The organism is Kribbella voronezhensis (assembly GCF_004365175.1).
Classification (GTDB): Bacteria; Actinomycetota; Actinomycetes; order Propionibacteriales; family Kribbellaceae; genus Kribbella; species Kribbella voronezhensis.
Map to the genome: position 1 here is coordinate 3,323,948 of NZ_SOCE01000001.1, position 110,835 is coordinate 3,434,782.

Consider the following 110,835-nt stretch of genomic DNA (forward strand, 5'->3'; position numbering starts at 1 on the left):
CAAGGAGCTCAGGCGCATCAGCCAGCACCGCCGGAACGATCTCCTGATCGGCCCGGTACAGCGGACGCAGTACGTCGGCCACGTGGTCCAACTCGGTCAGCGCCTCCCGGGCGCGCGCTGCCAGCCGCTCGGTCTCGATCACCTTGCCGTCACTGAAAGCCTCGGCGATCCGCAGGAAGATGTCACCTCCGATCGACAACATCCGCAGCGAGGTCGCCACGCCACGAGCCATCTGTACGCCGCGCGTGCCGGCCGAGGTGTTGCCGTAACCGATGAACAGGCAGGGCTTCCAGGCCCACTCGGCGCTCAGGTAGTCGAAGGCGTTCTTCAGCGTCGCGGGCATCGCGAAGTTGTACTCGCTGGTGACGAACACGAGCGCGTCTGCCGCGCCGACCTGGCGGCTCCAGGCCTTCGTGTGCTCATGCACGTAGATCCCGGTCGACGGATGCTCGGGCTCGTCGAGGAAGGGCAGCCCGACCTCGGCCAGGTCGGCCACCTCGATCTCGACGCCGAGCTCCGCCGCCGTACCGGCTGTGGCGCGGACGAACCAGTCGGCCACCGCCGGCCCCAGTCGGCCGGGACGGGTGCTGGCGACCACGACGAGAATTTTCTTTGACATGTCAAAGAGGGTAGCGCTGTTCTTTGACATGTCAAAGAAGTAGGATCGCCGGTATGACGCGATGGCTGGCGGCCGACGAAGAGCGGGCCTGGCGGGCGATCCGGCGGCTGATCACCGTGCTGCCGTCGCGGCTGGCCCGGGACCTGAACCAGCTCGGCCTGTCGACCGCCGACTACGAAGTCCTCAGCACGCTGTCGGAGAAGCCCGGCCGGCGTTGGGGCCTGAAGGACTTCGCGGAGAAGATGCAGTGGTCCCGCAGCCGGCTGTCCCACCACGCGGCCCGGATGGAGGCCCGCGGGCTGATCGAGCGCGAGCCGGATCCGGCCGATGCCCGCGGCTCGATCTACCACCTGACCGACCAAGGCTTCGAGGTCCTCGCGCAGGCGGCTCCCGGGCACCTGGAGTCCGTCCGCGGGCGTTTCGTCGACCACCTCAGTCCGGAAGAACTGGCCGTTCTGGAGCGAGTGGCCACGCGGATCGCGGACCTACCGGACTAGCTGCCACCAGGTCAGGTGGGAGGCCGCGTCGGCCACCGGCTCGATGGTCTCCCAGGCCTCGACAACCAGCCCGTCGGCCAGGCGCAGGATGTCGACGACGACGATCTCCGGACCGCCGTCGGGGAGCCGCCGCCGGGTATGCATCACGACGTGGTCGTCGTCGGCGAGCAGGTGCAGGACCTCGACCTGCTGATCGGCCAGTGGCACGAGCGCGGCCTGGATCGAGGCGAGCCATTCGGACCTGGTCGAGTCGCGGTCCGGCCGGTGGTGGACGAAATCCCTGCTCAGCAAGGGTTCCAGGCCTTCGGTGCTGCCGGAGGTGAGCAGGCCGGCCAACGCCTGCTGGATGATGGTCTTGTTGTCTGTGGTCAGGTTCTCGATCGTCATGGCCGCAGTGTTTCCACCCCGGTACCGCCTTGTCGATGAAATCCGATTTCATCGCGGCCGGCCCGGCAGGCTGAGTAGTCTCGGCACCGTGCAGACGATCGGGGAGCTCCTGCGGCACTGGCGGCACCGCCGGCAACTCAGCCAGCTCGACCTCTCGATCGCCGCCGACGTCTCGGCCCGGCACGTCAGCCTGATCGAGACCGGGAAGTCCAGGCCGAGCGCCGAGATGATCCTCCGGCTCGCGGATCAGCTCGATGTGCCGCTGCGCGACCGCAACCGGCTCCTGGTCGCCGCGGGGTTCGCTCCCCGGTACGCCGAGCGGGCTCTCGACGGCGAGGCGATGGCCGCCGCCCGCGAGGCGATCCAGCGGGTGATCGAGGCCCACGAGCCCTACCCCGCGGTGGTTTTCGACCGTCGGTGGAACCTCGTGATGACCAATCGCGCGGTCGACCCGTTCCTCGCCACCGTCGACCCGGAACTACTGCGGCCACCGATGAACCTGGTCCGGCTGGCCCTGCACCCGCGCGGCTTCGCGCCACTGATCGCCAACCTCGCCGACGTACGATCGATGTTCCGGAACCGGATCAGGCGCCAGCTCGGCGCTGCCCCCGACGCAGAACTCACGACCCTCTACGAGGAACTGCTGGCCGCCGGTCCGGACGAGGCGAGCCATCCGGTCGAGTCCGAGATCATGATCCCGATGATCATCCGTCTCGACGGCCGGGAGCTGCGGTTGTTCTCGACCATCACCACGTTCGGCACACCACTGGACATCACCCTGGACGAGGTCGCCATCGAGTCCTACTACCCGGCCGACCCCGAAACCGCTGCCTACTTCCGCGGCTCTTAGCCCTCCGCGCGCTGGATGGCGTAGGGACTGAGGTGGTGGTAACCACGCACGGACACGCGGCGGAGCTTCCGAACCCGGTACGCCGGATGGCCGTCCAAGGCGGCCGCGAGCTCCCGATCCCCGAGCACCCGGCCCGGCTTGGCCTCCGAGGTCAACCGGGACGCGAGGTTGACCACTTCGCCGTAGACATCGCCGAGGCGGATCAGGATGCTCCCGTAGGCCAGGCCGATCCGCAGTTCCGGCATGTCCCCCGCCGCCGCGACCTTGTCCTGCAACGCCAGCGCGACCGCCGCCCCCTGCGCCGGCGTATCGGTCACGAACAGCACCTCGTCACCGATCGACTTGATCACCCGGCCCCCGTTGAGCGCGACCACGTCGGCCGCCATCCCCTCGAACCGCTCGATCAACTGCCCGAGCTCCACCTCGGACAGCCGCCGGGTCAGCCGGGTGTAGCTGACGATGTCGGCGAACCCGACCACCCGGACGCCGCGCGCCAGCTCGTCCGAACCGGCCACCGCCCGGCCGGCCGCGGCCGCCAGATGCCGCCGCCAGACGTAGGTCTGCAGCCGCTCCATTGCCGGTAGCAACAAAGAGGCGACCTCGATCGCCTCGTCCGGGCCCAGCTCCGAACCGGCCAGCAACTCCAGGAACATCGCGGACTGCCAGGACGCCAGCCGGGACTGGGTCTGGCCGAGCTTCCGCGCCAGCGACGACTCCACGGCAGGATCGATGAAGCCGTCGTCCTCCAGCGCCGCGACCAGCCGGAGCGCCTCCACATCGCCGTCGGTGAAGGCGATCTCGTGGTCCGGCACGGTCGCGAAGCCGAGCGCGTGCCACATCTTCTCGGCCCGCTCACTGGAGATCCCGGCCCGCGCGGACACCTCGGTCCGGGTGAACTTCCGCTCACCGCCGAGCAGCGCCTGCTCGAAGCGCAGTGCGGGGAAGTCAGGAGCTGGGTCTGTCACCGCGCCGCTCGGCGATCGTCGCGTCGATGGCGTCGCGGAAGTTCGGCAGCCGGTTGGTCAGGTCGTCGAACTTCTCCCGGGTGAAGTGCAGCAACTGCAACCGGCTCTTCGCCGTCACCGTTGCCGTCCGCAACCGGTTCTGCCGGACCGCGACCTCACCGGCGATGTCCCCCGGCCCGAGCTCGGCGATCTCCTCGCCCTTGACCCGGACCGCCGCCGTACCGCTGATGATCAGGTACGCCGCGTCGGGCGGCGTCTGCTCCAGGATCAGCGACCAGCCGGCCGGTACCGAGACCTCCTCACCGGCGCGGAAGATGTCCTTGATCTCCCGTCCGGACAGATCCGCGAACAGCGGCAGATCCCGCGGGGACGTCCTACCCAGTGCCACGTCGATCCTCCGAGCCCGCCGGCCGTACCCGGCGATCAGCCGATGTTTCCAGTCAGTAACTCTAACGCCCCACCCCTCCCGAGGTCACCGAACCCAGCAGATTCCGCCGCCCTGACCGAGCGAAGGCGGCGATCGGTCAGCCGGTCAGCGCGGAGGACCTGCCTCGATGCGGGTTCGGACCTGGTGCATCCGTTCCGGTGAGTGGTGTGGGAGGTCCCATCGCGTTTCGAGCCACCAGGTGGCGCCCGCGTCGGCCCACGGGGCAACCTGCTGTGCTGCGGCCTCGCGGTCGTCGGGCGGCGTTTCTCCCTCGGCGATGACGTCGAACCCGGGAGCCATGCCGTGCTCGGTCAGCCACGTACGCAGTACGCGCATCTCTTCCGGTGTGTCCGCGCCCGGCTGGAACTGGGGCAGTACGCCGTCACAGCGCAGCACCCGGCGCATCGACTTGGGTCGCGGCCACGCGCCGACGACCCAGAGTGGGATCCGTTCCTGCACCGGCCGTCCGACCTCGGCCAGGCCGTCCCGCTCACACGAGTAGTCGTAGTACACGCCGTGGTACTGCGAACGTCCGGCCCACAACTCGCGGATCAGGTCGATGCCCTCGTCGAGCATCGCGGCCCTGGTCCGCAGATCCAGCTCCTCACCGGTTCGCGGCATCTCGGCGTCGGTCGCACCGAGACCGACGGCCAGCGTCGCCCGGCCATCGGAGAGCTGATCGAGCGTGGCCACCTGGCTGGCCACCTTCCACGGCCGCCGCCACGGCAACGGCGTCAGCATCGTGCCGAGCCGGATCCGCGAAGTCCGGGCTGCCATCGCGCTCAGCAGTCCCCACGCATCGACCCCGTAGGCCGCCTCCCACACGAACACCCCGTCCCAGCCGGCCGCCTCGGCCGACACGGCCTGCTCGAGCTGCTCCCTCGCCGTACCCCCAGGCAGAATCACTCCGAATCGCATACCCCGTTTGTAACCCGCCCCTCGGACACTTTCGGCCGGAGCTCGGAGCAGCGGTGCCGAGGAGGCGCGCCGCGTTCGACGGTGCCGGTGGACGGCGCGTTCTAGCATCGGAAGCTCCGCACGGATTTCGGTGAGACCTAGCTCAGGGGTGGGCATGCGGGTTGCGATGGTGGGCATGGGGACCCGGGGTGACGCGCAGCCGATGGTGCTGCTGGCGGCCGAGCTGAAGCAGCGCGGGTACGACGTCGAGCTGGCGCTGAACACGGATCTGCGGTGGCTCGGCGAGCGGCTCGGCGTACCGACAAGCGATCTGGAGCTGAACGCGCGCGAGTTCATGGAGTCCGAGCAGGGCCGTAGCTGGCTCGCGTCCGGCGACATGGCGTCGTACGTGCGCTGGTTGCTCGACTACAAACGCCGGATCGCCGATCTCCTGCACGCCAAGCTAATCGAGCACGCCGAGCGTGCCGACGTGGTGATCTCCGGATCGGTGACCGAACTGGAGGCCGCCGTCATCGCCGAGGCCGCACAGGCGCAGTACGTCGCGGTGCACTACGCACCGATGCGCAGCAACAGTGCGTACCCGCACATGGTGGTGTCGCGCGAGGTCTTCTCGCCCGAGCGCAATCTGGAGACCTACGAGCAGGTGGAGAAGGGCAACTGGCCGGTCTTCGCGCCCTTCGTCAACGAGCTGCGCGCCAAGGTCGGCCTGGCGCCGACAACGCTCGGAACAGCGGCCCGACTGGAGCAGACCGGCTCACTCGAACTGCAGATCTACAGCCGGCACCTCGTCCCGGAGCTGACTGAATGGGGTCCGCGCCGCCCGATCACCGGCTTCCTCTGCCCCTCGGACGAGCAGCAGGCCGAACTCAACGGCACCGTGGATCCCGCACTCGACCGGTGGCTCGACGGCGGCGATCCGCCGGTGTACTTCGGCTTCGGCAGCATGCCCGTCCTGGATCCGCGGGCAGCACTGGTCTTGATCGACCAGGTCAGCAGCAAGCTCGGCGTCCGCGCTCTCGTCGGCGCCGGCTGGACCGACCTCGATCTCAGTACGACGGCCGGCGGGCGGGTTCGCGTGGTTGGCGAATTCGACCACGAGGCAGTACTCCCGCGGTGCCGCGCCGCCGTTCACCACGGCGGCGCGGGGACCACCGGCAGCTCGATCAGGGCCGGTCTCCCCACCGTGATCTGCGCCGTCTTCGCCGACCAGCCCTTCTGGGGTGCCCGGCTCGAGGCCCTCGGCGTCGGCACCACCCTCGCCTTCACCGACCTCTCCGCGGACACCCTGCTGGCCGCCCTGGAGCCCTTGCTCGCCGACGAACCAGCCGACAGAGCCCATCACCTCGCTGCGAAGCTCCGTTCCGAGTCCGGTGTCACCGCCGCGGCCGACGCCTTCGAACGAACCGTCAACGCCTGACCGGCGCCGGCGAACTCCGGCCATTCCGCAGCCGGCTCGTCGGCAGCCCAGAGCACATAGCCGTCCGGCCGTACGACGACCCGCGCCGCCTCCGCCCAGTCCGACAGCTCGAGCCGCAGGTGCCGCCCGGCTCGGAGCAGGTCCGCGACGCTCGTCGTACCGAGGTCGAGGTCAGGCATCCGCTGCCCGGTCAACGCATGCTCGCCGGGCAGCTCGTAGCGAACACCGAGCCCGGACACGAGGCCGGTCAGCCATTTGTTTGCCGAAGGCAACTGCATTAGTTCGACGAAGATCTCGCGCAGGCAGGCGACGTCGTCGTCGGGGACCATCAGAACGCCTTGTGCGCGGGTGTTCGCCAGCACGGCCGCACCGACCGGATGCCGCTCCGCGTGGTAACTGTCCAGCAGATCCACGCCGTCCTTCAGGTATGCCGCGAGTTTCCAGCCCAGGTTGAACGCGTCCTGCAGGCCAAGGTTCATCCCCTGCCCACCGGTCGGCGAGTGGATGTGCGCGGCGTCGCCCGCCAGGAACACCCGGCCCTTCCGATACTGCGCAGCCTGCCGAACCGCGTCGGTGAAGCGCGAACCCCAGCGGAGTTCCTGCAGCACCACCTCGTCGCCGTACCAGCCGGTCAGCGCCCGCGCCACCTCGTCGAAGGTGACCTCGCCGGTCAATCCCTGCTGATCGGGCCCGGTGAAGAGCGCACGGTAGACGCCGTCGCCCAGCGGCAGGATCGACATCACCGCGCCCTCGCGCGGCACGAGCGACGGCAACTCCCAGCCGCGGGGGCCGGGCCTGTTGTCCGCCACGACGACATCGGCGACCACCGCCGAGAACCGCCCGTCCCGGCCAGGAAAGGCGATCTCGCTCAGTTTCCGGACCGCACTCCGGCCCCCGTCGCACCCCACCACCCAGCCCGCGCGGATCGTCGTACCGCCGTCGAACTCCGCCAGTACGCCGTCGTCGTCCTGGGTCAGCCCGGTCAACGTCAACCCACGGGCGACCTGTACGCCGTACGTCGCGAGGTGCTGCTCCAGGTGCTCCTCGATGCGGGCCTGCGGAATCCCCAGCTGGCAAGGGAATCGCGTCTCCCAGCTCGCGTACTCCAGCGGAACCTCCAGCCCCGCGAAGTGACCGGCCGGAAGCCGCTCGACCACCTCGTCCAGGAGTTGCTCCAGCAACCCGCGCGAGTGCAGGATCTCCGCCGACCGCGGCTGGATCGTCAAGGCCTTCGACTGCCCGGAGCGCCGAAGCGCCTGGTCCACGACGATGATCGGCACTCCTGCGAGGGTGAGCTCGGCGGCGAGCAGCAATCCGGTCGGACCCGCGCCGACGATCAGGACGTCAGGATTCTTCATGCGAGCAGGTCGTTCTTCCTGGAGTAGACGATCATGAATCCGTAGAGGACCACGAAGAGCGCGATCCATTGCGCCGTCGTGACACCCGGCACCGCATCGAGCGGCAGCGTGTAGGCGATCACCACGCGCACCACGGCGTCGAGAACCAGCCCGACACCCCAGACCGCGGTGATCAGCCGGAGCCCGTACCGGAAGCGGGGCTCGGTGTCCCAGCGGCTCGCCCAGATCTCACCGCCACCCTTGCCCCGCTTGGCCTCGGCGATGCCGCGCCCGATCGAGAGCAGCAGCGGCTTGCCCGCGAGCAAGGTGCCGAGCATCCAGAACCCGCACAGCGCGGTGATCACACCGTCCTTGGCGAGCAGCATCCGCGGGCTGTCCATCGCCAGCGAAGCGATCGTCCCGAGGGCGAGCGCGCTGATCATGAAGATCGCCAGCCAGTCCACCTTGGCGCCTCTGACCAGCGAGTACGCCGTACGGACGACCGGGATCACCGAGCCCGTCAGGGTCGCTCCGACCACTCCCACACCGGCCCGGCGCAGGCCGTAGAAGATCAGCAGGGGCACGACAAGGTCGATCAGAACCGGGGCGAGCACGGCACCCCAGCGTGCCTTGGGTTTGTTGTCTGTCACGGCACTCATGGCTGCTCCGCCCGGGTGGCTCGATGGAAGGTCTCGGTCAGTTCGTCGGCGCACACCTGCGGATCGGCGCCGGCGACCAGTCGCCCGGCGACCGCGTCGATCGCGGCACGCAGAGCGGCAGCCATCAGCGTGGAGTCGAACGTCCGGAAGTCGCCCGACCGCTGGCCGTCGTCGAAGAGGCCTGCCAGCCGTGCGATCGCGCCGTCGCTCTCCTCCGACGGGACCGGCACCTGCCCGAACACGATCTGCTGGACCGCGCGGACGTGATCGGGCCGGCTGGCGATGAACTCGACGTTGGAGCGGATGTACGCCGCCAGTTTGGCCGCCGGACCGGCGGCCGCGTCGAGCGCCGGACGCATGAAGGCGCCCGCGTCGGTGGTGACGCGATGCAGCACTTCGGCGAGCAACTCGTCCTTGGAGGTGAAGTGGTACGAGATCAGCCGCTTGCTGCTGAGCCCGGCAACCTCGCAGATCGCGTCGTACGACGCGGCCGCGTAGCCACGCTCGGCCAGCACCGCAATGGTCGCCTCGACGATCTGGTCCCGACGGGCCGCCGTACTGCCGGCCCGGTCTCCGGCTTGTTTTATCCGCATGTGTAAAAGTTATCCGACTGTGTAACTCGCGTCAAGCGGCACCACCCGACGTGGAGGATCGGCCTGGATCGGCGGCGAACGGGGAGAGTCAGGCCGGTGGGCGGCGGGTGCGGCGGGTGCGGTGGTGGGAGGTGCGGGCGCGGCGGCGTACCGGGCGACGGGGGCCTACCAGGCGGGGACCGGCGAGGCGGTCCTCCAGGCGGCGGGCCTCGCGGCGGATCGGCTGGGCGACGTACTCGCCGAGGATGACGCCCGATGCGAGCGCGACACCGATGGCGACGGCGGTGGCGAGGCTGACGATGCCGGTCAGGTTGCCGTTGCTCATCACCTCGAACAACCCCTTGTAAATGGTCAGTCCAGGCAGCAGCGGCACCGTGCCGGAGACGACCACCACCAGGGGCGGTACGCCGAAGCGCCGACCCAGGGAGTACCCGCCGAGCCCGACCACGAAGGCCGCCGCGGCCGTCGACCAAGCGGGCCCGAACTGCGCCCGCGCCATCATCGTGAACACCAGTGATCCGGCCGCGCCCACGACGGCGACCGGTAGCAGCGACCGCAGCGGCGCGTACGAGGCGAACGCGAAGGCGACCGCCATCAACGCGCCGGAGCCGACCATGATCGGCAGGTTCGCGAGCTTGATCGTCTGCGCCTCGATCGCGACCGGCAGACCGAACCTGATCCCCAGCGCGAGGCCGAGACTGACGCCCGCGATGATCCCGCCGGTGAGCAGCATCGCCTCCAGACTGCGGGCCGCCGCGGTCACGTAGTACCCGGTGATCGCGTCCTGGACGGCACCGGTGAGGGCGATCCCGGCGAGCAGCATGATGATGCCTGCGGCAACTACCAGCGATGGCTTCACCGGCGCGTGGACGGCGTACAGGATCAACGCGACCGCGGTGGCGACGAAGGCGCCGGCGACCTGCTGGTAGAAGGCGGGCAGGCGCTGGCGGTTGAACCAGCGGTTGCTGAGTTCGATCAGGATCGCCGTGACGACGGCGACGAGGGTGATCAGCCAGCCGCCGCCGAGCAGCAGGGTCGCGCCGCCGGCCATCACACCCCAGGCGAGCACCGAGCTCCAGCGCGGGAACGGCGGACCGGCCGAGACCATCCGGGCGAGTTCACGACTGGCATCGGCGCGGGTCACCTCGCCGCGCGCGAGCCGCTGGACGAGCTGGTCGACGTCGGTCAGCCGGGAGAAGTCCTGACCCCGGTACCGGACCACCCGCATGTGTGTTTCCGGGGCGACGTCGGGCGCCGCCTGGTAGGAGATGGCGATCGAGGTGAACGTGATGTCCACCTCACACCCGCGCAGTCCACAGGCAGCGGTCACGGACAGGATCGTCGCCGTCGCATCGGCCGTCCCCGCACCGCTCGACAACACCACCTCACCGATCCGCAACGCCAGATCGAGCGTCCGGTACAACTCCCGCTGCCCATCCCGATCCCGATCATCCCGCCGCCGCCCGAACCCAACCCCCCGCCGCTCAGCAGTGTCTTCTGCCACCCCGCGATCCGCGTTCCCCTCGTCCCCACCGCCCGCACCATCCATCGAGCGCCGCCCGGCGACTTCCCCGACACCGCGGTCCGGGTTCCGCTCATCCCCACCATCCATCGAACGCCGCCCGGCGACTTCCCCGACACCGCGGTCCGCCTTCTGCTCGCCACCACCGACCGCACCATCCAGCGGCCGCCGCCCGGCGACTTCGCCTTCTGCTGCGGCAGGCTCGCCTTTCCTCGCCGCGTCTGCGTCCTCCCGCCGGCGCGCTTGCGTGCCTTGACTGGACGTGCGGGGGTGGCGCGGCTGGTTGGCTGCGATGGGGAGCTCGTTCAGTCGGGGGTGGTCGGTCGGCGAGTCGGGGGCCTCGGGCACCGGGCTCCTTTCGTTGATGGCAACGACGCTAACGCCCGCCGGTACGCCGTACCGCATCCGCCTGCCCACCCCACCGGGTGCAACCGCTTTCCGCCAGCGATTCCCGACAGGTTGACTCGTCGTGACCGCCCACCTAAGGTTGCCCACACAAGCCTTGGAAAGCCCTTTCCCAGGCGTCGGCCGGACCAGGAGGCGACCATGTGCGAGTACGGCCCACCCGCCGCCGCCCTGCCCGGCGGCATCGGCATCTCGCTGCTCAAGGTCTACGACATCGAGGCCCCGGACGGCCTGGTCGGCGGTACGCCGCACGTCCACCTCGCCTGCTCCGAGGGGTACTACGTGATCGCGGGCTCCGGCGCGGTCCAGACGCTCAACCCGAAGGGCTTCACCGAGACCCCGCTCCAGGCCGGCACCGTCGTCTGGTTCGACCCGGGCACGATCCACCGGCTGGTCAACAACGGCGGCCTCCAGATCCTCACCCTGATGTCCAACTCCGGCCTCCCCGAAGCGGGCGACGCCGTACTGACTCTCCCGCCCGAGCACCTCACCGACCGCGACACCTACCTCAAAGCGACCACGCTGACCGGCGAGGGCGAGGCCCGGACCCCCTCCGCGATGGCCCGGCGCAACCTGGCGCTAGAGGGCTTCGCCGTACTGCGAACCGCGTACGACGCCGAGGGTCCGTCCGCCCTCGACCCGTTCTACGAGGCCGCGATCGGCATCGTCCGTCCGCAACTCGCGGACTGGCGGCGGCGCTGGGAGCAGGGCGCTCGCCGCCTCGCCGACGAGACCGGTGCCGCCCTCGACGCACTGGAGACCGGCCAAGCGCCGTACCTGCGGACCGCCGAGCTCCACCAACTCCCAGCACCGACCGAGCTGGGCCGGCACGGCATGTGCGGCCGGCTCGATGTCTACGACCTGAACACCTGATCCCGCGAACCGCCCGATAGAGACCAGCGCAGACGAAGCGCCGAAGAGAGGTAGCACAGTGAACGATCGACGCATCGGCATCGTGATGAACGGCGTCACCGGCCGGATGGGTCTGCGCCAGCACCTGGAGCGCTCCATCGTGGCGATCCGCGAGCAGGGCGGCATCCCGGCCGCCGACGGGACGATGATCATCCCCGAGCCGATCCTGGTCGGCCGCAACGAGCTCAAGCTCAAGAACATCGCGGACACCTACGGCCTGACCCGGTGGACGACGGACCTGTCCGAGGCGCTGGCCGAGCCGGACGTCGAGATCTACTTCGACTCGCAGCTGACCCAACTGCGGGAGAAGGGCGTCCGCGCCGCGGTCGAGGCAGGGAAGGCGATCTACTGCGAGAAGCCGATCGCGGAGGGTCTGGACGCTGCGGTCGACCTCGCCCGGCTCGTCCGGGACTCCGGGCTGAAGAACGGCGTCGTCCAGGACAAGCTCTCGCTGCCCGGCCTGCGCAAGCTCAAGCGGCTCGTCGACGGCGGCTTCTTCGGTGAGATCCTGTCGGTGCGCGGCGAGTTCGGTTACTGGGTGTTCGAGGGCGACTGGCAGGAAGCGCAGCGGCCGGCCTGGAACTACAAGGCCGAGGAGGGCGGCGGCATCGTCGTCGACATGTTCTGCCACTGGCGGTACGTGCTCGACCAGATCTTCGCCCCGGTCAAGTCGGTCTACTGCCAGGGCGCGACCCACATCCCGACCCGGTACGACGAGCAGGGGCAGCCTTACACCGCGACGGCCGAGGACGCGGCGTACGGCGTCTTCGAGCTCGAGGGCGGCATCATCGCGCAGCTCAACTCGTCCTGGACCACGCGCGTGTTCCGGGACGAACTGGTCGAGTTCCAGGTCGACGGGACCGAAGGCAGTGCGGTCGCCGGGCTGCGGAACTGCCGCGCCCAGCACCGCTCGGCGACGCCGAAGCCGGTGTGGAATCCCGATCTGCCGGCGGCGTACTCGTTCCGCGACCAGTGGTCGGAGGTGCCGGACAACGAGGTGTTCGACAACGGGTTCAAGGTGCAGTGGGAGATGTTCCTGCGGCATGTCGTCGACGACGCGCCGTTCACCTGGGACTTCGTCGAGGGCGCCAAGGGCGTGCAGCTCGCCGAGCTGGGTCTGCAGTCGTGGCGCGAAGGCCGCAAGCTGGAGGTCCCGGCGCTCGACATCGAGACGCGGGCATGAGCCTGTCGCTGCGGCTGCCCCGCGACGGCGGCCTCGAGACCTACGAACTGACCGGTACGCCGGTTGCCCAGGGCACCTATGAGCCGGCCCGCAGCCGACTCGCGTTCGCCGCGGCGCACGTGGTCGCCGACCCGCTCGGCGACAACTCGCCAGGCGCTCCCGCGGCGATCGACTGGGAGCACACCCTCGACTTCCGCCGGCACCTGTGGTCGCTCGGCCTGTCGGTCGCCGAAGCCATGGACACCGCCCAGCGAGGCATGGGCCTGGACTGGCCGGCCACCCAAGAACTCATTCGCCGCTCCGCGGCGGAAGCACCTGCTCGCTCCTCCGTCGCGGGAACTGAGGGGAGCTCCGCCGACGCGGGAAGCGCCGCGGGCGCGGGGAGCGCCGCAGGCGCCGGGGTTTTGGAGAAGCGGATTGCAGTGGGGGTTGGGACGGACCAACTGGCGCCCGGGGTGCATCCGCTGGATGCGGTGATCGCCGCGTACGAAGAGCAACTGGCATTGGCCGAGGAAGTCGGTGCTCAGCCGATTCTGATGGCCAGCAGGGCGTTGTGTGCCGCGGCTACTTCTCCGGACGACTACCGGAAGGTCTACGACCGGTTGCTGGGGCAGTCGTCCCGGCCGGTGATTCTGCACTGGCTCGGGTCGATGTTCGATCCGGCGCTGGAGGGCTACTGGGGTGGCGATTCGCTCGACACCGCGGCCGATGTCGTCGTCGAGCTGATCAACGAGAACGTGGCGCACGTCGACGGCATCAAGGTTTCGTTGCTCGATGCAAGCAAAGAGATTGCCTTGCGCAAGCGACTTCCCGACGGCGTACGGCTCTACACCGGTGACGACTTCAACTACCCGGAGCTGATCCAGGGCGACGGCGACCGGCACAGCGACGCGCTGCTCGGGATCTTCGCGGCGATCGCTCCCGCCGCCGCGGCAGCGTTGAAGGCGCTCGACGAGGGCGACGTCACGGCGTACGGGCAGATTTTCGCCCCGACGGTCCCGCTGGCCCGGCAGATCTTCTCGGCGCCGACGTACTACTACAAGACCGGAATCGCCTTCCTGGCCTGGCTGAACGGGCATCAGCCCGGTTTCGGCATGGTCGGCGGACTGCAGACCGGCCGCTCGCTTCCGCACCTGGCCGAGACGTTCCGGCTGGCCGACGCGGCCGGCGTACTGACGTCGCCCGAGCTGGCCGTGGATCGCTTCCGCAAGCTGCTCATCGTGGGTGGGGTCGACGCGTGAATCGCTACAGCCTCAACCAGGCAACCACGAAGTACTGGTCGTTGGAGGACGTCGTGGCGGCCAGTGCCAAGGCCGACCTGTCCTGGATCGGCCTGTGGCGCGAACCGGTGCAGGAATACGGCGTGGAGCGGTCGACGAAGCTGGTCACCGACGCCGGGCTACGCGTTTCCTCCTTGTGCAGAAGCGGTTTCTTCACCTCTACCGATGCTGCCGAGCGTCAGGCCAAGATCGAGGACAACCGGCGCGCGATCGACGAAGCGGCTGCCCTCGGCACCGACGTGCTGATCCTGGTCAGCGGCGGATTGCCTTCCGGCTCGCGCGATCTCGACGGCGCCCGGGCGATGGTCCGCGACGGCATCGCCGAGCTCGCGCCGTACGCGCAGGAAGCCGGAGTCAGGCTTGCCATCGAGCCGCTGCATCCGATGTTCTGCTCGGACCGCTGCGTGGTGTCGTCGCTCGGTGGCGCCCTCGACCTGGCCGAGCAGTTCCCGGTCGAGCAGGTCGGTGTGGTCGTCGACGCGTATCACCTGTGGTGGGACGCCGACGTCTACCGGCAGATCGAGCGCGCCGGCGCCCGGATCTGCTCGTACCAGGTGAGTGACTGGGTCGTCCCGCTGCCCGCCGACACCCTGCTCGGCCGCGGCATGATGGGTGACGGCTCGATCGAGCTGCGCAGACTCCGTGAGGCGTGCGACGCGGCCGGGTACGACGGGCCGGTCGAGGTCGAGATCTTCAACCAGGACCTGTGGAACGCACCCGGCCAGGAAGTCTTCGACCTGGCCCTGGCCCGGTACGGCGAACACGTCGCCTGAGCCGGTCGGTGCCGGGTGCCCTGAGTTGCCCGAAGCAACGATGCTCTCTCTCGAAGGAGACTGACTCCCCATGAGCGACCGGACCATCCCCGCCGACGGCATCGGCATGCATCTCTACACGATGCGCGAGGCTCTTGCCGACGACTATGCGGGCACCCTCAAGCGGCTGGCGGAGATCGGCTACCGGACGGTCGGGGTGAGCGGCCGGTTCGGTCACTCGGCCGCGGAGATCCGTTCCTTCGCGGACGACGCCGGCTTGCGGATCGTGCTCGAGCACGTCGGATACAACCGGCTCGCCGACGATTGGGACGGCGCGCTGGCCGACGTACAGGCTCTGGGCGGGAAGTGGATCGTCGTGCCCTCGCTGCCGACGGAGCTGCACACGCCCGAGGGGTTCCGGGAGGCGGCGGCCGCCTTCACCGTGGCGGGACGCGCCGCGCGGGAGGCCGGGCTGCAGTTGCTCTTCCACAACCACGGGCACGACTTCGCCGAGGTCGACGGACAGGTGCTGTTCGACATCCTGCTCGACGAGGTGGAGCCTGAACTGCTCGGTTTCGAGCTGGACCTCTACTGGGTGGTCAACGGCGGTAAGGATCCGGTTGACTACTTCCGGGACCACCCCGGCCGCTTCCCTGCGCTGCACGTCAAGGACATGGCCGCGGACGGCTCCTTCGAAGACGTCGGTGCCGGCCGGCTGGACTTTCCGGCGATGTTCGCCCTGGCCGAACGGGGTGGAGTCGAGCAGTGGCTGGTGGAGCACGACGCCCCGGCGGACCCTTGGGTCACTGCCGCGAGGAGCTATCGATCACTGGCCGAAATGAGGTACTGAGCGTCGCCGGCGGCGGGTTTGGCCTATTGTCGTCACTGACAGCAGGTGAACGGTTGCCGTCCGGCGTCGTACGGCCGCGCACCGGCGTGTCGGGAAGCGTTGTCCGTTCCCGCGGATCTGTCACTCTGTAAGGGGCCCTCCCACGGCGGGGTCCCGTGAGGCCGCCGATGCCGTGACGCCGGAGAGATCACACGTGCAGAACGAGCCCACTGTGCGGATGACGGCTGTACGCCGTCTGTACGAGGTGAGCGCCCGGATGGGCGCCGGGCGAAGCCTGGCCGAAACCCTGCAGGCAGTGGTCGACGGTGTCGTGGACGGTCTCGGCTTCGGGATCGCCGTGCTGAACCTGCGACACCCCGACGGCAAGTTCGAGGTGATCGCGGTCGCCGGGTCACCCGAGGCCAAGAAGGCGCTGCTGGGTACGGTCAGCGCGGCCGACATCTTCGACGCCGAGTTCGACATCGCGGACAAGTGGGGCGGGCTCCGGTTCGTCCCGCACGAGCGGTTGCCGGAGGGCGAGGTGATCGGCTGGGTGCCGGAGATCCCGGTGCCGACCGACCCCGACGCGTGGCATCCGCTGGACGCGTTGTTCGCACCGCTGCACTCGCCCGACGGCGAACTGGTCGGGATGTTGTCGGTGGACCTGCCGGAGGACCAGCGCAGGCCTGGACAGATCCATCGCGAACTGCTCGAGATCTTCGCCACCCAGGCCGGACTGGCGATCGACAAGGCCCGGCTGACCGACCAGTTGCTGGCCGAGAAGGCCCGGCTGGAAGCCAGCGAGACGACCTTCCGGCTGGTCTTCGAAGGGGCCGGCAACGGGATGGCCACGATCGCCTTCGACGGACCGGAGTCGGGCCGCATCCTGCGGGTCAACCACGCGTTCTGCCGGATCACCGGCTACACCCCGAACCAGCTGATCGGCACCGTCCTGGTCGACTACCTGCGCGAGGAGGACGCCGGCCAGACCAGTCGCGAGATCGAACTGCTCAGCGCCGGTCACGGACCGTACCGGTTCGAGCGGACGTTCCGGCGTACGGACGGCAACGACATCTGGCTCGGTGGCACCGCCGCGATCGTTGACCAAGGCAAGGATCAGCCGCGGATCGTGCTGATCCAGATCGACGACGTGACAGCCCGCAAGGACGCCGAACGCGAACTGCAGCACCACGCGGCCCACGATCCACTCACCGGCCTGCCGAACCGGCGACTCCTGCAGCACCGGTTCAACTCGGCACTGCAGCGATCGCGGCAGACCGGACGGCGCGGAGTGCTGCTCTTCTGCGATCTCAACCATTTCAAGCAGGTCAACGACAAGTACGGCCACGAGGCCGGCGACCGGGCTCTGCGGGAGATCGCGGATCGCCTACTCACCGAAGTACGGCACGGTGACACGGTGGCCCGCCTCGGCGGCGACGAGTTCGCCATCCTCGCCGAAGACATCGACGGCGACGACCTCGACGTCCTGATGCGCCGCATCGACGAGTCCATCAGCAAACCCCTCGACGGCATCGACGTCCCCGTCACCGCCAGCATCGGCACCGCCGTCGTCAGCCCCTACGCCTCCGACCTCAACGAACTCCTCCGCACCGCCGACAACGCCATGTACGAAGCCAAACGCCACCGCAGCCACTGAACACAAGAACCCCGCCCACGCATGGGTCAAGGCGGCGTGGGACACGGAGGTCACCCGGTCTCGGCCGACGTGTCGTCAGAACAACCAGCGCTGCATTCAGCCGATCATGGTGGTAGCCGTGGTGTACCAGGTGCTCGAACTGGCCGACTTCATTCCGGTGGAGGCGTACAGGATCGTGCGGTGGCTCGTCCCGGCCGCGCCGTCCAGGGAGGTATAGGCGAAGCTCGAGGAGTAGTACTTCACCGTCTCGGTCAGCGACGCGCTCTTGGTGCTGAACTTGCCTGACGACTTGGTGAGTACTTCTACGTGCAGCTTGACGACGTTGTTGTTGCCGACCGTGTTGCCGGTCTTCTTCAGGTAGGTGCACCATTTGTTGCTGCTGGCACCGGTCTTGCGCATCGTGCGGAGTTCGCCGATCTTGTTGCCGAAGCCGTCCTTGCGCAGGTCGACCACCTGCACGACCTTCTTGTAGCCCAGCGCCTCGCAGGCCTGCGCGTACTTGACCGGACCACCCGCAGCCTCCGCCGGAAGCGCGTTGACCGACAACAACCCGACAGGCAGCGCGAACGCGCCGAGCGCAACCAAGATCTTCTTCGTCATCATGACCCCACCCTAGTGTCGGAAGAGTCCTACTCAGGATCCAAGAGTGGTGAGGGCTTCGTCGGTGAGGCGGTAGGTGGTCCATTCTTCTTGGGGGCGGGCGCCCAGGGACTTGTAGAAGTCGAGGGCGGGGGTGTTCCAGTTGAGGACGGACCATTCGAGGCGTTCGTAGTTGTTGGTGACGCATTCCTGGGCGAGGGCGGTGAGGAGGGCCTTGCCGAGGCCGGAGCCGCGGTGTTGTGGGCTGACGAAGAGGTCTTCCAGGTAAATGCCGTGGACGCCGCGCCAAGTGGAGAAGTTGAGGAACCAGAGCGCGCAGCCGACCACCTCGCCTTCGGGTTCGGCCGCGGCGACGTGGCAGAAGACGGCGGGGGTCGGACCGAAGAGGGCAGTCTCCAGTTGGCTGGCCGTCAGCCGGCACTCGTCCGGTGCCCGCTCGTACTCAGCCAGTGCGTACACAAGATCCACGATCGCCGGTACGTCGGTCGGCCGGGCGCGGCGGATTCGGTCGTCGGTTTGCATGGCCTCATCCTGCCCGGTCACCGATTGCCGGGGATTCATCCGCGGGTGGAACTCGTTTACCGCGGTGTTCACCTTGTGACTCGAGGCTGAGGGTCCGATCCGCTCACCGCAGGGTTCCCCATGCCTGTTTCACGTCGTCGGTTCATTGGTTTCGGAGGCGCCGGTACTGCGGCGGTGCTGCTCGGGACCGGTGTCTGGGACGCCTCGACCACGTATGCCGCCCCGGCCGGCACCGGCAATCCGTTCACGCTGGGCGTCGCGTCCGGCGATCCGCAGTACAGCAGTGTCGTGCTGTGGACGCGGCTGGCTTTCGACCCGTACGCCGTCGACGGTCGCGGCGGGATGCCTGCCAAGCCGGTGCGGGTGGAGTACGAGGTCGCTCGCGACGAGCAGTTCCGGCACATCGTTCGCCGGTCGAGTGTCGTCGCGACGCCTGAGCTCGGCCACTCCGTCCACCCCGAGGTCAACGGGGCTGCCGGACCATGAGTACTACTACCGCTTCCGCACGGGCGGTGAGGTCTCGGCTGTCGGGCGTACCCGAACCACGCCGCATCCGTTCAGCTCACCCCGTGAACTGCGCTTCGCGTTCGCCTCGTGCAACGCCTGGCAGGACGGGTACTTCACGGCGTACCAGCACATGGCCGACGAGGACCTCGACCTGGTCGTGCATCTCGGCGACTACCTCTACGAGTCCGGTGTGAAGACCAACAAGCGCGGTGTCGTGACGGACCCACGATTCCACACGGAGACCTTCGACCTGGCGCGCTACCGGCTGCAGTACTCCCTCTACAAGACCGAGGCGCCCCTGCAAGCCGCGCACGCCGCGCACCCGTGGATCCACACCTTCGACGACCACGAGGTGGAGAACAACTGGGCCGGCGACCTGTCACAGGCCGATACCGAGCCGGACCAGGACCCCGTCGTCTTCCGCACGCGCCGGGCCCAGGCGTTCCAGGCGATGTACGAGAACCTGCCGCTGCGGCACGCGCAGATGCCCTCGGGGCCGGACATCCGGTACCACCGGCGTCTCCCCTACGGCCGCCTGGCCGACTTCACCATTCTCGACACCCGCCAGTACCGCTCGGACCAGCCCTGCGGTGACGGCGACTCGTCGACCTGCGACGACCGGTTCGACCCGGACAACACGATGCTCGGCGGCAAGCAGCGCGAGTGGTTGCTGAACGGCTTCCGTACGTCGAACGCCCGCTGGCAGGTGATCGGCAATCAGACCCCGATGGGACAGACCGACTGGACGCCGGGCCCGGAAACCCATGTCTGGCTGGATCCCTGGGACGGATATGTTGCCGAGCGCAACAAGGTGCTCGCGGCGGCGCAGGACAGCGGCGTCCGCAATCTCGTCGTCATCACCGGCGACCGGCACCAGAACTACGCCCTCGAGCTCAAGCGCGATTTCGCCGATCCCGCTTCACCCACGGTCGGCACCGAGTTCGTCGGTACGTCGATCACCAGCGGCGGCGACGGCGCGGACACCACCGACCAGGGTCAGCAGTTCCTCGCCGCCAATCCGCACCTCAAGTTCTTCAACTCCCAGCGCGGCTACGTCCGCGTCACCGCCGACAAGCACCAGTGGCGATCGGACTTCCGCGTCCTCCCCTACGTCAGCAAGCCGAACGCCCCGATCACCACTCGCGCCAGCTACCCAGCTACGTGGTCGAAGATCGCGAACCGCACGTTCAGCTGGACTGAGATTTCGCGGAAACACCGACAGGGGGTTGTCGCGGCGGTCGCCGAGAGTTGAGGAGTCGGGACAACCCCCGGCGCGAAACGGAGAGGGATGAAATGCCTGTAGTGAACAGCATTGCCTGGTTCGAGATCGGCACCGACGACCCGGCGGCCGCCGAGCGGTTCTACGGTGACGTGTTCGGCTGGAAGGTTGCCCACGACGACACGGTGAGCAGCGACCCGGCGTACCAGTTCTTCGTCACCGGCGACGGCGAAGGGATGCGCGGTGGACTCTTCGCGACCCAGGGCGAGCTGGCCAACTACGCGGTCTTCACCGTCCTGGTCGACGACGTCGATGCGGCCTGCCGCAAGACCGAGGCTGCCGGCGGCAAGATCCAGCGGGGGCCGCAAGTCAATACCGCCGGAGTGAGGTTCGCGCACCTGCTCGATCCGGCCGGCAACCAGTTCTCGGTGTTCACCCCGCCGGTCAGGCCAGCACCAGCCGGCTGATCTTCCCGTCAGGGATGTCGAGGTCCTCTCGGCGCAGCGAACGCGGCGCGGGTGTTTCGGCGGTGACCGTGACGGAGGTGATGCGGTCGGTCCGGAAGACCCGCACGGCATCCCGGCGCCGGCACCAGGCGATCAGGTACCACTGGGCGGCCTTGCCGACATAGCCGAGCGGCTCGATCTCGCGGGTCGTCACGGCACCGGCGCGATCGGCGTACGCGATGCGCAGGACGCGGCGGGTGGAGAGTGCGTCAGCCACCAGCCGCGGTACTGCGGTCACGGGCTCTGCCTCGTCGGCAAAGAGGTGCACGCGCTCCGCCAGCTCGTGCGCCGCCGCGGCGTCGTCGGTCTGCATCGCGGCGACGAGCTTGCGCAGCGCCGAACCCGCCACCGAGCTGAACGGAGTACCGCCGAGCCGGCGCAGCCCCAGGGCCAGCGCGACGGCTTCGCCCGGCGTCAGGTTCACCGGCGGCAGCGTGCGCGCCTTGTCGAGGCAATAGCCGCCGGTGCGGCCCGCCTCGGCGTAGATCGGGACGCCCGACTGCTGCAGAGCGCTGATGTCCCGCTCGATCGTGCGCACGCTGACCTCGAAGCGCTCAGCCAGCCGTCGCGCGCTCCGCGCCCGGGGCGCGACCGCCCGGAGCTCCTCCACCAGGGCGTAGAGCCGGTCCGTACGATTCACCCCCTCAAGCTAGTCAGCCCCACCGACAGTTTGAGCATTCAGCAAATGAGCTGCTGGCTCTCAGTGGTTTTTACTGTTGGAAAGCTGAGTCGCTGTGCGGGAGGTTGGGAGTATGGCTACTGATACCCCCATCACCCGCAGCATCGGCGACGTCCAGGTCAGCGCGATCGGGCTCGGCGGCATGCCGATGTCGATCGAGGGCCGGCCCGACGAAGCCCGGTCGATCGCGACCATCCACGCCGCCCTCGAGATCGGCATCACGCTGATCGACACGGCCGACGCGTACCACCTGGACTCCTCCGACATCGGCCACAACGAGACCCTGATCGCCAAGGCGCTCAGCTCGTACGGCGGCGACACGTCGGAGGTACTCGTCGCGACCAAGGGCGGCCACCTTCGCCCGGGCGGCGGCGCGTGGACCCAGGACGGCTCCCCGGAGCACCTGAAGCAGGCCGCCGAGGACTCGCTCAAGCGACTCGGGGTCGAGGCGATCGGGCTGTACCAGTTCCACCGGCCGGACCCGAAGACGCCGTACGAGGACTCGATCGGCGCGATCCGCGACCTGCTCGACGCGGGCAAGATCCGGATGGCCGGCATCTCCAACGCGAACCCGGACCAGATCCGGCAGGCGAACGAGATCCTCGGCGGCCGGCTGGTCTCCGTGCAGAACCAGTTCTCGCCGGCCTTCCGGTCGAGCGAGCCGGAACTCGAGCTGTGCGACGAGCTCGGCATCGCCTTCCTGCCCTGGTCACCGCTCGGCGGTATCTCGAAGGCGGGCGACCTCGGCAGCAAGCACCCGGCGTTCCACCAGCTGGCCGACGAGCTGGGCGTCAGCCCGCAGAAGCTCACGCTCGCCTGGATGCTCGCCAAGTCGCCGGTCGTCATCCCGATCCCCGGCGCCAGCCGCCCGGAGACCATCCGCGACTCCTACTCGGCGATCGACCTGACCCTCACCCCCGAGCAGGTCGCCACCCTCGACGCCTCCTGATCCCGGCGCCCCGCGGAATAGCGGCCGTACCGCGGGGCGTTGAGTCGGCCATGGAGGACATGCGCGCGTTGAGTTACGGAATCGGCCAGCAGTACTTCGACGAGCGGGACTACCGTGGCGCGATCCGGGCCCTGCTGCCCGTCGTCGAGGAGACCCCGGAAGACGTCGGCACCCGGCTGCTGCTGGCTCGCGCCTACTTTCACAGCGCCCTCCTCAAACCGGCCGCGGAGCACTTGCAAGAGGTCATCGACCGGGCGCCGACCGAGTCGTACGCCCACCTGATGATGGCGCGCACGCTCGAACGCCTCAGTCGCCCCGACGAGGCCGCGAAGCACCGCCGAATCGCCGCCGCTCTGACCGGCGACGACTCCCTGCTCGCTTCCCACAGCCTCCGCGCCCAGTCCTGATGCGGAGGCTCGGTGCAGTCCTGCGAGCGGGCGCGCCAGGCGGCGTACGGGAATGACACGCCGGGAAATGGCGTTCTGTCGAGCAAGGTAGTTAAATACTGAACTACCAAGACTTCGAGGAGTGCAGATGCAGTTCGGTGTGTTCACCGTCGGCGACGTGACCAAGGACCCGGTCAGCGGCCGGACCCTGAGCGAGGCCGAACGGATCCAGCAGATGGTGACGGTCGCCCTGAAGGCGGAGGAGGTCGGCCTCGACGTGTTCGCCACCGGCGAGCACCACAACCCGCCGTTCGTCCCGTCGTCCCCGACGACCCTGCTCGGCTTCATCGCCGCCAAGACCTCGAAGATCCTGCTCTCCACCTCGACCACGCTGATCACCACCAACGACCCGGTGAAGATCGCCGAGGACTACGCGATGCTGCAGCACCTGGCCGACGGCCGGGTCGACCTGATGATGGGCCGCGGCAACACCGGCCCGGTCTACCCGTGGTTCGGGCAGGACATCCGCGACGGCATCGCGCTCGCCGTCGAGAACTACGCGCTGCTGCGCCGGTTGTGGCGCGAGGACGTGGTCAGCTGGGAAGGCAAGTTCCGTACGCCGCTCGAAGGGTTCACCTCGACGCCGCGGCCGTTCGACGGCGTACCGCCGTTCGTCTGGCACGGCTCGATCCGCAGCCCGGAGATCGCCGAGCAGGCGGCGTACTACGGTGACGGGTTCTTCCACAACAACATCTTCTGGCCGGCGGAGCACACGGCCCGGCTGGTCAACTACTACCGCCAGCGCTTCGAGCACTACGGGCACGGCGCCGCGGACCAGGCGATCGTCGGGCTCGGCGGCCAGGTCTTCATGCGGAAGAACTCGCAGGACGCGCGCACGGAGTACAGGCCGTACTTCGACCACTCGCCGATCTACGGCGGCGGCCCGTCGATGGAGGACACGATGGAGCAGACGCCGCTGTCGGTCGGTTCGCCACAGGAGATCATCGAGCGCACCTTGACCTTCCGGGAGAAGTTCGGTGACTACCAGCGGCAGTTGTTCATCGCCGACCACGCCGGTCTGCCGTTGAAGACGGTGCTGGAGCAGATGGACATCCTCGGCGAAGAGGTCGTTCCCGTACTGCGTAAGGAATTCGACTCGTTGCGGCCGGCCCATGTTCCGGAGGCTCCGACACATGCTTCGCTGAAGGCGGCCGCCGAACGCGCCCGCGCTCTCGAGACCGTCAGCCCAGCGGTTGCCGGCATTGAGGAGACCAAGTGACGACCGAACGCACCATCGCCGTGGTGAGCGCCGGCCTGACGACCCCGTCGTCGACCCGGCTGCTCGCCGACCAGCTGACCGCCGCCGTCCGGGACAACCTGGACGGCCGCGGAACGCCGTACCAGGTCAGGGTTTTCGAACTGCGCGAGCTCGCGCACGACCTGACCAACAACCTGCTCACCGGCTTCCCGTCGAAGGAACTCGGTGAGGTGCTGGAGTACGTCGTACAGGCTGATGCGTTGATCGCGGTGACACCGACCTTCAGCGCGTCGTACAACGGGTTGTTCAAGATGTTCTTCGACGTACTCGACGACAAGGCCCTGGTCGGCAAGCCCGTCCTGATCGGCGCGACCGGGGGCACCGAGCGGCACTCGCTCGTCCTGGACTACGCGCTGCGCCCGCTTTTCGCTTATCTACAAGCGGTTGTGATGCCGACCGGCGTCTACGCCGCCTCCTCCGACTGGGGCCCCCACGCGGTAGCCCTTCGCGCCCGCGTCGAACGCGCCGCGACCGAACTGGTCGATGCCATCGGCAACGCTCGCCCGGTGCAGGTGGATCCGTATGCCAACCCGGTGCCTTTCGAAGACCTTCTGAACGGTTGAGGATGCACCGCTCCAGCGATTGATGGATGATCGCCGGGTGATCTCACGACAGCGACCACCCGGCGATGCGGACGAGCGCACCCATGCTGTGCGGCTGGCTGGACTGGCAACGCGCGACCGTCCGTCTCAAGTGCTCGGGCGTTTCTGACGAGGACGCTCGACGCGCGCTCCTCCCGTCGTCGCCCGCGATGACGATCGCGGGCCTGGTCTCGCACCTGCGCTGGGTCGAACACGGTTGGTTCGAGGCGGGCTTCCTCGGGCTCCCGAACCTGTCCCCGGCCGGCCCCGACGCCGAATGGCACGTTCCCGGCGTACCGCTGGCTCAACTCCTCGACGAGTACGACGCCCAGTGCGCCCGCTCCCGCGAGATCACCGCCACCCACCCGCTCGATCAACTGGAGGCCTGGGCACCCCCGGGCCTCGAACTGGTCTCCCTCCGCTGGATCGTCTCCCACCTCCTCGAGGAAACCGCCCGTCACCTCGGCCACCTGGACACCCTCCGAGAACTGACCGACGGCACCACCGGCTCCTGATGCCGGTTACGGCATGAGTTGCCCGCCGTTGACTTCTACGAGTTGACCGGTGACGTAGCTGCTCATGCGGTCCGAGGCCAGGTAGAGGATGGTGCCGACGCATTCGTGGGGCGTGCCCGTGCGGCCCATCGGGATGGTGGCGAGCATGGCGGCGAGTTGTTCCCGGCCGGTGTGGCGGTCGTGGAAGGGGGTGCCGATGACGCCTGGAGAGATCGCGTTGACGCGGATGCCTTCCGGGGCGAGTTCTTTGGCGAGGCCGCGGGTGAAGGTGCTCACGGCGCCCTTGCTGGTCGCATAGACGACCGAGCCGCCGCCTCCGCCGTGCCGGCCCGCGATCGAGGTGACGTTGACGATCACGCCGCCGCCCTGACCGCGGAACACCGGCACGATCCGGCGCGACATCGCGAACACCGAGGTCAGGTTGACGTCCATGATCCGGCGGAACTCGTCATCCGGTACGTCGACGACCGGCGACCGCTTGACCAGATCGCCGGCGTTGTTCACCAGTACGTCGATCCGCCCGTAGCGCGCCAGCACCTCGTCGACCAGCGCGTCCGCCGACGACGGCTCGGCGAGGTCAGCCTGATGAATCGAGCCGCGCCCACCCGCAGTACTGACGGCGTTCAGCGTGTGCTGCGCCCCGTCGGCGTTCTGGTGGTAGTGCAGCGCGACCACAGCGCCCGCCTCGGCGAACCCCACCGCGGCGGCCGCGCCGATCCCACTACTCGCTCCGGTGACAAGCACAACCTGATCCGTGAAGTCGAGAAAGCCCATACCCCCATCCTCTCCCAGCCCGCACGGACCAACGCCAGCCAGCACGCCGTACGGCGGGTCCTTGGTCAGCCGCGCCGGGGAAGGGTTTGGCGGGCAGGATGCGGCGGTAGATTCGATGGATGGGGTACGACGTGTCGACGCTGGAGCTGCGCCGGTGGCGGGTGGCCGATGCGTTGCGCCTGATGGCGGCGCACCAGGATCCGGACATGGTGAACCAGGGCGGCATCCGGGACCGGGCGACCGCGGTCGACTGGATCGGGCGGGTCGCCGATCTCGACAACGGTCACGTGTACGCCGTCGCGGACGCCGACGATCACCCCGTCGGGTGCGTCGCCGTGACGAACATCGACCGGCACCAGGTCGGCTGGACCTGGTACTGGACCATCGCCGACGTCCGCAGCCAGGGCGTCGCGCGGGACGCTCTCAGAGCTCTCGTCGACTGGGCTCACCACGAGGCCGGCCTCTACCGGCTCGAACTGGGGCACCGCCTCAACAACCCGGCTTCCTGCGGCGTGGCAACCAGCGCGGGCTTCCTCCGCGAGGGCGTCGAACGCGAACGCCTCAACTACGACGGCACCCGCTACGACGTAGAACGCCATGCCCGCCTGGTCACCGATCCCCTGGCGAAACCCCAACGCCCGGTGACCATCACCACCTGACGCCGTTCATCAACCGCAAACGTTTGCCGTCCTACGACGACGTCGGCGGCGCGTAGCTTCGCCAACGCTCCTCCAGGACGTAGCCGAGGGCTCGGTTGGCGCCGAGGCTGGCCTCGTTGATCCCGGCGCCCCCGGTGCCGAAGACCTGCACGCCTTCGGCCAGCAAGGCAAGAACTGACGCCGCCTTCACCGCCTGACCGATACCGCGACCGCGGTAGCCGCCGAGCACCGAGGTGAACCGTGTTTCCGCACGTTCCGGCAACACGGAAACTACCGTCGCCGCGACCAGCAAGGATCCGTCGAACGCACCGAAAACCCGGCCCCCGTCCGTCCAGATCGCCTCGATCCGGGCAAGGTCACCGACGACCCGGTGCGAGGCGGGTGTGTTCGGATAGTCCTTCTCGTTCGCCGTCTCCAGTACGAACAACGCTTCGGCGTACGACGAGTCGAGCTCGCGCACCACCAGCCCCGCGGCCGACGCACGCCGTACGGCGGATTGCAGCAACTCGCGATCCGGATTCCGCAACCGCGCGGCCCAGGACTCGCCCACGACCCGATACCCGGCCGTCTCCAGCGAGGCGATCCGCGGGTCGTCGTCACGCACGATCTCGACATCCATCCAGCGATCCTGCCGCACGGAAACCACCACGGAAACCGTATTTTCCGCTGCGCCGCCGTCAACGGGTGACTCCGGACCGCTGTCAACGGGTGGATCCGGGTCAACGCCGGCGGGTAGGCCCGACCGCCGTCAGCGGCAGGACCGGACCGTCGTCAGCGGGTGAGTAGTGCGAGGGTGGCCGGGCCCAGACGGAGTTCGCCGTCGTCGAGTGGCTCGCAGCGGACGCCGCCTCGGCCTCGTAGGCCCTTGAAGGCTCCGGGTGCCACCGCGACGTCCATCCAGGCGCACGGGTTGGCCGGTCGATGCGCCTGGAACCGGACGGCCCCGGAGCCGCTGTCCAGGCTGAAGATCGCGCCGTTCAGCCGGCTGCCGTCGGACCCGCGACGCGACGCCAGCTCGTCGACCGGAAACCCGCGCAGCGAGATGTTGCGCCGGGTCAGTTGCGGATCGGGCACCTCCAGCAGGCCGACCGAGGCGGCCAGATCGTCCAGCGCCTGCGCGTCGAACACGGTGACGGCGGCGCGGCGATGGACCGGACGGTTGTAGTACCGGTCGCCCACCAGCCCCAGACCAGCGCGGACGGTCACCATCTCGCGCGCGATCGGCTCCGGGTCCGGCTTGGGCCCGTCCGTCGGCCGCCCTTCGTACGCGTGCACCGGTGAGACGACCAACGCCACGATCTCGACCGGTACCTCCTCGATGCGCACCTTCCGAGCTTACTGAGCCTCACACGATCCGACGCCACACCGTTCTACCCAGGAGAGCACAACGACGGAGGAGATCCAGATGTACAACCGGCACGCGGTCGCGACCACGCAACTGGGCGACCTCACGCTCGTGGCCAAGGACGGCGCCCTGACCGGGGTCTACTTCCCGCACCACTGGGTCAAGCCCGACCGAACCACGCTCGGCGCCAAGGTCGAACTGGAAGACGACCTGCTGCTCGCCGAGGCCGCCCGCCAATTGGACCAGTATCTGGCCGGCGAGCGCGACGCGTTCGACCTCCCGATCCAGCTGGCCGGCGACGAGTTCCAGCAGCGGGTCTGGGCGATGCTCGACGAGATCCCGCGCGGCGAGACCACGACGTACGGGGACCTCGCGGAGCGGCTCGGCGACAAGGCGCTCGCGCAGCGCGTCGGCCAGGCGGTCGGGCACAACCCACTGTCGATCGTCGTCCCGTGTCACCGCGTGGTCGGCAAGGACGGCAAGCTCACCGGGTACGCCGGCGGCCTCAAGCGCAAGCAGTTCCTCCTCGACCTCGAAGAGCCCGCCGCGATCAAGGCCGAGCGACTGTTCTGAAGCGGTAGTGGTACCTGGAGACGGTCTCGAAGCCGAGCCGGGCGTAGAGGGCACGCGCGGGTTCGTTGCCGGCGACAACCTGGAGCCAGGCCCGGTCGAAACCGAGAGAGGTTGCTTCTAGCAACAATTCGCGCATCACGGCCAGCGCCCGGCCCTGCCGCCGGAAAGCCGGATCCACCACCACGCAGTACAAGCCCGCCCAGTCGTCGACCAACGCCAGCCGCGCGACCGCCGTCACCGTCCCCTGCTCGCGGATCGAGCCGTAGAGCGCACGTCCGCCGGTGAGGATCCCGCGTGCGATCGCCTTCGCGTCGTCGCCGCCATGCCCGTCCTCGCGCCACCACAGCTCGATCCAGTCGTCGTCAGGCGCCGGGGAAATATTCACTCGCCATTCATCGTCCGGGAGCAGTTCGAGGACCCGGCCGATCTCGGCCGTCTGCACCAGCGTCGGCGACCCCACCTCGTACCCGCGGGCGGCCAGCACCTCGTCCAGCCCCTCCGGACGCGAGGCCGGCCCGACCTGGAAGCGCGGCGCCAGCCCTTGGCTCAGGTAGTGGGTTTCCACCAAGGACAAGGCTTTCGGCAGATCTCCCGGGGCACCGAGCGGCAGCACCGAGTTCGCCCGCTGGGTGACACCGGCTGCTCGCCGGGCCACCCAGCCGTCGAAGTCCACCACATCCGCGACCGGCCAGGCGCGGTGCATCAACTCATCCATCCGAGCAGCAGTCGTCACCCTAGGATCTTAGAAGCACAGACTGAATTTTTGCAATACCTTGAATAATTATCCAAGCTTACGCAGCAGCGGCACGACATCCGCAGTGAACTGGGTGAGGAACCGCTCCTGATCGTGTCCAGGCCCGTGCACGACAAGGTGGTTGAACCCGGCGTCGAGGTACGGCTGCAGCTGCGCGAGCACCTCGTCGGGATCCGACGCGACGATCCAGCGCTTCGCCACCTGCTCGATCGGGAGTTCGTCGGCGAGGCGTTCCATCTCGGTCGCGCTGTCGACGCTGTGCTTCTGCTCGGGCGTGAGCGACAGCGGCGCCCAGAACCGGGTGTTCTCCAGCGCGAGCTCGGGCTCCCGGTCGTAGGAGAGCTTGACCTCGAGCATCCGGTCGACGTCCTCGAAGGACCGGCCCGCCTTCTCGGCACCCTCACGCACGGCCGGCATCAGCTTCTCGGTGTACAGGTCCATGCCCTTGCCCGACGTGGCGATGAACCCGTCGCCCACGCGTCCGGCGTACTTCGCGACCAGCGGCCCGCCTGCGGCGACGTACACCTGGACCGGGGTCTCCGGTCGGTCGTAGATCGAGGCGTCGACGGTCTTGTAGTACGGCCCGTCCGAGCTGACGCCCTCCTTGGTCCACAGGTCGCGGATCAGGTCGACCGCCTCCCGCAGCCGGGCGAACCGTTCCTTGAACTCGGGCCACTCGCGGCCGGAGACGGCGATCTCGTTCAGCGCCTCGCCGCTGCCGACGCCGAGCATGATCCGGCCGGGGTAGAGCAGCCCCATCGTGGCGAACGCCTGCGCGATCACCGCGGGGTTGTAGCGGAAGGTGGGCGTCAGGACCGAAGTACCGATCAGCACCCGCTCGGTCCGCTCGCCGACGGCCGCCATCCATGCCAGGGCGAACGGGGCGTGGCCGCCTTCGTGCCGCCAGGGCAGGAAGTGGTCCGACACCGTCACGCTGTCGAGTCCGAGTTCTTCGGCCCGGACCGCGTACTCGACGAGATCCCGCGGTCCGAACTGCTCCGCCGACGCCTTGTACCCGATGCGAATACTCACCTGTGCTCCCAACTAGTCGTCTGTCTGGCCTCAACCCGGCCAGACCCGTCGATGTTCCGACCCGCCCGGATCCGGAAAGGAACCGACTCCTCGAACACTACGACGGTGCCGGGGCGACCCCTTCCTGCCTACCCTTGCTCCATGGTCTCCGCCTCCTCCGACTCCGGCTTGCCCGCCGAGCAACCGCGCCCCGAGCTGCGCGCCTCCGACGCCGACCGCGAGCGGGTGGCCGACGTACTGCGGGACGCCCTGGTGGAGGGACGCCTCCAGCTGACCGAGTTCGAAGCGCGGCTGGAGGAAGCTCATGCGGCCCGGACCCATGGCGAACTGGAGAAGGTCGTCCACGACCTCCCGGTGCCGTCGTCGACGGGTGGTGCCGTCGCCGAGTCGGGGCGGATCGGCGGTACGCCGACCTCGCGCACCGGGATCGGCATCTTCGGCGCCTTCGACCGCAAGGGCGTCTGGACGATCGCGCGTCAGTTCACCTCGGTCGCGATCATGGGCGGCGGCCGGATCGACTTGCGCGAGGCGCGGTTCGAGGCCGGTGAGACGGTCATCCGGGCGTTCGCGGTGATGGGTGGCGTGAACGTCGTCGTACCGCCGGACGTGGCCCTGGAGGTCCGCGGCATCGGCGTGATGGGCGGCTTCGACCACAGCAAATCCGGTACGGGTCCGCCGGACGGGCCGCGCGTCGTGGTCACCGGCTTCGCCTTCTGGGGCGGCGTCAGCGTGGAGCGCAAAGTGACCAAGGCCGAGCGCAAGCGGCTGAAAGCCGAACGCAAGGAGCGCAAGCAGCTCGACGCGGAGGAGTAGGCGGGCTCAGTTGGTCTGGCGCCAGATGTCGTTGAAGACCATCTGCGCCGTCGGCACCTCGTCCGGGACCGAACTGACCGCGACACCGACCAGCCACCAGCGACCTGCGCTGCTGTACGCCCGCGTCATCACCAGCGTGTACGGCGTGGCGTTGGAGACCGAGTACCACGTCTGCGCGTCCTTGGCGGTCCGCGGCGCCGGCGCCTTGAACGCCTTGGTCCAGTCCTCGTCGAACGCCGGCCGGACCGACAAACAGCCGGCCAGATCCCGGCACTGCCGGACAGCGATCTGCGCGACCAGCGGTGCCGCGGTTCGACGGTTGGGGTCGGGCAGCGGCTCGGTCTGCACCCGGCGGTAGAGCGTCGTACTCGACTCGCCCAGCAGCTTGACCTCCGGCGGCCGCGGCCAGCCGAACGAGAACGGCAGATCGAGCTGGTTGACGACCTGTACGTCGGAGCCGCTCGGATACGTCTCGCCCACCAGCCCCGGCCCCGCGCCCGGCCGGACGTAAGGCGCGGAGGCGACCTTGGCGAGGCCCGGCAGCAGGACATGCGAAGGGAGCGCCGACGGCTGGACCGGCGCGACGACGGGTTCCGTGGCCGGATGGTCCTTGACCGCACTGCCGACGGCGGCGCCGACGGAGTACGTCACCGTGAACACGATCAGGACGATGAGCACGACGACGGCGTAGACCCAGGGACCGAGTTTGCGGCGATACTCGCGCGCCAACTCCACCTTGCCGACCGGAGGCGCCGCGTCCGTAGTACCAGGTGCTGTGGAGCGGTCTTCCGTCGTACCGGCGGCTGGTGGCTCGAGTGGCGGGGTGGCGCCGTAGTGGGCGAGTTGGCTGCGTACTGCGTCCAGCGACTGCTCGTCGTTGCCGAGCAGGCCGTCCAGTGGGTCGAGGAGGCGTTCGGCGCCGGACTGTCCCGGGACGAGTTGGGTGATCGCGTACGGGAGGTCGCTGTTGAGATTCGCGGCCCACAGCGGCGTCTCCTGCTGCTGGGGATCGAGTGCGGCGCCGCGGCTGGACCGACCGAGTCGCTCGCGGACCTGCGGGTCGGCGGCGCCCGTAGTACTGAGGACCAGCGCGACGACCTCCATGCCGGTGAAGGAACGACCGCGCCAGATCTCGGCGAGCGGATGCACCAGCAGTCGCTGGTCGAACTGGTACCCCGGGATTTGCGGCGGGTTGTTCACTTCGCCTCCCAGATCGCCCGGTCGGCCATGGCCAAGGCAGCGGATTCGGCGGCTTGTCGTTCGATCGGCTGGGCGGTGTAGTCGACCTGGACGATCAGGTCTGCGTGCAGCTCCACCAGGGTCACCGTCCAGCTCTGGCCGCCGGTCGCCGCGCGCGTCACCCGTTTCACGTTGCTCCGCTCGGGATCCGCCGTCATCGCCCGCCGCTCGAACACCTGGCGCGCCACCTGCGCGGGCTTCAGCGGTGGATTGCCGGCGCCGCCGTCCTTCCCGGCGTACGGCGTGACGGTGATGTCGAGCGTCGCCGAGCTGTACGTCGTCTGCGCGGTCTCGTCCGCCTTGACCGAGCAACGAATCGCTGTGCTGCCGGTCTTCACCAGCTCGGGCGTCTTACCGTTGGATGCCTTGGGCAACAGGCTGGAGACGTCGCCGATCCGGTCGCACAGGTCGGCGGGCAGGTGCCGCGCAGGCAGGATGTCCTTGGGATCGACCGGTTTCCCCGCCGCGAACCCGAGCCCGAGTCCGGCGACCACCGCGATCCCCGCCGCGATCGCGGTCCTCCGCACCAGTCGACTCGCCATGGTCGTGACCCTAGCCACGAAGAGGTCCTTCCTGCTCGCTCGACATGGCGCGTTAGACGAGGTTCCGCCGCGGCCGGTTCCCTCGACCTGTGCTTATGCTGCCCGGGTGACCGCCTTCCCCGAGATCGTCCCCGGCCGGCCCGGCGACGGCGAAGTACTGAACCTGCCGTTCGGCGTCTTCACCGTCCGCATCTCCGGCGAACAGACCGGCGGCGCGCTCTCGGTCGTCGAGTCGATCCTCGCCCCCGGAGCCCTCGGCGCCGCGCCGCACATCCACCACGCCCACGAGGAGTACTTCCTCGTCACCTCCGGCGAGGTCACCTTCGACACAGCCGACGGCGTACTGACGATGGAGGCCGGCGGCTCGGTCTCCGTACCCCGAGGCCGCCCGCACGGCTACCGCAACGCCACCTCGGCGCCGGCCACCCTGACCACGATCTTCACACCCGCCGGCTACGAAAACTACTTCCGCGAAATCGCCGCCGAGGCGGCCGCGGGCACACCCATCACCCCGGAATTACTGAACGACCTCCGAGCCAAGCAGCAAACCACCCCCTGGCCGTAGCGCTCCTCCGGCGCGGAAGCCGACCGGTACTCCGCCCAGGCGGCCTGTACCCCCGATCGGACCCCCACCGGGGGTTCGCCTGTGCTGCGGGTCAGCTCATCAGGGTTTTGACCGAGCCGCCGGACTCCGTGAGCTTGCTTCCCAGGCCGGACAGAGCTTCTCCAACGCTCGACAGAATCCCTGACAAGTCATTCAGATTCCCCGCCAGGCTCTCGATCTCGGTCGCGACCCCGCCGATCTGCCCGCTCCCGTCGTTCAGCCGCTTGGCCGCCGCATCCCCGATCCCGGGAATCTTGTCCAACTCCCCCGCCAGCCCGGCGAGCATCCCCGCGGCATCCTTCAACTTGTCCTTGGCCGCGTTCATGGTCTCGGCACTCCCACTCAGGGCCCGCCGCGCGCCCCCCTCGCCGTCATCCCCGACCAGCGCACTGGCCGCCTTACCCGCCTGCTCACCAGCATCGGCCAACCCCGACCCGATCGCCTTCATCAACTCCGGCAACCGCCCGATGAACCCCAGCGCATCATCCGGCAACCCCCTCACCAACTTCAGCACCTTCTCGAAGTCGTCCGAGTTCTCCATCACGAACCCGACCGCCTTCTTCACATCCCCCAGATCCCGCCCACCCAACAACTCCTCAAGTCCCATGCCCCGGATGCTAAGGCCCCCCCCCCGCCCGCCCCCACCCCAAACTCCTCCAAGACGCGCCGCCCACAGCACCACCCCGCCATACGTACCCCCACGCCCACTCAGCGGGCCACCACCCGGAGCACAGGTGACCCACGCCACCCGCCCGCACTCCACCACTGCCTCCCTAGCCGTACGCCGACCGCCCCCAAGCCCCGATTACCACCAAATCCATCCCTCCGTGTATCGTTTTCGACGTTGTCCGGCGCTCGTAGCTCAACGGATAGAGCATCTGACTACGGATCAGAAGGTTGGGGGTTCGAATCCCTCCGAGCGCGCCAGCACAAGCCCAAGTCATTCAGGTGGATGACCTGGGCTTTTGTGTTCCCCGGCAGCTGTAGTCGCCCACGTCGCCGCTAGACCTCGCTCCTTCGTCGCACGGCCCGCCAGCTCCTCCCACCCGCCCGGGGTCGCGTGCTGACGCACGCTCAATGACAGCACCCAACTCTCGCCGGCCCAGTCATCGCAGAACAGAGCCTCGCGCCGCCGACCATCTCGCAGCACGCGAGTAGCCGGGCCCCGGCTCGACCGGACTCCTTCCAATCTCGACCGGCAAGGGGCACTCCCGGAACATCTCGGCTCCGCAACGAGTCCCGAAGCAGGCCGCCCGACTTCTTCGACCGTCCAGAGGTACCAGCGGAGCAGGCCCAGTCGGTAACTGCCGTTGGTCAGGTACCCGACGGAGGACGTCCAGGTCAGCGCACCTCTGCCGGATTTAGCTCTTATGGATCAAGGCGCGCCTTCGGTGCGCGGCGCGGCGGTGCGCCGAAGGTGGCCTCCTGTCGTTCACCGCCGCCCCCGCTCTCGGTGTCTTTCTGACAGCCAAGAGCATTGCCTCCGGCAGGGGCCTCACGACTCCGGGATGACGAGACCGATTTCGCCGGCTATCTCGGAGTGGGTCGGGGTGCGTCTTCCCGTCTGCCGCTCAGCCCTGTCAGGACCTATCAGGAGCCACGCGTGGGCTGAACGGCAAACGGGAAGACACGAGGTTCACTCAGGCGGTGGGGTACTGCCGGTTGCCGGATCGGTACCGATGGAGCCAGCCGACCGGAGGGTCCGTTCGAGGTCTCCTGTCAGGACGCGGGGGTACCGCCGCCACCACCACATGTCGGGGTTTTTAACTCCGTGGAACTGTCCCAGCCGGTAGCCGTCATCATCGACAGTCGCTGCCAGAAACCGGCTGTCGAGTTCCTCGATTCTGGCGCTCCAGTTCAGGATCGTCTGGTCATCTAGCAGAGGCCAAGCCAGGTGCAGCCAGTTCCGGCAGGAGAGGTCGTTGGTGTACTCATCGACCTGCTCCTCATAACCTCGCTCGACCTCGCCCACGAGTCGACTCCACGCGTTTGCCATCTCGGCGACGGTGAAGGCCTGTCTCCAGCCGCGCTGATGCAGAATTTGGCCGACTTCGGCTTCGTTCGAGGAGTTCATCTCAGCAACTGTCTCATCTCCGGGCGGTCCACGCCGGGGATTCCTTAGCGAGCAACTTGCTGAGGGCTTGCTAACAGCGGCTCCAGATCCGAGCGGACAATCATGGACGGTTGGCCAGATCGACCACCGCGCCGAGGCGTCCAATGGACGGGGGCGGACGCTCGGAACTCGACTGCGGATCAGAAGGTTGGGGGTTCGAATCCCTCCGAGCGCGCCAGCACAAGCCCAAGTCATTCAGGTGGATGACCTGGGCTTTTGTGTTTCCAGCGACGTTGGAAGACGTCGCCGCTGAAGCGTGGCGGGCCGGTGCAAGAGATGCGAGAACTCTCGTCGAGCCCGCCGGAGAGTAGCTTCGCAGCTGACCGCCGCCGGCCTCCATTGACCGCCTGGAGCTGCTACGTTCCGCCTGAGAATGGGGAGGAACGTTGTGAGACGTACACGTACACGACTTGGGGTGTTGTTGCTGGCCGGCGTTGTCGGGCTGTTCGGCGGGGTTGTCCAATCCGCGCCCGCCTCGGCAGCGACCACGTCGGTGCTGGTGATGAGCGCCGGCCAGAAGCGGGCCGTGGATCAATGGGTGCCGAACGGGGACTACTCGTTCGTGGTCAAGCCGAACTCGTTCTCCGTGGACCAGCAGGGGACCTTGAACGGCCCGCGCCAGATCGTCACCAGCCGCTCCTGCTGGGAAGTGAATACTCCGCAGCCGTCGACAACCTCGTCGTACGTGGGCTTGACCAATGCCGGAGACCTCCAGCTGGTCGTCCCCGGCGCCGGCGTGGTGTGGCACTCCAACACTGCCGGACGGGGCGGCAAATACCTCATGCTCACCCGCACGGGCGACCTCGTCCTGTACACAGCCAATTGGAAGATCCTCTGGCAGTCCGCCTCCGGACAGTGCTGGATGAGGTCCAACTCCGTGCTGGCCAGCAACCACAGTATTCGCGTGGGGTACACCTTTGCCGGCACACGTCCTTGGCGGGTGCTGGCCATGCAGACCAACGGCAACCTAGTACTGCGCCACGGGTCGAAGGTTGTCTGGCAGACGCGGACGAACGTGCCCGGCTCGCGTGCAGCGCTCACCACGCTCGGCGAACTTCTCGTCCAGGCTCCGAACGGCAAGGTGCTCTGGCGCAGCAACCGGCGCTCCAGCCCCAACTGCGCCTGTGCGCTGGATCTGGGCTTCCCTGCGCTGCCTGAACTCGCCATCACTAACGAGGTCAGCACCGGCCCTCCGATCACTGTCTGGCAGGTCCCTGTCCCACCTGCATGACCCGGCCGTACTGATCCGGCAGCGACGGCCATCGCCAGGGGGTTCCGAGGCGCTCAGCGCCTTGTTTCGTATCTGGTCAAGGTCACGCCGCCGGGGAAGGTTTGGGTCTCTGTCAGGTTGAGGTTTACCCGGTTGTTCAGGGTTGGGAAGAACGGTTTGCCGGTGCCTAGCAGGACTGGGTGGGTGACGATTTCGTACTCGTCGATCAGGTTGGTTTGCATGGCTGCTGCGGCGAGGGTGGCGCCGCCGATTCTCATTGGGTCGCCGTTGTCGGACTTGAGGCGGGTGATTTCCGGTACGGCGTCGCCGGGGACCAGGCGGGTGTTCCAGTCGACCTTGTCGAGCGTCGAGGAAAACACCACCTTCGGCGTGTCCCGCCAGTTCCGCGCGAACTCGATCTGCGCCGGAGTCGCGTCCGGCTGCTGGTCACCGGTCGGCCAGTGCGAACTCATCGTCTCCCACAGCTTGCGCCCGTACAGGAACAGGCCCATAGCCAACTCCTGGTCGAGCCACCACTGAAACAGTTCGTCGCTCGGCACGCCCCAGTTGATGTCGCCGCCGGGTGCGGCGATGTAGCCGTCCAGGCTCACGTTCATGCCGTAAACCAGTTTCCGCATAGCGCCGCGCCTTTCTGTCAGTCCGGCAGCCTTGTCGGGCCGCCGCCGTCACCCGTACTACGAACGCCTCGCTCTGGATCCGACAACTCGTTGGAGACATTCTCACGGGGCTGCTCCGTCGGCGCCGATACGGCCGTCGCACCTGTCGGCGGTCGTGCCTAGAGTGCCGGCATGGTTGCCCCGACTCCGATTCAGATCTCCGTCGCCGCACTCGTGCGCGACGGCCTGGTCCTGCTGGCACATCGGCACCCGTCGCGCCGGTGGTACCCCGACTGTTGGGATCTCGTCGGCGGGCATGTCGAGCCGGGCGAGTTACCCCACCAAGCCGTCAGCCGGGAGTGCCTGGAAGAGCTGAGGGTCCACATTCACGATCCCGTGCGCATCGAGATGACGATCACCGACCCCAACCTCGACCTGCACGCCTTCGTCGTCACCCGCTGGGACGGCGAACCGGTCAACGCCGAACCCGACGAGCACGACGACCTTCAATGGTTCCGACCGAGCGATCTCGGAGATTTGAAGCTGGCCCACCCAACCGGCCTGGCGAGCCTCCTGAACGCCGTCCAGGTCGCAACCGAATAGCTGCTACGAACCTCCGCTCAGACCTCGATCGAGCCACCAGCGGCGCGCTTGGGCCGGGTGGGTGAAGTGGAGGATCTGGGCGTCTGCGAGATCAGGCCGGCTGATCATGGCGAGGCCTTCGTGGTGGCGGGCTCCGTGGGATTTCCATGCCCATCGGAGGGGATGCTGGCTGTCGCGCCAAGCGGCAAGGCCGCTCGGCCGGTGGCCTCCGATGGGGCGGCGGCGTAGTTCGATGAGGAGGGTACGTCGCAGGACCCGCCACATCACCACCCGCTTCGGGTAGTCGAGGAAGATCAGGGTGTCGGCCGCGGCGTAGATGAGATCGTCTTCGTAGTACGGAGCGCCGTCCAAGATCCAGAGTGGCTGACGGGCCAGCTCGCGGAGGGCTTCTCGATAGTGGGGCGAGCCGAGTTCGCCGAGGGCATCGCGCTCGGTCAGAGGCAACCCGGCGCAAGAGGCCAACTCCCTGGCCAGAGTGGATTTACCGCTGCCGGCGCAGCCGAAGACCACTACACGTTCCACGCGTCAGGTCAGCCAGGAGGCGTAGAAGATGCCTAGGCCTAGGGAGACGAAGATGCCGGCGACGATCCAGAAGCGGATTACTACGGTGACCTCGGCCCAGCCCAGGTGTTCGAAGTGGTGGTGGATGGGGGTGATGCGGAAGATGCGGCGGCCGGTGCCGGTGAGGCGTCTGGTCAGTTTGAAGGTGATCATCTGGAGAAGGACGGAAAGGGTCTCCAGGACGAACAGGCCGCCGACGGCGGCCATCAAAAGTTCGGTGCGGGACATGATCGCCAGTCCGGCCAAGGCGCCGCCGATGGCGAGGGAGCCGACGTCGCCCATGATGATCCGGGCGGGCTTGGCGTTCCACCAGAGGAAGCCGACGCAAGCCGCGGCGATGGCGGCCGAGAAGACTGCGAGGTCGAGCGGGTCGCGTACCTGATAGCACTGCGACTCCACCACAGTGGGTCGCGCGGAGTCACACAGCTGGTTGTTCTGCCAGATGTTCACGATCGCGTACGCGCCGAAGATCAACGCCGAGGCGCCGGCGAGCAGCCCGTCGGCGCCGTCCGTGAGGTTGGCGCCGTTGGAGGTGGCGGCGACGATGAACCAGATCACCAGCAGCACCACGACCAGCGGCAGCTTGATCCACCAGTCATGGGTGGTGGAGATGTACTGCGACGCCGGCCGGACGCCGCGCCCGTCGGCGAAGAATTGCGTGGCCAGGATCCCGAAGGCGAGCGCGACCAGCGTCTGACCCGCCATCTTGGCCCGGCTGCTCAGACCCTGGTTGTTCTGGGTGTAGACCTTGATGAAGTCGTCGAGGAACCCGACCACTCCGCAGCCGAGGAACAGCAACATCAGGAGCCAAGCACTGGCGCTCGGCGACCGGCCGGTCAAGATCGTCGCCGCCAGATAGGCCGCGGTGGCGCTCAACAGGATCGCGAGACCGCCCATGGTCGGCGTACCGCGCTTGACGTGGTGTGTCGTCGGTCCGTCGTGCCGGATCGGCTGGCCGAAGCCGTGCCGGACGAAGTACCGGATCAGGAACCGGGTTCCGAGCAAGGAGCAGAGCGCCGCCAGCGCGCCGCTCAGGAGTATTGCCCGCACAACATTCAGCCCCTCTCGGCCAGTCGGGTGGTCGATCCCTTCGAGGCAAGAGGGAGTCGTCTCGTCGCCCATTCTCGGCCAGGAGAATCGGCAGGTCGGCCAAACATACCGAAGCTGCAGGTTCCTGCAGAAAGCCGCCGGAAACCGATGGTGGCCGGCTCCAGGCGTACGTAAGGTGCCGGCATGTCGATGTGGAGCACGCCCGAGCGACCTGAGCCGCCGAACAATCCGAGCGACGAGCGGGCCGCGCTCGAGGATCGCCTCGAGTACCAGCGCACGACCCTGCTGCAGAAATGCGGCGGGCTGACGCCGGAACAGCTGACGCTGCGGTCGGTGCCACCGTCGAAGCTCTCGCTACTCGGCCTGGTTCGGCACCTGTCCGGAGTCGAGGCCTGGTTCCATGCGTACGACGGGCAGCCGGACCACCTCTATTTCTGGAACTACGTACCGGGCTCGCCGAACAGCTTCGACGTCGTCGACAGCGCGCGGGCCGCCGACGATCTGGCGAGCTACCAAGCGAGTGTCACCCGATCGCGCGAGGCCGTCGCCGGCCTCGGTCTCGATGAGGCCAGCCCGGGTGAGGACTACACGCTGCGGTGGATCTACCTGCACATGATCGAGGAATACGCCCGCCACAACGGCCATGCGGACCTTCTCCGCGAACGTATCGACGGCGCCACCGGCGAATAACCGATTGCGTGGCCGCGAGGGGTCGCGAAGACTCGGGGGAATGGACGACGGTGAGCTCGAGCGATTACTGCGGAATGAGCGGTATCCGCGGTCCGCCAAGTATTCGGCTCGGTGGATGGTCGACAATTCGATGGGCCCGCATCCTGTCTGGCAGGCGGAGGCCTTGAGTGAGCTCATGCCGCTCGAGCCTGGAATGCGGGTGCTCGACATGGGATGCGGTACTGCGTTGAGCTCGATCTTTCTCGCCAACGAGTTCGGCATCGAAGTCTGGGCGACCGATCTGTGGGTCAAGCCCGAGGAGAACTTGCGCCGCGTGATCGAGGCGAATGCAGAAGGCCAGGTGCACCCGATTTACGCGGAAGCCCATTCGCTGCCGTTCGCCGAGAATTTCTTCGACGCGATCGTCAGTATCGGCGCCTACCACTACTTCGGCACCGACGACCTCTATCTCGGGTATTTCTCCCGTTTCGTGAAACCGGCGGCCGGATCGGCATCGCTCTCCCCGGTTCCGCCGAAGAGCCCGAGACGCTTCCGCCACCGCACCTCGAGTCCTACTGGAATTGGGACTTCTGCGCCTGGCACAGCCCGGCCTGGTGGCGGCAGCACTGGGAGAAGACCGGAATGGTCACCGTCGAGGTCGCTGATCAACTGCCGCACGGCTGGCAGGACTGGTTGCAGTGGAACGACGTCTGCGACGAGGACGGCGGTACGCCGGGACGCGAGGAAGCCCAGATGCTCCGCGCGGACGGCGGCCGAACCCTCGGCCTTACCCGCGTCATTGCCCACCGCAACAACTGACAACTGCCTGGGATGCCGATGGCCGCCGTCGTACTCGAGCTGACAGTCCGGGACCTGACTGACAACGATCTGCCTGCGTGCAGCTTTGCCGGCAGCGAACTCCACCTGATGCAGGTTGCCGAGCAACTCAACCGAGCGCGGCATGGCGAGCTCGACTACCTCGCCGTCTGCACGAAGGCCGACCTGCCCGTAGCAATCGGCGCAGTCGACTACGTGCCGCATCCGGGTGCGGGTTTGCTGACCCAGTTTGGCGTCCACCCAGCCCTGCAGTCCTGTGGGATCGGGACGGTGCTCGTCGCGGCCGCCGAGCAGCGGATCTCGGCCCGAGGTCTCGATCGAGCCGAGCTCGCCGTCGAGCTGAGCAACCCCCGAGCCCGCGCCCTGTACGAGCGGCTGGGGTACGTCGCGTACGGCGAAGTACTCGAATCCTGGGACCAGCAAGACTCGACCGGCGCGATTACGCGGTACGAGACCCCGTGCACTCAGATGCGCAAGAGCCTCAGCTGGTGACCTCCTCGGGCGCAAAGATGCCGGGACCGGCAGCGCGAGGAGATGGCATTGACGAGCATGGCAAGAGCGCTGGGCGCATCCCTTGTCCTCGGCGCGATTCTGATGGCGTGGGTGGCTTCTGGCGTTGGGATCACGTCACCGTTCGAGGCCGATGATCCAAGCGAGCTGACCGCCACGTACGCCGTACTCGGGGCGTGGCTCGTCGCCTACCTCCTGCTGGCCGGCCTCGTCGCCATCGATGCGGGGCGTCTGGCGCGGAGTGGTGATCTCGATGCGCTCCAGCGGTCGGCGAACTTCGCGAAACTCACCGCGCTCCCGTTCTTCGCGCTGAACTTCGTCGTACTCGCCGAAGCGGTCGCGGTCATCGGCTCCAATGATCGGGACCGATTCGGTCTCGACGGGTTCGCCGCGGCGCTGGGGTTCATGGTCCTGACGTACGTCGTGCTGCTGCCGACATCGGCGTACGGCGTGGCCTGTCTGACCCACTTGAAGAAGACCGGTCAGGTCGGACGGGCCTTCTTCGGCATCAACCTGGTGCTGCATTTCCTGTTCGTCGTCGACGTGCTCAGCGCGATCGTGGTGATCGAGGTCGCCAGGGATCGCCTCGGGACGGCGCGCCGGCCGAGCGCCGTACTGCGGAACCTCTTGGCCGTCGTCCTGGCCCTAGGCTCGGCGGTCGCGATCGTCTGGCTGGCGTTCGTCGTGATCTACTACTGGTTCGATCCGCCGACGACGGCGTTCTTCTGGGACGGGATGCAGCAGCTCACGATCTCCACGCCGGTGGAATTCGTCCTGCTCGTGCTCGTCCCGATCGTGCCCCTGATCACGTTCCGCACGGCTGTCCAGCTCTTCCTGCGCGACGACCTCGACGCGCTGTGGCGATCGGCCCGCACCGTCAAACTCACGATGATCCCACTGTTCGTCCAGAACTTCGTGCTCTGCGTGTTCGTCGTCGCCGTGGTGGCGTTCTTCCCGGTCATCCTCACGCGAGGGGCGCTCCTCGAAGGCGGTCCATTGGTCCTGACCGTCCTCGGAACCATCGCCGCCGCAGGTTTCGTCCCGGCGCTCATCGGCACCTACCTGATGATGCTGCCCACCTCGATCTACAGCATCACCTGCCTCGCCCTGCTGATGCGCCACCGCGCCGTCAGCCCACGCTTCTTCGCGATCCACCTGATCCTGCAGCTCGTCTTCGTCACCGACATCATCAGCACCCTCGTGATCGCGCGCCGAGCCCACCACCTCCAGTCCACGCCGATCCGGCGCACCGAGCCCACCGCCGTACCGGGCTGAGGTCTTGTCGATGACCGGAGACGCCACGACCCGGCTCGTCGTACTGCGTGGGAACTCCGGGTCGGGCAAGTCGACCACTGCGCAGGAACTCCGGAAGCGGATCGGGCGCGGGATCGCCTGGATCGAGCAGGACTACCTGCGAAGGATCCTGCTGCGGGAGCACGATCGCCCGGGCGCTCCGAACATCGGGTTGATCGATCAGACCGCGCGGTACGCGCTCGACCACGGCTACCACGTCGTACTGGAAGGCATCTTCTACAACCCGACGTACGGCGACATGCTCCGCCGGCTGATCGCGGATCACGCGGGCGTCACCGGCGTGTACTACTTCCAGCTCGCCTTCGACGAGACGATCCGGCGCCACGCAACCCGCGAACTGGCGAAGGTCGTCGACGCCGAGCAGATGCGCGACTGGTACCAGCCGTGCGACCTCCTCGGCGTACCGGGCGAGCAAGTCATCGACTCGTCCAGCACCTTGGACGACACCGTCGAGCGGGTGATCCGGGACCTCACCTGGACGGCCGGCGGAAGCGTCGCCCACCCCGTCGAGGACTGACCGTTCGAAAAGGCGGTGAAGTGCTCCGACCGGTCATCTAGGGTCCAGACTCATGGAGTACTTCGTTTACGGGCGGGATCGGGCCGGGGCCGATGACATCAAGGTGCGGCTGGTGGAGGAGCACTGGGCGTTCATGGACGGGTACGCCGAAGAGCTGATCGCGCGCGGGCCGACCTTGACCGGGCACGACGAGGACGCCGCGTCGACGGGCAGTCTCCACATCGTCGACCTTCCGGATGCCGAGGCCGTCAAGACGTTCGTCCACAACGACCCGTACTACGTCGCGGGCGCCTTCGAGTCGGTCGAGATCTACCGCTTCACCAACAACTCCGGCCGCACGATGTGGGAGTTCACCGACGCGGTCGAGGGCTTCGAGCGTTTCCTCGTCATCGCCCTGGGCGAGTCCATCCCCGCGCCGCCCGCATCGAAGCACCTCATCGTGTACGGCGAACTCCGCGCCCTCGACGACGAAGCGCGCCTCGGCTGGGCCGCCACCGTCGAGGCACCGAACGAGCGAGCAGCAGCCGCCCTCCTCCCCGCGGACAACCCGGAACTCCACCCCTGGACCTTCGGAGGCCGCCGCTGACGCGGAGTAGCTTGGTAGCTGTCTCACCGAGGAGTGTGAACCGATGAGTTCGCGTTTCGACACCATCGTGCGGTGCTCGGCCGGTCACTTGTTCACGACCAAGTGGATGCCCCTCGGCTCCTTCAAAGCCATCCGCCTCGGCCGCCGCCGCTACCAACGCTGCCCGGTCGGCCACCACTGGGCGATCGTCCGCAAGGTCGCCCCCGACACGCTCACTCCAGAAGAACGCGAGACAGCCGCCCGAACCCACGACACCTCCGTCATCTGAGCAAGCCGACGGCGCGTAGTACTAGGTGGGGATGCTCTTCGGCCACCAGGAGGGGACGTTGCCGGGGCAGATGGGGGCGGGAGTGAACGTGGGGGTGCCGGCCCAGGAGTAGAGGGCCAGGTCGGCGATGGCGATCGCGACCGCGGCGGCCAGGAGGGCGGTGAAGAAGCCCTGGCCCTTGCGGGAGAAGCGGTAGACGAAGTTGAACAGCACCAGGTTCACCACGAACGCCACCGGGACGCCGACGAAGAGCAGGGTGGGGCCGTTGCCGACCCCGTTGAGGTGGACCCCGCACGCCTTCCACGACCTCGAGGTCAGCACCAGGAGCCCGAAGCCGGCGCTGCCGCCGACGACCAGGGTCAGGAACGACTCGAACTTGCTGCCTTTCGCCATGTCGTCACGGTAAGCGAAGTGACGGCCACGACGCCGCGATTCGCCCACCCGGCTCGCCCGATCGCAGCGCGTCGAGGACCTTCGCCACGACGCACCGAAGTTTTTGGCGTGGAAAGCGATTGTCGGCGGAAATCTGTGACGGGCCTCACGCACCAGCGGTTCTCAACACGCCTCCGGGTCGCGTACCGTTAGTACCACTTGCACACTGGTATACGCCCACCGGGCACACTGGTCTGCGAGGGACACACACCGCCAGCCAGCTGAATCGAACCGCCGGAGACCCCGGCGGCCGACGTCGTACCCCCTCAACGGCGAGGGGGACCAGCGCCGCCGGGACGATCGCGAGAGGGAATGAGCCGCCGATGACGACAACCGCCAGCCCTGCCCATACCGAGACTGCCCTCAGTGTCGAGAGCCCGGTCACCCCGCCGACATTCGACCTGAGCGACGCCCCGACTGAGCACGCGGGTCTGCTGGCCTGGGTTGCCGAGGTTGCCGAACTCACCCAGCCCGACCGGATCCACTGGGTCGACGGATCCGACGCCGAGTACGCGAAGCTGACCGACGAACTGATCGCCGCCGGCACGCTGGTCCGGCTCAACGACGAGAAGAAGCCGAACTCGTTCTGGGCCCGCACCGACCCGTCCGACGTCGCCCGCGTCGAGCAGCGCACGTTCATCTGCTCGGTCGACGAGGCCGACGCCGGCCCCACGAACAACTGGATGGCGCCGGTCGAGATGAAGGCGCTGATGACGGAGCTGTACCGCGGCAGCATGCGCGGCCGGACTCTGTACGTCGTGCCGTTCTGCATGGGCCCGTTGACCGCCGAGAAGCCGATGTTCGGCGTCGAGATCACCGACTCGGCGTACGTCGTCGCCTCGATGCGGATCATGGCCCGCACCGGCGCCGAAGTACTGGCCAAGATGGGCACCGACGCGAAGTTCGTCCCGTGCCTGCACTCGGTCGGCGCGCCGCTCGAGCCGGGGCAGAAGGACGTGCCGTGGCCGTGCAATGACGAGAAGTACATCGTCCAGTTCCCCGAGGAGCGGATGATCTGGTCGTACGGCTCCGGCTACGGCGGCAACTCGCTGCTGGGCAAGAAGTGCTACTCGCTGCGGATCGCCTCGGCGATGGCGCGTGACGAGGGCTGGCTCGCGGAGCACATGCTGATCCTCAAGCTGATCTCGCCGGAGAAAAAGGTCCACTACATCGCGGCCGCGTTCCCGAGCGCCTGCGGCAAGACCAACCTGGCGATGCTCGACCCGACCCTGGAGGGCTGGGAGGTCGAGACGCTCGGCGACGACATCGCCTGGATGCGGTTCGGCGAGGACGGCCGGCTCTATGCGCAGAACCCGGAGTACGGGCTGTTCGGCGTGGCACCCGGTACCGGCTGGAAGACCAACCCGAACGCGATGCGCACGATCGAGCAGGGCAACTCGCTGTTCACCAACGTCGCGCTGACCGACGACGGTGACGTCTGGTGGGAGGGCTACTCGCAGACCCCGCCGAACCACCTGACCGACTGGAAGGGCCAGGAGTGGACGCCGGAGTCCGGCGAACTCTCCTCGCACCCCAACAGCCGCTTCTGTACTCCGATCAAGCAGTGCCCGATCATCGCCGACGAGTACGAGGACCCCAACGGCGTACCGATCTCCGCGATCCTCTTCGGCGGCCGCCGGGCCACCACGGTTCCGCTGGTCACCGAGGCGCGCGACTGGGACCACGGTGTGTTCATGGGCGCGACGCTGTCGTCGGAGACCACCGCGGCTGCGGTCGGCCAGGTAGGCGTCGTACGGCGTGACCCGATGGCGATGCTGCCGTTCATCGGCTACAACGCCGGTGACTACCTGAACCACTGGATCACCGTCGGCAAGGACAACGACGCGTCCAAGCTGCCGAAGATCTTCTACGTGAACTGGTTCCGCAAGGACGAGGCCGGCAAGTTCGTCTGGCCGGGCTTCAGCGAGAACGGCCGGGTGCTCAAGTGGGTGATCGACCGGCTCGAAGGCCAGGCGGGCGCGGTTGAGACCCCCATCGGTCGCGTGCCGACCGTCGACTCGCTGGACGTCACCGGGCTGGACCTGACCGTCGAGGCGCTGCAGACGGCGCTGCACGTCGACGTCGAGGAGTGGAAGGCCGAGATCCCACTCATCGAGGAGTGGTTCACCAAGCTCGGCGACAAGGTCCCCGCGGCCCTCAAGCTCGAACTCGACACCCTCAAAACCCGCCTCGGCTAACCCGAGCAGCCCGGCGAGCCGTCCGTACTACGCCTCGCCGGGCGCCAGCCCCTCGTACTACGAAGTCGCCGAAGCGCCCCGACCACCAAGACCGGGGCGCTTCGCCGTCCCCGGTCAAGCACAGGTCCCGGGTCAGCGCGCCCTTCCCGAGCCAGCCCACCTCACCGAGCCACCGCGCCTCACCCCGCCAACGCATCTCGCCCGACCAGCGCGCCTCCCCGGGCCAACGTGCCTCCCCAGGCCAGCGCACGCCACCCGACTACCGCACCGCGCCAGCGGCTCGCCCGACCAGCGCCTCACCCGGGTCAGCGCGCCTCCTCGGGCCAACGGGCCTCCCCAGGCCAGGACACCCCACCCGACTACCGCACAGCGCCAGCGGCTCGCCTGACCAGCGCCTCACCCGGGTCAGGGCACCTCACCTCCGACCACCGTGCTTCGGGGTCGATCGGGTGTGCTTCAGCGGCCTCCGGCCGTCACGCTTTGCCGCCTGCAGATCGCGCCGCGGGGCAGCGAGTCTGTTGCCCTAGGCATGTTTTTGCACTTCTGTCTGCGCTTAGGTGCCGAGGGTGGATTCTCTTGGGATCAGGCGGGTGGGGAGTTCGAGGGTGCCGTGGTGGCGCGTGCCGCCGATGGATTCGAGGAGTAGTTGGGCGCTGCGGCGACCGAGTTCCTCCAACTGCAGGTCCACCGAGGTGAGCGGCGGCCGGCTCGCGAGTGCCATCACCTCCCAGTTGTCGTACCCCGTCACGGCAATGTCGTCCGGCACCGACCGGCCGAGTTCACGCAGCCGATCGGTGACACCACGGGCGATCTGATCACTCCCGCAGGTGATCGCATCCAGCTCGGAATGCTTGCGCAGCACCAGATCGGTCGCCTGCCGCCCCCACTGCTCACTCCACTCACCGAACAGCACCTCACCGGCGAAGGCCGTCCCGGCGTAATCGACCACAGCACCAGCGCGCTCCGCCGCCGACCGGTGCTGGACAGGCCCGGTCACATGCGCGATCCGAGTACGTCCGAGACCGACAAGGTGCTCGACCACAGAAGCAGCACCTTGCCGCTCATCGACGATCACCGAGGTGTCGGACCGAGCAGTGGACGCGGCCAACGCATACACAGTCGGCAGCGGTACGTCGATCGGCGGCCGCGGCTCGGTCCGCCGACCCGTGACGACGATGCCGTCGACCCGACGCGCGACCAATGACCGCAGATAGTGCTGCTCCCGCAACGGATCGTCCCGCGTATCGCACAGGATGGTCGCCAACTCACCCGCGCTGAGCACGTCCTCCACGCCCCGCATGATCGGATTGCTGAACCGCCCCGAACTGTCCGTGGTCAGCAGAGCGACGGTGAATGTCCGCCCCGACTGCAGCGCCCGACCGCGCGTATCGGGCACGAACCCGAGCTGGTCAGCCGCCCGACGTACTCGCTCCCGAGTCCCCGGACTCAACTGCCCGGTGTTGTTGAGCGCCTTGGAAGCCGTCCCGAGAGAAACCCCAGCAAGCGCGGCAACATCCAAGATCCGCGCCGGCTGCTTCCGCGCCCCCAGCACCTGTTTCCGCCCCGACGCCGGCTGTTTCCGCGTCGGCTGGTGCGGCGCTCGCGCCGACTGTTTCCCCGTCGCCTGCTGCGGCGCAGGCGCGGGCTCTTTCCGCGCTGACCGCTTCTTCGGGGTCGGCCTCTCCTCGGTCATTTCGCTTTCCTTCCGCTGTTCGGAAGCATGCGGGTGACTGTAGCAGCTGGAGGCTGAAATCCCTGCCAGTACGACTATCAGCTCTTGACGGCGACCTGCCTCGGTCTTACGTTGTCAGCACGGAAAACGTTTGCGGTTTTTCCGTCCCCTGTGTGATGCCCGCCCATTCACATCACGCGAAAGAGGACCCGCCATGCCTGACGCCCCCGTCGAAGGGATGCCCCGTCGTGACTTCCTCGCAGCCACTCTCGCCGCTACCGGCGGCTTGGCGGCCGGCATGACCGCCACGCCGGCCGACGCTGCCGGCGCTCAACCCACCGATCCGGTAAAAGCCGGCCCGACCGTCCGCGACATCCCAGGTCAGTTCACGCTGACCCAATCGATGCCTCCGGCAACCAGAGGTGGTCACTACGTCGCCAACCGAGCGCCGCTGCAACCCGTGCCGTTCCAGAAGTTGCCGCCCGGCGCGATCGAACCGCGCGGCTGGCTGGCGCACCAACTCGACCTCCAGGTGCACGGCCTCTGCGGCCGGTACGACGAGATCTCCGACTTCCTCGACTACAGCACGAACGGCTGGGTCGATCCGGCGAAGGGCGCCTGGGAAGAACTCCCGTACTGGCTGCGCGGGCTCGGCGATCTCGGCTACGTCACGAGCGACGCCGCAGTACTGTCCAAGGCCGAGCGGTGGATTCACGGCATCCTTGCGACTCAGGCTGCGGACGGTTGGTTCGGGCCGGAGCGGTTGCGGACGTCGTTGGAGAACGGCCCGGACTTCTGGCCAGGAATGCCTTTGCTGGCAGCGTTCCGGTCCTGGTACGAGTACTCCGGCGACGAGCGGGTGATCCCGTTCATGACGCGCTATCTGCAGTTCCAGAACACCCAGCCGGCCGAGGTGTTCAACCGGTCGTGGGGCGCGTTCCGCTGGGGCGACAACATCGACAGCGCGTACTGGTTGTACAACCGCACCGGCGACGCCTGGCTGCTCGACCTGGTCCACAAGATGCACGCGGGGTCGGCCGACTACACCGACGGCATTCCCACCTGGCACAACGTGAATCTCGCGCAGGGGTTCCGGGAACCCTTGCAGTACGGGCTTCTCGCCCGCAACGAGAAGTACCGGGCCGCGACGTACGGGAACTACTCGACCATCATGGGGCTTTACGGGCAGTTCCCGGGCGGTGGGTTCGCAGGCGACGAGAACTCGCGGCCCGGGTTCGGCGATCCGCGGCAGGGCTTCGAGACCTGCGGGATCGTCGAACTGATGCACACGTTCGAACTGCTGACCCGCTTCACCGGCGACACCGACTGGACCGACCGGTGCGAGGAACTCGCGTTCAATTCACTGCCCGCGTCGTACGATCCGCGCCAGCAGGTGATGCACTACATCACCTGCGCCAACAGCGTGCAGTTGGACGACACGGTGAAGCACGGCCAGTTCCAGAACGGCTTCGCCATGCAGGCTTACAAGTACGGCGTACATCAGTACCGCTGCTGTCCGCACAACTACGGCATGGGCTGGCCGTACTACGCACAAGAGCTGTGGCTGGCGACGACCGACAACGGCCTGGCGGCCTCCATGTACGCCGCCAGCAAGGTCACCGCCAAGGTCGGCCCTGGAAGCGGGACCGAGGTCAGCGTTGTGCAGGAGACGGAGTACCCGTTCGACGAGACGATTACGTTCACGGTGCAGGCGCCGCACAGCACACGTTTTCCGTTTTACCTCAGGGTTCCTGGCTGGGCGTCGGAGTTCTCGGTGGCGATCAACTCGACCCGCACGTCGGCCAAGGCGCAGGGCGGCTGGATCAGGCTCGACCGGACCTGGCACCCGGGAGACCGTGTGCAGTTGGTCCTGCCGATGCGGGTCACTACTCGCACCTGGACGGAAAACCAGAACACGATTTCCGTGGACCGCGGCCCGCTGACCTACTCGCTGGCAATCGACGAGCGCTACGAAATGATCGGCGGAACCGACGATTGGCCGGAACTGGCCGTCTACCCGGAATCCCCATGGAACTACGGCTTGGTGACCGACACCGGTGGCTTACCGGGCGCCGGTCGCGGCGTTGGCGATGGCGCCGCCGTCGGCGGCGGCGTTGGCGATGGCGGCCTCGGCGGTCGCGGGGTTGGCGATGGCGGCCTCGGCGGTCGCGGGGTTGGCGATGGCGGCCTCGGCGGTCGCGGGGTTGGCGATGGCGGCATGGGCGGTCGCGGGTTTGAGGTTGTTCGGCGGAAGGTGGCGGATGGGGCCGATCCGTTTACCCGGGAGGGAACGCCGGTTGAGTTGAAGGCGCGTGGGCGGCGGATTGTGGAGTGGGAGACCGACAGCGAGGACGTCGTCGGACTGTTGCAGGCGAGCCCGGCACGGTCGGATCAGCCGGTCGAGGACGTCACCCTGATCCCGATGGGCGCCGCACGGCTACGGATCAGCTCGTTCCCGACGGTCGCGCCCGACGGCACGCAGTGGCGACGCCGGACTCGCGTCACGGCGTCACATGTGAATGACGGGGACTCGCTGGAAGCGGCGGACGACGGGCGTGACCCGGTGTCGTCCGCGGATCAATCGATTCCGCGCTTCACCTGGTGGGATCGTCGCGGGACGACGGAGTGGATCGAGTACGACCTGCGCGAGAGCCGGGAGATCTCGCAGGCATCGGTGTACTGGTTCGACGACACCGGCTCCGGGCAGTGCCGGGTGCCCTCGTCATGGCGAGTCCTCTGGCTGGACGGAGACAGCTGGCGGCCCGTCGACCAACCCACGCAGTACGGCGTACTGCCCGATGCTTTCAACACCGTGCGCTTCGCACCCGTGCAGGCACAGCGCCTTCGCGTCGAGGCTGTCCTGAGGCAAACGTTTTCGGGTGGCATCTTCAGCCTCCGGTTCAGCTGACGGGTCCGGCCGGAGTTCCGCCGACGGCAGACGAAACGGGGCTGCCGTCGGCGCGGTCGGGCGCGTAGTTTGGCCGACATGGTGATTCCGGAGAGTGCGCGGGAAGTACTGGAGTCGGATGCGTTGGGGCATCTGGTGACGATCAACCCGGACGGCAGTCCGCAGGTGTCGGTGATCTGGGTCGGGCTGGACGGTGACGAGATCATCGCCGCGCACGTTCCGGAGCATCGCAAGGTGAAGAACATGCGCCGGGACGGGCGGGTGGTGCTTTCGCTCGAGACCGACCGGAAGAACGAGATGGGACTGGTCGAGTATCTGGTGATCACCGGTACCGCGCGGATCACCGAGGGCGGGGCGGTGGAGATCCTGCGGAAGTTCGCCAAGACGTACATCGGACCGGATGCGGACTTCCTGCCGGGTGACGATCTGCCGGCCGGGTTCGTCACGCACATCACGGTGGACAAGATCTCCGGCGTCGGACCGTGGGTGAAGGCATGAAGATCGGCGTGATGCTCCCGGTCGGTGACACCGAGGGGCCGACGGGCGGCGTACCGAGCTGGGCTGATGTGCGTGCGATCGCCGAGGCGGTGGAGAACAACGGGCTCGACTCGGTCTGGCTCGCGGACCACTTCTTGTATCGGCCGGGTGGGGACGATCCGCGGACCTACGGGATGCACGAGGCGTGGACGCTGCTGAGTGGAGTAGCCGCCGTGACCGAGCGGATCGAGCTGGGGACGATGGTGCTCTGTGCGTCGTTCCGGGATCCGGGGCTGACGGCGAAGATGGCGGCGACGCTCGATCTGATGTCGGGTGGGCGGGTGATCCTCGGCGTCGGGGCCGGCTGGCACGACCCGGAGTACGAGGCGTTCGGGCTGCCGACGGATCATCGGGTGGGGCGGTTCGCGGAGTGGCTGGAGATCGTCGCCCGGCTGGTGCGGAAGGAGAACGTCACCTTCGAGGGGCAGTACCACCAGGTGCGGGACGCCGAGTTGGTCCCGGCGCCGGAGCGGGAGATTCCGATCCTGGTGGCGGCGCGACGGCCGAGAATGCTGGAGCTGACCGCGCAGTGGGCTGATGCGTGGAACACGGCGTGGTTCGGCGTCGCGGACGACCGGGTGAAGGAGCGGCTGGCGGAGTTGAAGGCCGCGACCGACGCGAGCGACCGGCCGGAGGGTGCTGTGGCGAAGACGGTGGGGATCGCCGTACGAGACCCGGACCAACCGGCCATCGACGAGCCGAGCCCGTCGGCGGTCGACGGTTCGGTCGAGGAGCTGGCTGCGGCGCTGCGGGAGTACGCGGGGCTGGGCGTCGACCACCTGATCGTCGCTGTGGAACCGGTCACACCCCGCTCGGTCGAAAGACTCGCAGAGGCCGCTCGGCTGTTGGGCTGACAACCGCGTCGGTTGAGGTCGATAGGCCTGCGGGCCGGTGAGGTAGCACGAACCGAGGCCGCTCCGGCCGGAAGTTGACGCGAGGGTGCGCCGCTCAGCCGGGCGCGCGAGGTCGGTGGAATCGGCGGAGAGGACCGGTCAGGTCGGTCGGACCCGGCGGCGAGAGCCGGCTGGCGCCTCCCGAAATTCTCGTCGCCTCCGCACACAAGAAGGCCCCCAGCACGCCTGCGGCGGCTTGGGGGCCTTCTTTTTGTGCGGAGGCGGCGAGATTTGAACTCGCGAGAGGGGATTACCCTCAACCCGCTTAGCAGGCGGGCGCCATCGACCGGACTAGGCGACGCCTCCTCCGACGGACCCCCGAGAGGGCTCGACGACGACCAAGACTATCCGGACACCGGCTCAGCGGCAAAGTGGGGGACGGACTGGCTGGGAGTGTCGCCCGGGTGCCCTGTAATCTGGCCGGAATCGACGGGGGTCGAAGTCAACCAAGGAGGCCGTAGCGGCGTCTGATGTATCGAGGACCGGTCCCGACCGGCCCGGAACCGCCGCCACGTCGTCGATCAGGGAACGGAGCCATGTCGCGGAGTACTCGCGCAGCTGGACGCAGGTCCGCGCCAAGAGGTAGCCGATCACGTCACAAGGCGCACCGGGCCCGGACTGCCTCGAAGGCCATCGGACTGACCCTGGTCAGCGCGCTCATCCCAGGCTCCGGCTTCGTGATGGGCGGGCGCACCAAGCTCGGTGCGTTCATCATCACGCTCAGCGTCGGCCTGCTCGGCCTGGCGGCGTACATCGGCCTGACCCACCGCGACTCGGTCGTCGAGCTCGCCGTCGACCCGAGCCGGCTGCTGATCGCGACCGCTGTCGTCGTGCTGCTCGGGTTCTGCTGGATCTGCATCGTGGTCTCGTCGCACAAGCTGCTCCGCCCGGTCAGCGTGAGCGCGGTCGGCCGGCTGGCCGGATCCGCTTTCGTCGGGCTGCTCTGCTTCGGCATCGCCGTCCCGACCACCGTCGCCGCGCAGACCGTGATGGCGCAGCGCGACCTGGTCGGCAACGTGTTCCAGTCCGAGGGCAACTCCAAGAGCGCGACCCGGCCGAAGGTGAACAAGAAGGACCCGTGGGCGAACACCCCGCGACTGAACATCCTGCTGCTCGGCGCGGACGACGGCGTCGGCCGCGAGGGCACCCGGACCGACACGGTGATGGTCGCCAGCATCGACACCAAGACCGGTGACACGAAGCTGATCTCGCTGAGCCGGAACTTCATGCGGATGCCGTTCCCGGAGGACTCGCCGCTGCACAAGTTCTACCCGACCGGCTTCTGGGACCCCGACCTCGGCAACGTGGAGCAGTCGGAGTTCTACCTCGACGCGATGTACCGCAACATCCCGCTCGCGCACCCGCACGTGCTCGGCCCGTCGGACAACGAGGGCGCGGACGTGCTCAAGGTGTCGGTCGGTGAGGCGATGGGCCTCAAGATCGACTACTACATGCAGGTCAACCTGCAGGGCTTCGAGCAGATCATCGACGCGCTCGGCGGCATCACGGTCAACATCAACTACAAGGTGCCGATCGGCGGCGATTACAAGGGCCCGGGGTCGGCCGACGACATCCTCCCCAGCCGCTACCTGCAGCCCGGCCCGAACCAGCACCTGAACGGGCACGACGGGCTGTGGTTCGCCCGCGGCCGGTACGGGCTGAGCGACCCGTCGCGGCAGGAGCGGCAGCGCTGCACGATCCACGCGATCGTGAACAGCGCCAACCCGTCCGCGCTGGTGACGAAGTACCAGCAGATCGCGTCGGCGAGCAAGAAGCTGCTCCGGACCGACATCCCGCAGGAGATCCTGCCGGCCTTCATCGATCTCGGCATGAAGGTCAAGAACGCGAACGTGTCGAACGTCGACCTGGACAAGAGCAAGAACTTCCCGAGCGGGAAGAACCCGAACTACGAGGCGATGCGCGAGATCGTCAAGAACGCGCTCGAGACGAAGACCAAGCCGGTCGCCTCGACCCCGTCCAGCACTCCGACCAAGAAGCCGGGCAGCACCAAAGCCACGACCAAGCCCCCGGCCGGCGGCACGGAGAACCTCAAGGACGCCTGCGCCTACCACCCGGTCAATCCGTAACCGAAGCCACCCGGTCAGCGCTCGACCGGGTGGCGCTGGGATGCTTTGGGGATGCGTACGTCGTACCGGATGCGGGCGGGGCGGTTTGTCGGGGTGCTCGCCGCGGGGTTGATCGTTCTCGGCGTGGCCGCGATCGTCTGGGCCGTGGGGCTGCCGGACGTCGTGGTGGCGGTGTTCCTCACCTTGGGCGGGCTGGTGCTCCTCGCCGGGCTGTGGATCCTCGCCTTCCCGCCTGTGCTGGTGAAGTTGGGCACCGACGACGTCGCGGTACGGGGTCTGAAGACCGACTGGGCCGAGATCACCGAGGTCGGGCGGGTGGACACCACCCAGGGGCCGGCTGTCGCGCTGCGGACCAAGCAGAAGGAAGGGACGATCATGATTCCGCTCCGCTGGCTGGCGCCCGGCAAGGCGGACAAGCTCGAGACCGAGCTGCGCGACCGGCTCAACCAGGCAAACGGTTACACCATGTGGGACGGCACTGCCCCCGACGACGCGGATCACCCAGAATAGGCAGCGGTTCATCCGCTTGATCTTTGGGAGTCCGGCTGTGCTTTCGTTCGAGATGTCCGCCGAGGAACTGATCGCCTACCAGGGCACCAACCCGCGCCCCGACGACTTCGACCAGTTCTGGGACAAGGCGCTGGCCGAACTCGACGGCACCGACCCCGAGACGGTTTTCGAGGCGGCCACCGATTTCCCGCTGCCGTTCGCGCGCGCCGAGCACCTGTACTTCACCGGCACCGGCGGCTACCGGGTGCACGCCAAGGTGATCCGCCCGGAGAACCCGACCGGCCCGGCCGTCCTGATGTTCCACGGGTACGGCGGTGAGCAGCCCAAGTGGATCGACCTGATCCCGTACGCCGCGCACGGGTTCACCATCGCCGCTCTGGACGTGCGCGAGCAGGTCGCGTTCCGCACCCCCTCCCAGCAGCCGAACAGTTTCTCGCTGCGCAACCACCTGGTCGAGGGCCTCGACGGCGGGCCGGACAGCCTGCTCTACAAGCACGTCTTCCTCGACACCCGGCGACTGGCGGACATCATCCGCGGCCTGCCCGAAGTGGACGCCTCGAGAGTCGCCACCACCGGCTGGAGCCAGGGTGGCGGCCTGAGCCTGGTCGCGGCCGCGCTGACCCCGGAGATCAAGTACACCGCGAGCGTCTTCCCGTTCCTCACCGACTACCGCCGCGCCTGGGATCTGAACCTCGACACGAACCCGTACGGCGAGATCACCACTTGGTTCCGCAAGCGCGATCCCCGGCACCTGCGCGAGGACGAGGTCTTCACCACCCTCGGCTACATCGACGTACAGCACCTCGCGCCGCGGATCCAGGCCGAGGTCACCCTGTACGTCGGCCTCGAGGACGAGACCTGTCCGCCCTCCACCCAGTACGCCGCCTACAACAAGCTCACCTCGCCGAAGGAGCTCCGCCTCTACCCCGACTTCGGCCACGACGACCTGCCGGGCGCGATGGACGAGATCTACCAGCAGATCGGCGCCAAACTCTGACGCCGATCTGCCGGCACCGCCCGAGCCCTTGGTAGACCCGCATCACCCGCCACCACCTGGTTGGTGAGTACTGCGCGTCCGCCGTGAGCCTCAGTTGGCTTCTTTACCCGCCCAGTAGTGCCACGCCGGAGAAGCGACTGGGGATCGGGTCAGACCATCCGGCCAGGTGGCCGGCAGGTCGTGACTCCGGGCCGCATACAGGATCACCTCCGATGCTGCTCTGTCACCGCGCACGGTGACCCGAGCGGCTGTCTCGGCCCGCATGTCGGCCAGGTAGTGGACGGCCGGCAGGAACTCGGCGCTGAGCCGAGGGCTGAGCCGGCCGACCGGTTCGTCGTCCAGCCTGATCTCCACCACCATCCGGTTCCGGTCGGCGAAGACGTCCTCCTCCTCGACCGCGTGCATCGTGGCGTACGCCCAGCACTCGCCTTCCGGCCGGAAGAACGGTGCCAGCACCTCCGGATGCACCTCACTGCCCGGTACCACGATCCCGCTGCCCATCGGCAGCAGCTGGTAACTCCCCGGCGGTGGGAGGTTCACCGGGACCAGCATGTGCGGCTGCCCGAGAGCGACCGCCACGCTGGCATGGAACTCCGTACCGTTGCTCTTGCCCTCCCAATCGGCCGGTTCCCACTCACTGACCCACAGATGGCACGGGACCTGCGGCTGCAGGCCTTGCGCCACCAGTTCCGACAGCACCGGGTGGTACCGGTGTGCGTCCTCCCTCGGCAGATAGCCGACGGTCCTGCCTTGTACCCGTACTGCGATCGAGCGCGGGTCGAACCGGTTGTGTGGCTCCGGAACGAGATCCGCGTCCGTGTCCAGATCTGCGCCACGCGCCGGGATGGGATCAGGGAACAGGCTCCGAATCGCCTGCTCGTGCGGGGCTTCCCGGACGACTTCCTGACCACACCACAACGCGTCTCCCCACAGACTGAACGGAATCGATTCCATAGCTGCCCTCCAGTCCCCGTTGACCGGTTTACTCGGCTCATCCCGTCCAGGACCCTGGGCGTTACACCGAGTGAGCGTATGAAAACTAGACTGCCCAGTAACGACCTGTTTCACGCATGAAAAAGGACCTTGTTTCCCAACGGTGTCCGGCGGTCCGTACTTTGGACGGAGCGCGTCTTGTGCAGTGAGCGAAATGGTAAGAATCGTGCAGATGCACGGGAAGGAAGCTCATGCAGGGCACTAATGCAGAAGCTGATTCAGTCGCTCGATCAATCATCGACGCGGCCGCGATCGAGGCTGCGGTACGCCGCTTGGAAGGCGTCGCTGTGCGTACTCCGTTGCAGCGCAACCCGCGGCTTTCGGAGCGGATCGGCGCCGAGGTCTGGCTGAAACGCGAAGATCTGCAGGTCGGCCGTTCGTACAAGTTGCGCGGGGCCTACAACCTGATTGCTCAACTGGACGACGTTTCCAAGAAAGCCGGGGTCGTTTGTGCCAGCGCCGGCAATCACGGCCAAGGGCTGGCGTATTCCTGTCACATGCTCGACGTGCACGGACAAGTCTTCGTACCGCGTACTACGCCTCGCCAGAAACGGGATCGGATAGCCGCACTCGGTGGCGATCAGATCCAGGTGATCGTCACCGGCGACAGCTATGACGACGCGGCCGCCGCAGCGCTCGCAGAGGCGGCTCGCACCGGCGCGACCCTGGTCCCCGCCTTCGACGACCCGCGCACCGTCGCCGGTCAGGGCACCGTCGCCGTGGAGCTCGTGGACCAGTTGGGCCGCGCGCCCGACGTACTGGTGGTTCCGGTGGGCGGTGGTGGGCTGGTGGCCGGCGTCGCCACGTGGCTCAAGGAGCGGCATCCCGGCGTACGGGTGGTGGGTGTGGAGCCTGCCGGGGCGGCGAGCATGGCTGCGGCCCTGGCTGCCGGCGAGCCGGTGACCCTGCCGCACCTGGACAGCTTCGTCGACGGCGCCGCCGTGCGCCGGGTCGGCGACGCGACGCTGCCCTTGGTGTCCGCGGCCGGCGTCGAGATGATGTCCGTCCCCGAGGGACTGGTGTGCTCGGAGATGCTGGAGCTGTACCAGACCGACGGCCTGATCGCCGAGCCGGCGGGCGCTCTGTCCGCGGCCGCTCTCGGCCACGGTGTCGAGGTGAAGCCGGGTGACACGGTGGTCTGTCTGCTGTCGGGCGGCAACAACGACGTCAGCCGGTACGGCGAGATCCTCGAGCGCTCCCTGGTCCACGAGGGCCTGAAGCACTACTTCCTGGTCACGTTCCCGCAGGAGCCGGGCGCGCTCAGGCAGTTCCTGGACGGTGTCCTCGGCCCGGACGACGACATCACTCTCTTCGAGTACGTGAAGCGCAACAACCGCGAGACCGGTGTCGCCCTGGTCGGCATCGAGATCGGCCGCCCGGGCGACCTCTCCGGCCTCCTCGACCGGATGGAGGCCGCCCCACTCGACATCGAGCGCATCAAGCCCGACTCAGCAGAGTTCCGCTACCTGATCTGACCGAGCCGGCTGGTCAGAGTAAGCCGCGGCGGGCTGCCCAGACTATGGCTTCTACTGCCGTGCCGAAGCCGAGTCGGTCGCAGGCGGCTCGGGTACGGCGGCGGACCGTGCGCTCGGACAGGTCGAGGCGGCGGGCGACCGAGTCGACGGGCAGACCTGTGGCCAGCAGCCGGAGCAACTGCAGGTCGTCGTGGCTGATCTCCCGCTGCACGCGGGGGCGCGTTTCGTGCTGCAGAACGGTCATGATGATCCTCCGAACACCCGGGACTCGGCGGCGTCCCAGTCGGCCGGTTTGCCTTGCGGAACATAGCGCCGCAACTCGTGGGTCGCGCGGACCAGCGCGCGCATCGCCGTCAGGTCCGGCAGCGGAGCGCCGAGAGCCCGTGCCTGCACCAGCACGTTCCCGAGCGCGGACGCTTCGACCGGACCGGCCAGCACGGGAAGACCGCAGGCATCCGCGGTCAACTGGCACAGCAGTTCGTTCTGCGATCCGCCGCCGATCACCTGGACGACGTCGACCTCGCGGCCGGTGAGCTGTTGTGAGAGCCGCAGCGTCCGGCGATACGCCAGCGCGAGACTCTCCAGCACACACCGCGCCAGCGCACCCCGCGAGGCGGGTGCTTCCTGACCGGTTCGCGCGCAGTACTCATCGATCCTCCGCACCATGTTGCCAGGGGCAAGGAACGACGGATCGTCCGGATCGACCAGTACTGCGTACGCCGGTGCCGCGGCTGCCTCGGCGAGCACTCGCGGCAACTCGTCTTCAGCGCCCCACTCGCGCAGGCACTCCTGCAGGATCCACAGCCCCATCACGTTCCGGAGGAACCGGATCCGGCCGTCGACACCGCCTTCATTGGTGAAGTTCGCCTGCTGCGCCTCCGCGGTCAGCACCGGCTGGTCGAGTTCCAGGCCGACCAGCGACCACGTTCCGGAGGAGATGTAGGCGAACCGGTCGTCGACCGCCGGCACCGCGACGACCGAGGACGCGGTGTCGTGCGATCCGACCGCGATGACCGGAGTCGCTGGATCCAGCCCGGCCTCATCGGCCACTTCTGCGAGCAGGGGCCCGATCACCTGGCCTGGTTGGCGAATCGACGGCAACAAGCTCCGCGGCACCCCGACCCGCTCGGCAAGCGCAGAACTCCAGGCGCGCTCGCGTACGTCGTACAGCTGTGTGGTGGAGGCGTTGGTCGCCTCGGCGCCGATGATGCCGGTGAGCCAGTAGCCGAGGAGGTCCGGGATCATCAGGAGCGTCTCGGCCTGATCGAGGCGCTGCTCGGCGGCGAGCTGGTAGATCGTGTTGAAGGGCAACTGCTGCAAGCCGGTCACGGCGTACAGGTCGTCCGCGGAGACCTTCTGCAGAACGCGTTCCATCACACCGGTCGTGCGCTCGTCACGGTAGTGCACGGGATTGCCGAGAAGGTTGCCCTCGGCGTCGAGCAGACCGTAGTCGACCGCCCACGAGTCGATCCCGATCCCGTCCAGCGGTCCGGTCGCCGCCGCCTTGGTGAGCCCGGCGAGTGTCTCGCGGTACAGGTGCAGGATGTCCCAGTACAAGGTGCCGCCGAGGCGCACCGGGCCGTTCCAGAACCGGTGTACCTCGGTCAGCTCCAGTTCGTCCGGTCCGACCTGACCGACCATCACGCGTCCGCTCGACGCGCCCAGGTCCACCGCAGCCACCCGCCAGCGGGTCATCGGCGCTCCGGCGCTACTACCTTGAGGTCGAGGTGCAGGAGATCGGCGACTGCCTCCAGGTTCTTGGTCTGGTGACCGGTGCCGAGGGCCCAGTGATGGGCCACGCCCGAGCCGGACCAGGCGTCGGTCCACTCGCCGGGATCACAACCGAAGTCGACGCGCGAAGTGGTGTTGCCGATCTGCAGCAAGGGGCCGGGGACAACCGTTCCCTCGGAGGCGATCAGCCGGAAGGTCCCGTCGCGGAGCTGGCCGAGGCCGAGGGTGGTGACCGGGCCGTGCTTGACGTCGAACTCGACCGAGACACCCCAGCCGCGCTTGCCGTGGTACACCCCTAGTCCACGCAGCAAGGGCTTGGCGGAGCTGATCGCGAGGTGGGCGGGACCGTCGTGACCCATCTCGACCACGTTGTCATGGAAGTTCAGCGCCTGCAGTTCGGTGAAGGACCCGCCACCGCCGAGGCGGTCCATCACCAGCATCGCCAGCGACGTCCGCAGCTCGTACTCGCCTGCTGCCGGGATGCCGCGAGCGGTGAGCAGCGAGGCGCCGAGGATCATCCCGGCCGCGACCCGTTCGTGGGTCTCGCCGTCGAGGCCGCGATGATAGTAGGCGAGCGTGTCGAGCTGGAAGTCCTCGACCAGCCGGTCGAGCGCGACCGAGACGGTCGCGCCCCAACGGAAGTCGTCCTCCACCACCGAGTCGTCCAGGGTGAAGATCTCCCGGGCGAGCTTCATCCGCTCGGTGGTCTCCGCCTCGGTGACCTGCTCGACCCGGACCCGCAGGTCGTCGATCTCGAGGATCTCGACATGCCCGCCGAGCTGGGCGGAGACCAGGGTCGGGTCGGTGATCACGTCCATCATCCCGGGGTACAGATGCCCGAGCAGGCCGTGCCGGCCGTGCCGCAAAGCCGCCCGTACGCCGGCCGCCTTGATCCAACGGCCGATCCGGTCCCAGGCGCGCTCGTCCTCGACGTACCCGGAGACCGAACGGAAGTCGATCCCGCAGCGCTCGAAGGCGTTCGCCATCTCGGGCAGCGGGCAGGCACCGCAGTACGCGAGCCAGGCGCCGGTGTCGAACGACGCGTGGTCCATCGACTCGGTCGGTTGCAGGTTGAGCAGCAGCACCGGAGCCCCGCTGCGCTGGGCGACCGGGACCAGCATCGACGCGGTCATGTAGGTGGTCAGGAAGCCGACGATCAGATCGCAGTCGGCGACCCGGAGCTTCTCGGCCGCCACTGCGCCTTCCTGAGCGTCCGAGATGAACCCGACGTCGACGACCTCGCAGTCCAGCTCCGAGAACCGCTCGGACACCCGGCGCGCGGACGCCTGCAACTGCGGGAGCAGGTCGGGGAACTGCGGCCAGTACGCGCCGAGGCCACCGGCGACCAGGCCGATCCGGGTCTTCCGCGGCTCAACCCTCTCTAGCAGGCTCATCGGACTCCTCTCAGCGCAGGAAGGCGGCGGCCACACCCGCGTCGACGGGTACGTGCAGGCCGGTGGTGAGGGACAGGTCTCCAGCGGCCAGCGCGAAGACGGCAGCCGCTACGTGCTCGGGCAGCACCTCCCGCTTGAGCAGCGTCCGCTTGGCATAGAAGGCGCCGAGCTCGGACTCCGGTACGCCGTACACCGCGGCTCGCTGCGCGCCCCAGCCCTTGGCGAAGATCCCCGAGCCCCGAACGACCCCGTCGGGATTGACGCCGTTCACGCGGATCCCGTACTCACCGAGTTCGGCCGCGAGCAGCCGGACCTGGTGCGCCTGGTCCGCCTTGGCGGCGCCGTACGCGACGTTGTTCGGGCCGGCGAAGACCGCGTTCTTGCTGGAGATGTAGACGATGTCGCCGCCGATGCCCTGCTCGATCAGGATCTTCGCGGCCGCCCGCGAGACCAGGAACGAACCCTTCGCCATCACGTCGTGCTGCAGGTCCCAGTCCTTCTCGGTTGTCTCCAGCAACGGCTTCGAGATCGACAGCCCGGCGTTGTTCACGACGAGATCGACCCCACCGAACGCCAGTACGGCGGTGCGCATCGCCTCCTCGACGGCGGCACCATCGGAGACGTCGGTTCCGACCGCGATCGCGCGATCCGTGCCGCCGATCTCCTCGGCGACGGCCTCTGCCGCGGCCAGGTCGAGATCGGCGACCACGACGCAGGCACCCTCGGCCGCGAGCCGCTGGGCGATCGCCTTGCCGATGCCCGATCCGCCGCCGGTGACGAACGCGATCCGGGTCGCGAGCGGCTTCGGCTTCGGCATCCGCTGCAGCTTGGCCTCTTCGAGCGCCCAGTACTCGATCCGGAACTTCTCGCGCTCGTCGATCGGCGCGTACGTCGAGACGGCCTCGGCGCCGCGCATCACGTTGATCGCGTTGACGTAGAACTCACCGGCGACCCGGGCGGTCTGCTTGTCCTTGCCGAAGCTGAACATGCCGACACCCGGCACCAGCACGATCGCAGGGTCGGCGCCCCGCATCGGCGGGCTGTCCGGCTGCGCGTGCCGGTCGTAGTACGCCGCGTAGTCCTCGCGGTACTGCAGATGGAGTTCTCGCAGCCGGGTGGTCGCTTCCTCGATCGAGGCCGACGGCGGCAGGTCCAGGACGAGCGGCCGGACCTTGGTCCGCAGGAAGTGGTCCGGGCAGGAGGTGCCGAGCGCGGCCAGCTCGGCCAGCCGCTCGCGCGCGGTGAACTCCAGCACGACGTCGGCGTCGTTGAAGTGGCCGACCTGCGGGTTGTCGGTCGAGGCGAGCCCGCGGATGACCGGCGCCAAAGCCGCAGCCCTGGCACGACGCTCCTCAGCCGGCAGCGCCTCGAACCCCGGTACTACGGGCCCGAAGGGCTCGGGTTTCCCGTTCTGCGCAAGGAAGAGCTCCGCCGTCCGGATGATCTCGAGCGAGTTGGCCTCGCATTCGGCCGACGTACTCCCCCACGCCGTGATGCCGTGGCCACCGAGGATCACGCCGATCGCCTGCGGGTTGTCCTTCTTCACCTGCGCGATGTCCAGGCCGAGCTGGAACCCGGGCCGGCGCCAGGGAACCCACACGACCCGATCGCCGAAGCACTCGGCGGTGAGCTTCTCACCGTCGGCGGCCGTGGCGAGTGCGATGCCCGAGTCCGGGTGCAGGTGGTCGACATGCGGTGCGTCGACCAGGCCGTGCATGGCGGTGTCGATCGACGGCGCCGCGCCGCCCTTGCCGTGCAGGCAGTAGTCGAACGCGGCGACCATCTCGTCCTCACGGTCCACGCCCGGGTACACGTCGACGAGCGCGTTCAGGCGGTCCTGCCGCAGTACTGCGAGGCCCGCGGTGGTGAGGGTGCCGAGGTCGCCACCGGATCCCTTGACCCACACCAGGTCGACCGGCTGTTGGGTCACCGGGTCGGTCGCGGTTCCTTTGGCGGACGTGTTGCCGCCGGCGTAGTTGGTATTGCGCGGGTCGGCGCCCAGTCTGTTGCTTCGTGCAACAAGCTCGGCTGCGATGTCTTGGCTCATGCTCCCCATCCAGCCTGCTGGCCGTCGGCTCGGTCCTTGCTGATCTGCTCGAAGTAGCCGCTGCGGTGGTAGGCGGCGATCGGGTCCGGGTCCAGCCCCTGGTCGGCGCGGAGGTCGGCGAGCAACGGCCGGACGTCGGTGTTGAAGGCATCCATCAGAGCGGCGTTCGCGGCCAGCACGTCACCTTCGGACTGCGCCTTGCGCAGCGCGTCGCGATCGACCAGCAGCGCCTTGGCGGTGGCCTCCTGGACGTTCATCACGGAGCGGATGATCGCCGGGATCTTCGCCTCGATGTTGTGGCACTGGTCGAGCATGAAGGCGATCCCGCGGTCCGGGTCGAGCGCGTCGCCGCGGACGATCTCGTTCATGATCCGGAACAACTGGAACGGGTCGGCCGCCCCGACCATCAGGTCGTCGTCGGCGTAGAACCGGCTGTTGAAGTCGAACGCGCCGAGCTTGCCGGCCCGGAGCAGGAACGCGACGATGAACTCGATGTTGGTCCCCGGCGCGTGGTGCCCGGTGTCGATGCAGACCGTTGCCTTCGGCCCCAGTTCGAGGCAGTGCGCGTACGACGTACCCCAGTCCGGTACGTCGGTGGCGTAGAAGGCCGGCTCGAAGAGCTTGTACTCCAGCAGCATCCGCTGGTTGTCACCGAGCCGTTCGTAGACTTCGTGCAACGCCTCGGACAGCCGGTCCTGGCGGTCCCACAGGTCGTCCTGGCCGGGGTAGTTCGTCCCGTCGGAGAACCACAGCTTCAGGTCGCGCGACCCGGTGGCGTCCATGATGTCGACGCATTCGAGCAGGTGGTCGGTCGCCTTGCGACGGACCCGCGGATCCGGGTTCGTCACGCTGCCGAGCTTGTAGTCGTCGTCCTGGAACACGTTGCTGTTGATCGCACCGAGCCGGACGCCCTGCTCCTTCGCGTAGGCCGAAAGGCCGGCGTAGTCGTCGACCTTGTCCCACGGGATGTGCAGCGCGACGCTCGGCGCGACCCCCGTGTACTTGTGCACCACCGCCGCGTCGGCGATCTTCTCCTCCGGCGACCGCGGGACGCCGGGCTGGCTGAACACCTTGAACCGGGTGCCCGAGTTCCCGAACGCCCAGGACGGCAGTTCGATCTCCTGACGGCTAAGGGCATCAGTCACGCTGGTCATATCAGTCAGTCCTCGGTACTCGGGGTCAGATGGAAGATCTCGGGCAGCAGCAGGAACGACTCGTCCGGCGGCCGTCCTTCGATACCAGTGAAGAACTCGGTCATCTCGGCCTGCCACCGGGTGTTCACCTCGGTGGCGGCCATCGCCTTCTGCGCCGCCTCCAGGTCGTCGGCCTCGACGTACCCGATCAGCAGGCCGTCGTCGCGGAGGAAGAGCGAGTAGTTGTGCCACCCGGAGTCCCGCAGCGCGGCCTGCATCTCGGGCCAGACGTTGCGGTGCCGTTCGACGTACTCGTCGAGCCGGTCCGGCCTGACCTGGAGGCAGAAGCAGTAGCGATTCACGGCCACCTCGTCAGAAGTTGAACTTGTCGATGTTGGCCGCGGTGAACTCGGTCGGCGGGCCGAGCACGATCTCGCCGGCCGCGCCGACGGTGTACTCACCGAGCTTGCCGGCCTTGAACTTCTCGCCCTCGGCACCGGTGATCTGGCCCGACTTGAGCGCGGCCCCGGCGTACGCGGCGAGGTAGCCGATGTCGGCCGGGTTCCACAGCGCGAACTTCTTCACCGTGCCGTCCTTGACGTACTGGCGCATCTGGTTCGGCAGGCCGAGGCCGGTGATCGCGACCTTGCCCTTGTACGACGAGGCGCTCACGTACCGCGAGGCGGCGGCGATACCGACCGTGGTGGGCGAGATGATCACCTTCAGGTTCGGGTACGACTGCAGCAGACCCTGCGCCTCGGTGAAGGACTTCTGGTCGTCGTCGTTGCCGTAGGCGATCTTGACCAGCTTCAGCTTCGCGTTCGCCGGCTTGGCCAGCTCGGTCTTCATCACCTGGATCCAGGAGTTCTGGTTGGTCGCGTTCGGCGTCGCGGAGAGGACGGCGATCTCACCGGAGCCGCCGGCCAGCTCGCTGGCCATCTTCACCAGGCTCTCACCGATGCCCTGGGTGGTCGCCTGGTTGATGAAGGCGTCGCGGCAGTCCTTGGAGGCGTCGGAGTCGAACGAGACGACCTTGATCCCGGCCTTCCGGGCCTGGTTCAGCGACGGGCAGACCGCGTTCGGGTCGTTCGCGGCGACCACGATGACGTCCTGCTGCTGCTGGATGAGGGTGTTGATGTAGCTGACCTGCGAGGACGCGCTCGCGTCGTTCGGGCCGACCAGCTTGTACTCGCCCTTGAGCTCGCCGACCGCGACCTTGCCGCCGCCCACCTCGACGTCGGTGTAGGGGTTGTTCAGCTGCTTGGGCAGGTAGGCGATCTTGAGGCCTTCCTTCAGCGGCGCGTTCGGGTCGGCCTTCGTCGCCGTACTCGCGGCCGGAGCACCGGTGTCACCCGACGAACTCGACTTGGTCGTGCCACCACCACACGCGGTCAGCGCGAGGGAGACGACGGCCACCGTCGCGAGCGGTACCGCCAGGCGGCGGGAGAGAGGGATGGTCATGACGTTGTCCTTCCTGGACAGGTGGCCTTACAGGGGTTCGGGGCGGTGACGCCGGCGCTGCAGGGAACTGCGGACGGCATTTGCGAGGTTCGGGGCGAGAACGGAGACGATCAGCAGGACGCCGGTGACGACGTTGAGCGCCTCGTTGGAGACATCGGAGAGGCGGAGGGCATTCTGCAGGGAGGCCAGCAGGACGACACCGGCGATGACGCCCGGCAGAGCGCCCTTTCCGCCGAAGATGGAGACCCCGCCGAGCAGGACGGCGGCGACCACGGCGAGTTCGAGACCGGCGCCGTTGTCCGCGCGGGCACTGGAGTACCGCAGGGTCCACAGCACTCCGGCGAGACCGGAGACGAGGCCGCTGACGACGTACAGCCAGAACTTCAACCGCCCGGGACGGACGCCTGCGAACCGGGCCGCCTGCTCACTGGTGCCGATCGCGAAGACGGCCCGGCCGACCGGGGTGGCATGGAGGACCACCCCGAAGACGGCGGCCAGAACGACGATGATGATCAGCACGTTGGGGATCGACGTACCGCCGATGTTCCCGGTGACCCAGTCCGTGTACAGCGCGGGGAAGTCGGCGACCGCGCCGTCACCCAGTACTACGAACGCCAGGCCGCGGTAGAGCGCCAGGGTGCCGATGGTGACGGCGAGCGAAGGCAGCCCGAGAACGGTGACGAAGAATCCGTTGATCGCGCCGAGCACCGCACCGAGGAGAAGGCACAGCGGGATGATCGTCTCGATCGGCTGGTTCTGGTTCCACAGGTAGCCCATCACTGCGCTGGACAGGCCGAGCGTGCTGGCCACCGAGAGGTCGATCTCGCCGGTCACGATCACCAGCGTCATCGGCAGCGCGACCAGCGCGATCGGCAGCAGGTCGAGAATCAGGAAGCCGAAGTTCTGCGCGGTCCCGAAGTTGTCCACGGTGGCCGCGGCGACGATCAGTACGACAACGGTGACGGCGATGATCGCGACGTTCCAGTTCGCGAAGCGCCCAAGCCTGTCAGTGGACATGAGAGCCTCGCTTCTTGAGCGTTGCGGCAACGCGAGCCGCGACCAGCCGGTCCGCGCCGATCGCCAGCAGGATCAGGCCGCCGACGATCGCCTGCTGCCAGAACTGGTTGATCTCCAGCACCGCGAGCGAACTGCCGATGGTTGTCAGCAGCAACGCTCCGAGCGCCGCGCCCCAGACCGAGCCGCTGCCCCCGAAGACCGCCACTCCACCAACGACGACGGCCGCGACCACATTCAGTTCGTACCCCGTGCCGGCCGCCGCGTCGATCGTGCCGAACCGGGCCGCGAACAGCACCCCGGCCAAGCCGGCCAGCGCACCACTCACGCCGAAGGCACCGATGGTCCGGCGACCGACCGAGATCCCAGCCAGCCTCGCCGCCTGCGGACTCGAACCCATCGCATAGTGCTCACGGCCGACCCGGTAGCTCCGGAGGACGACGCCGGTGATCACCAGCACCAGGAGCGCGATCAACACCAGGTAGGGGATTCCGAGCAGGGTCGCGTTGCCGAAGTCGAGGAAGCCTCCGGGTAGCTCGTCGGCGTTGATCTGCTGGCCGCCGGCCCAGAAGTAGGTGATGCCGCGGACGACGTACAAGGTGCCGAGGGTGACGACCAGGGCGGGGACGTTGCCGTAGCGGACGAGGATTCCGTTGACCGCACCGCAGACGCCGCCGACGGCCGCTCCGATCAACAGAGCGCCGATGACCGGGAGGCCGGGATGATCGCGGAGCAAGGTGCCGACGGTGAACGCGCTGAGGCCGAGCACGGATCCGACCGACAGGTCGATGTTGCGGGTGATCACCACGACCGCCTGGCCGACCGCCAGAACGGCCAGGATGGCGGTGCCGAGCAGGATGTCCCGGATGCTCTGGCCCGACAGGAAGCGTGGATTGGAGATCGTGGTCACGGCGACGAGGGCCGCGAGGGCGAGCACGATCCCGAGTTCGCGCGCTCGCAGTACGAGATCCAGCGAGGATCGGCGGGTGGTGAGGTTGCTGCCAGGCAGGTCGACGGCGGTCACAGCGAGACCTCCTGACCCATCGCGGCGAACATGACCGACTCCTCGGTCGCGCGGTCCCGGTCCAGCTCGGCGACCAGGCGGCCTTCGCGCATCACCAGCACGCGGTCGGCCATCCCGAGCACCTCGGGCAGTTCGGACGACACCATCAGGACGGCGACCCCTTCCGCGGCCAGGCTGGACATCAGCCGGTGCACCTCGGCCTTGGTGCCGACGTCGATGCCCCGGGTCGGCTCGTCGACGATCAGCAACTTCGGTGCCATCGACAACCATTTCGCCAGCACGACCTTCTGCTGGTTGCCGCCGGACAGGGTGCCGACCTCGTCGGAAAGCCTGCCGTACTTGGTCTTCAGCCGCTCGGTCCACTCCTTGGCCGACCGCCGCTCACTGCTGCCGGTGAGAAAACCCAGCTGGGAAAGGGCTCTCGACCGCGGCAACGTCACGTTGCGCTCGATCGAGAGTTCCATCAGCAGGCCTTGCTGGCGGCGGTCCTCGGGGACGAGAGCGACACCCGCGGCCATCGCTTGACGCGGAGAGCCAGGCTTGAGGGTCTTGCCGAGCACCTTGACCGTGCCCGCGTCGCGCGGGTCGACACCGAAGATCGACTGGACGACTTCGGAACGACCCGATCCGACCAGCCCTGCGAGCGCGACGATCTCACCGGCCCGGACGTCGAAGGAGATGTCAGCGAAGACAGGATCGCGGCTCAGCCCCTCGACACTGAGCACCACGGCTCCTGGATCGACCTGCTGCTTGGGGAACAGCGCTCCGAGCTCGCGGCCGACCATCCGGCGTACCATCTCGTCCACGCTGATCTCGCTGAGCAGGTCGGTCGAGACGTGTTTGCCGTCGCGCATGATCGTGACCCGTTCGCACAACGCGGTGATCTCCTCGAAGCGGTGCGAGATGAACACCAGGGCGGCACCGTCGTCGCGGAGCGATCTCGCCACCGCGAACAGGCGCTCGACCTCGACCCCGGTCAGCGCCGCGGTCGGCTCGTCCATCACGACGACGCGCGCCTGGGCCGAGAGTGCCTTCGCGATCTCGACCAGTTGCTGGTCGGCGATCGACAGGCCGCGCGCGGGCCGGGCCGGGTCGATGGACACGCCGAGCCGGTCGAAGAGCTGGGCGGCTTGGCGAAGCATCGCCGTACGGTCGACTGTTTTGAAACGACCCAGTGGCGGGCGGCCCATCGCGATGTTCTCCGCGACGGACAGGTCGGGGAACAGCGTCGGCTCCTGGTAGATCACCGCGATCCCGGCGGCCTTCGCGTCGGCCGGGCCGTTGAGCTCGACCGGATTGCCGTCCAGTTCGACCGTGCCGGAATCGGGACGATGCACGCCGGCCAGCAGCTTCACCAGGGTGGACTTCCCGGCGCCGTTCTCGCCGACCAGGGCGTGCGCCTCACCGCCGTACAGGTCGAGGGAGACGTTCTGGACGGCAGCGACGGCGCCGAAGGACTTCGACACCTCACGCAACCGCAGCAGCGGGGCCTCACCCATGGTCGCCTCCGCTCGGGATCTGCAGTCGGGTTTCTGAAAGGTTTCAAGTGGATTGCATGAAAGCTAAGCGGGACCGCGGGCAGCCGTCAAGAGGCTGCGGCGATTCGATCGGCGGAGTGGCTGAGTAGATCGATCGATTGCGGGTAGGCTGCGTCAGCTATCACGTTTCAAACGCGGGAGGTCGAATGACACCGAGCGGCACAGCGGACCGGGCCCGCCCGACGCGCGCCGCAGCCGGGGTCAAGGAGGTCGCGGCGGCGGCGGGAGTTTCGCTCGGCACGGTCTCCAACGTGCTGAACCGGCCCGAGATGGTCAGCGCGGCCACCCGCGCCAAGGTCGAGGCAGCGATGCTCAGTCTCGGCTTCGTCCGGAACGAGTCCGCCCGGCAACTGCGCGCCGGCAGCAGCCGGATCTTCGCCTACCTGATGCTCGACGCGGGCAACCCGTTCTTCACCGACGTCGCCCGCGGCGTCGAAGAGGCTGCCCGCGAGGCCGGGCTGTCGGTCTTCCTGTGCAACAGCAACGAGGACGCGGGCCGCGAGGCCGACTATCTCGACCTGCTCGAGCAGCAACGGGTGCAGGGCGTGCTGATCACCCCGGTCGATCCCGATTCGCCCAGACTCAGCCAACTGCCGGCCCGCGGTACGCCGGTGGTCGTGGTTGACCGGGCGATCGACGACGGCGAGCACTGCTCGGTCGCGGTCGACGACGTCTTCGGCGGCGAGGTCGCGCTCAGCCACCTGCTCGAACTCGGGCACGAGCGGATCGCGTTCGTCGGCGGCCCGAACAACATCGGCCAGGTGACGGACCGCCGCGCGGGAGCCCGGCGAGCGATGGAACGGGCCGGACGGCCGGCCGAGGACCTGATCGACCTGGTCACCGGCGCACTCACAGTCGCCGAAGGTAGGGGCGCCGGGCAACGACTTGCCGGACTGCCGGCCGCGCGCCGTCCCACCGCCGCCTTCTGCGCGAACGACCTGCTGGCATTGGGATTGCTGCAGCAATGCGTGAGCCTCGGCTTGCGGGTGCCTGAGGACCTGGCGATCGTCGGGTACGACGACATCGAGTTCGCCGCGGCGGCCGCTGTACCGCTGACGTCGGTGCGCCAACCTCGCCAACTGCTCGGTCATACAGCGGCGGAGCTGCTGCTCGACGAGTCCAGCAACCCCGACCACGAGCACCAACGCGTCACCTTCACGCCCGAACTGGTGGTCCGTACTTCGACTCGCGGCAGCTCGCCTAGCTGAAGAACTTGACCTGGAGCGCGCTCCAGGTCAGAAGGTGGTGGGCATGACTGAGCTACGCATCGCCCTCGGCGCAATGGAATTCGGCACCCGGATCGACGAGAAGACCTCCTTCGAGTTGCTCGACGCCTTCGTCGACGCGGGTGGCACTTGGATCGACACTGCGAACTGCTACGCCTTCTGGCAGGACCCGAGCGGCCACGGCGGGCAGAGCGAGGAACTGCTCGGACGGTGGTTCGCGCGACGCCCCGGCGTACGGGATCGCGTCAAGCTCGCCACCAAGGTCGGCTGTGAGCCATTGTGGCCGGGTAGTTTCCCGGAGCACACGGAAGGCCTTACTGGTAAGGCGATCGACGCTGCTGTGGAGACCTCGCTGCGGCGGCTGCAGACGGATCACATCGATCTCTACTGGGCGCATCGCGATGATCTGAACACGCCTTTGGAAGAAACAGTCGCCGCCTTCGGCAAGCACGCCGCCGCGGGCACGATCGGCCGCATCGGGCTCTCGAACTACGCGCTCTGGCGAGTCGAACGTGCTCGCGGCCTGGCGCTTCAGCAGGGCGTGATGGGGCCGACGGCCCTGCAACTGCGGTACTCGTACCTCCAGCCGCGGCCGTTCGTCCGCGACCAGGCCCACGACCACCGCTTCGGCTGGATCACCGACGAGGTCCTCGACTACGCCGACCGCAATCCCGAGCAGGACCTGTTCGCCTACAGCCCGCTGATGTCCGGCGGCTACGAACGCGCCGACCGGCCGATCCAGGACGCCTTCGACCACCCCGGTACGACGCGCCGCCTAGAAGCCCTCGCCAAAGCCGCCGCCGACCTCGGCGTCACCCGCAGCGAGGTAGTCCTAGCCTGGCTCATCGGCGGCACCCCCTCCATCATCCCCATCGTCGGCATGAGCACCCCGACCTACCTCACCACCGCCCTGGCCGGCGCCCACCTAACCCTCCCACCCGAAACCCGAACAGCCCTCGACGCAGCCTGGTGAATCCCCACGCAGCCTCCTCCGTCGGCTGCTCCCGCCCTCCCTCCCCGGCGCACCTGCAGCTCGCCTTCTCCCGCTCCCACGACTCGAAGTCCGCCTCGCTCCTCACAATCTGTTCGCAGCACCGAGGTGAGGTCGGTTGTGAAGGAAGCGGCTGTGGTGGTTGTCAGCCACGAGCCTTCCGAGCCCGAAGCCGGCGGAGTTTTTGGGTCGGTTGGCGGGGGATCGTAGGTGAATTGGCTGGAGCGGTTCCTGTGAGGGCTGGTGTCGTGTGACGATTTGGGGGTGGATGGTCAAAGGTTCTGGGAGTTGGTGGAGGCGGCGCGTGCGGAGGTCGACGACACGGTCGCGGATCCGGATGGGGTCGCGGACGCGTTGGGTGACGCGCTCGGGAAGTTGCCGGCCGACGAGATCGTCGGGTTCGGGGCGGAGTTCGAGCGCCTGCAGGCCGAGGCCTATCGGTGGGATCTGTGGGGCGCGGCGTACCTGATCAACGGGGGCGCCTCCGACGACGGATTCGACTACTTCCGCGGCTGGCTGGTCGCGCAGGGGCAGGAGATCTGGGAGGCGGCGCTGGCCGACCCGGACTCGCTGGCCGATGTGGTCGACGAGGATCTCGGCGAGGACTTCGAAGGATTCGACGGCGAGGGGATGCTCGGCGTCGCCGTGAGCGCCTACGAGTCCGCGACCGGCAGCGAAGCGGGCTACTGGGAAGCCGTGGGCACCGAGGTCCCCGACGTACCGGCCGGCCAGAACTTCGACTTCGACGACACCGACGAACTGCGAGACCGTTTCCCCCGCCTCGCCGCCCTCTTCCTGACCGACTGACGGGTAGCTGGTACGCCGTACCTCGCGCCGTCAGCCGCTCGGTTTGTGATGGTCGGGCAGGGTGGTGGGCTTGGCGTGCAGGAGATAGGTGCCGCGATGAGTCACGTGGAGTTTGAATCCGTACCGCGTGGTCCACTCGAGCGTGTCGCCGTCGAGGCGTGTGGCAGTCCAGCCTCCGTAGGTCTTGATGCGGTGGCTGAGTCGCCCTAGTGGGGCGAGATTGCTCGTGTTCGTCTGGCCCGGTGGTCCGTCCTTGACGTATGGCCTGATGTGGTCGAGGTCGGTGTTGATCCCGGTCTCGGCGGTCCCGTAAGGGAATTGTTCGACGGGATACCTGAGTTTGATGCGCTCTCGCATCCGATGCGGAATCTCGTAGGCATCGACGCTGATGGTGTCGTCGTTGAGGTCGATCACCGGCTGAATCACGATCTGGTCGTGACCGAGGAGCTCACTCAGCCGTACGACGAGCGCGGGTCCGAAGCCTTCGACGCGCGCCACGCCGTCATCGGCGTAGAGAGTCTGGTCGGTGACATGGACATACAGAACCGTTCGAGTCGGTCGGCTCCCTGCGCCGATCCCGTCGCGGTAGCCGGCTTGTTTGATCGCAGCCACCTTGCCGGCAAGCTCGCGGTGCGCGGCGTCATCCATTCCGGCCGCGGGTGCAGGCTCGTGTGGACGGCCCGCAGGATCTGCGGCCTGCGCGCGGACCGGGACACTCGTACAGGGGACTGCGGGAGCACCGGAACTCCAGTCATCGAGCGGATGCCCGGGGGCACTCGGATGCGGCGAATCTCGGTCAGCCTCGGTCTCCGACTCATCCCTGATCTCCGAGTGCCACTCCAACTCAGCGTCGGCCTCCGAGGCCCACGCGGCAACGGCTGAACCTGCCCCTGTCGCAGGCCCGAGCGTCGAGGCGTCGGCGCCCGTTGCGTTCTGGAATACCTCAGGGTGTGCGATCGAGCCCTCGTTCTGCGCCGCTGCTGGTGCGTTGTCGGGCCCCGTCCTCGGCACTCGGTCGTGCTGCGCCGGGGTGCAGCCTGCCGACGAGTTGGGATCGACAGGCGCCGGAGTGGGCGTGGCCGGTGCCTTGGCGCGAGCCAGGTGCTGGGCTACCTGAAGTAGCTCGTGGGCCAGCGCCGGATCAGCGACGATGCCAACGGCCTTGGCCCGGCGCTGGTCGACGGGGTCGGAGTCGCCAAGTGCGGCGAGGGCGTCGGCGATCTGACCGATGGTCGCGATGAACCGGATCACGTCGCCGGTGGGTGCACGGACGAACAGGTTGGTCGTGCCGTGATCATCGGTGCGACCTGGCCAAACTCCGCGCTCACGGGCCTTCTCTTCGGCTTCCGCCCGGGCGGCTTCGGGATCGGCCTGCCACTTCGCAGCCCTGACAATGCGTTCCAGTCGCAACGGCGTCAACGTGTCCACAATCTGCGCGACCCGTCGGTCGACGATCGCCGCAGCATCTTCGGACAGGGACAGACATGCGGTGGCGATCTGGCGGGCCTTCCATTCGACCGCACGGCCGTTGCGGACCTGCTCCCAGGTTTCCGGCAGCCGATGACGCAGAGCCAGCGCCTGACCGATGTAATGCGCGGCGGCGACCTTGCCGCGACCGGTCACCGCACCGAACTCTGCAGGCGCGAACTCAGCCACCCCTGGGCAACCCGGGCCGCCGTAAACCTTGCCGCGCTCTCCGCCGGGCACCGACGACGTGTGACCGGCAAGTGTCGCTGGGTCCGGGTGGAGGTCGGCGAAGTGCAGTGCGTGCTCGATCAGCTCGATGTCGATCTGGTCGCGCTGCTCCTGGAGGCGCGCCGCCGAGGCGAGCGTCTCCCGAGCATCGAGATCTTCCAGATTTGCTTCGAACATGTGTTCGATACTACAGTGTGTGAGCAGGCGATGCCAAACCGGTGAGACCGATTTCTTCAACTATAGAAGGAAAATCTTCAGACATAGTCGGACGGGAAGGTGCTCCAGATGACGGAGAGTGCAGGTCGAAGCGGGTCAGACCGGTTCGCCGCCGAGGCGTTCGATGAAGGTGCGGAGGCGGCGGCGCCAGGCGGACTGGGTGATGTCGTCGTCGGCGACGGCGAGGCTGACCAGGTGCTGGGTCATCTCGAAACCGGCGACGGCGTCTCGCAGCGCGGTCAGGGTGTCGTCCGGTACTGCGTGTCGCCCGTGGTCCGGTTCGTCATGGTCCACGGGGTCCGCCAGCTGGTCCGGCGCGTCCGGATCCTGGCCGATCGGGCGGCTGACCCAGCCGGAGCCGAAGGTCGCGGGCACCAGCAGTTCGGGGACGAGCGACTCGTGGCTCAGGTCGGCCAGGTCCTTGCTGCCGCCGGCGATGCTGAAGATCGTCGTACCGCGGCGGCGTACGTCGTCGATCCGCTCGAGCAGCGCGTCCGGCGGCGCCTGCTCGGCCACCACGAGCAGGGATTCGCCCCGGCCCGAGTCGCGGAGGCGGTCGAGCCCGATCGCCAGGTGCGGTGGCGCGCCCGGTGGTGGCGACCAGCGCACCAGCGAAGGGCGGACGTCCTCGACGCCCGCGCGGTGGAGTTCGTCGTCGAGGTGAGCAGTGAGGTGCCAGGGCTCGTCCTCGGGCGGCCCGAACAGCAGCAGCCCACCGACCCGGGTGGTGAACCTGCGCAGCGAATGCGCGAACGAGGTCGTCCGGCCGGCCAACTCGGTACCGGTCAGCAACTCCCGAAGGACGGCGGCCTTGGTGAGATCCACCCCTCAAACCTGACACACGCGCTCACCTGCCGCGACCCGGGTCGGGTGATCCGGGGTCGCGGCACTGGGCGCGACCCGGTGACGGATCGGCGAGACCTCGCCCGTCTGTTACGCGGCGTCCGGGCCGAAGACGAGGATGCGGACGCCCGACTCGGTGCGCGGCTGGTGCCGGCTGCCGGCCCGGTAGTGCAGGTAGGTGCCGGCCGGGTAGTTCCGGCCGTGGTCGAGGAGCTCGCCGGAGATCACGTAGATCAACTCGTCCCGGTCGTGCACGTCCACCTCCGGCCAGGTCACCCTCGGATCCAGGTCGAACACCCGGGCCTGAACCGGTCCGCTGGACGGTAGTCCTCGTCGAACGATCCCCGGGGCAACGTCGGTCGTCGGCGCCGTGTCGATGAGTACCGCGGCCGGAAGGATCGGTTGGGCCTGGTCGATCAAGTCATTGGTCATGCACCTACGGTCCGTCGTCAGGACGCTCCGTTCCAGACTCATCCTGGTCCGGCAGCGGTCCGATCTGGTCATCAGGATCCGAGGCGGTCGGCTTTCGCCGTGAGGTAGGCGCGTTCGGGAACGCTGGTGGTGCGGCGGGCCGCGAGGAGGTAGCTCTCCCGCGCCCCCACAAGGTCACCGGACATCTCGAGCAGATGGGCCCGGACGGCTTCCAGCCGATGGTGGTCGGCGAGCCGGCCGTCGGCCTCGAGCGGTTCGAGCAGAGCAAGCCCCTCCTTCGGCCCACTCGCCATCGCTACCGCGACGGCGTGGTTGAGGGTCACCATCGGGTTGTCGGAAAGCTGCTCGAGCACTTGGTACAGCGCGACGATCTGCGGCCAGTCCGTGTCCTCGGCGCGCTCGGCCGTGTCGTGCACCGCGGCGATCGCGGCCTGCACCTGGTACGGGCCGAGCTGGCTCCGCGACAACGCGTCGGTCACGAGCGCCTCACCTTCGACGATCGCCGCCTTGTTCCACAGCGAGCGATCCTGGTCGGCGAGGGGAATCAGCCCGCCGTCGGCGTCGGTCCGGGCGGGCCGGCGCGCGTCGGTCAGCAGCATCAGCGCGAGCAGCCCGGCGACCTCACCGTCGTCGGGCAGCAGCCGGCGTACGCCGCGGACCAGCCGGATCGCCTCGGTCGTCAGTTCGGCGCTGTGCAGATCGGTGCCGGAGGAGGCCGTGTAGCCCTCGTTGAAGATCAGGTAGAGCACGTGCAGCACGGCACCCATCCGAGCGTCGCGCTCGGCCTCCGGCGGCAACTCGAACGTGCTCCCGGCCTGCTTGATACTCCGCTTGGCCCGACTGATCCGCTGTGCCATGGTCGTTTCCGGCACCAGGAAGGCAGCCGCGATCTGAGCCGTCGTGAGACCACCGACCGCGCGCAGCGTCAGCGCGATCTGCGAGGCCGCCGACAACGCGGGATGACAGCACAGGAACAGCAGAGTGAGCGTGTCGTCGCGACCACCGAGGTCGTCGATTTCCGGGCCCTGGGCAACGAACTCCTCCGGCGCGGCAAGGTTTGCCGCGTTCTCCTCGCGTCGGCGGCGGGCGGTGTCGCTGCGCAGCAGGTCCATCAGCCGTCGCGAGCCGACCCGGATCAGCCAGCCCTTCGGGTTGTCCGGCACCCCCTCGCCCGGCCACTGCTGCGCTGCCGCGAGCAGAGCCTCCTGGACGGCCTCCTCGGCCAGGTCGAAGTGCCCGTAGTGCCGGACCAGCGCACTCAGGACCTGCGGGGCCTGTTCCCGCAGCAGCAGTTCGAAATCGCTCACATCTCCAGTCCCGACATCTCCATCACCGGCCGTACTTCGACCGCCAGGTACTGCGCGTCCGGCATCCGCGCCGCATAGCCGATCGCCTCGTCGATCGTCTCGCACTCGACCAGATAGAACCCGGCCAGATGCTCCTTGGCCTCGGCGTACGGGCCGTCCGTCGTCGTCAGACCGTCGTCGCGGACGGAGACGGTCCGGGTCGTGATCGGGTCGGCCAGGCCGGCCGCGCTGACCAGCAGGCCGTGCTCGGTGAGTTCCCGGGTCAGCTCCTGGTGCGACCTGCCCAGGCCCTCGCGTTGTTCGGCCGACAGACCGGCCCAGCTCTCCGCGTTGCTGTAGATCAGCAGCATGTACTTCACGGTCACCATCCTGACGGTCCCAAGGGGCCGTTGTGACCCCCTCTCGACCGGTACGTCGAAACCGGGCCGGCCGTTCTCGACAATTTTGTCGAGGTGCGGGCAGCAGGCCCGACGTCCGGGGCAAGAGGCGCCCAGCCCGGGCGCCCGTAGTACCGGAGGACCGACACCATGACGAACACGCCCGACCCGAAGCGCTGGTTCGCGCTGGCCCTGCTCTGTCTGGCCGCGTTCATGATCATCCTGGACGCGTCCATCGTGCTGGTGGCAGTGCCGTCGATCGAGCGCGATCTCACCTTCTCGAACGGTGGTGTGCAGTGGGTACCTACCGGCTACGCACTGATGTTCGGCGGGTTGCTGCTGCTCGGTGGCCGCATCTCCGACCTACTAGGCCGGCGCCGGGTGTTCCTGGCCGGAGTACTGCTGTTTGCCGGGTCCTCGCTGCTGTGCGGCTTCGCCTGGAGTGGTGACGCACTGGTGTTTGCCAGAGGGCTGCAGGGGATTGCGGCCGCAGTACTGGCTCCTAGTGCGCTGTCCATCGTGATGAACACCTTCCCGGCCGGAGCCGAGCGGAACAAGGCACTGGGCATCTGGGGAGCTGTCAGCGGAGTAGGCGGTACTGCGGGGTCGCTGGTCGGCGGACCGGTCACAGACGGGCTCGGCTGGCAGTGGATCTTCTTCATCAACGTCCCGGTCTGCCTGCTCGTCGCAGTACTGACTCCGCTCGTACTGAAGGACAGCCGCGGCCCTGGTCGGCGTGGATTCGACGTAGCCGGCGCAGTGACGGTCACCGCCGCGCTGATCGTTCTCGTGTACGCCGTGGTGCAGGCGCCCGTGTCGTCCGCAGGACACACCACCTTGCTGGCAGTCGTGTCGGCTGCGCTGTTCGCCGTGTTCGTCCAGGTGGAGAAGCGGTCGCCTGCTCCCCTGGTACCGCTGCGGATCTTCCGGTCACGCGCACTGGTTGGCGGCAACCTGATCACGATCGCCTTCGGCTTCGGTGCTTTCGGGTTGAACTTCATCTACACGCAGTACGCGCAACTGGCGTTGGGGATCTCCGCGGTGAGGTACGGACTGATGTCCGCCGTACTGGCTGCGACAGCGGTGGTCGGATCGATCGTCGGGCAGAACCTGGTGACTCGGATCGGCCTGCGCCCGGTGGCAGCCGGATCGCTGCTGCTGTCGGGGATCGGCGCGACGGTGATGAGCCGCCTGACGGTGGAGTCCGGGTACTTCGAACTGGCGTTCTGGGGACTCACGATCTTCGGTGCGGGTCTTGGCGCCGGGTGCGTCGCGGGGTCGATCGCGGCGCTGAGCGATGTCGCTGGTGAGGACGCCGGTGTCGCATCCGGGTTGCAGAATGCTTGCTTCCAGATCGGCGGCGCGCTGGGCATCGCCGTACTGTCTGCGGTCGCTGTGGCGAACACGAGCGGGTCGTCGCCCACGGCAATGACCGGTGGTTACCGAGTCGCCTTTGCGGCCTGCTGGGCCTTCGTGGCGGTGGGTCTGATCGGTACGAGCCTGCTCGTCACCCGCGCAGCCAACCGGCAACTGCAGGCGGTCGCGTAATGCGTTCAGCCGGAGAGGACGGTGCCGCGGAGTTCCACACGGTCGCCGACGACAGCGGAGACCCGCCCCGCGACCTGCTGCGCACGATCGTCGTCGGCGACATCGACCATGAAGTACCCGGCCAACTGCTCCTTGGTCTCACCGAACGGACCGTCGGTGACCACTTGGACGCCCTCTCTGACCTGCACGACCTTGCCGCCGGTGGGCAGATCGAGCGCCGCCGAGCTGACCAGCTCACCGCTCCGGTCCAGCTCCTCCTGCACGACCATCAGATCGCGGAGACCTTGCGCGGCCTGCTCCGGCGTCCAGTCCTGCCCGTAGATCAGCACGAGATACTTCACCGTCGCATCGTAACCAGCACAACGGGCAGTACCCCGTGAGCAGCGCTCCGGGGTACTGCCCGCTCTGCCGAGCGATCCCAGACGATCAGAACCAATGGCGTCTGCCGCCGACGGGGCGACCGGTGGAGCCGAGCAGGAACAGCACTGCGCCGACCACCAGCAGGATGATGCCGAGTATCCACAGGATCTGGACACCGAGCAGGAATCCCAGCAACAGCAGGATCAGTCCGAGGATGAGCATGGAGCCTCCTTCTAGGCAGGCCGTCCGGGCGGTAGTGGACGGCACGCAACTCTGGTGCCCACCTCGAAACGACCTGAATCCTCGCTCTCAGCAACGGTGACGGTGGGTGAGATCGGTGTCATCGCCGGTGAGATTTCGCCCATAACCAGGCCGAATCGGTACCGCTGAGCGTGCGCGACGTTCGTAATCCGTTAAAACTGCCCGTCAGTTGTGAGACCTACCGGGATCTGTGCTTGACTCCTCCGGTCGATAACGTTTTGATCTCGGCAGATTGGGTGGTCCAGTGGCTGAAGGACGGCATAGACAGGCGCGGCACCGTCAACCGCGCCGCCAGGTTGTCCGCCCCGGCATCGTGAAGGTCGCGATCCCCGGTGCGGCAGTGGCCATGATGGCCACCGGGTCGGCAGTCGCCTTCCCCGACGGTGGCTCGACGGCTCACTCGACTGATGCATCGATCGCCAGCTCGTCCCTGCAGTTGGCGCGCGAGACCCAGACCAGCCGCGACGCCCTCCGGCCCACGCTCAACCTTCCGAGCCAGGCCCCGACCACGCCGGTCGCGAAACACCTCAAGAAGCAGGCGCCGATCCCGAAGCCGGGAGCCACCAAGACCCGCGCCTCTCAGAACGCGCCGGTCGCGCCGCCGAAGATCACCGGCAGCAAGTACACGACCACCGATGTGAACGTCTGGGCCGTTCCCGGGCAGTCCTTGCTCGCCGTGCTCCCCAAGGCCAGCAAGGTCTCGGTCACCGGTCAGGTCCAGGGCATCTGGGCGCAGATCGTCCGCGACGGCGCGGTCCGCTGGGTCAAGGCGCAGTACCTGGCCGCGACCAAGCCGGTCGAGCAGGCCGGCGGCACGATCTCCGCGGCAGCCTGCAAGTCCGGCTCCGGTGTCGAGGACGGCCTCACCCCGGACGCGATCCGGGTGCACCGGGCGATCTGCCACCTGTTCCCCTCCGTCACCGAGTACGGCGGCCTGCGCAGCGGCGACAGCGGCAGCGAGCACTCCACCGGTCACGCGCTGGACATCATGGTCAGCGGTTCGACCGGCCAGGAGATCGCCGACTGGCTCAAGGCCCATCGCAAGGAGATGGGGGTCAGCCAGCTGATCTGGCAGCAGCACATCTGGACGGTCCAGCGCGGCAGCGAAGGCTGGCGGCCGATGGAGGACCGCGGCAGCACCACCGCGAACCACTACGACCACGTCCACGTCACCGTCTACGGCAACGAGGGCACCGCGTAAGAGCTGGTCCTACGGGCGGATGTTGTGGTTGAGGTGGAAGAAGTTGTCCGGGTCGTAGGCGCGCTTGACCGCGCGTAGCCGGCGGTAGTCGGCTTCGGCGTACGCCGTGGCGGTGCGACCCGGGTCAGCGAGGAAGTTCACGAAGGTGCGACCGGTGGTTCGCAGTACGTCGGCCAGCTGCGGCACCTCCTGGTCGATGATCAGCGAGTACGTCGCGTCGCGGTGGCCGACCGGGCCCGCGCCCGGACCCGGGTGCGCCATCGCGCCGCCCCAGTGCCGGATCTCCACGGTTGGCGCATCGTCTCCGTCGAGGTCGGCGAGGCGATCGATCAGGTCGTCCGGGAGCGTGTCGACGAGGTCGAGGTAGCGAGCCGGCGTACCGCCCATCGCGGATTGCCCGAACGGCATCGTCTCGAGCTCACCGGCCAGCCGCGGGCCGGCGACCTCGAAGAGCGGCTTGAGGATGTGTTCGGCCAGGTCGGCCTCGCCGGCGTACAGGGCCTTGATCGCGATCGCGCGCCGGCCGTCTGCCGGAAGGCGGGTCAGCACGACGGCGGTGCTCAGCTCGTTGGGGATCGTGGTGGTCCAGTCGCGGTAGAGCTTGAGGATCTCGGCCGCGCGCTCGAAGCCGAAGTACACGATGCCGGCGTGCACCTGACGCACCGGATACAGCCGGAACTCCAGCGACGTGACGATCCCGAAGTTGCCGCTGCCGCCTCGGATCGCCCAGAACAAGTCGGGGTGCTCGTCGGCGCCAGCCGTCACGACCCGGCCGTCGGCGGTGACGACCTCAGCCCGTACGACGCTGTCGGCCGCGAACCCGTACTTGCGCGCCAGCCACCCGACCCCGCCGCCGAGCGTGTACCCGGTGACGCCCACATCCCGCGACGATCCCGCCAACGGCGCCAGCCCGAACTGCCCGGCCGCGTCGATCACAGCTCCCCACCGCGTCCCCGGCCCGACCTTCGCGATCATCCGCTCACTGTCGATCAGCAGCGACGTCATCGCCGAGGTCCGCAGCAGAATCCCGCCATCAGCCGGCACCCGCGTCCCATGCCCGGTCGCCTGTACTGCGAGCGGCAGGCCGAACTCCTTCGCCGTCCGGACAGCAGCCTGTACGTCGGTCCGCCCACCCGCCTCGGCAACCACCACCGGCCGCGACTCGAAGCCAGGCACCACCGACCGCCGCAGTACGTCGTACTCCGCGTCCCCGGGCCGGTAAACCTCCCCGTTGAACCCGCTCCCCAACAACCCCGCGACAACCTCGTCGCCCCCGACGCCCCGCTCAACAGCCACCTGCACGCTCATGCCACTCCCCTTCGCCGTCTCCACCTCTCTCCCAGACGTCGAAGAGCCCGGCCCGTTTTTGACACGTTCTGCAGAACTTTTTCTTGGCCCTGCCCATGGCTACGGTTCACCGGTGACGCAGACACACGGGGTGAGCATCGACGGTGACGTCGTCACCAAGGTCTACGTGTCGACCGACCGCGATGAGCACCTTCGGGAATGGGCCGCACTTCGCGCGATCTCGGCGCGAGCACCCGACCTCGTGCCGACTCCACTAGAACTCGACGCCCGACCCGCGGTGTCCATGTCACTGGTGCCAGGGCGTCCCCTCGACGGAGCACTCGGACAAGCCGAACTCGACGCGCTCGAGAAAGCACTGCGAACGCTGTGGTCGCTGCCGACCGACGGAGTACTCGGCAATCCGCTGCCCGGCTTCATCGCGCGGGTGCGGGAAGCTGCCGGCTCGTTCACCGCGACCGGTCTCATCGAGGACGCCCGGCTGGCCGGCGTCGAGTGGCTTGCCGACGGCGAGGTCGACAAACTGCTCCGACCTGCCGACAGCGTGATCGGACATGGTGATCCGAACCTGGCGAACTATCTGTGGGACGGCGAGCGGGTCCGCATCGTCGACTTCGAGGACGCCGGGGTGAGCGACGTGGCCGTCGAGTTGGCGAACCTGGTCGAACACCTAGCTGGTCGGCGTACGGAGTGGACCGGGTTCATCGCACGGTTCGCCGCTGATCCTCAGCGGTTGCTGACCGCACGCAGGCTCTGGTCGATCTTCTGCCTGGCCCTGCTCCGGCCCGGCGGCTCCTCCCTTCTCCGCAACCCACCAGGAACCGCCGACGAGCAGGCACGCCGAGTGCTCAGAATGCTCGCCCGGCCGGGTGGTTTGCCAGCCGGGTGTGGTCGGCGAGGATGTTGATCTGGGTGATTCTGCCGGCGCTGATGGTGAGGTGCATGACGCCCATCAGGCGGCCGTTGACGACGGTGATGATGCCTGGGGTGCCGTTGACCAGGGCCGGCCGGGTGTAGGGCGCCATCTTGGTGAAGGTGAGGGCCTGTTCGACGACCGCGAGGGCGCCGCGGACGATCTTGGAGTGGGCGGGGTTGGCGGTCGCGTCGGCCGGCGTACCGGCGTCGGCGCGGAGGACCACCTCGGGGTCGAGGAGCGCGAGCAGCGCCTCGAAGTCGCCGCTGCGGGAGGCGGCGATGAAAGCGTCGACCACCTCGCGGTGCCGGCCCGGGTCACGGTCGCTGGCCGGCGCGCCCATGACGCGGCGACGGGCCCGGCTCGCGAGCTGACGGGTGGCAGCGGGAGACTTGTCGACAATCTCGGCGATCTCGTCGAAGCTCACGCCGAACATGTCGTGCAGAACGAACGCGAGCCGCTCGGCCGGCGCGAGGGTGTCGAGGACCACGAGCATCGCCAGCCCGACCGCGTCGAACTGGACGGCCTCCTCCTCCGGGTCCAGCTTGGTCACGACCGGGTCCGGGACGTGCACCTCGAGCGAGTCCTCACGCCGCGACTTCCGGGACCGCAGCATGTCCAGGCACACCCGCGACACGACCGTGGTCAGCCAGGCGCCGAGGTTCGCCACCTCGCTCACGTCCGACCGGTTCAACCGCAGCCACGCCTCCTGCACCGCATCCTCGGCCTCGCTGAGCGAGCCGAGCATCCGGTACGCGACGGAGCGCAACTGGGTGCGGTTCTCCTCGAACTGGGCGGCGAGCTGGTCGGTCACGCAATCTCCTGTCGTGGTCCCGTCAAGACTTTGACGGATCGGAGCACCATGATGTGACAGCCGCGGGGTCGCGTGCTGCTGGTTGACGATGACGGCCTCCGTGGCACGGTGCTATCGTCGCCGTCGTGATCGCGCGCATGAGCAACTGGTGGCCCGTCGACTAGGCGGCCCACTGCTTCTGCGCGAACCAACCCGGCTGCCTCGACGAGGCAGCCGTTGTCATTCCTCGCCGGGGCGACCCCGCACCCCGAGGATTGCCGATGGCAACGATTCTCCGTACGACGGAACGCACCTGGTCCAGACTCATCTCAGGCCTGCTCGCCGGCCGCGACCTCAGCACGGCGGACACCTCGTGGGCGATGGACGACCTGGTCCGCGGTACGGCGACGTCCGCGCAGGTCGCCGGGTTCCTGATCGCCCTCAGAGCCAAGGGCGAAACCGCCGATGAGCTGGGCGGACTCGCGGACGCGCTGCGCTCACACGCATCCGACGTCACGATCCCAGGCACGTTCGTCGACATCGTCGGCACCGGAGGGGACGGAACCGGCGCCGCCAATCTCTCCACTCTGGCAGCGATCGTCGTCGCCGCGACCGGCACGACAGTCGTCAAGCACGGCGGTCGCGCCGCATCGTCGACCACAGCAGGCTCGGCCGACCTGATCGAGCACCTCGGCATCCCGCTCGACCTGCCGGCCGACCGCGCCGCTTCGGTCGCAGCGCTGGCCGGAATCACCTACCTCTTCGCCCCACGCTTCAACCCAGCCCTGCGGCACGTGGCCGCAGTACGCCGAGATCTCGCCGTACCGACTGCCTTCAACGTTCTCGGCCCACTGCTCAACCCGGCCCGCCCCCGGCATCAACTCGTCGGCGTGGCCGACGCGCGCATCCAACCAGTCATCGCCGCAACCCTGGCCGCCCGCGGGACAACAGCCCTCGTGGTCCGCGGCAACGACGGCCTCGACAAACTCACCACCACGGGCCCGTCCCGCATCTGGATCGTCCGCGACGGCACCTGTACTCCGACGACGCTGGACCCCCGCGACCTCGGCCTCGCCCTGTCGACCCCCGGCCAACTCCGTGGCGGCGACGCCGCCACCAACAAGGCGATCCTCGAGCGCCTCCTCACCGGCGTACAGGACCCGATCCGCCACGCCGTCCTCCTCAACGCCGCCGCGGCCCTCACCACCACAACCCTCACCAACGCCCCACTGGCCGACCAGTTGGCCCACCACCTCAAAACCTGCGCCCACGCCATCGACACCGGCCAAGCCGCCCGCACTCTTCACAAATGGATCGCCGCGGCCACCTGACAACCCCCGTCTAGGCGCGGTAGCGGGTGAGGCTGACGCCGGACTTGAAGGTTTTGGTGTCGACCAGGTGGAGGGTCGGCAGGGAGACGCCGGAAGGGAAGAGGCGGCGGCCGTGGCCCAGGACCACCGGGTAGATGAAGAGGCGGAACTCGTCGACCAGGCCGGCGGCGATCAGTTGGTGGACCAGGTCGATGCTGCCGGTCGTGACGATGTCCTTGCCGGGGGCATCTTTCAAGGCGGAGACGGCGCCGAGATCACGCAGTACGGTGCTGTTCTTCCACTCCGGATCCTGTAGCGAGGACGACACGACGTACTTGGCGACGTTGTCGAGGTACGCCGAGATGCCGGTCTCGTCGTCGGTCTGGTTCGGCCAGTAACCGCGCAGGTCCTCGAAGGTCTGCCGACCCACCAGGAACGCATCGGCGCCGGCCTGCTGCTTCCTGATCTCGGCCAGCTGATCCGACATGTCGCCGTCCGCGGGACCGAACCAGCCTTCGGTCGCCTCGATCACGCCGTCCACCGTGATGTTCTCGGTCACCACCAGGTCCCGCACGATCCACCTCCGTCGCTCGCTTCCAGCCGGTACCCAGGCAACGTCGGAACGACCGGAACCACCTCGACATCAGCCGTCGGGTTTGCATGATCATGCAATGGAGTGCATACTTATCCCCATGTCCAAAGTCATCGCCTCCCTGCCCGTCGGCGAGCGGGTCGGCATCGCCTTCTCCGGAGGGCTCGACACGTCGGTCGCGGTCGCGTGGATGCGCGACAAGGGCGCCGTGCCGTGCACGTACACCGCCGACATCGGCCAGTACGACGAACCCGACATCGCCTCGGTCCCCGGCCGCGCCAAGGCGTACGGCGCCGAGATCTCGCGCCTCGTCGACTGCCGGGCGGCACTGGTGGAGGAAGGGCTCGCGGCGCTGACCTGCGGCGCGTTCCACATCCGCTCGGGCGGCCGGTCGTACTTCAACACCACTCCGCTGGGCCGGGCCGTGACCGGCACGCTGCTGGTCCGCGCGATGCTCGAGGACGACGTCCAGATCTGGGGCGACGGGTCGACCTTCAAGGGCAACGACATCGAGCGCTTCTACCGGTACGGGCTGCTCACCAACCCGAACCTGCGGATCTACAAGCCCTGGCTCGACTCCGCCTTCGTCACCGAACTCGGCGGCCGGCAGGAGATGAGCGAGTGGCTGCTCGCGCACGACCTGCCGTACCGCGACAGCGCCGAGAAGGCGTACTCGACCGACGCCAACATCTGGGGCGCGACCCACGAGGCGAAGACGCTGGAGCACCTGAGTACGGGTGTCGAGATCGTCGAGCCGATCATGGGCGTGAAGTTCTGGGACGAGTCGGTGGAGATCCCGACCGAGGACGTGACGATCGGCTTCGAGCAGGGCCGGCCGGTGACGATCAACGGGAAGGAGTTCGCCAGCGCGGTCGACCTGGTGCTGGAGGCGAACGCGATCGGCGGCCGGCACGGACTGGGGATGTCCGACCAGATCGAGAACCGGATCATCGAGGCGAAGAGCCGCGGGATTTACGAGGCGCCGGGGATGGCGCTGCTGCACGCGGCGTACGAGCGGCTGGTGAACGCGATCCACAACGAGGACACCGTCGCGGCGTACCACAACGACGGCCGGCGGCTCGGCCGGCTGATGTACGAGGGGCGCTGGCTCGATCCGCAGTCGCTGATGCTGCGGGAGTCGCTGCAGCGGTGGGTCGGCGCGGCCATCACCGGCGAGGTGACGCTTCGGCTGCGGCGGGGTGAGGACTACTCGATCCTCGACACGACCGGGCCCGCGTTCAGCTACCACCCCGACAAGCTGTCGATGGAGCGCACCGAGGACTCCGCGTTCGGCCCGCTGGACCGGATCGGCCAGCTCACGATGCGCAACCTCGACATCGCCGACTCGCGGGCGAAGCTGGAGCAGTACGTCGGACTGGGCATGATCGGGTCCGCCCACGCGGAGCTGCTCGGCACCTCGGACACCAACCTGATCGGCGAGATGCCGGAGGGCGGCGCGGACGCGATCGCCTCGCGCGGCCAGGTCGACGCCGACGACGAGCTGCTCGACCGCGCCGCGATGGAGTTCGGCACCGACTGACACCGGCTGTTTGACAACTAGGGGTTGACAGTGACAACCCCTGGTTGTCACTGTGGCCGGTATGACTGATCACGAGGAAGTTTTCGACCGGATCAAGGCGGCCCGCGAGCAGGCGATCCACCACACGCGGCTGGCCCGGCAGTTCGCGATCGAGCGCCGCGACCTGATGCAGAGCCTGCTCGACCAGGGCGTCTCCCAGTCCGACATCGCCCGTGAGCTGGGCGTGAGCCGGCAGGCGATCCAGAAGATGATGGCCTGCTAGCGCCGCGCCATGGCACGATCTGTTGGGTGAGCAACAAACCTGCTTCGTCGCAGCGCCTGCGCGACCTCGCGCTGTTGCGGCGCGTCCGTGACCGGATCGACCGGGAGCACGCGCAACCGCTGGACGTCGAGGCGCTGGCGCGTGGCGTCAACATGTCGGCCGGTCATCTCAGTCGCGAGTTCAAGCTCGCGTACGGCGAATCGCCGTACTCCTATCTCATGACGCGGCGGATCGAGCGCGCGATGTCGCTGCTGCGACGCGGCGATCTCAGCGTCACCGAGGTGTGTTTCGCGGTCGGCTGCCAGTCGCTCGGCACGTTCAGCACCCGGTTCACCGAGCTGGTCGGCGTCTCGCCGAGTGTCTACCGGCGCGAGGTCGGGACCGCGACGGAGGGCATGCCGTCGTACTTCTCCAAGCAGGTGACCAGACCGATCAGGAATCGAGAAGCGCCGGTCGGCTAGCCGGTTCTATCGTGACAGCCATGGACATCACCATTCACGCGAGCTTCCTGCCTCAAGACGACCCGGACGCGGCGCTGGCCTTCTACCGCGACATCCTCGGCTTCGAACTCCGCAAGGACGTCGGCTTCAACGGGATGCGCTGGCTCACCGTCGGTCCCGTCGGCCAGCCCGGCACCTCGATCGTCCTGCACCCACCGGCCGCCGACCCCGGGATCACCGAGGACGAGCGTCGCGTCATCACCGAGATGATGGCCAAGGGCACGTACGGCGGTCTGCTGCTGGCCACCAAGGATCTCGAGAGCACCTTCGAGCAGGTCCAGGCCAGCGACGCCGAGATCGTCCAGGAGCCCACCGACCAGCCGTACGGCGTCCGCGACTGCGCCGTCCGCGACCCAGCCGGCAACCTCATCCGTATCCAGCAGGTCAACTGATCTCTTCGCTCGCGTGACGCCTGACGGCTCCGCTCATCGGCCGTCAGGCAACGCTCCCCTGTCCTGCGAACTCGCCCCCGTGGCAGCCGTGTCAGCGCGGCGTAAGGCCGGTGTCAGAGCGGCCGGACAGAGTTCCCTGCAGATCGAACACTGCAGGCAAGGGAGACAGATGATGGGCAACAGCGGCTTCTCCGAGGCAGGGCTGCGCAGGCTCCACGACGTACTGAGGCGGCATGTCGACTCGGGGAAGATCCCCGGGCTGGTCGCCCTGGTCGATCGCGGCGGCCGGACGCACGTCGAGACGATCGGCACGATGCAGCACGACGGCGGCGCACCGATGCGCCGGGACACCATCTTCCGGATGGCGTCCACCTCGAAGCCGGTCTCAGTTGCGGCGGCGATGATCCTGGTCGACGAATGCAGACTGCGCCTCGACGATGTGGTCGATCAGTGGCTGCCCGAACTCGCCGACCGGAAGGTGCTGACGCGGATCGACGCGCCGCTCGACGACACCGTGCCCGCGCGGCGACCGATCACCGTACGGGATGTGCTGACCTCGACCTTCGGGCTCGGCATGGACATGACCTCGCTCGGCACGCCGATCATGGCCGCGATCTTCGAGCAGGGGCTCACGCCCGATCTGCCGACACCGATGCCGGAACCGGACGAGTGGATGCGCCGCCTCGGCACGCTGCCCCTGATGCACCAGCCGGGCGAACGCTGGCAGTACCAGCTCAGCAACGACCTCCTCGGCGTACTCGTCGCCAGGGTCACCGGCCAGTCGTTCGAGGCGTTCCTGCGCGAACGGATCTTCGACCCGCTGGGCATGAAGGACACCGGCTTCCACGTCCCGGCCGAGAAGCTCGACCGGCTTCCGACCCTCTACGCCCCCAACCCGCAGACGGGCGAGTTCCTCGTCTGGGACGAGGCCAAGGGCGGACGCTGGAGCGAACCGCCGGCGTTCCAGGGCGGTGGCGGCGGCCTGGTCTCAACCGTCGACGACTACCACGCGTACTTCCGGATGCTGCTCAACCGCGGAATGCACGGCAACGAACGAATCTTGTCTCGTCCCGCTGTCGAACTGATGACCACCAATCGCCTCACGCCCGAACAGAACGCCGCGCGGAACACCATGGCGACCGAGAACGTCCACATCTCCTTCGGCCAGGGGCAGCACGGCGGCTGGGGTATGGGGATGGCCGTCCGCACCTACCGGGGCGACTACGCACCCATCGGCCAGTTCGGCTGGGACGGCGGCAGCGGCACCACGACGTACGCCGATCCCGAGAACCAGCTCACCGGCATCCTGCTCACGCAGGTCGGCATGTCGGTCCCGGACCCGGCTCACCTGATCCACGACTTCTGGACCACCCTCTACCAGGCCATCGACTGACCTGACGCCAAGTGCTGGTCGGCCGGCAGTTGGAAGACCGACCAGCCATCCACAGGCTCGAAGCCGAGCGTCGCGTTGACCGCCCGCATGTGCGTGTTCTCCTCGGCATTCCACGAGTCGATGAAGCGCAGCGCCGGCTCATGAGCCTGTGCGTACTCATGGTTGGCCGACTTCACGCTCAACCCCAGCCCCCGGCCACGATGAGCCGGCTCGACGATCGTGACCCGCTGCCGCGCATAAGCGTCGTCGTCCGATTCGAACGAAAGCTTGGTGCAGGCAACAATCCGGCCGGTCGCGTCATGCCGAGCGGCTGTCGAGTAGGAGCGGTGCCCTCGACCGAGCTGGGTCGCCTCCTGCCGGCGTACCCGATCGGTGTCGTACACCTCCTGCTCCACCGCCAGGTCGCCGGTAGGCGCGTCGGCCACGAGCCGGCTTTGTAACGCGGCGAAGTCCTCGATGAGCTCGTCGGGAACCACATCCCGCCACTGCACCAACGAATATCCGTCCGCAGGCGCCTGGGGCCTGTTCGAGTGGTCGGCGACGTCGCAGCGCGACCTGATGTTCGTCACGGCAGGCTGGAAATCCCGCTTGGTGAGGTACCGATAACCCGCCTCGTCGCGCGCGACCCCGCCGGACAGCGCCCGGACCGCCTCGACCTCGATCAAACTCCGCCGATGCCGCCGGGCAGCGGCCCGAACCTCTGCCAGCAGCCCGGTCCCGACCCCGCGACGCCTGTACTCCGGATGCACGATCAGCTCCAGATAGAGCGTGCCCAAGTTCTCACCCTGAGGCAGCAGGTACGACGCAGCCCCGACCACCCGATCGCCTTCCCAGGCGAGCAGCGCCTCTTCGCTCATCCCCGGCCACGGCCACTCGAACCGCCCCGAATGCTCCCGCCGACTCGGCACCGGGAAGTCAGGCACATCATTCCGCCCCACCGCGACCCTCAGCTCGAACCACAGCCCCAACGCGCCCGAGTCCCCCGGATCGACCGGCACAATCCTCATCCCGGCATAGTCCGCCCGCCGCCCACCATCAGCAATCGATTTAGCTGCACCGGCGGCGTGTCAACGCCTTGTCTCGTACCTGCCGTCCAGGCTCAGATTCATGCCATAGACCAGTTTCCGCATGGCGCCACGCCTCCCCGTCCGGCGGCCTACGCACAAAGCGGAGGGTGTGGGATTCGAACCCACGATTACGGTCACCCGCAATACCGGTTTTCAAGACCAGCGCACTCGGCCACTATGCGAACCCTCCAGGCGGCCGGGTCATGAACGACAAGGCTGCCGAGGGTCGAGGATAGCGCCTCGGGGCGCGGAGCGGACGCGGAGCACCCGAGTTGCCGCTTACCCGAAGTACTGGTCTTCAAGGCCGGCGCAGTCGGTTGCCTCGGTACTGGTTCGACTGGTGGGTCCGGTGGATGGGCGCGGTTGGTCAGCACATAGTGTGGGGCGGGTGCAGGGGGTGTTCGTCGGGTTCGCGACGATCGGTCTGCTGATCGGGTTGGGGATTCTGCTCGCGCAGCTCGGGATCATCGACGAGGCGGGGCAGCGGACGCTGTCGACATTGGCGTTCTTCGTGGCGAGTCCGGCGTTGTTGCTTACCGTGCTGGAGTCCAGCGACCTCAAGGCTGTGTTCTCCGGCAACGTCGTCGCGCTGGCCGGTGCAGTGGTGGTGTCGGTAGCGGTGATCGTTGCCGTGAGCGTCATCAAGGGCCATGACCTCGCCACAACGACAGTGGCGGCCCAGTGCGCGGCGTACGCGAATGCTGGCAACCTAGGCCTGCCGATCGCCGCCTACGTGCTCGGCGACGCGGCCCTGGTTGCCCCACTGCTACTACTGCAACTCCTCCTCCTGCAGCCGCTTGCGCTGACCCTGCTGGACGCCGCTGTCAGCCCCATCCGTCTGTCGGTCGGCGCAGTCCTGGCGCGCCCGTTCAAGAACCCCATCACCGTCGGCTCAGCACTCGGACTCGCCCTGGCCGTGTCCGGCCTGCGGCTGCCGCAGGTGCTCAACGACCCACTGGAGCTGGTAGCTGGGATGGCAGTGCCGTCCATGCTGCTCGCGTACGGCGTATCGCTGCGGCTGGGGCCGCTGCCGGGCCGCGGCGTCAGCGCTGGGCAACTGGGTCTCGTGGTGGGCTTGAAGATGGTGGTGCAGCCGATGTCGGCGTACCTGATCGGCCGCTTCATCATCGGCCTCGACACCGAAGCCCTACTGGCCGTCACCGTCCTCTCTGCCTTGCCGACGGCACAGAACGTCTTCGTGATCGCCTCCCGCTACAACCGCGGCGCACTGCTCGCCCGCGACGCCATCTTCGTCAGCACCATCGCCAGCGTGCCCGTAGTACTCCTTGTCACCGCGCTGATCGCCTGACGTCACCGGGCAGCTAGGCTGGCGCCACCAGAGGCACGACAGGAGGTGGGAGCAATGTCTACGTCGTCCACGGGCAAGGCTCACGCCGTCCGGTCCGCTCGCTGATCAGTAGCTGCTGATCTCCAGGGCATCGACCCGGCGGTTCGGTGGCGTCCAGCGACGCCGCCCGTCCTGTCTTTCAGCGTGCCCTCTGGAGCTTCGATGAGATCTCTCCTGTCCACTGTCCTGCCCGCCGAACTCGGGCCGGACTTCCGCAAGATCTGGCCCGCTTCGGCGATCTCCAACCTCGGTGACGGCGCGATGCTCGCGGCCGGACCGCTGCTCGTCGCCTCGATCACGGACGAGCCGGCCGCGGTCGGTGCCGCGGCGTTCGTCCAGCAGCTCCCGTGGCTGCTCTTCGCGTTGTTCAGCGGGGCCCTGGTGGATCGGCTCGATCGCCGGCTGATGATCGTTGCCGCCGACACCTTTCGCGCCGCGGTCATCGGCCTGCTCGGCCTCGCCGTACTACTGCACCACGCACCGTTGTGGGCTGTTTATCTGACCCTGTTCCTGCTCGGCACGGCGGAGACGCTCGCGGACAACGCGGCTGGAGCGCTCCTCGTCACCGCCGTACCGAAACCGCAACTCGGTAAAGCAAACGCCCGTCTCTGGGCGACCGGCACGATCTTCAACCAGCTCGGTGGTCCACCCATCGGCGCACTCCTCTTCGCGATCGGCAGCGGAGTGCCGCTGATCCTGGACGCCATCACCTTCGCCGCGGCCGCCGCCTTGATCGCTCGCGTCGCCAGCCGCCCGCGGACCGGCTCCGCACTCCGCCCTCCGCTGTGGACCGGGGTCCGGGAGGGGATCCACTGGCTCTGGAACCACTCTGGAGTACGCACCCTCGCCTGCGCGATCCTCGTCATGAACATCACCTTCTGCGCTGCCTTCGCGACCTGGGTGCTGTTCGCCCGGGAGCGGCTCGGCCTCACCGATACGCAGTACGGGCTGCTGGTCTCGGCCGGTGCGATCGGAGCCGTCGCCGGCATGCCCGTGTACCACCTGCTCGAACCACGGGTCGGCAGCCTCACCCTCCTCCGGGCGGGCCTGGTGATCGAAACGACTGTGCACCTCGTCCTGGCGCTCACGCGGAACCCGTGGGTCGCCGGTACGACGATGGCCGTGTTCGGCGTACACGCCGTCGTCTGGGGCATCGTGTCGACCACCGCGCGCCAACTTGCTACTCCGGAGGCGCTGCTGGGCCGGGTGAACAGTGTCTACCTGCTCGCTTCAGTGGGAGGCGCAGCGCTCGGGGCGCTGCTGGGCGCAGTACTGGCTCAGCGCTTCGGACTGGTTGCGCCGTTCCTGGTTGCGTTCGTAGCGATGGTCGCTGTGACTGCGGTGGCGTGGCGACCGCTACGCCAGGTGTCTGTGCGGTCAGAGGCTAAATAGGGTTGGGCTGCTGGCGTCGGGTTGCTACGGTCGTCGCCTCATGCCCACCGCCACGGCCCTCGGTCTGCCGAACATCCGCGGCCGGTTCCCGCTGCTCGCCGGATTGATGATCGACTCCTTCGGCGGCGGCTGTGCCGGTCCGCTGCTGCTGCTGTACTTCGTACGTGTCGCCGACATCCCACTGGGCACAGCCGGGGTGCTGCTCACCGTGGCGACACTCTTCTCGATCGCCGCACCCGCTGCGGTCGGCGTGGTGATCGACCGGGTCGGGCCGCGCAACCTGGTAGTAGGCGCCCAGTTCGCGCAGGGGCTCGCCTTCGTCGGCTTCTTCTTCGGCCGCTCGCTGTGGTTGCTGTTCCTCTGCGCACTGGTCACGACGACCGGACAGCGAGTGTTCTGGTCAGCGATCTTCAGTCTGCTCACGGACGTGTCCGACCCGGGCGACCGGGACAGGTGGTTCGGACTGGGCGGAATGATGCAGGCGGCCGGCTTCGGTCTCGGGGCGCTCGCTGCGGGTGCTCTGCTGAGCTTCGACGGCGACCGGCCGTTCCTGATCGCCATGGCGGTGAATGCGGTCACCTTCTTCATCGCCGGTGTACTGCTGCTACGCCTCCACGTCGCACACTCCCGTAAGGCGGCTGCCGAGGCGGGCGGCGGCCCGGCGCCTCTCCTGCGCAAGGACAAGGCGTTCCTGGTGCTGATCGGGGCCAACACGGTACTGGCTCTCTGCACGATGCTGCTCGGCGTTGGGCTACCGGTGTACGTGACCGAGGCGCTGCCCGCTCCGAAGTGGATCGTCGGAGTCCTGCTGGCCGCGACGTCCGTAGTACTGGCTACAGGGCAGACGCTGGTGGTGCGGCACACGGAGAAGCGCCGGAAGACCCATGTGCTCGTGCTGGCCGGACTGTTGTGGACAGTCTGGGGTGTGTTGATGGCTGGACTGCTCCACCTTCCCGCCGGCCTCGTGGTGCCGGGCCTGGTGCTGGCGACGATGGTGTTCGCCGCTGCCGACGTACTGCATGCGGCGACTGGCAACGCACTGGCGGCCGCCGTCGCGCCGAAGGTGGGGCATGGGAAGTACTTGTCCTACTGGCAGTACTCATTCACCTTCGCGAGCGTGCTGGCACCCGGCTTCTTCGCCCAGTTGTTCGAGGTACGGCGTGAGTTCCCGTGGCTCGCGATCTCGCTGCTGGCCCTGCTCGCGGCGGGGACGATCGTCGCGCTCGAGCGGGTTCTTCCGCACGCGGCTGTCCGTCGCGACTAGTACCGTCCGGGTCGGGCGGGCGCACCGAGATTTCCTGGCAGGAGTTGTCGGATCCGGAACGTACTGTTCGTAGACAGGTGAATGGGGCCGATCGAGGGCGCCACAGGCAAGAGACAAGGGAGTCACGCGATGACGCGTCCGCGGTGCCTAGGTCACACGAATCCGTCGCACCTGACCGAGGAGGCGTTGTGAAGCTCCTTCTCACGTCCGGAGGCGTCACGAACGACAGCATCCACGATGCGCTGGTCGAACTGCTGGGCAAGCCGATCTCCGAGTCCCGTGCGCTCTGCATCCCCACGGCGCAATGGGGCCATCCGATGTTGGGGCCCGCCTCGGTGCGGGGCTTCATCGCCGGCGAACCTCCGCGGCATATGACCAGCATGGGCTGGGCATCCGTGGGCGTCCTCGAACTCACCGCGCTGCCCAGCATCGGCGAGGAGCGGTGGGTGCCGTGGGTCCGCGAGGCCGACGTGTTGCTGGTGGACGGTGGCGACACGACGTACCTGTGCCATTGGATGCGGGAGTCAGGGCTGTCGGAGCTCATGTCGTCGCTGCCCGAGACGGTCTGGTTAGGGCTCAGCGCCGGCAGCATGGTGATGACACCGCGGATCGGTGACGACTTCGTCAACTGGCCATCCGCCCCGGACGATCGCGCGCTCGGGGTCGTCGACTTCTCGATCTTCCCGCATGTTGACCACGAGCAGATGCCGGACAACACGATGGCCGAGGCGGAGAGATGGGCCGCCGGCATCGGCGGTCCGGCCTACGCCATCGACGATCAGACCGCCATCAAGGTGGCCGACGGGACCGTGGAGGTCATCTCCGAAGGACACTGGAAGGCCTTCCCCGGGTAGCCGTCGACTGACTTGTCAGTGATTGTTGCATCACTCGAACAGGTGTTCTAATGTCCATCCTGTAGCTCGCGGATCCACCACTTGCCACCCAAACCTTCGTCCTCCCGGCCGAACCTCCCACCACCGATGTGGACGGCCGATCCGGACGACGGCCGCCCGGGCAGTGAGGGCCCGGGCTGTGGATCCGTCGACCACAGATAGAACTGACACGGACTGTTGAGGTGGTGCAAACACAGGAGGACACCATGTTGTACGAGCATCGCGGCCGGCGACCGGTCGTGCCGGAATCCGCCTACGTGGCACCGTCGGCAGTGCTCTGTGGAGCAGTTGTGCTGGGCGAAGGCAGCAGGGTCCTGCATGGGGCCGTGCTGACTGCCGAGAACGGCGAGGTTCGCCTCGGAGAAAACAGTGTGGTGATGGAGAACGCCCTGGTCCGCGGCCGGGCCGACCATCCAGCGCTCATCGCCGACGCGGTCCTGGTCGGTCCACATGCCCACGTGAACGGCGCCACGGTCGAGGAAGAGGTCTTCATCGCCACGGGCGCCGCGCTGTTCCCAGGTTCGGTAGCCGGCGCGCGCTCCGAACTGCGGATCAACAGCGTGCTCCACGTCAACTCGCGACTGGAACCGGGCACGGTCCTGCCGATCGGCTGGATCGCGGCCGGCGACCCGGCTCAGCTCTTCTCGCCCGACCGGCACGAAGAACTCTGGGCGGTCCAACGCGAGCTCGACTTCCCCGGCACGGTGTACCGCGTTCCCCGAGGCACCTCGATGCGCGAAATCATGGCCCGCCAATCCCAGTACTACGGAGCCCACCTGGACGACACCCCTGTGGATTGAGCGGAGCCAGCACGAGTGGACGACAGTCTCAAGGTCCGGCGAGCGGGGACTCGAGGGTGTACTGACGGAGGTGGCCTGGAGGTTGGGCTGCGCAGGTCATGCGGGCATCGATGGTGACGGTGTGGGCCGCGACCTCGACCAGGAGGGGGTTGTCGTCAGAACCGGTGAGGGTGACCCGCCAGCGGGCGGGACCGGACTGCTGGACGGCGAGCGGGCGGAGGGCACCGACGGCAGTCGAGTGGCCAGCTGCTCGGGCGAAGTGTTGCGCGGCCTGGGTCGGGGCGGTGACGGCACCACTGCCCCGGAAGTACTCCGGGACGACAAAGCCTTCGTCGTACTGCTTGGCCAAGTCGACCGCCTGCGACTGCGAGACGTGACCGTAGAAGAGGCTGTGCGGGAGGAGGACGACGTTCGCGGCGAAGCGGTCGCCGCCGACGTGGCTGCACTCCCAGGTCCGCTCGGGATAGGCAGCCGAGAGGGCTGCCGCAATCGGCCGGCCCCGTACGGCGCAGCACGCGTCATGGCGACCGTGGGTGCAGACGAGATAGATCGGTTCGCTACTCGGCTCACCCTCGACCCGACCGGCCAGCACGTCCAACAACTGCTCGTCCGCCGACAACGAGCCCCAGCGCACCGACTCCCGCCCCGGCCGGCTGTCCACCATTGCCCACCGACGGGGAGCGGTCCGATCAACCCGCCCGTACCGCCGGATCAGTACCGGCCGGATCCCCGCCTCACGACACACCCGAGCAACCTCCGCCCCGAGCGCACCGGCCGCGCCCCCGAGAGAGTGGAGCGCCTCACGTGCCCACGAGTCGTGGCTTTCGATCAGGAGCCAACGCTCAGCCGGAGGCGCCGAAGCCATCAGCAGGTCGCCGCGTCGTTCGGCGGTTGCCGCACAACCGGTGTCCGGCTGATACCTCGCCTCACTCACGGCAGCTCACAACAGCTCACTGCGAGCTGGCGACGACAACAGCTTCGGTCATCAACCGTCGGACAAGCACGAGCTGATCGGCCTCATCCAGTCCCGGCAACTCACCGACCCGGACCACCTCGCCCGAGCAAGCCCTGGCGACCGCGTCGCTAGTTGCTGCGGGCAACGAGATCGTGCGGTCCGGAAGCTGCAGGAGCACCGGATCACCCGGGACGAGCCGAAAACGCAGACCCGCGCGCAAGCGAACCGCAGTACCGACGGCAAGTGACGTGATGGCTGCTGCGTGAGCCAGGGGCCCCAACGGCGCAGGACGGTTGCCGGACCACGTGCGACGGCGCAGACGGGTTGCGAGCTCGTCGGCCGACGCAGTACGGATCTGCTCGGTCAACAACGGCACGACCTTCTCCAACTGCTGGGCAACTTGCTCCGGATCACCAGAGTCGAAGCCGAGCGGTAGAGCGGTCCGCAGCTCGGCCTCGTTCGCCGCGAGCGCGGCCAACTCCTGCGCGAGAAGGTAGCGAGTGAGCGTGTGCAGCCCCACGGTCAGGTGCGCACTGACTCCACCAAGAGCTTTGGCCGAGTGCAGGAATCCTCGCGGCACATACAGCGCATCGCCGGGACGCAGTACTGCGTCTACCACCGGCTCCTGATCGCGAGCAGCTGCAGCAACGGCAGCGGAGTGATCCGTCCAAGGCTGGTTCCGCAACGGGTCCACATGCACTGGAGCATGAACGGTCCAGTGCTTCTCACCAGCCACTTGCAGCACGAAGACGTCATGTACGTCGTAGTGCGCAGCGAACCCCTGCGACTGCGGCGGTGTGATGTATGCGTTGATCTGCACCGGATGACCAGCTTCGACGGACAGTTGCGTAGCAAAGTCGACCAGCGGCGGCCAAGTGCGATGGAGTGCTTGCAGTACGACGGTGTGCCCGCTGGCGAAGAGCGCGGAGACCTTGTCGTCGCGCACCTGGTCACCGATCTCCGCACCGACCCCAGCTGCCCCCGTGAACTGGCTGTCGCCGACAACCGAGCCGTCCTTGGCGATGCGCAGGAACGGCGTACGGAGTCCGCGGCGTGACAGGAGCTCGTCGGCTGCTCCCAAGCTGAACAGGTCGGCAAAGCCGCCGGCAGGGACGTCCGGAGCAGGTGACAGCAGCGCCTGGGTGCCCCAGTAGTTGGCGGCAAACTCTTCGAGGTCACCGGTCACACAGCGCCGGAGAGCCGGGCAGCCGTCCGACGGCTGCCCGTCCGATCGTTGCCCGGTCTCCGGCTGGGTGTTCACCAACTGCCGGAGTTCCCGCTCGCACCGCCGTCGGCACCACCGTCTGTGGCACTGGGATCCGCACCGCCGTCGGCAGGCCCTTCGCCGCCACTACCGGCACCACCGTCAGCACCGCCATCACTGACGCCTTCCGAGGCGCCACCGTCGGCCGGTCCCTCGGAACCGCCGCCACCCGCGCCACTGTCCGCGCCGCCATCGGCACCGCCGTCACTCACACCGGAGGAAGCACCGCCGTCCGCGGGACCCTCCGCGCCGCCGTCGGCGCCACCGTCGTGCGCACCGGCCGCTGCCCCGCCGTCAGCCAGTCCTTCGTCGGAACCGCCCGAGTTGCCGTACTGCCCGCCATCGCCGGCGCCACTGTCAGCGCCACCATCGGCACCACCGTCGTGCGCACCAGGTGTCGCGCCGCCATCGGCCAGTCCTTCGCCATCGCCGGACGAGGTCGTCATGTCGTCGTCGTTCAAACCCATGATGCTGCTCCCTTCGAGAAGTGCTTTCGGTGTATCCCCTGTGCGCAAAGTAGACCGGGCCTAAACCCCTGCCTCAGTTACAGCGAGCACTCGGTTGGGCAGCAATCAGCCGAGCACGTCCCGCCAGACCTTCAAGAACCCGTCCGTGACCGACTCCGGCCGGACCGCGATCCGCAACCACTCCGGACCGAGCCCCGGAAAAGTGTCGCCTCGCCGCACCGCATATCCCCGCTCCCGCAACGCCTCCCGGATCGCGGCCGCACCCTCTACTCGCACCAGCACGAACGGCCCACGCGGTACGCCGTACGTCGTTCCGTCGGTGCCCAAGCCGGCCAGCAGATAGGCCCGCTGGCGTTCGATCTCCAGCGCCGCCTGGGACGACTCGGCCATCGCACGCTCGTTGCTGCAAGCAATCGCGGCAGCCAACGCAGGAGTGGACACGGGCCAGTGCGGTTGTACTGCGGCCAGTTGCTCGACCAGCCCGGGCGCGGCGATCACGTAACCGATCCGAAGCCCGGCCAGACCCCAGGTCTTGGTCAGACTGCGGATCACGACCAGCCCAGGAATCGCGGCGCCGACCAGGGACTCCGGCTCCCCCGGCACGGCGTCCATGAACGCTTCGTCGACGACCAGGATCCGGTCGGGGCGAGCGAGTTCCCGCAGGTCGTCGGCGGGATGCAGGACGGACGTCGGGTTGGTGGGATTGCCGATCACCACGAGGTCGGCGTCGGCCGGGACCAGACCCGGTTCCAGGACGAAGCCGTTCTCGGGCCGGAGTACGACGCGATCGACGAGGTGACCGGCCGACCGGAGCGCTGACTCGGGCTCGGTGAACTGGGGATGGACGACCACCGGGTGCTTCGGGCGGAACGCGCGCGCGATCAGCACGAACGCCTCGGCAGCACCGGCGGTCAGCAGGATCTGCTCGGGCGCGCACTGGTGCCGGGCGGCGATCGCGGCGAGGGCAGCGTCCTGACGCGGGTACGCCGCGAGATCGGTCAGGCCGGCGCTGATCTCGTCGAGCAACCAGGGCGGCGGCGTACCGGCCCTGACGTTCACCGCGAGGTCGACCAGTCCAGCTCCGACCTCGAGGTCACCGTGATGCTCCAGATCAAATCCGTCCACCGTCACCCCAGGAGGCTAACCCGGCCGGCGAGGTGAGGGGCGGCTCAGCGTGGAGCGACGGTGTAGCGACGGTTCTGGAGGGAGGGGTTCTGAGTGCGGATGCGGGTCAGGCGGTCTGCGCTGATCTCGGCGGTGGTGTGTCCGTCTGCCTCACCGACAGCGGCGATCGCGATGCCTTGCGGGTCGATGATCTGGCTCAGTCCGCAGTACTTCTTGCCGTTCTGTGCGGCCGCGACGACATAACAGGTGTTCTCGATCGCGCGGGCGGTGAGCAGGGTCGTCCAGTGATGCTCTTTGAGTGGACCGCGCACCCAGGCTGCCGGCACCGCGAGGATCTCGGCACCGGCATCGACCAGCGCCCTCGACAACTCAGGAAATCGCAGGTCGTAGCAGGTCATCAGCCCGACCTTGCGGCCGGCAATCTCGACCACGACCGGCGCCACATCACCCGGCGTCAGCTGATCCGACTCGCGATAGCCGAACGCGTCGTACAGGTGGATCTTGCGATAAGCGCCGAGCAGTTCGCCGTCGGCAGCGACCGCGAGGAGCGTGTTGTACGGGCGCGCTTCGTCGCAACTGCGTTCGAACATGCCCGCCACGATCGCCGTACCGTGTTCGGCCGCGCTCTTGCGCAAGGTGCTGACGAACTCGCCGTCCAGCGGTTCGGCCAACGGCCCGACCGATCCGCCGTCCACGGCGAAGTCCGCCATCATCGCCTCGGGCAGGACGACGAGGTCCGGCTCGTCCCGCGCGGCCTCGGCGATCAGGCGCGCCAGCAGCTCACGGTTGGCGGCCTTGTCCTGCGTACTGGCGGTCTGCACCACGGCGATCTTCACCCCACCATGGTGCCGCATTCGGGCTGCTAGAACAGTCCCTGGCGATGGCGCGGGAGACTGGGACCGTGGACTTCGATGCGGTGGTGCTGGCAGGTGGCGCGTCCGCGCGGTTCGGCGGCGTCGACAAAGCGCTCATCCAGGTGGACGGCATCACCTTGCTGGATCGGGTGCTGAAGGCAACCAATTCGGCGCGGTCGACCGTTGTGGTCGGCCCTGAGCGGCCCGTCTGCCGTCAGGTCGACTGGGCGACCGAGGACCCACCGTCAGGCGGCCCGGTCGCGGGCATCGCCGCTGGATTCGGCAAGGGCGAATCGCCTTTGGTGGTTGTGGTTTCGTGCGACCTGCCTTGGCTGACCGAGTCCGACGTCGCGACGCTGATCACGAACATCGGCGACCATGACGGATTCGGTCTCCGCGACAGCGGTGGCCGCGAACAACGCCTCGCCGCCGCATACCGCCGTACTGCGTTGGCTGCGGCTCTCGAGGCGATCGGCGACCCCCGGAACCAGTCCGTACGCCGCCTGTTCGCCGGCCTCGACCTCGCTTGGAGCGACCCGACACCCGCCGCCGACGACGCGGACACCTGGACCGACCTGACCCCGCGCTGACCGGTCGGCAGCCAGTACGGTGGCCTGTATGCGAGCTGTTGTGTGTGAGGGCGCCGGCGGGGTCGAGGTCCTGAAGATCGGCGAGATCGCGGATCCGACGCCGGCCGTGGACGAGGTGGTCATCGACGTGGTCGCGGCCGGGGTGAACCGGGCCGACCTGCTGCAGCGGCAGGGCCACTACCCGCCACCGCCCGGCGCACCGGGCACGCTCGGCCTCGAGGTGTCCGGCACGATCTCCGCGGTCGGCGCCGAGGTCGAGGGCTGGTCGGTCGGTGACGAGTGCTGCGCGCTGCTCGCGGGCGGTGGGTACGCGGAGAAGGTCGCCGTACCGGCTCCGCAGGTGATGCCCGTGCCGGATGGTGTGGACCTGATCAGTGCGGCCGCGCTCCCCGAGGTGGTGGCGACCGTGTGGTCGAACGTCTTCATGACCGCGCATCTCAAGGAAGGCGAGACCCTGCTGGTCCACGGCGGCGCGTCCGGGATCGGCACGATGGCGATCCAGCTCGGTGTCGCGCACGGCGCCCGCGTGCTCTGCACGGTGGGCAGCACCGACAAGATGGAGTTCTGCACGCGGCTCGGTGCCGACGTGGCGATCAACTACAAGGAAGCCGAGTGGGCCTCGGTGGTCAACGAGGCGACGAACAAGGCCGGCGCGGACGTCATCCTCGACATCATTGGCGCGAAGTACCTGCAGGACAACGTGAAAACGCTGGCGTACGACGGCCGGCTGGTCGTGATCGGACTCCAGGGCGGTAACAAGGCCGAGCTCGACCTCGGCCGGTTGATGAGCCGTCGCGGTTCGATCACCGGCACCGGCCTGCGGGTCCGGTCCGTCGAGGAGAAGGGCCGGATCATCGCCGAGGTCGTCGGCCACGTCTGGCCACTGGTCGCCGCGAAGAAGGTCCGCCCGATCGTCCACCGCACCTTCCCCCTCGAGGCCGTCGCCCAGGCCCACGAGTCCCTCGAACAGTCCGCCCAGACCGGCAAGGTCCTCCTCACCCTCTGAATCACGCCTCGGGACGAACCAGGCGGCGGACGATCCGGGCGGTGACGGCATCGACGTCGTACCGGCGGCCCGTGCCGGGGGTGAGCTGGTCGAGGACGAGACCGTCGATGGCGAAGTGCAGCAGCCGCACTTCCTCGGCGCCTCCCGGCAGACCGGCCTGGACGTGGAACGACACGTCGGCATCGAACCCCTGCCTCAGCGTGCGCGACAGGATCTCGTGCAGACCCTGATTCCGCGCCGCTTCGAGGCGTAGCTCGAACAGGGCGAGCGAGAGCTCCGGTCGACCGAGGAGTCGCTCGACGATGTAGCGCACGTAGTCGACGACGAGGTCGATCGACGGCTCGCGCTCGGCAAGCGGCGCGAGCACGGCCTGATCGGGTGCGAGGCGCTCGAAGATCCGCTCACCGAGGGCGCCGAGCAAGGCGTCGCGGGTGCGGAAGTAGTTCGACGCCGTCCCCGCGGGCAGCCCGGCGGCAGCGTCGACCGCCCGATGGGTCAGACCGCGAGCGCCTGACTCGGCCAGTACGGCGAGACCCGCGTCGGCCAGTTGGATGCGACGTTCCGGATTCCTGGGCACGTTGACAAGCCTAGCAGCTGTGAACTACAACTGTCGTGGTTAACAACAACAACTGTAGTAGTCAGGAGAACGAATGCAACCCGCAGCCTTCGGGGCGACCGTGGTCACCTCCCGCCCGGCGGAGGTCGCCGCCTTCTACCAGGAGCACCTCGATCTGCAGATCACGGTCGACCTCGGCTGGTTCATCTGCCTACGCCGCGGCGACGCGAGCTGGGAGCTCGCCATCGCCCAGCGCGGCCACGAGTCGGTGCCGGCCGCGGTGTCGGCGACCAAGGACAGCACCAACGTGTTCGGCTTCGTCGTCGAGGACGCGGACAAGCTCGCCCAGTCACTGACCGAAGCCGGTGTCAGGCTCGAGGGCGAGGTGATCACAGAGCCCTGGGGCCAACGTCACTTCTTCGTCCGGGACCCGGAAGGCACCTGGATCGACGTCATCCAGCTGGTGGCACCCGACCCCGCCTGGCTGGCCGCCAACACCCCCGCCTCCTGACACACCGGGACATTGACCTGCGGATACTGAGTATGCATACTCAGTATCTATGTCGATCAAGCACGGGTTGCTCGCGTTGCTGCGGACGGAAGCCAAGTACGGCTACCAGCTGCGCGGCGAGTTCGAGGCCGCCACCGGCGCCACCTGGCCACTGAACATCGGGCAGGTCTACACCACCCTGACCCGCCTGGAGCGCGACGGCCTGGTCGCCGCGGCTCCAGGCGAGGGGGACGGCGACGGGAGATCGATGTACGAGATCACCGACGCGGGCCGCGCGGAGCTCACCAACTGGTTCGAGACGCCGGTGACGCGGGAGTCGCGGCCGCGGGACGAGCTGGCGATCAAGCTCGCCCTCGCGCTCGCCGTACCAGGCGTGGACGTGACCGCGGTGGTGCAACGACAACGCAACTCCACGATGCAGGCCCTGCAGGAGCTGACCCGGCTGAAGCGCCAGAGCGCCGACGGCGACATCTCCTGGCGGCTCGTGCTGGAGTCGATGATCTTCGCCGCCGAGGCCGAGATCCGCTGGCTCGACCACTGCGAGGCGATGCTGTCGCGCCACCAGAAGTCCCAGCCTGCCAAGAGCTCCACGCCCAAGCAGCAGAACACGACCCCGGGGGTCAGACGATGAACGCCATCCTGGACATCCGCAACCTGACCCGGCAACACGGCACCGGCGACCAGGCAGTGCACGCCCTTCGTGGCGTCGACCTGTCCGTCGCCGCCGGCGAACTGGTCGCGGTGATGGGCCCGTCGGGCTCCGGCAAGTCCACGCTGCTCACCTGCGCGGGCGGACTCGACCAGCCGACCAGCGGCGAGATCCTGATCGACGGCAACGACCTCGCCACGCTCAGCCGCAACGCCGTCGCCGCGCTGCGCCGGCGCCGGATCGGCTACGTGTTCCAGGACTTCAACCTGATCCCTGCCCTCACCGCGGCCGAGAACGTCGCGCTTCCGCTCGAACTGGACGGCACCCGTGCCCGCACCGCCCGCAAGTACGCCGAAGCTGCCCTGCTGGAGGTGGCCATCCCCGAGCTGGCCAACAGGTTTCCCGACGACATGTCGGGCGGTCAGCGACAGCGGGTGGCGATCGCCCGGGCGATCGTCGGTGATCGGCGGCTCCTCCTCGCCGACGAACCGACCGGAGCCCTCGACTCCGACACCGGCGAGGCCGTCCTCCAACTCCTCCGCGACCGCTGCGACCAGCACGGCATCGCCGGCGTCCTCGTCACCCACGAGGCCCGGCACGCCGCCTGGGCGGACCGCGTCGTCTACCTGCGCGATGGTGTCCTGGTAGGCCAGGCCGGCCCGCTGCCCGAAGCCGACGTACTGCTGGAAACCCACTGATGGCGAAGCACTGGGGCACGGCCCTGCGCATAGCCCGCCGTACTGCGCTCCGCTCGCCAGGCCGCACCGCCTTGATCGCCGCCCTGATCGGGCTGCCGGTGATGACCGCCAGTTGGCTCGGGATGATCTCGCTCAGCATGTCCCCGAAGGGCGAGGCACTGGCGACGGAACAGATCGGCAGAGCCGACGCGCAGGTCGTCGTCACGCCGCACCGAGCGGTCAAGCTGGACAACCAGCAGGACATCGACGGCAGCTACCTCTACAGCGAGGATCCCGCGGCCGATGATCAGCGCGATCCCAACACCGTCGACGTCTCGAAGCTGCTTCCCGCCGGTACGACGATCGCGGTCCGGACCGCTTCGGTCACCACGGCCACCATCGCGACGACCGGCTCGGCATCGGCCAACTACCCGGTCGCCGTGGTGGACTCCACCGGCGGCCTGTCGGCGGGAACCTACCGGCTCGACAGCGGTCGGTTGCCAGAAGCAACCAATGAAATTGCCCTGAGCCCGCAACTCGCCAAGCACCTCGGACTGCTCACCGACGGGAAGCTCGAGCCGGACGCCGAAGTCTCGACCCATGACGGTCCGAGCTACCAGGTGGTGGGAATCGCGACGACGCCGAGCGCCACCAGGAGCCTGTCGATCTGGGCGCCACCGGGTTCGCCCTTGAGCCGGGTCGGCGCGGACGCCGAACTGCGCTACGTGGCAGACCTGCCGGACGGCACGAATCTTCAAGCCCTGCAGGAAAAACTGCTCAGCCAGGGCGTAGTCGTCACGCCGCGGGCGGCCATCGTCCACCCGGGCCCCAGCAACGTCTCGTACGGCGGTGGCGGAAGCGCCGCCACGATGCTGGTGATCGGCTTCGGCGTCCTGGAGATCGTCCTGCTCGCCGGTACCGCGTTCGCGGTCAGCGCTCGACGCCAGACGCGGACACTCGGTCTGGTCATCGCGGCCGGCGGCACTCCTGCCGACGTACGGCGGATCGTGCTCGCCCAAGGCGTCGTCATCGGTCTCGCCGGGGCCGGTGGCGGAATCGCGGTCGCGGTGGTGGCGATGGTCGCCGGGAAGCCGCTCTGGGAACTGCTGTTAGCACGACTGATCAGCGACATCCAGTTCCCGGTCGGCCGACTCGTGGTGGTCGGCGTGATCGGCGCCGTCGCCGGGGTGCTCGCCGCCGTAGTACCGGCTCATTCGGCTGCCAAGCAGTCGCCGATGGCGGCGCTGGCCGGACGATTCGCGTCCGCGGGGACCGGAGTACGACTGCGGCGGCCCGCGTTGTTCCTGGTCGCGGGCGGCGTCGCCTCCGTGGTCATCGGTACCAGTTGGATGGCGACGGTCTACGCGAAGCATCAGAAGGAAGCGGCCGGTGATCCAGGCGCCTACCAAGGCGGAATCACGCCGGAGCAGCCGATCGCCCTGATCTTGCTCGGGATCACCTGTGTGATCGCCGGCCTGGTCTGGGTGCTGCCGAACCTGATCGCGCGGGCCGCGACCATCGGCCGTGCGCTGCCGCTGAGCGGGCGGCTCGCGCTCCGCGACGCTGCGCGGCACCGGCATCGCACCGGGCCGGCCGCGGCCGCGATCATGATGTCGGTGGCCGGTACGGCGGCGATGGCCTTCGCGCTGGCGAACTCCTTCGCCGCGTCGGCCCAGGACTACGTACCGACCGGGCGCGACGGCGACGCCGTCATCCGGTTCAACGGCGACAACACGGGCACCGGCGACACCGGGACCGTGATCTGGACCGCCGCGCTGGAGCGGAACGTCGCGGACGCCCTGCCGACCAAGAGCATCAACCGGCTCGGACCGGTGAGCCCCATTGGCGCAAAGCCGGAGCGTCAGGGCCCGCAGGGCCAGTTCGTCTACACGGAGCCGCTGGTGGCGTTTCCCCTCGGCCTCTCCGGCCAGGACGCTGACATGGCGGCTTCGCCGCTCCTGGCGGTCGATCCGGACTTCATCGCAAGCCTCGGCGGCAACGGAGCCCAGGTGGCCGCAGACCTTCGCGCCGGGAAGATCGTCGTCGAGACGCAGGGATTCGCAGGCGATCAGGCCCGACTGGGCAGGTGGACCGACAAGCCGTCCGCGAAGGACAAGAAGATCGCGGTCAGCACACGGAAGCCGTCGCACGAACTGGCCGCCTTCAGCCGGCAGGCGCTGGTCGGCACCGAAACGGCCAGAACGCTCGGCACGATCAACGTCCAGCAGGCCCATCTCGCACTCACCCGCGAGCCGACCGAGGCCGAACTCCGGACCGCGCGGAACTTCCTCGGCGCCGAGAGCGCCTTGAAGATCGAGAAGGGTTACCAGAGTCCGGCCGACGAGGCGCTGGTCATCCTGCTCTCGGTGGCCGCGGTGGTGACGCTGCTCGGCGTCGCGATCGCCGTCTCGCTGTCGGCCGCGGAGGGACGGGCCGATCTCGCGACCCTCGCGGCGGTCGGGGCCAAACCGCGCCAGCGCCGCAATCTCGCGGCCGCGCAAGCCTGGCTGATCGGCGAACTCGGCTGCCTGCTCGGGGTGTTCGTCGGTGCCCTCTACGGCTACACGGCGCGGGTCGCCTTCGGTTCGCCGTACTTCGCGATCCCCTGGCGCGAACTCGGCGGCATGGTGGTGCTGATCCCGTTGTGCGCGGCGTTGCTCGCCTGGCTGCTGACCCGCTCCCGGCTACCGATGGTCAGCCGCATCGACTGATCAGGACCGATTCGTTGCCTCAGGCATCAATCGTGGCGAGCTCGGGACAGGCGATCGGCCAGGCCGGCGTACTGGTGATCCGCCGCCGGCCGCACTCGCAGCGCTGGTAGACGAGCAAGCCCTCGCTCACCCGGTGGGCCGATTCGACACTCCATCGATGCCGGTGGACTTCAGCTGTGGTGGTCATGGATCCATCGTGATGTAATGCCATTGTGCATCTCAACCCTTACGGCGCCGACGCGGTCCTGCTCGCCGTCAACCTGGTCACCAACCCGGCCCGTACGCCGAACGAGCTGGCCGAGCGCTGCGAGGAGAGCGGCGTCGAGAGTCGCCTGGTCCGTACCCGGTCGGTCACCGAGGCGGACCTGGCCGCAGTACGCATTGCGCTCGACGAGTGGCTTGCAGTAGTCGATGCGCCGGACGAGGAGACCAGGGTGCAGCTGGCCAACGAGATGCTGGCCAAGTACACCGAGCATCCGCGGCTGACGAACCACGCCGGCGACGGTTGGCACATGCACTACCGGCCGGACGACGTACCGGTCGGGCGACTCGTCGCCACACTCATCAGCACCGGCACGGCACTCCACTTGGCCGGTCGCGGAATCACCCGACTGGGCCGCTGCAGCACAGACGGCTGCGACAACGTGTACGCCGACCTGTCGCGTGGCGGGCGCCAGCGATACTGCAGCCCTGCCTGCGCCAACCGGGACGCCGTTCGCCGGCATCGCTCCAAGCACTAGTCCCCGCGCTGCTTCGCTGACCGAAGCTGGGCCACCGAAAGCGATAGGAGCAGGGTTCTAGGATGGGGGGATGAGTGAGAGCAGCAGCGAGAGCCAGGGAATGCCGATGGCCGGCGCCCAGACCGAGGACGGCAAGGTCCTGATCGTCGGTCCGGACGGCATGGCCGTCGAGGGGCCACCGCGCGGCGAGAACGAGGACCGTCACGACGACGAGCCGCGCTCGGTGACCGAACTGGTCGAGCAGCCGGCCAAGGTGATGCGGGTCGCGAACATGATCCGCCAGCTGCTCGAAGAGGTGAAGTCCGCGCCGCTCGACGAAGCCTCCCGCAACCGGCTGCGGTCGATCCACGAGGCGTCGATCAAGGAGCTGGAAAGCGGCCTGGCGCCCGAGCTCGTCGAGGAGCTGGAACGGCTCAGCCTGGACTTCACCGAGGACAGCACGCCCACCGAGGCCGAGCTGCGGATCGCGCAGGCCCAGCTGGTCGGCTGGCTCGAAGGCCTGTTCCACGGCATCCAGACCGCTCTGTTCGCCCAGCAGATGGCCGCCCGCCAGCAGCTCGAGTCGATGCGCCGCGCGCTGCCCGGCGGCCAGCAGGTACCGCAGGAGGAGGGTCCCTTCCCGGGCGCTCCGCAGGCCGGCAACACCGACGGCCCCGGCAGTGGCGGGATGTATCTCTGACGCCTGGGAGAAAACCTGGCGTTTCAGCCCGCGAACAGCTCTTCGAGGACGGTGGCGACACCGTCCTCGTCGTTTGCCGGGCAGACGACATCCACCATCGCGAGGACTTCCGGGTGCGCGTTCGCCACGCCGTACGAGGTGCCGGCCCAGGCGAGCATCGGCAGATCGTTGAGCGAGTCCCCGAACGCGATCGTCTCGTCGGCCGCAATCCCTTGTTCTGCGGCGAAATCGGCCAGCATGGTGGCCTTCGAGACGCCACTGGCAGAGATCTCCACCAGGCTGTGGCCGCCGCTGTGACTGGCCGCGACGCGGTGCCCGACCAGTGGGCTGATCCTGGCCAGCAGGTCGTCGGAGTGCCAACTGGGGTGGCGCACGAGGAGTTTGGCGGCCGGTTCGGCCAGTAGTTCCTCGAGTTCGGCGACCAGCGTGTCAGCGGGAGTGGGCCATCGGTTCAGGTATCTCGGTTCCTGTCCGTAACGGTTCGATCGCTCGATGGCGAACTCCACCTCGGGGATCTCCGTCCGGATCGCCCGGGCGACCTCCAGCGCGATCGCCGGATCGATCATCCGCGTCCGGATCGCCTTGCGCTGAACGACGTCGTAGAGAATGGCGCCGTTGGCAACGATCGCGACACCGTGCGCGCCGACCAGGTCGGCCAGGTCGTGCAGCCACCGAGGTGGCCGGGCGGTGACCATCACGAAAACACTTCCGGCTTCCTGGGCCGCGAGCACCGCGGCCTTGGTCCGCGGCGAGATGGTGCGGTCGTCGCGTACTAAGGTTCCGTCAAGATCTGTCGCG

119 protein-coding genes, 3 tRNA genes and 1 pseudogene (2 of these 123 only partly in view) are annotated in these 110,835 nt (G+C 68.1%); 65 read left to right on the plus strand and 58 right to left on the minus strand.

Annotated features, from left to right (window positions below; translation table 11 throughout):
- A protein-coding gene (locus EV138_RS15205) for a bifunctional NAD(P)H-dependent oxidoreductase/GNAT family N-acetyltransferase (RefSeq protein ID WP_133979583.1) crosses the window boundary here: on the minus strand, positions 1–619 show its 5' portion. It extends 404 nt beyond the left edge of the window; only the first 619 of its 1,023 coding nucleotides appear in the window; its start codon is at positions 617–619; its stop codon lies off the left edge, out of view.
- Between the two features lie 53 nt (positions 620–672).
- On the opposite strand from EV138_RS15205, the gene EV138_RS15210 reads away from it, so the two are divergent.
- On the plus strand, positions 673–1,116 hold the full coding sequence (locus EV138_RS15210) for a MarR family winged helix-turn-helix transcriptional regulator (protein ID WP_133979584.1): 444 nt from the start codon (positions 673–675) through the stop codon (positions 1,114–1,116).
- Here the strand turns inward: EV138_RS15210 and EV138_RS15215 are convergent.
- Entirely contained in the window at positions 1,105–1,503 is a 399-nt protein-coding gene (locus EV138_RS15215) for a nuclear transport factor 2 family protein (protein ID WP_202866726.1), read from the minus strand. The genes EV138_RS15210 and EV138_RS15215 overlap by 12 nt on opposite strands.
- An 88-nt stretch (positions 1,504–1,591) precedes the next feature.
- Here EV138_RS15215 and EV138_RS15220 point away from each other — a divergent pair, with 88 nt between their 5' ends.
- Complete coding sequence (locus tag EV138_RS15220; RefSeq protein WP_133979585.1) at positions 1,592–2,353, plus strand: helix-turn-helix domain-containing protein; 762 nt, start codon at positions 1,592–1,594, stop codon at positions 2,351–2,353.
- Here the strand turns inward: EV138_RS15220 and EV138_RS15225 are convergent.
- The 3 genes from EV138_RS15225 to EV138_RS15235 form a co-directional block, all read right to left on the minus strand.
- Complete coding sequence (locus tag EV138_RS15225) at positions 2,350–3,318, minus strand: adenylate/guanylate cyclase domain-containing protein (protein ID WP_238158152.1); 969 nt, start codon at positions 3,316–3,318, stop codon at positions 2,350–2,352. The genes EV138_RS15220 and EV138_RS15225 overlap by 4 nt on opposite strands.
- Positions 3,299–3,706: a cyclic nucleotide-binding domain-containing protein gene (locus EV138_RS15230; RefSeq protein WP_133979586.1), complete on the minus strand. Its 408-nt coding sequence runs from the start codon at positions 3,704–3,706 to the stop codon at positions 3,299–3,301. The genes EV138_RS15225 and EV138_RS15230 overlap by 20 nt, the downstream gene beginning before the upstream one ends.
- 144 nt (positions 3,707–3,850) lie before the next feature.
- Complete coding sequence (locus EV138_RS15235) at positions 3,851–4,663, minus strand: LLM class flavin-dependent oxidoreductase (protein WP_133979587.1); 813 nt, start codon at positions 4,661–4,663, stop codon at positions 3,851–3,853.
- 154 nt (positions 4,664–4,817) lie between these two features.
- Here EV138_RS15235 and EV138_RS15240 point away from each other — a divergent pair, with 154 nt between their 5' ends.
- The gene (locus EV138_RS15240) at positions 4,818–6,080 is read left to right on the plus strand and encodes a glycosyltransferase (RefSeq protein WP_202866728.1); all 1,263 of its coding nucleotides are present in this window, start codon (positions 4,818–4,820) and stop codon (positions 6,078–6,080) included.
- Here EV138_RS15240 and EV138_RS15245 read toward each other — a convergent pair.
- The 4 genes from EV138_RS15245 to EV138_RS15260 all read right to left on the minus strand — a co-directional run bounded on the left by EV138_RS15245 (position 6,002) and on the right by EV138_RS15260 (position 10,092).
- On the minus strand, positions 6,002–7,438 hold the full coding sequence (locus EV138_RS15245) for an FAD-dependent monooxygenase (protein ID WP_133979588.1): 1,437 nt from the start codon (positions 7,436–7,438) through the stop codon (positions 6,002–6,004). The two genes, EV138_RS15240 and EV138_RS15245, sit on opposite strands and share 79 nt — an antisense overlap.
- Positions 7,435–8,076 carry a VC0807 family protein gene (locus EV138_RS15250; RefSeq protein WP_133979589.1) on the minus strand — a complete coding sequence of 214 codons (642 nt, stop codon included), beginning with the start codon at positions 8,074–8,076 and terminating at the stop codon, positions 7,435–7,437. Before EV138_RS15250 ends, EV138_RS15245 begins: the two co-directional genes overlap by 4 nt.
- The gene (locus EV138_RS15255; RefSeq protein WP_133979590.1) at positions 8,073–8,669 is read right to left on the minus strand and encodes a TetR/AcrR family transcriptional regulator; all 597 of its coding nucleotides are present in this window, start codon (positions 8,667–8,669) and stop codon (positions 8,073–8,075) included. Before EV138_RS15255 ends, EV138_RS15250 begins: the two co-directional genes overlap by 4 nt.
- Before the next feature lie 88 nt (positions 8,670–8,757).
- A complete protein-coding gene (locus EV138_RS15260; RefSeq protein WP_238158153.1) occupies positions 8,758–10,092 on the minus strand; it encodes a threonine/serine exporter family protein in 1,335 nt (444 codons plus the stop codon).
- A 645-nt stretch (positions 10,093–10,737) separates the two neighbouring features.
- Between EV138_RS15260 and EV138_RS15265 the strand changes: the two genes are divergently transcribed.
- The 6 genes from EV138_RS15265 to EV138_RS15290 all read left to right on the plus strand — a co-directional run bounded on the left by EV138_RS15265 (position 10,738) and on the right by EV138_RS15290 (position 17,209).
- The gene (locus tag EV138_RS15265; RefSeq protein ID WP_133979591.1) at positions 10,738–11,469 is read left to right on the plus strand and encodes a cupin domain-containing protein; all 732 of its coding nucleotides are present in this window, start codon (positions 10,738–10,740) and stop codon (positions 11,467–11,469) included.
- Between the two features lie 58 nt (positions 11,470–11,527).
- Entirely contained in the window at positions 11,528–12,691 is a 1,164-nt protein-coding gene (locus EV138_RS15270; protein WP_133979592.1) for a Gfo/Idh/MocA family protein, read from the plus strand.
- Entirely contained in the window at positions 12,688–13,932 is a 1,245-nt protein-coding gene (locus EV138_RS15275; RefSeq protein ID WP_133979593.1) for a dihydrodipicolinate synthase family protein, read from the plus strand. Before EV138_RS15270 ends, EV138_RS15275 begins: the two co-directional genes overlap by 4 nt.
- Positions 13,929–14,744, plus strand: a complete 816-nt coding sequence (locus tag EV138_RS15280) for a sugar phosphate isomerase/epimerase family protein (protein WP_133979594.1) — start codon at positions 13,929–13,931, stop codon at positions 14,742–14,744. The genes EV138_RS15275 and EV138_RS15280 overlap by 4 nt, the downstream gene beginning before the upstream one ends.
- A gap of 70 nt (positions 14,745–14,814) precedes the next feature.
- Complete coding sequence (locus EV138_RS15285; RefSeq protein ID WP_133979595.1) at positions 14,815–15,573, plus strand: sugar phosphate isomerase/epimerase family protein; 759 nt, start codon at positions 14,815–14,817, stop codon at positions 15,571–15,573.
- 193 nt (positions 15,574–15,766) lie between these two features.
- Positions 15,767–17,209 (plus strand): diguanylate cyclase domain-containing protein, encoded by a 1,443-nt coding sequence (locus EV138_RS15290; protein WP_238158154.1) that lies wholly within the window; start codon positions 15,767–15,769, stop codon positions 17,207–17,209.
- A 96-nt stretch (positions 17,210–17,305) separates the two neighbouring features.
- Here EV138_RS15290 and EV138_RS15295 read toward each other — a convergent pair whose 3' ends face one another.
- The gene (locus tag EV138_RS15295) at positions 17,306–17,812 is read right to left on the minus strand and encodes a hypothetical protein (protein WP_133979597.1); all 507 of its coding nucleotides are present in this window, start codon (positions 17,810–17,812) and stop codon (positions 17,306–17,308) included.
- 30 nt (positions 17,813–17,842) lie between these two features.
- Positions 17,843–18,331, minus strand: a complete 489-nt coding sequence (locus EV138_RS15300; protein ID WP_133979598.1) for a GNAT family N-acetyltransferase — start codon at positions 18,329–18,331, stop codon at positions 17,843–17,845.
- Positions 18,332–18,451: 120 nt separating this feature from the next.
- On the opposite strand from EV138_RS15300, the gene EV138_RS38000 reads away from it, so the two are divergent.
- Genes EV138_RS38000 through EV138_RS15310 form a run of 3 tightly spaced genes read left to right on the plus strand, consistent with a single transcriptional unit; the run spans position 18,452 to position 20,524 of the window.
- Positions 18,452–18,817 (plus strand): PhoD-like phosphatase N-terminal domain-containing protein, encoded by a 366-nt coding sequence (locus EV138_RS38000; protein WP_238158155.1) that lies wholly within the window; start codon positions 18,452–18,454, stop codon positions 18,815–18,817.
- Positions 18,750–20,090 carry an alkaline phosphatase D family protein gene (locus tag EV138_RS15305; RefSeq protein ID WP_238158156.1) on the plus strand — a complete coding sequence of 447 codons (1,341 nt, stop codon included), beginning with the start codon at positions 18,750–18,752 and terminating at the stop codon, positions 20,088–20,090. The genes EV138_RS38000 and EV138_RS15305 overlap by 68 nt, the downstream gene beginning before the upstream one ends.
- Before the next feature lie 41 nt (positions 20,091–20,131).
- The gene (locus tag EV138_RS15310; protein WP_133979599.1) at positions 20,132–20,524 is read left to right on the plus strand and encodes a VOC family protein; all 393 of its coding nucleotides are present in this window, start codon (positions 20,132–20,134) and stop codon (positions 20,522–20,524) included.
- On the opposite strand, the gene EV138_RS15315 is transcribed toward EV138_RS15310, so the two are convergent.
- Complete coding sequence (locus EV138_RS15315) at positions 20,502–21,203, minus strand: helix-turn-helix transcriptional regulator (protein ID WP_133979600.1); 702 nt, start codon at positions 21,201–21,203, stop codon at positions 20,502–20,504. The two genes, EV138_RS15310 and EV138_RS15315, sit on opposite strands and share 23 nt — an antisense overlap.
- A 112-nt stretch (positions 21,204–21,315) precedes the next feature.
- Here EV138_RS15315 and EV138_RS15320 point away from each other — a divergent pair, with 112 nt between their 5' ends.
- The 5 genes from EV138_RS15320 to EV138_RS15340 all read left to right on the plus strand — a co-directional run bounded on the left by EV138_RS15320 (position 21,316) and on the right by EV138_RS15340 (position 24,991).
- On the plus strand, positions 21,316–22,191 hold the full coding sequence (locus EV138_RS15320) for an aldo/keto reductase (protein WP_133979601.1): 876 nt from the start codon (positions 21,316–21,318) through the stop codon (positions 22,189–22,191).
- A gap of 50 nt (positions 22,192–22,241) precedes the next feature.
- Positions 22,242–22,598 (plus strand): tetratricopeptide repeat protein, encoded by a 357-nt coding sequence (locus EV138_RS15325; protein ID WP_133979602.1) that lies wholly within the window; start codon positions 22,242–22,244, stop codon positions 22,596–22,598.
- Between the two features lie 127 nt (positions 22,599–22,725).
- Positions 22,726–23,856: an LLM class flavin-dependent oxidoreductase gene (locus tag EV138_RS15330; RefSeq protein ID WP_133979603.1), complete on the plus strand. Its 1,131-nt coding sequence runs from the start codon at positions 22,726–22,728 to the stop codon at positions 23,854–23,856.
- Positions 23,853–24,458 carry an FMN reductase gene (locus tag EV138_RS15335; protein WP_133979604.1) on the plus strand — a complete coding sequence of 202 codons (606 nt, stop codon included), beginning with the start codon at positions 23,853–23,855 and terminating at the stop codon, positions 24,456–24,458. Before EV138_RS15330 ends, EV138_RS15335 begins: the two co-directional genes overlap by 4 nt.
- A gap of 65 nt (positions 24,459–24,523) precedes the next feature.
- Positions 24,524–24,991, plus strand: a complete 468-nt coding sequence (locus tag EV138_RS15340) for a DinB family protein (RefSeq protein ID WP_238158157.1) — start codon at positions 24,524–24,526, stop codon at positions 24,989–24,991.
- A gap of 6 nt (positions 24,992–24,997) precedes the next feature.
- On the opposite strand, the gene EV138_RS15345 is transcribed toward EV138_RS15340, so the two are convergent.
- Positions 24,998–25,765 (minus strand): SDR family NAD(P)-dependent oxidoreductase, encoded by a 768-nt coding sequence (locus tag EV138_RS15345; RefSeq protein ID WP_133979605.1) that lies wholly within the window; start codon positions 25,763–25,765, stop codon positions 24,998–25,000.
- Between the two features lie 119 nt (positions 25,766–25,884).
- Between EV138_RS15345 and EV138_RS15350 the strand changes: the two genes are divergently transcribed.
- Positions 25,885–26,424 (plus strand): GNAT family N-acetyltransferase, encoded by a 540-nt coding sequence (locus EV138_RS15350; protein WP_133979606.1) that lies wholly within the window; start codon positions 25,885–25,887, stop codon positions 26,422–26,424.
- A gap of 31 nt (positions 26,425–26,455) precedes the next feature.
- Here the strand turns inward: EV138_RS15350 and EV138_RS15355 are convergent, their stop codons facing one another.
- Together EV138_RS15355 and EV138_RS15360 are read right to left on the minus strand one after the other, a co-directional pair.
- The gene (locus EV138_RS15355; RefSeq protein ID WP_166678599.1) at positions 26,456–27,070 is read right to left on the minus strand and encodes an acetyltransferase; all 615 of its coding nucleotides are present in this window, start codon (positions 27,068–27,070) and stop codon (positions 26,456–26,458) included.
- A 125-nt stretch (positions 27,071–27,195) separates the two neighbouring features.
- Positions 27,196–27,750, minus strand: a complete 555-nt coding sequence (locus EV138_RS15360) for a molybdenum cofactor biosysynthesis protein (protein ID WP_133979608.1) — start codon at positions 27,748–27,750, stop codon at positions 27,196–27,198.
- Between the two features lie 79 nt (positions 27,751–27,829).
- Between EV138_RS15360 and EV138_RS15365 the strand changes: the two genes are divergently transcribed.
- Complete coding sequence (locus EV138_RS15365) at positions 27,830–28,342, plus strand: methylated-DNA--[protein]-cysteine S-methyltransferase (protein ID WP_133979609.1); 513 nt, start codon at positions 27,830–27,832, stop codon at positions 28,340–28,342.
- Here EV138_RS15365 and EV138_RS15370 read toward each other — a convergent pair.
- Positions 28,320–29,075, minus strand: a complete 756-nt coding sequence (locus EV138_RS15370) for a GNAT family N-acetyltransferase (RefSeq protein ID WP_133979610.1) — start codon at positions 29,073–29,075, stop codon at positions 28,320–28,322. The genes EV138_RS15365 and EV138_RS15370 overlap by 23 nt on opposite strands.
- Before the next feature lie 48 nt (positions 29,076–29,123).
- A complete protein-coding gene (gene fgd, locus EV138_RS15375; RefSeq protein ID WP_133979611.1) occupies positions 29,124–30,128 on the minus strand; it encodes a glucose-6-phosphate dehydrogenase (coenzyme-F420) in 1,005 nt (334 codons plus the stop codon).
- Between the two features lie 141 nt (positions 30,129–30,269).
- On the opposite strand from fgd, the gene EV138_RS15380 reads away from it, so the two are divergent.
- On the plus strand, positions 30,270–30,941 hold the full coding sequence (locus EV138_RS15380) for a DUF1707 SHOCT-like domain-containing protein (RefSeq protein WP_133979612.1): 672 nt from the start codon (positions 30,270–30,272) through the stop codon (positions 30,939–30,941).
- A gap of 6 nt (positions 30,942–30,947) precedes the next feature.
- Here EV138_RS15380 and EV138_RS15385 read toward each other — a convergent pair whose 3' ends face one another.
- Together EV138_RS15385 and EV138_RS15390 are read right to left on the minus strand one after the other, a co-directional pair.
- Positions 30,948–32,141, minus strand: a complete 1,194-nt coding sequence (locus EV138_RS15385; RefSeq protein ID WP_133979613.1) for a hypothetical protein — start codon at positions 32,139–32,141, stop codon at positions 30,948–30,950.
- On the minus strand, positions 32,138–32,722 hold the full coding sequence (locus EV138_RS15390; RefSeq protein WP_166678600.1) for a hypothetical protein: 585 nt from the start codon (positions 32,720–32,722) through the stop codon (positions 32,138–32,140). Before EV138_RS15390 ends, EV138_RS15385 begins: the two co-directional genes overlap by 4 nt.
- Before the next feature lie 106 nt (positions 32,723–32,828).
- On the opposite strand from EV138_RS15390, the gene EV138_RS15395 reads away from it, so the two are divergent.
- Positions 32,829–33,287 carry a cupin domain-containing protein gene (locus tag EV138_RS15395; RefSeq protein ID WP_133979615.1) on the plus strand — a complete coding sequence of 153 codons (459 nt, stop codon included), beginning with the start codon at positions 32,829–32,831 and terminating at the stop codon, positions 33,285–33,287.
- 91 nt (positions 33,288–33,378) lie between these two features.
- On the opposite strand, the gene EV138_RS15400 is transcribed toward EV138_RS15395, so the two are convergent.
- The gene (locus EV138_RS15400) at positions 33,379–33,933 is read right to left on the minus strand and encodes a hypothetical protein (RefSeq protein ID WP_133979616.1); all 555 of its coding nucleotides are present in this window, start codon (positions 33,931–33,933) and stop codon (positions 33,379–33,381) included.
- 244 nt (positions 33,934–34,177) lie between these two features.
- On the opposite strand from EV138_RS15400, the gene EV138_RS15405 reads away from it, so the two are divergent.
- Positions 34,178–34,253: transfer RNA gene (locus EV138_RS15405), tRNA-Arg, on the plus strand.
- 709 nt (positions 34,254–34,962) lie between these two features.
- On the opposite strand, the gene EV138_RS15410 is transcribed toward EV138_RS15405, so the two are convergent.
- Positions 34,963–35,400 carry a hypothetical protein gene (locus tag EV138_RS15410; RefSeq protein WP_133979617.1) on the minus strand — a complete coding sequence of 146 codons (438 nt, stop codon included), beginning with the start codon at positions 35,398–35,400 and terminating at the stop codon, positions 34,963–34,965.
- Positions 35,401–35,854: 454 nt separating this feature from the next.
- Here EV138_RS15410 and EV138_RS15415 point away from each other — a divergent pair, with 454 nt between their 5' ends.
- Entirely contained in the window at positions 35,855–36,670 is an 816-nt protein-coding gene (locus EV138_RS15415) for a hypothetical protein (RefSeq protein ID WP_166678601.1), read from the plus strand.
- A 53-nt stretch (positions 36,671–36,723) separates the two neighbouring features.
- Here EV138_RS15415 and EV138_RS15420 read toward each other — a convergent pair whose 3' ends face one another.
- Positions 36,724–37,287 (minus strand): dihydrofolate reductase family protein, encoded by a 564-nt coding sequence (locus tag EV138_RS15420; RefSeq protein WP_133979619.1) that lies wholly within the window; start codon positions 37,285–37,287, stop codon positions 36,724–36,726.
- Positions 37,288–37,458: 171 nt separating this feature from the next.
- Here EV138_RS15420 and EV138_RS15425 point away from each other — a divergent pair, with 171 nt between their 5' ends.
- A complete protein-coding gene (locus tag EV138_RS15425; protein ID WP_133979620.1) occupies positions 37,459–37,869 on the plus strand; it encodes an NUDIX domain-containing protein in 411 nt (136 codons plus the stop codon).
- 3 nt (positions 37,870–37,872) lie between these two features.
- Here the strand turns inward: EV138_RS15425 and EV138_RS15430 are convergent, their stop codons facing one another.
- Positions 37,873–38,391, minus strand: coding sequence for a P-loop NTPase family protein (locus tag EV138_RS15430; protein ID WP_133979621.1), 519 nt, complete (start codon positions 38,389–38,391; stop codon positions 37,873–37,875).
- A gap of 3 nt (positions 38,392–38,394) precedes the next feature.
- Complete coding sequence (gene mraY / locus EV138_RS15435; protein ID WP_133979622.1) at positions 38,395–39,480, minus strand: phospho-N-acetylmuramoyl-pentapeptide-transferase; 1,086 nt, start codon at positions 39,478–39,480, stop codon at positions 38,395–38,397.
- Positions 39,481–39,663: 183 nt separating this feature from the next.
- Here mraY and EV138_RS15440 point away from each other — a divergent pair, with 183 nt between their 5' ends.
- The 8 genes and pseudogenes from EV138_RS15440 to EV138_RS15470 all read left to right on the plus strand — a co-directional run bounded on the left by EV138_RS15440 (position 39,664) and on the right by EV138_RS15470 (position 44,181).
- Complete coding sequence (locus EV138_RS15440) at positions 39,664–40,170, plus strand: DinB family protein (RefSeq protein WP_133979623.1); 507 nt, start codon at positions 39,664–39,666, stop codon at positions 40,168–40,170.
- A gap of 208 nt (positions 40,171–40,378) precedes the next feature.
- A pseudogene (locus EV138_RS38005) lies at positions 40,379–40,588 on the plus strand (class I SAM-dependent methyltransferase); the annotation flags it as partial.
- A 203-nt stretch (positions 40,589–40,791) separates the two neighbouring features.
- Positions 40,792–40,968, plus strand: coding sequence for a hypothetical protein (locus tag EV138_RS38010; RefSeq protein ID WP_238158452.1), 177 nt, complete (start codon positions 40,792–40,794; stop codon positions 40,966–40,968).
- 18 nt (positions 40,969–40,986) lie between these two features.
- Positions 40,987–41,478, plus strand: a complete 492-nt coding sequence (locus EV138_RS15450; protein WP_133979624.1) for a GNAT family N-acetyltransferase — start codon at positions 40,987–40,989, stop codon at positions 41,476–41,478.
- A gap of 111 nt (positions 41,479–41,589) precedes the next feature.
- A complete protein-coding gene (locus EV138_RS15455; protein WP_133979625.1) occupies positions 41,590–42,771 on the plus strand; it encodes a DUF6652 family protein in 1,182 nt (393 codons plus the stop codon).
- Positions 42,772–42,781: 10 nt separating this feature from the next.
- Entirely contained in the window at positions 42,782–43,327 is a 546-nt protein-coding gene (locus EV138_RS15460; protein WP_133979626.1) for a kinase, read from the plus strand.
- A 52-nt stretch (positions 43,328–43,379) separates the two neighbouring features.
- Positions 43,380–43,913, plus strand: coding sequence for a YciI family protein (locus EV138_RS15465; protein ID WP_133979627.1), 534 nt, complete (start codon positions 43,380–43,382; stop codon positions 43,911–43,913).
- Between the two features lie 43 nt (positions 43,914–43,956).
- On the plus strand, positions 43,957–44,181 hold the full coding sequence (locus EV138_RS15470; RefSeq protein WP_133979628.1) for a hypothetical protein: 225 nt from the start codon (positions 43,957–43,959) through the stop codon (positions 44,179–44,181).
- A 21-nt stretch (positions 44,182–44,202) separates the two neighbouring features.
- Here EV138_RS15470 and EV138_RS15475 read toward each other — a convergent pair whose 3' ends face one another.
- Positions 44,203–44,574 carry a hypothetical protein gene (locus tag EV138_RS15475; protein WP_133979629.1) on the minus strand — a complete coding sequence of 124 codons (372 nt, stop codon included), beginning with the start codon at positions 44,572–44,574 and terminating at the stop codon, positions 44,203–44,205.
- Between the two features lie 362 nt (positions 44,575–44,936).
- Here EV138_RS15475 and EV138_RS15480 point away from each other — a divergent pair, with 362 nt between their 5' ends.
- A complete protein-coding gene (locus EV138_RS15480) occupies positions 44,937–46,811 on the plus strand; it encodes a phosphoenolpyruvate carboxykinase (GTP) (RefSeq protein ID WP_202866729.1) in 1,875 nt (624 codons plus the stop codon).
- A gap of 553 nt (positions 46,812–47,364) precedes the next feature.
- Here the strand turns inward: EV138_RS15480 and EV138_RS15485 are convergent.
- A complete protein-coding gene (locus EV138_RS15485) occupies positions 47,365–48,504 on the minus strand; it encodes a LacI family DNA-binding transcriptional regulator (RefSeq protein ID WP_133979630.1) in 1,140 nt (379 codons plus the stop codon).
- A 193-nt stretch (positions 48,505–48,697) separates the two neighbouring features.
- On the opposite strand from EV138_RS15485, the gene EV138_RS38015 reads away from it, so the two are divergent.
- From EV138_RS38015 to EV138_RS15505, 3 genes are all read left to right on the plus strand, one after another.
- Positions 48,698–51,391 (plus strand): beta-L-arabinofuranosidase domain-containing protein, encoded by a 2,694-nt coding sequence (locus EV138_RS38015; protein WP_238158158.1) that lies wholly within the window; start codon positions 48,698–48,700, stop codon positions 51,389–51,391.
- A 78-nt stretch (positions 51,392–51,469) separates the two neighbouring features.
- Positions 51,470–51,889, plus strand: a complete 420-nt coding sequence (locus EV138_RS15500) for a PPOX class F420-dependent oxidoreductase (protein ID WP_133979631.1) — start codon at positions 51,470–51,472, stop codon at positions 51,887–51,889.
- Positions 51,886–52,782, plus strand: coding sequence for an LLM class flavin-dependent oxidoreductase (locus tag EV138_RS15505; protein ID WP_133979632.1), 897 nt, complete (start codon positions 51,886–51,888; stop codon positions 52,780–52,782). The genes EV138_RS15500 and EV138_RS15505 overlap by 4 nt, the downstream gene beginning before the upstream one ends.
- Before the next feature lie 255 nt (positions 52,783–53,037).
- On the opposite strand, the gene EV138_RS15510 is transcribed toward EV138_RS15505, so the two are convergent.
- Positions 53,038–53,127: transfer RNA gene (locus tag EV138_RS15510), tRNA-Ser, on the minus strand.
- A 374-nt stretch (positions 53,128–53,501) separates the two neighbouring features.
- Between EV138_RS15510 and EV138_RS15515 the strand changes: the two genes are divergently transcribed.
- Genes EV138_RS15515 through EV138_RS15525 form a run of 3 tightly spaced genes read left to right on the plus strand, consistent with a single transcriptional unit; the run spans position 53,502 to position 56,415 of the window.
- Positions 53,502–54,908: an LCP family protein gene (locus tag EV138_RS15515; protein ID WP_238158425.1), complete on the plus strand. Its 1,407-nt coding sequence runs from the start codon at positions 53,502–53,504 to the stop codon at positions 54,906–54,908.
- Positions 54,909–54,959: 51 nt separating this feature from the next.
- Complete coding sequence (locus tag EV138_RS15520) at positions 54,960–55,418, plus strand: hypothetical protein (protein WP_133979634.1); 459 nt, start codon at positions 54,960–54,962, stop codon at positions 55,416–55,418.
- Positions 55,419–55,455: 37 nt separating this feature from the next.
- Entirely contained in the window at positions 55,456–56,415 is a 960-nt protein-coding gene (locus EV138_RS15525; RefSeq protein WP_133979635.1) for an acetylxylan esterase, read from the plus strand.
- Between the two features lie 90 nt (positions 56,416–56,505).
- Here the strand turns inward: EV138_RS15525 and EV138_RS15530 are convergent, their stop codons facing one another.
- Positions 56,506–57,369, minus strand: coding sequence for an HIRAN domain-containing protein (locus tag EV138_RS15530; protein ID WP_133979636.1), 864 nt, complete (start codon positions 57,367–57,369; stop codon positions 56,506–56,508).
- Between the two features lie 230 nt (positions 57,370–57,599).
- Between EV138_RS15530 and ilvA the strand changes: the two genes are divergently transcribed.
- Positions 57,600–58,883 (plus strand): threonine ammonia-lyase IlvA, encoded by a 1,284-nt coding sequence (gene ilvA, locus EV138_RS15535; protein ID WP_133979637.1) that lies wholly within the window; start codon positions 57,600–57,602, stop codon positions 58,881–58,883.
- A gap of 13 nt (positions 58,884–58,896) precedes the next feature.
- On the opposite strand, the gene EV138_RS15540 is transcribed toward ilvA, so the two are convergent.
- Genes EV138_RS15540 through EV138_RS15585 form a run of 10 tightly spaced genes read right to left on the minus strand, consistent with a single transcriptional unit; the run spans position 58,897 to position 70,186 of the window.
- Entirely contained in the window at positions 58,897–59,127 is a 231-nt protein-coding gene (locus EV138_RS15540; RefSeq protein ID WP_133979638.1) for a LuxR C-terminal-related transcriptional regulator, read from the minus strand.
- Positions 59,124–60,578 carry a rhamnulokinase gene (locus EV138_RS15545; protein ID WP_133979639.1) on the minus strand — a complete coding sequence of 485 codons (1,455 nt, stop codon included), beginning with the start codon at positions 60,576–60,578 and terminating at the stop codon, positions 59,124–59,126. The genes EV138_RS15540 and EV138_RS15545 overlap by 4 nt, the downstream gene beginning before the upstream one ends.
- Positions 60,575–62,008, minus strand: coding sequence for an L-fucose/L-arabinose isomerase family protein (locus tag EV138_RS15550; protein ID WP_133979640.1), 1,434 nt, complete (start codon positions 62,006–62,008; stop codon positions 60,575–60,577). The genes EV138_RS15545 and EV138_RS15550 overlap by 4 nt, the downstream gene beginning before the upstream one ends.
- A 10-nt stretch (positions 62,009–62,018) precedes the next feature.
- Entirely contained in the window at positions 62,019–64,055 is a 2,037-nt protein-coding gene (locus EV138_RS15555) for a bifunctional aldolase/short-chain dehydrogenase (RefSeq protein WP_133979641.1), read from the minus strand.
- Complete coding sequence (rhaI, locus tag EV138_RS15560; protein ID WP_133979642.1) at positions 64,052–65,209, minus strand: L-rhamnose isomerase; 1,158 nt, start codon at positions 65,207–65,209, stop codon at positions 64,052–64,054. The genes EV138_RS15555 and rhaI overlap by 4 nt, the downstream gene beginning before the upstream one ends.
- Before the next feature lie 5 nt (positions 65,210–65,214).
- Entirely contained in the window at positions 65,215–65,550 is a 336-nt protein-coding gene (locus tag EV138_RS15565; RefSeq protein ID WP_133979643.1) for an L-rhamnose mutarotase, read from the minus strand.
- Between the two features lie 10 nt (positions 65,551–65,560).
- The gene (gene rhaS / locus EV138_RS15570; RefSeq protein ID WP_133979644.1) at positions 65,561–66,649 is read right to left on the minus strand and encodes a rhamnose ABC transporter substrate-binding protein; all 1,089 of its coding nucleotides are present in this window, start codon (positions 66,647–66,649) and stop codon (positions 65,561–65,563) included.
- A 27-nt stretch (positions 66,650–66,676) separates the two neighbouring features.
- Positions 66,677–67,666 carry an ABC transporter permease gene (locus tag EV138_RS15575; RefSeq protein WP_133979645.1) on the minus strand — a complete coding sequence of 330 codons (990 nt, stop codon included), beginning with the start codon at positions 67,664–67,666 and terminating at the stop codon, positions 66,677–66,679.
- Positions 67,656–68,687: an ABC transporter permease gene (locus EV138_RS15580; RefSeq protein ID WP_133979646.1), complete on the minus strand. Its 1,032-nt coding sequence runs from the start codon at positions 68,685–68,687 to the stop codon at positions 67,656–67,658. Before EV138_RS15580 ends, EV138_RS15575 begins: the two co-directional genes overlap by 11 nt.
- On the minus strand, positions 68,684–70,186 hold the full coding sequence (locus EV138_RS15585) for a sugar ABC transporter ATP-binding protein (protein WP_133979647.1): 1,503 nt from the start codon (positions 70,184–70,186) through the stop codon (positions 68,684–68,686). The genes EV138_RS15580 and EV138_RS15585 overlap by 4 nt, the downstream gene beginning before the upstream one ends.
- Positions 70,187–70,371: 185 nt before the next feature.
- On the opposite strand from EV138_RS15585, the gene EV138_RS15590 reads away from it, so the two are divergent.
- The 3 genes from EV138_RS15590 (at position 70,372) to EV138_RS15600 (ending at position 73,249) form a co-directional block, all read left to right on the plus strand.
- Complete coding sequence (locus EV138_RS15590; protein ID WP_133979648.1) at positions 70,372–71,433, plus strand: LacI family DNA-binding transcriptional regulator; 1,062 nt, start codon at positions 70,372–70,374, stop codon at positions 71,431–71,433.
- Between the two features lie 43 nt (positions 71,434–71,476).
- On the plus strand, positions 71,477–72,424 hold the full coding sequence (locus EV138_RS15595; protein ID WP_133979649.1) for an aldo/keto reductase: 948 nt from the start codon (positions 71,477–71,479) through the stop codon (positions 72,422–72,424).
- A gap of 282 nt (positions 72,425–72,706) precedes the next feature.
- Positions 72,707–73,249: a DUF4240 domain-containing protein gene (locus EV138_RS15600; protein WP_133979650.1), complete on the plus strand. Its 543-nt coding sequence runs from the start codon at positions 72,707–72,709 to the stop codon at positions 73,247–73,249.
- Positions 73,250–73,279: 30 nt separating this feature from the next.
- On the opposite strand, the gene EV138_RS15605 is transcribed toward EV138_RS15600, so the two are convergent.
- The 5 genes from EV138_RS15605 to EV138_RS15625 form a co-directional block, all read right to left on the minus strand.
- Positions 73,280–75,181 (minus strand): hypothetical protein, encoded by a 1,902-nt coding sequence (locus tag EV138_RS15605; RefSeq protein WP_133979651.1) that lies wholly within the window; start codon positions 75,179–75,181, stop codon positions 73,280–73,282.
- A gap of 75 nt (positions 75,182–75,256) precedes the next feature.
- Positions 75,257–75,985: a hypothetical protein gene (locus EV138_RS15610; protein ID WP_133979652.1), complete on the minus strand. Its 729-nt coding sequence runs from the start codon at positions 75,983–75,985 to the stop codon at positions 75,257–75,259.
- 108 nt (positions 75,986–76,093) lie between these two features.
- Positions 76,094–76,435 (minus strand): cupin domain-containing protein, encoded by a 342-nt coding sequence (locus tag EV138_RS15615; protein WP_166678603.1) that lies wholly within the window; start codon positions 76,433–76,435, stop codon positions 76,094–76,096.
- A gap of 71 nt (positions 76,436–76,506) precedes the next feature.
- The gene (locus EV138_RS15620; protein WP_133979654.1) at positions 76,507–77,742 is read right to left on the minus strand and encodes an RNA polymerase sigma factor; all 1,236 of its coding nucleotides are present in this window, start codon (positions 77,740–77,742) and stop codon (positions 76,507–76,509) included.
- Positions 77,739–78,092 (minus strand): YciI family protein, encoded by a 354-nt coding sequence (locus EV138_RS15625; RefSeq protein WP_232828383.1) that lies wholly within the window; start codon positions 78,090–78,092, stop codon positions 77,739–77,741. Before EV138_RS15625 ends, EV138_RS15620 begins: the two co-directional genes overlap by 4 nt.
- A 177-nt stretch (positions 78,093–78,269) precedes the next feature.
- On the opposite strand from EV138_RS15625, the gene EV138_RS15630 reads away from it, so the two are divergent.
- Entirely contained in the window at positions 78,270–79,667 is a 1,398-nt protein-coding gene (locus tag EV138_RS15630; RefSeq protein ID WP_133979655.1) for an MFS transporter, read from the plus strand.
- Positions 79,668–79,672: 5 nt separating this feature from the next.
- On the opposite strand, the gene EV138_RS15635 is transcribed toward EV138_RS15630, so the two are convergent.
- Together EV138_RS15635 and EV138_RS37295 are read right to left on the minus strand one after the other, a co-directional pair.
- Positions 79,673–80,008, minus strand: a complete 336-nt coding sequence (locus EV138_RS15635; RefSeq protein WP_133979656.1) for a YciI family protein — start codon at positions 80,006–80,008, stop codon at positions 79,673–79,675.
- 85 nt (positions 80,009–80,093) lie between these two features.
- Positions 80,094–80,249, minus strand: coding sequence for a DUF6131 family protein (locus EV138_RS37295; RefSeq protein WP_166678604.1), 156 nt, complete (start codon positions 80,247–80,249; stop codon positions 80,094–80,096).
- 385 nt (positions 80,250–80,634) lie between these two features.
- Between EV138_RS37295 and EV138_RS15640 the strand changes: the two genes are divergently transcribed.
- Positions 80,635–81,489, plus strand: a complete 855-nt coding sequence (locus EV138_RS15640; RefSeq protein WP_133979657.1) for a VldE C-terminal domain-containing protein — start codon at positions 80,635–80,637, stop codon at positions 81,487–81,489.
- A 9-nt stretch (positions 81,490–81,498) separates the two neighbouring features.
- On the opposite strand, the gene EV138_RS15645 is transcribed toward EV138_RS15640, so the two are convergent.
- Complete coding sequence (locus tag EV138_RS15645; RefSeq protein WP_133979658.1) at positions 81,499–82,797, minus strand: FAD-binding oxidoreductase; 1,299 nt, start codon at positions 82,795–82,797, stop codon at positions 81,499–81,501.
- A 112-nt stretch (positions 82,798–82,909) separates the two neighbouring features.
- Here EV138_RS15645 and EV138_RS15650 point away from each other — a divergent pair, with 112 nt between their 5' ends.
- Positions 82,910–83,701, plus strand: coding sequence for an aminoglycoside phosphotransferase family protein (locus EV138_RS15650; protein ID WP_166678605.1), 792 nt, complete (start codon positions 82,910–82,912; stop codon positions 83,699–83,701).
- On the opposite strand, the gene sigJ is transcribed toward EV138_RS15650, so the two are convergent.
- On the minus strand, positions 83,643–84,521 hold the full coding sequence (gene sigJ / locus EV138_RS15655) for an RNA polymerase sigma factor SigJ (RefSeq protein WP_133979660.1): 879 nt from the start codon (positions 84,519–84,521) through the stop codon (positions 83,643–83,645). The two genes, EV138_RS15650 and sigJ, sit on opposite strands and share 59 nt — an antisense overlap.
- Positions 84,522–84,781: 260 nt before the next feature.
- Between sigJ and trpD the strand changes: the two genes are divergently transcribed.
- On the plus strand, positions 84,782–85,831 hold the full coding sequence (gene trpD / locus EV138_RS15660) for an anthranilate phosphoribosyltransferase (RefSeq protein ID WP_133979661.1): 1,050 nt from the start codon (positions 84,782–84,784) through the stop codon (positions 85,829–85,831).
- Positions 85,832–85,841: 10 nt separating this feature from the next.
- Here the strand turns inward: trpD and EV138_RS15665 are convergent, their stop codons facing one another.
- Positions 85,842–86,384 carry a dihydrofolate reductase family protein gene (locus tag EV138_RS15665; protein WP_133979662.1) on the minus strand — a complete coding sequence of 181 codons (543 nt, stop codon included), beginning with the start codon at positions 86,382–86,384 and terminating at the stop codon, positions 85,842–85,844.
- A gap of 118 nt (positions 86,385–86,502) precedes the next feature.
- Here EV138_RS15665 and argG point away from each other — a divergent pair, with 118 nt between their 5' ends.
- The 5 genes from argG to EV138_RS15690 all read left to right on the plus strand — a co-directional run bounded on the left by argG (position 86,503) and on the right by EV138_RS15690 (position 90,489).
- Positions 86,503–87,942, plus strand: a complete 1,440-nt coding sequence (gene argG / locus EV138_RS15670; protein WP_133979663.1) for an argininosuccinate synthase — start codon at positions 86,503–86,505, stop codon at positions 87,940–87,942.
- Positions 87,943–88,003: 61 nt separating this feature from the next.
- Complete coding sequence (locus EV138_RS15675) at positions 88,004–88,204, plus strand: helix-turn-helix domain-containing protein (protein WP_133979664.1); 201 nt, start codon at positions 88,004–88,006, stop codon at positions 88,202–88,204.
- A gap of 26 nt (positions 88,205–88,230) precedes the next feature.
- Positions 88,231–88,665 (plus strand): helix-turn-helix transcriptional regulator, encoded by a 435-nt coding sequence (locus tag EV138_RS15680; protein ID WP_112241943.1) that lies wholly within the window; start codon positions 88,231–88,233, stop codon positions 88,663–88,665.
- A gap of 20 nt (positions 88,666–88,685) precedes the next feature.
- Complete coding sequence (locus tag EV138_RS15685; RefSeq protein ID WP_133979665.1) at positions 88,686–89,096, plus strand: VOC family protein; 411 nt, start codon at positions 88,686–88,688, stop codon at positions 89,094–89,096.
- A gap of 169 nt (positions 89,097–89,265) precedes the next feature.
- Entirely contained in the window at positions 89,266–90,489 is a 1,224-nt protein-coding gene (locus EV138_RS15690) for a serine hydrolase domain-containing protein (protein WP_133979666.1), read from the plus strand.
- Here the strand turns inward: EV138_RS15690 and EV138_RS15695 are convergent.
- Positions 90,471–91,496, minus strand: a complete 1,026-nt coding sequence (locus tag EV138_RS15695; protein ID WP_133979667.1) for a GNAT family N-acetyltransferase — start codon at positions 91,494–91,496, stop codon at positions 90,471–90,473. The genes EV138_RS15690 and EV138_RS15695 overlap by 19 nt on opposite strands.
- A gap of 161 nt (positions 91,497–91,657) precedes the next feature.
- Positions 91,658–91,746: transfer RNA gene (locus EV138_RS15700), tRNA-Ser, on the minus strand.
- 198 nt (positions 91,747–91,944) lie between these two features.
- Here EV138_RS15700 and EV138_RS15705 point away from each other — a divergent pair.
- The 5 genes from EV138_RS15705 (at position 91,945) to EV138_RS15725 (ending at position 97,253) form a co-directional block, all read left to right on the plus strand.
- Entirely contained in the window at positions 91,945–92,865 is a 921-nt protein-coding gene (locus EV138_RS15705) for an AEC family transporter (RefSeq protein WP_133979668.1), read from the plus strand.
- Between the two features lie 201 nt (positions 92,866–93,066).
- Positions 93,067–94,296 carry an MFS transporter gene (locus EV138_RS15710; RefSeq protein ID WP_133979669.1) on the plus strand — a complete coding sequence of 410 codons (1,230 nt, stop codon included), beginning with the start codon at positions 93,067–93,069 and terminating at the stop codon, positions 94,294–94,296.
- A 40-nt stretch (positions 94,297–94,336) separates the two neighbouring features.
- Positions 94,337–95,560, plus strand: a complete 1,224-nt coding sequence (locus EV138_RS15715; protein WP_133979670.1) for an MFS transporter — start codon at positions 94,337–94,339, stop codon at positions 95,558–95,560.
- A gap of 188 nt (positions 95,561–95,748) precedes the next feature.
- A complete protein-coding gene (locus tag EV138_RS15720; RefSeq protein WP_133979671.1) occupies positions 95,749–96,414 on the plus strand; it encodes a Type 1 glutamine amidotransferase-like domain-containing protein in 666 nt (221 codons plus the stop codon).
- A 245-nt stretch (positions 96,415–96,659) separates the two neighbouring features.
- On the plus strand, positions 96,660–97,253 hold the full coding sequence (locus EV138_RS15725) for a gamma carbonic anhydrase family protein (RefSeq protein WP_133979672.1): 594 nt from the start codon (positions 96,660–96,662) through the stop codon (positions 97,251–97,253).
- A gap of 28 nt (positions 97,254–97,281) precedes the next feature.
- On the opposite strand, the gene EV138_RS15730 is transcribed toward EV138_RS15725, so the two are convergent.
- The 5 genes from EV138_RS15730 to EV138_RS15750 form a co-directional block, all read right to left on the minus strand.
- The gene (locus EV138_RS15730; RefSeq protein WP_369410826.1) at positions 97,282–98,118 is read right to left on the minus strand and encodes a ferredoxin family protein; all 837 of its coding nucleotides are present in this window, start codon (positions 98,116–98,118) and stop codon (positions 97,282–97,284) included.
- A gap of 85 nt (positions 98,119–98,203) precedes the next feature.
- Positions 98,204–99,469, minus strand: coding sequence for a cupin domain-containing protein (locus tag EV138_RS15735; RefSeq protein ID WP_133979674.1), 1,266 nt, complete (start codon positions 99,467–99,469; stop codon positions 98,204–98,206).
- On the minus strand, positions 99,466–99,939 hold the full coding sequence (locus EV138_RS15740; RefSeq protein WP_133979675.1) for a BatC protein: 474 nt from the start codon (positions 99,937–99,939) through the stop codon (positions 99,466–99,468). Before EV138_RS15740 ends, EV138_RS15735 begins: the two co-directional genes overlap by 4 nt.
- 105 nt (positions 99,940–100,044) lie before the next feature.
- Entirely contained in the window at positions 100,045–101,070 is a 1,026-nt protein-coding gene (gene cobC, locus EV138_RS15745) for an Rv2231c family histidinol phosphate aminotransferase CobC (protein ID WP_133979676.1), read from the minus strand.
- Positions 101,071–101,108: 38 nt separating this feature from the next.
- On the minus strand, positions 101,109–101,900 hold the full coding sequence (locus tag EV138_RS15750) for a carbon-nitrogen hydrolase family protein (RefSeq protein WP_166678607.1): 792 nt from the start codon (positions 101,898–101,900) through the stop codon (positions 101,109–101,111).
- Between the two features lie 44 nt (positions 101,901–101,944).
- On the opposite strand from EV138_RS15750, the gene mobA reads away from it, so the two are divergent.
- Together mobA and EV138_RS15760 are read left to right on the plus strand one after the other, a co-directional pair.
- A complete protein-coding gene (gene mobA / locus EV138_RS15755; RefSeq protein WP_133979678.1) occupies positions 101,945–102,508 on the plus strand; it encodes a molybdenum cofactor guanylyltransferase in 564 nt (187 codons plus the stop codon).
- 28 nt (positions 102,509–102,536) lie between these two features.
- Positions 102,537–103,514, plus strand: a complete 978-nt coding sequence (locus EV138_RS15760; RefSeq protein ID WP_133979679.1) for an NAD(P)H-quinone oxidoreductase — start codon at positions 102,537–102,539, stop codon at positions 103,512–103,514.
- 1 nt (position 103,515) lies between these two features.
- Here EV138_RS15760 and EV138_RS15765 read toward each other — a convergent pair whose 3' ends face one another.
- Complete coding sequence (locus EV138_RS15765) at positions 103,516–104,091, minus strand: TetR/AcrR family transcriptional regulator (protein ID WP_133979680.1); 576 nt, start codon at positions 104,089–104,091, stop codon at positions 103,516–103,518.
- Positions 104,092–104,164: 73 nt separating this feature from the next.
- Between EV138_RS15765 and EV138_RS15770 the strand changes: the two genes are divergently transcribed.
- Genes EV138_RS15770 through EV138_RS15785 form a run of 4 tightly spaced genes read left to right on the plus strand, consistent with a single transcriptional unit; the run spans position 104,165 to position 108,618 of the window.
- Positions 104,165–104,581, plus strand: a complete 417-nt coding sequence (locus EV138_RS15770; protein WP_133979681.1) for a VOC family protein — start codon at positions 104,165–104,167, stop codon at positions 104,579–104,581.
- Positions 104,582–104,630: 49 nt separating this feature from the next.
- A complete protein-coding gene (locus tag EV138_RS15775; RefSeq protein WP_133979682.1) occupies positions 104,631–105,212 on the plus strand; it encodes a PadR family transcriptional regulator in 582 nt (193 codons plus the stop codon).
- Complete coding sequence (locus EV138_RS15780; protein WP_133979683.1) at positions 105,209–105,928, plus strand: ABC transporter ATP-binding protein; 720 nt, start codon at positions 105,209–105,211, stop codon at positions 105,926–105,928. The genes EV138_RS15775 and EV138_RS15780 overlap by 4 nt, the downstream gene beginning before the upstream one ends.
- Positions 105,928–108,618 carry an FtsX-like permease family protein gene (locus tag EV138_RS15785; RefSeq protein WP_133979684.1) on the plus strand — a complete coding sequence of 897 codons (2,691 nt, stop codon included), beginning with the start codon at positions 105,928–105,930 and terminating at the stop codon, positions 108,616–108,618. Before EV138_RS15780 ends, EV138_RS15785 begins: the two co-directional genes overlap by 1 nt.
- A 19-nt stretch (positions 108,619–108,637) precedes the next feature.
- Here the strand turns inward: EV138_RS15785 and EV138_RS37300 are convergent, their stop codons facing one another.
- A complete protein-coding gene (locus EV138_RS37300; RefSeq protein WP_166678608.1) occupies positions 108,638–108,805 on the minus strand; it encodes a hypothetical protein in 168 nt (55 codons plus the stop codon).
- A 25-nt stretch (positions 108,806–108,830) separates the two neighbouring features.
- Between EV138_RS37300 and EV138_RS15790 the strand changes: the two genes are divergently transcribed.
- Positions 108,831–109,358 (plus strand): CGNR zinc finger domain-containing protein, encoded by a 528-nt coding sequence (locus EV138_RS15790; RefSeq protein ID WP_133979685.1) that lies wholly within the window; start codon positions 108,831–108,833, stop codon positions 109,356–109,358.
- 70 nt (positions 109,359–109,428) lie between these two features.
- Positions 109,429–110,037 (plus strand): bacterial proteasome activator family protein, encoded by a 609-nt coding sequence (locus tag EV138_RS15795; protein ID WP_133979686.1) that lies wholly within the window; start codon positions 109,429–109,431, stop codon positions 110,035–110,037.
- Between the two features lie 23 nt (positions 110,038–110,060).
- On the opposite strand, the gene EV138_RS15800 is transcribed toward EV138_RS15795, so the two are convergent.
- A protein-coding gene (locus tag EV138_RS15800; RefSeq protein ID WP_133979687.1) for an HAD family hydrolase crosses the window boundary here: on the minus strand, positions 110,061–110,835 show its 3' portion. 38 nt of this gene lie beyond the right edge of the window; the window shows 775 of its 813 coding nt (coding positions 39–813); the start codon falls outside the window, past its right edge; its stop codon occupies positions 110,061–110,063.

What these genes read in the sequence shown, in the direction of transcription:
- EV138_RS15400 (WP_133979616.1), bottom strand. Translation starts at nt 33,933, where the DNA reads ATGGGACTTGAGGAGTTGTTGGGTGGGCGGGATCTGGGGGATGTGAAG.
- mobA (WP_133979678.1), top strand. Translation starts at nt 101,945, where the DNA reads ATGGCGCGGGAGACTGGGACCGTGGACTTCGATGCGGTGGTGCTGGCA.
- EV138_RS15295 (WP_133979597.1), bottom strand. Translation starts at nt 17,812, where the DNA reads ATGATGACGAAGAAGATCTTGGTTGCGCTCGGCGCGTTCGCGCTGCCT.
- EV138_RS38000 (WP_238158155.1), top strand. Translation starts at nt 18,452, where the DNA reads ATGCCTGTTTCACGTCGTCGGTTCATTGGTTTCGGAGGCGCCGGTACT.
- EV138_RS15420 (WP_133979619.1), bottom strand. Translation starts at nt 37,287, where the DNA reads ATGCGGAAACTGGTTTACGGCATGAACGTGAGCCTGGACGGCTACATC.
- EV138_RS15255 (WP_133979590.1), bottom strand. Translation starts at nt 8,669, where the DNA reads ATGCGGATAAAACAAGCCGGAGACCGGGCCGGCAGTACGGCGGCCCGT.
- EV138_RS15275 (WP_133979593.1), top strand. Translation starts at nt 12,688, where the DNA reads ATGAGCCTGTCGCTGCGGCTGCCCCGCGACGGCGGCCTCGAGACCTAC.
- EV138_RS15710 (WP_133979669.1), top strand. Translation starts at nt 93,067, where the DNA reads ATGAGATCTCTCCTGTCCACTGTCCTGCCCGCCGAACTCGGGCCGGAC.
- EV138_RS15390 (WP_166678600.1), bottom strand. Translation starts at nt 32,722, where the DNA reads ATGGCGAGTCGACTGGTGCGGAGGACCGCGATCGCGGCGGGGATCGCG.
- EV138_RS15595 (WP_133979649.1), top strand. Translation starts at nt 71,477, where the DNA reads ATGACTGAGCTACGCATCGCCCTCGGCGCAATGGAATTCGGCACCCGG.
- EV138_RS15640 (WP_133979657.1), top strand. Translation starts at nt 80,635, where the DNA reads ATGATGGCCACCGGGTCGGCAGTCGCCTTCCCCGACGGTGGCTCGACG.
- EV138_RS15450 (WP_133979624.1), top strand. Translation starts at nt 40,987, where the DNA reads ATGGCCGCCGTCGTACTCGAGCTGACAGTCCGGGACCTGACTGACAAC.
- EV138_RS15440 (WP_133979623.1), top strand. Translation starts at nt 39,664, where the DNA reads ATGTCGATGTGGAGCACGCCCGAGCGACCTGAGCCGCCGAACAATCCG.
- EV138_RS15240 (WP_202866728.1), top strand. Translation starts at nt 4,818, where the DNA reads ATGCGGGTTGCGATGGTGGGCATGGGGACCCGGGGTGACGCGCAGCCG.
- EV138_RS15550 (WP_133979640.1), bottom strand. Translation starts at nt 62,008, where the DNA reads ATGAGCCTGCTAGAGAGGGTTGAGCCGCGGAAGACCCGGATCGGCCTG.
- EV138_RS38015 (WP_238158158.1), top strand. Translation starts at nt 48,698, where the DNA reads ATGCCTGACGCCCCCGTCGAAGGGATGCCCCGTCGTGACTTCCTCGCA.
- EV138_RS15500 (WP_133979631.1), top strand. Translation starts at nt 51,470, where the DNA reads ATGGTGATTCCGGAGAGTGCGCGGGAAGTACTGGAGTCGGATGCGTTG.
- EV138_RS15695 (WP_133979667.1), bottom strand. Translation starts at nt 91,496, where the DNA reads ATGAGGATTGTGCCGGTCGATCCGGGGGACTCGGGCGCGTTGGGGCTG.
- EV138_RS15505 (WP_133979632.1), top strand. Translation starts at nt 51,886, where the DNA reads ATGAAGATCGGCGTGATGCTCCCGGTCGGTGACACCGAGGGGCCGACG.
- EV138_RS15625 (WP_232828383.1), bottom strand. Translation starts at nt 78,092, where the DNA reads ATGCTGCTGATCTACAGCAACGCGGAGAGCTGGGCCGGTCTGTCGGCC.
- EV138_RS15460 (WP_133979626.1), top strand. Translation starts at nt 42,782, where the DNA reads ATGACCGGAGACGCCACGACCCGGCTCGTCGTACTGCGTGGGAACTCC.
- EV138_RS38010 (WP_238158452.1), top strand. Translation starts at nt 40,792, where the DNA reads ATGGTCACCGTCGAGGTCGCTGATCAACTGCCGCACGGCTGGCAGGAC.
- EV138_RS15590 (WP_133979648.1), top strand. Translation starts at nt 70,372, where the DNA reads ATGACACCGAGCGGCACAGCGGACCGGGCCCGCCCGACGCGCGCCGCA.
- EV138_RS37300 (WP_166678608.1), bottom strand. Translation starts at nt 108,805, where the DNA reads ATGACCACCACAGCTGAAGTCCACCGGCATCGATGGAGTGTCGAATCG.
- argG (WP_133979663.1), top strand. Translation starts at nt 86,503, where the DNA reads ATGTCCAAAGTCATCGCCTCCCTGCCCGTCGGCGAGCGGGTCGGCATC.
- EV138_RS15475 (WP_133979629.1), bottom strand. Translation starts at nt 44,574, where the DNA reads ATGGCGAAAGGCAGCAAGTTCGAGTCGTTCCTGACCCTGGTCGTCGGC.
- EV138_RS15465 (WP_133979627.1), top strand. Translation starts at nt 43,380, where the DNA reads ATGGAGTACTTCGTTTACGGGCGGGATCGGGCCGGGGCCGATGACATC.
- EV138_RS15740 (WP_133979675.1), bottom strand. Translation starts at nt 99,939, where the DNA reads ATGGGTTTGAACGACGACGACATGACGACCTCGTCCGGCGATGGCGAA.
- EV138_RS15630 (WP_133979655.1), top strand. Translation starts at nt 78,270, where the DNA reads ATGACGAACACGCCCGACCCGAAGCGCTGGTTCGCGCTGGCCCTGCTC.
- EV138_RS15520 (WP_133979634.1), top strand. Translation starts at nt 54,960, where the DNA reads ATGCGTACGTCGTACCGGATGCGGGCGGGGCGGTTTGTCGGGGTGCTC.
- rhaI (WP_133979642.1), bottom strand. Translation starts at nt 65,209, where the DNA reads ATGACCAGCGTGACTGATGCCCTTAGCCGTCAGGAGATCGAACTGCCG.
- EV138_RS15425 (WP_133979620.1), top strand. Translation starts at nt 37,459, where the DNA reads ATGGTTGCCCCGACTCCGATTCAGATCTCCGTCGCCGCACTCGTGCGC.
- EV138_RS15785 (WP_133979684.1), top strand. Translation starts at nt 105,928, where the DNA reads ATGGCGAAGCACTGGGGCACGGCCCTGCGCATAGCCCGCCGTACTGCG.
- EV138_RS15470 (WP_133979628.1), top strand. Translation starts at nt 43,957, where the DNA reads ATGAGTTCGCGTTTCGACACCATCGTGCGGTGCTCGGCCGGTCACTTG.
- EV138_RS15410 (WP_133979617.1), bottom strand. Translation starts at nt 35,400, where the DNA reads ATGAACTCCTCGAACGAAGCCGAAGTCGGCCAAATTCTGCATCAGCGC.
- ilvA (WP_133979637.1), top strand. Translation starts at nt 57,600, where the DNA reads ATGCAGGGCACTAATGCAGAAGCTGATTCAGTCGCTCGATCAATCATC.
- EV138_RS15530 (WP_133979636.1), bottom strand. Translation starts at nt 57,369, where the DNA reads ATGGAATCGATTCCGTTCAGTCTGTGGGGAGACGCGTTGTGGTGTGGT.
- EV138_RS15715 (WP_133979670.1), top strand. Translation starts at nt 94,337, where the DNA reads ATGCCCACCGCCACGGCCCTCGGTCTGCCGAACATCCGCGGCCGGTTC.
- EV138_RS15555 (WP_133979641.1), bottom strand. Translation starts at nt 64,055, where the DNA reads ATGAGCCAAGACATCGCAGCCGAGCTTGTTGCACGAAGCAACAGACTG.
- EV138_RS15540 (WP_133979638.1), bottom strand. Translation starts at nt 59,127, where the DNA reads ATGACCGTTCTGCAGCACGAAACGCGCCCCCGCGTGCAGCGGGAGATC.
- EV138_RS15480 (WP_202866729.1), top strand. Translation starts at nt 44,937, where the DNA reads ATGACGACAACCGCCAGCCCTGCCCATACCGAGACTGCCCTCAGTGTC.
- EV138_RS15325 (WP_133979602.1), top strand. Translation starts at nt 22,242, where the DNA reads ATGGAGGACATGCGCGCGTTGAGTTACGGAATCGGCCAGCAGTACTTC.
- EV138_RS15485 (WP_133979630.1), bottom strand. Translation starts at nt 48,504, where the DNA reads ATGACCGAGGAGAGGCCGACCCCGAAGAAGCGGTCAGCGCGGAAAGAG.
- EV138_RS15675 (WP_133979664.1), top strand. Translation starts at nt 88,004, where the DNA reads ATGACTGATCACGAGGAAGTTTTCGACCGGATCAAGGCGGCCCGCGAG.
- EV138_RS15585 (WP_133979647.1), bottom strand. Translation starts at nt 70,186, where the DNA reads ATGGGTGAGGCCCCGCTGCTGCGGTTGCGTGAGGTGTCGAAGTCCTTC.
- EV138_RS15575 (WP_133979645.1), bottom strand. Translation starts at nt 67,666, where the DNA reads ATGTCCACTGACAGGCTTGGGCGCTTCGCGAACTGGAACGTCGCGATC.
- EV138_RS15645 (WP_133979658.1), bottom strand. Translation starts at nt 82,797, where the DNA reads ATGAGCGTGCAGGTGGCTGTTGAGCGGGGCGTCGGGGGCGACGAGGTT.
- EV138_RS15795 (WP_133979686.1), top strand. Translation starts at nt 109,429, where the DNA reads ATGAGTGAGAGCAGCAGCGAGAGCCAGGGAATGCCGATGGCCGGCGCC.
- EV138_RS15320 (WP_133979601.1), top strand. Translation starts at nt 21,316, where the DNA reads ATGGCTACTGATACCCCCATCACCCGCAGCATCGGCGACGTCCAGGTC.
- EV138_RS15235 (WP_133979587.1), bottom strand. Translation starts at nt 4,663, where the DNA reads ATGCGATTCGGAGTGATTCTGCCTGGGGGTACGGCGAGGGAGCAGCTC.
- EV138_RS15685 (WP_133979665.1), top strand. Translation starts at nt 88,686, where the DNA reads ATGGACATCACCATTCACGCGAGCTTCCTGCCTCAAGACGACCCGGAC.
- EV138_RS15265 (WP_133979591.1), top strand. Translation starts at nt 10,738, where the DNA reads ATGTGCGAGTACGGCCCACCCGCCGCCGCCCTGCCCGGCGGCATCGGC.
- EV138_RS15215 (WP_202866726.1), bottom strand. Translation starts at nt 1,503, where the DNA reads ATGACGATCGAGAACCTGACCACAGACAACAAGACCATCATCCAGCAG.
- EV138_RS15615 (WP_166678603.1), bottom strand. Translation starts at nt 76,435, where the DNA reads ATGACCAATGACTTGATCGACCAGGCCCAACCGATCCTTCCGGCCGCG.
- EV138_RS15515 (WP_238158425.1), top strand. Translation starts at nt 53,502, where the DNA reads ATGGGCGGGCGCACCAAGCTCGGTGCGTTCATCATCACGCTCAGCGTC.
- EV138_RS15545 (WP_133979639.1), bottom strand. Translation starts at nt 60,578, where the DNA reads ATGACCCGCTGGCGGGTGGCTGCGGTGGACCTGGGCGCGTCGAGCGGA.
- trpD (WP_133979661.1), top strand. Translation starts at nt 84,782, where the DNA reads ATGGCAACGATTCTCCGTACGACGGAACGCACCTGGTCCAGACTCATC.
- EV138_RS15245 (WP_133979588.1), bottom strand. Translation starts at nt 7,438, where the DNA reads ATGAAGAATCCTGACGTCCTGATCGTCGGCGCGGGTCCGACCGGATTG.
- EV138_RS15300 (WP_133979598.1), bottom strand. Translation starts at nt 18,331, where the DNA reads ATGCAAACCGACGACCGAATCCGCCGCGCCCGGCCGACCGACGTACCG.
- EV138_RS15310 (WP_133979599.1), top strand. Translation starts at nt 20,132, where the DNA reads ATGCCTGTAGTGAACAGCATTGCCTGGTTCGAGATCGGCACCGACGAC.
- rhaS (WP_133979644.1), bottom strand. Translation starts at nt 66,649, where the DNA reads ATGACCATCCCTCTCTCCCGCCGCCTGGCGGTACCGCTCGCGACGGTG.
- EV138_RS15780 (WP_133979683.1), top strand. Translation starts at nt 105,209, where the DNA reads ATGAACGCCATCCTGGACATCCGCAACCTGACCCGGCAACACGGCACC.
- EV138_RS15775 (WP_133979682.1), top strand. Translation starts at nt 104,631, where the DNA reads ATGTCGATCAAGCACGGGTTGCTCGCGTTGCTGCGGACGGAAGCCAAG.
- EV138_RS15365 (WP_133979609.1), top strand. Translation starts at nt 27,830, where the DNA reads ATGTACAACCGGCACGCGGTCGCGACCACGCAACTGGGCGACCTCACG.
- EV138_RS15725 (WP_133979672.1), top strand. Translation starts at nt 96,660, where the DNA reads ATGTTGTACGAGCATCGCGGCCGGCGACCGGTCGTGCCGGAATCCGCC.
- EV138_RS15345 (WP_133979605.1), bottom strand. Translation starts at nt 25,765, where the DNA reads ATGGGCTTTCTCGACTTCACGGATCAGGTTGTGCTTGTCACCGGAGCG.
- EV138_RS37295 (WP_166678604.1), bottom strand. Translation starts at nt 80,249, where the DNA reads ATGCTCATCCTCGGACTGATCCTGCTGTTGCTGGGATTCCTGCTCGGT.
- EV138_RS15380 (WP_133979612.1), top strand. Translation starts at nt 30,270, where the DNA reads ATGGTCTCCGCCTCCTCCGACTCCGGCTTGCCCGCCGAGCAACCGCGC.
- EV138_RS15760 (WP_133979679.1), top strand. Translation starts at nt 102,537, where the DNA reads ATGCGAGCTGTTGTGTGTGAGGGCGCCGGCGGGGTCGAGGTCCTGAAG.
- EV138_RS15770 (WP_133979681.1), top strand. Translation starts at nt 104,165, where the DNA reads ATGCAACCCGCAGCCTTCGGGGCGACCGTGGTCACCTCCCGCCCGGCG.
- EV138_RS15330 (WP_133979603.1), top strand. Translation starts at nt 22,726, where the DNA reads ATGCAGTTCGGTGTGTTCACCGTCGGCGACGTGACCAAGGACCCGGTC.
- EV138_RS15210 (WP_133979584.1), top strand. Translation starts at nt 673, where the DNA reads ATGACGCGATGGCTGGCGGCCGACGAAGAGCGGGCCTGGCGGGCGATC.
- EV138_RS15350 (WP_133979606.1), top strand. Translation starts at nt 25,885, where the DNA reads ATGGGGTACGACGTGTCGACGCTGGAGCTGCGCCGGTGGCGGGTGGCC.
- EV138_RS15285 (WP_133979595.1), top strand. Translation starts at nt 14,815, where the DNA reads ATGAGCGACCGGACCATCCCCGCCGACGGCATCGGCATGCATCTCTAC.
- EV138_RS15730 (WP_369410826.1), bottom strand. Translation starts at nt 98,118, where the DNA reads ATGGCTTCGGCGCCTCCGGCTGAGCGTTGGCTCCTGATCGAAAGCCAC.
- EV138_RS15250 (WP_133979589.1), bottom strand. Translation starts at nt 8,076, where the DNA reads ATGAGTGCCGTGACAGACAACAAACCCAAGGCACGCTGGGGTGCCGTG.
- EV138_RS15340 (WP_238158157.1), top strand. Translation starts at nt 24,524, where the DNA reads ATGCGGACGAGCGCACCCATGCTGTGCGGCTGGCTGGACTGGCAACGC.
- EV138_RS15690 (WP_133979666.1), top strand. Translation starts at nt 89,266, where the DNA reads ATGATGGGCAACAGCGGCTTCTCCGAGGCAGGGCTGCGCAGGCTCCAC.